The sequence below is a fragment of the Rhizobium sp. BK275 genome, assembly GCF_014193555.1.
Lineage (GTDB): Bacteria > Pseudomonadota > Alphaproteobacteria > Rhizobiales > Rhizobiaceae > Rhizobium.
In genome coordinates this window covers 337,378-450,726 of record NZ_JACHZL010000003.1, presented here as the reverse complement: position 1 = coordinate 450,726, position 113,349 = coordinate 337,378, and the positions used below count along the sequence as shown (strand labels likewise).

103 protein-coding genes and 6 tRNA genes (2 of these 109 cut by a window edge) are annotated in these 113,349 nt (G+C 60.0%); 77 read left to right on the top strand and 32 right to left on the bottom strand.

All coding sequences use genetic code 11. The features are described from left to right. The 3 genes in view from FHT82_RS12135 to FHT82_RS12125 are tightly spaced (at most 60 nt apart) and all read left to right on the top strand, a layout consistent with a single transcriptional unit that may run on beyond the window. Positions 1 to 115, top strand: the end of a protein-coding gene (locus tag FHT82_RS12135; protein ID WP_183730335.1) for a 3-oxoacyl-ACP reductase family protein. Its footprint begins 638 nt before the window's first position; the window shows 115 of its 753 coding nt (coding positions 639–753); its start codon lies off the left edge, out of view; its stop codon occupies positions 113 to 115. Between the two features lie 26 nt (positions 116 to 141). Further along, positions 142 to 741 carry an NAD(P)-binding domain-containing protein gene (locus tag FHT82_RS12130; RefSeq protein WP_183730332.1) on the top strand — a complete coding sequence of 200 codons (600 nt, stop codon included), beginning with the start codon at positions 142 to 144 and terminating at the stop codon, positions 739 to 741. Positions 742 to 801: 60 nt separating this feature from the next. After that, positions 802 to 1,995: an MFS transporter gene (locus FHT82_RS12125; protein WP_183730329.1), complete on the top strand. Its 1,194-nt coding sequence runs from the start codon at positions 802 to 804 to the stop codon at positions 1,993 to 1,995. Between the two features lie 88 nt (positions 1,996 to 2,083). Here FHT82_RS12125 and FHT82_RS12120 read toward each other — a convergent pair whose 3' ends face one another. Further along, on the bottom strand, positions 2,084 to 2,266 hold the full coding sequence (locus FHT82_RS12120) for a hypothetical protein (RefSeq protein ID WP_183730326.1): 183 nt from the start codon (positions 2,264 to 2,266) through the stop codon (positions 2,084 to 2,086). 357 nt (positions 2,267 to 2,623) lie between these two features. Between FHT82_RS12120 and FHT82_RS12115 the strand changes: the two genes are divergently transcribed. The 8 genes from FHT82_RS12115 (at position 2,624) to arsH (ending at position 8,003) form a co-directional block, all read left to right on the top strand. Continuing rightward, positions 2,624 to 3,391, top strand: a complete 768-nt coding sequence (locus FHT82_RS12115; RefSeq protein ID WP_183730323.1) for a metallophosphoesterase — start codon at positions 2,624 to 2,626, stop codon at positions 3,389 to 3,391. A 213-nt stretch (positions 3,392 to 3,604) separates the two neighbouring features. Continuing rightward, complete coding sequence (locus FHT82_RS12110; RefSeq protein ID WP_183730320.1) at positions 3,605 to 4,369, top strand: competence protein CoiA family protein; 765 nt, start codon at positions 3,605 to 3,607, stop codon at positions 4,367 to 4,369. A gap of 114 nt (positions 4,370 to 4,483) precedes the next feature. Then, the gene (locus FHT82_RS12105) at positions 4,484 to 4,837 is read left to right on the top strand and encodes a helix-turn-helix transcriptional regulator (protein ID WP_183730318.1); all 354 of its coding nucleotides are present in this window, start codon (positions 4,484 to 4,486) and stop codon (positions 4,835 to 4,837) included. Further along, positions 4,834 to 5,274, top strand: coding sequence for an arsenic resistance N-acetyltransferase ArsN2 (gene arsN2, locus FHT82_RS12100; RefSeq protein ID WP_183730315.1), 441 nt, complete (start codon positions 4,834 to 4,836; stop codon positions 5,272 to 5,274). The genes FHT82_RS12105 and arsN2 overlap by 4 nt, the downstream gene beginning before the upstream one ends. A 15-nt stretch (positions 5,275 to 5,289) precedes the next feature. Further along, positions 5,290 to 5,817, top strand: coding sequence for an arsenate reductase ArsC (locus FHT82_RS12095; protein WP_183730312.1), 528 nt, complete (start codon positions 5,290 to 5,292; stop codon positions 5,815 to 5,817). Continuing rightward, the gene (arsB, locus tag FHT82_RS12090) at positions 5,817 to 6,875 is read left to right on the top strand and encodes an ACR3 family arsenite efflux transporter (RefSeq protein WP_183730309.1); all 1,059 of its coding nucleotides are present in this window, start codon (positions 5,817 to 5,819) and stop codon (positions 6,873 to 6,875) included. Before FHT82_RS12095 ends, arsB begins: the two co-directional genes overlap by 1 nt. Positions 6,876 to 6,877: 2 nt before the next feature. Continuing rightward, positions 6,878 to 7,300, top strand: a complete 423-nt coding sequence (gene arsC, locus FHT82_RS12085) for an arsenate reductase (glutaredoxin) (RefSeq protein ID WP_183730306.1) — start codon at positions 6,878 to 6,880, stop codon at positions 7,298 to 7,300. Continuing rightward, positions 7,275 to 8,003: an arsenical resistance protein ArsH gene (gene arsH, locus FHT82_RS12080; protein WP_348647605.1), complete on the top strand. Its 729-nt coding sequence runs from the start codon at positions 7,275 to 7,277 to the stop codon at positions 8,001 to 8,003. The genes arsC and arsH overlap by 26 nt, the downstream gene beginning before the upstream one ends. A gap of 142 nt (positions 8,004 to 8,145) precedes the next feature. Here arsH and FHT82_RS12075 read toward each other — a convergent pair whose 3' ends face one another. The 4 genes from FHT82_RS12075 to FHT82_RS12060 all read right to left on the bottom strand — a co-directional run bounded on the left by FHT82_RS12075 (position 8,146) and on the right by FHT82_RS12060 (position 10,833). Next, a complete protein-coding gene (locus FHT82_RS12075; RefSeq protein WP_183730288.1) occupies positions 8,146 to 8,526 on the bottom strand; it encodes a hypothetical protein in 381 nt (126 codons plus the stop codon). A gap of 46 nt (positions 8,527 to 8,572) precedes the next feature. Continuing rightward, complete coding sequence (locus FHT82_RS12070) at positions 8,573 to 9,097, bottom strand: hypothetical protein (RefSeq protein ID WP_183730285.1); 525 nt, start codon at positions 9,095 to 9,097, stop codon at positions 8,573 to 8,575. Between the two features lie 175 nt (positions 9,098 to 9,272). Continuing rightward, the gene (gene arsK / locus FHT82_RS12065) at positions 9,273 to 10,463 is read right to left on the bottom strand and encodes an arsenite efflux MFS transporter ArsK (RefSeq protein ID WP_183731011.1); all 1,191 of its coding nucleotides are present in this window, start codon (positions 10,461 to 10,463) and stop codon (positions 9,273 to 9,275) included. A 28-nt stretch (positions 10,464 to 10,491) separates the two neighbouring features. Next, a complete protein-coding gene (locus tag FHT82_RS12060) occupies positions 10,492 to 10,833 on the bottom strand; it encodes a metalloregulator ArsR/SmtB family transcription factor (RefSeq protein WP_183730282.1) in 342 nt (113 codons plus the stop codon). Between the two features lie 43 nt (positions 10,834 to 10,876). Between FHT82_RS12060 and FHT82_RS12055 the strand changes: the two genes are divergently transcribed. After that, positions 10,877 to 11,398, top strand: a complete 522-nt coding sequence (locus tag FHT82_RS12055) for a DUF6428 family protein (RefSeq protein WP_183730279.1) — start codon at positions 10,877 to 10,879, stop codon at positions 11,396 to 11,398. Between the two features lie 88 nt (positions 11,399 to 11,486). Here the strand turns inward: FHT82_RS12055 and FHT82_RS12050 are convergent, their stop codons facing one another. Beyond that, positions 11,487 to 13,814: an NACHT domain-containing protein gene (locus FHT82_RS12050; protein WP_183730276.1), complete on the bottom strand. Its 2,328-nt coding sequence runs from the start codon at positions 13,812 to 13,814 to the stop codon at positions 11,487 to 11,489. Positions 13,815 to 14,159: 345 nt separating this feature from the next. On the opposite strand from FHT82_RS12050, the gene FHT82_RS12045 reads away from it, so the two are divergent. From FHT82_RS12045 to pstB, 7 genes are all read left to right on the top strand, one after another. Next, complete coding sequence (locus tag FHT82_RS12045) at positions 14,160 to 14,777, top strand: LysE family transporter (RefSeq protein ID WP_183730273.1); 618 nt, start codon at positions 14,160 to 14,162, stop codon at positions 14,775 to 14,777. Between the two features lie 2 nt (positions 14,778 to 14,779). After that, entirely contained in the window at positions 14,780 to 15,124 is a 345-nt protein-coding gene (locus FHT82_RS12040) for a cupin domain-containing protein (RefSeq protein ID WP_183730270.1), read from the top strand. Positions 15,125 to 15,272: 148 nt separating this feature from the next. Beyond that, complete coding sequence (locus tag FHT82_RS12035; RefSeq protein WP_183730267.1) at positions 15,273 to 17,399, top strand: bifunctional diguanylate cyclase/phosphodiesterase; 2,127 nt, start codon at positions 15,273 to 15,275, stop codon at positions 17,397 to 17,399. Between the two features lie 361 nt (positions 17,400 to 17,760). Beyond that, a complete protein-coding gene (gene pstS / locus FHT82_RS12030) occupies positions 17,761 to 18,783 on the top strand; it encodes a phosphate ABC transporter substrate-binding protein PstS (protein ID WP_183730264.1) in 1,023 nt (340 codons plus the stop codon). 88 nt (positions 18,784 to 18,871) lie between these two features. Next, a complete protein-coding gene (pstC, locus tag FHT82_RS12025; protein ID WP_183730261.1) occupies positions 18,872 to 19,849 on the top strand; it encodes a phosphate ABC transporter permease subunit PstC in 978 nt (325 codons plus the stop codon). Between the two features lie 2 nt (positions 19,850 to 19,851). Continuing rightward, positions 19,852 to 20,709, top strand: coding sequence for a phosphate ABC transporter permease PstA (pstA, locus tag FHT82_RS12020; protein ID WP_183730258.1), 858 nt, complete (start codon positions 19,852 to 19,854; stop codon positions 20,707 to 20,709). Beyond that, positions 20,706 to 21,518: a phosphate ABC transporter ATP-binding protein PstB gene (gene pstB, locus FHT82_RS12015; RefSeq protein WP_183730255.1), complete on the top strand. Its 813-nt coding sequence runs from the start codon at positions 20,706 to 20,708 to the stop codon at positions 21,516 to 21,518. The genes pstA and pstB overlap by 4 nt, the downstream gene beginning before the upstream one ends. Positions 21,519 to 21,601: 83 nt before the next feature. Here pstB and FHT82_RS12010 read toward each other — a convergent pair whose 3' ends face one another. Further along, the gene (locus FHT82_RS12010; protein ID WP_183730252.1) at positions 21,602 to 22,846 is read right to left on the bottom strand and encodes a cytochrome P450; all 1,245 of its coding nucleotides are present in this window, start codon (positions 22,844 to 22,846) and stop codon (positions 21,602 to 21,604) included. A gap of 57 nt (positions 22,847 to 22,903) precedes the next feature. After that, the gene (locus FHT82_RS12005) at positions 22,904 to 24,157 is read right to left on the bottom strand and encodes a GGDEF domain-containing protein (RefSeq protein ID WP_183730249.1); all 1,254 of its coding nucleotides are present in this window, start codon (positions 24,155 to 24,157) and stop codon (positions 22,904 to 22,906) included. A 382-nt stretch (positions 24,158 to 24,539) separates the two neighbouring features. Here FHT82_RS12005 and clpP point away from each other — a divergent pair, with 382 nt between their 5' ends. The 5 genes from clpP (at position 24,540) to FHT82_RS11980 (ending at position 32,589) form a co-directional block, all read left to right on the top strand. Next, positions 24,540 to 25,169, top strand: coding sequence for an ATP-dependent Clp endopeptidase proteolytic subunit ClpP (gene clpP / locus FHT82_RS12000; protein ID WP_183730247.1), 630 nt, complete (start codon positions 24,540 to 24,542; stop codon positions 25,167 to 25,169). A 306-nt stretch (positions 25,170 to 25,475) separates the two neighbouring features. Next, positions 25,476 to 26,753, top strand: a complete 1,278-nt coding sequence (gene clpX / locus FHT82_RS11995; protein ID WP_183730245.1) for an ATP-dependent Clp protease ATP-binding subunit ClpX — start codon at positions 25,476 to 25,478, stop codon at positions 26,751 to 26,753. Between the two features lie 402 nt (positions 26,754 to 27,155). Further along, positions 27,156 to 29,576 carry an endopeptidase La gene (gene lon, locus FHT82_RS11990; RefSeq protein ID WP_183730242.1) on the top strand — a complete coding sequence of 807 codons (2,421 nt, stop codon included), beginning with the start codon at positions 27,156 to 27,158 and terminating at the stop codon, positions 29,574 to 29,576. 209 nt (positions 29,577 to 29,785) lie between these two features. Further along, positions 29,786 to 30,061, top strand: a complete 276-nt coding sequence (hupB, locus tag FHT82_RS11985; RefSeq protein ID WP_003558438.1) for a DNA-binding protein HupB — start codon at positions 29,786 to 29,788, stop codon at positions 30,059 to 30,061. Between the two features lie 326 nt (positions 30,062 to 30,387). Beyond that, the gene (locus tag FHT82_RS11980) at positions 30,388 to 32,589 is read left to right on the top strand and encodes an esterase-like activity of phytase family protein (protein WP_183730240.1); all 2,202 of its coding nucleotides are present in this window, start codon (positions 30,388 to 30,390) and stop codon (positions 32,587 to 32,589) included. Between the two features lie 80 nt (positions 32,590 to 32,669). Here FHT82_RS11980 and FHT82_RS11975 read toward each other — a convergent pair whose 3' ends face one another. Then, positions 32,670 to 33,569, bottom strand: a complete 900-nt coding sequence (locus tag FHT82_RS11975) for a LysR family transcriptional regulator (RefSeq protein ID WP_183730238.1) — start codon at positions 33,567 to 33,569, stop codon at positions 32,670 to 32,672. Between the two features lie 104 nt (positions 33,570 to 33,673). Between FHT82_RS11975 and FHT82_RS11970 the strand changes: the two genes are divergently transcribed. Then, positions 33,674 to 34,663, top strand: coding sequence for a zinc-dependent alcohol dehydrogenase family protein (locus FHT82_RS11970; RefSeq protein WP_183730235.1), 990 nt, complete (start codon positions 33,674 to 33,676; stop codon positions 34,661 to 34,663). A gap of 72 nt (positions 34,664 to 34,735) precedes the next feature. Here the strand turns inward: FHT82_RS11970 and FHT82_RS11965 are convergent, their stop codons facing one another. Further along, entirely contained in the window at positions 34,736 to 35,722 is a 987-nt protein-coding gene (locus FHT82_RS11965) for an aldo/keto reductase (protein ID WP_183730232.1), read from the bottom strand. A 148-nt stretch (positions 35,723 to 35,870) separates the two neighbouring features. On the opposite strand from FHT82_RS11965, the gene FHT82_RS11960 reads away from it, so the two are divergent. The 23 genes from FHT82_RS11960 (at position 35,871) to FHT82_RS11850 (ending at position 56,599) form a co-directional block, all read left to right on the top strand. Beyond that, entirely contained in the window at positions 35,871 to 36,281 is a 411-nt protein-coding gene (locus FHT82_RS11960) for a cupin domain-containing protein (protein WP_183730230.1), read from the top strand. Between the two features lie 293 nt (positions 36,282 to 36,574). After that, positions 36,575 to 36,651: transfer RNA gene (locus tag FHT82_RS11955), tRNA-Asp, on the top strand. Between the two features lie 73 nt (positions 36,652 to 36,724). Then, a tRNA-Asp gene (locus FHT82_RS11950) sits at positions 36,725 to 36,801 on the top strand. Positions 36,802 to 37,049: 248 nt separating this feature from the next. Continuing rightward, on the top strand, positions 37,050 to 37,415 hold the full coding sequence (locus FHT82_RS11945) for an NADH-quinone oxidoreductase subunit A (RefSeq protein ID WP_008521906.1): 366 nt from the start codon (positions 37,050 to 37,052) through the stop codon (positions 37,413 to 37,415). After that, positions 37,406 to 37,990 (top strand): NADH-quinone oxidoreductase subunit B, encoded by a 585-nt coding sequence (locus tag FHT82_RS11940; protein ID WP_112544560.1) that lies wholly within the window; start codon positions 37,406 to 37,408, stop codon positions 37,988 to 37,990. Before FHT82_RS11945 ends, FHT82_RS11940 begins: the two co-directional genes overlap by 10 nt. A gap of 18 nt (positions 37,991 to 38,008) precedes the next feature. Further along, positions 38,009 to 38,611, top strand: coding sequence for an NADH-quinone oxidoreductase subunit C (locus tag FHT82_RS11935; protein WP_183730227.1), 603 nt, complete (start codon positions 38,009 to 38,011; stop codon positions 38,609 to 38,611). A 66-nt stretch (positions 38,612 to 38,677) separates the two neighbouring features. Beyond that, positions 38,678 to 39,868, top strand: a complete 1,191-nt coding sequence (locus FHT82_RS11930; RefSeq protein ID WP_183730224.1) for an NADH-quinone oxidoreductase subunit D — start codon at positions 38,678 to 38,680, stop codon at positions 39,866 to 39,868. Further along, a complete protein-coding gene (locus FHT82_RS11925; protein WP_183730222.1) occupies positions 39,868 to 40,140 on the top strand; it encodes a hypothetical protein in 273 nt (90 codons plus the stop codon). The genes FHT82_RS11930 and FHT82_RS11925 overlap by 1 nt, the downstream gene beginning before the upstream one ends. Positions 40,141 to 40,156: 16 nt before the next feature. Further along, positions 40,157 to 41,299 carry an NADH-quinone oxidoreductase subunit E gene (locus FHT82_RS11920; RefSeq protein WP_183730219.1) on the top strand — a complete coding sequence of 381 codons (1,143 nt, stop codon included), beginning with the start codon at positions 40,157 to 40,159 and terminating at the stop codon, positions 41,297 to 41,299. Positions 41,300 to 41,311: 12 nt separating this feature from the next. Beyond that, complete coding sequence (gene nuoF, locus FHT82_RS11915) at positions 41,312 to 42,616, top strand: NADH-quinone oxidoreductase subunit NuoF (RefSeq protein ID WP_183730216.1); 1,305 nt, start codon at positions 41,312 to 41,314, stop codon at positions 42,614 to 42,616. A gap of 4 nt (positions 42,617 to 42,620) precedes the next feature. Then, positions 42,621 to 43,283: a 5' DNA nuclease gene (locus tag FHT82_RS11910; RefSeq protein ID WP_183730213.1), complete on the top strand. Its 663-nt coding sequence runs from the start codon at positions 42,621 to 42,623 to the stop codon at positions 43,281 to 43,283. 224 nt (positions 43,284 to 43,507) lie between these two features. Further along, complete coding sequence (gene nuoG / locus FHT82_RS11905; RefSeq protein WP_183730210.1) at positions 43,508 to 45,589, top strand: NADH-quinone oxidoreductase subunit NuoG; 2,082 nt, start codon at positions 43,508 to 43,510, stop codon at positions 45,587 to 45,589. A 12-nt stretch (positions 45,590 to 45,601) separates the two neighbouring features. Beyond that, positions 45,602 to 46,648 (top strand): NADH-quinone oxidoreductase subunit NuoH, encoded by a 1,047-nt coding sequence (gene nuoH / locus FHT82_RS11900; protein WP_183730207.1) that lies wholly within the window; start codon positions 45,602 to 45,604, stop codon positions 46,646 to 46,648. A gap of 36 nt (positions 46,649 to 46,684) precedes the next feature. Then, positions 46,685 to 47,176, top strand: a complete 492-nt coding sequence (gene nuoI / locus FHT82_RS11895) for an NADH-quinone oxidoreductase subunit NuoI (protein WP_183730204.1) — start codon at positions 46,685 to 46,687, stop codon at positions 47,174 to 47,176. 142 nt (positions 47,177 to 47,318) lie between these two features. Further along, entirely contained in the window at positions 47,319 to 47,936 is a 618-nt protein-coding gene (locus FHT82_RS11890; protein WP_183730201.1) for an NADH-quinone oxidoreductase subunit J, read from the top strand. A 25-nt stretch (positions 47,937 to 47,961) separates the two neighbouring features. Next, positions 47,962 to 48,270 (top strand): NADH-quinone oxidoreductase subunit NuoK, encoded by a 309-nt coding sequence (nuoK, locus tag FHT82_RS11885; protein WP_183730199.1) that lies wholly within the window; start codon positions 47,962 to 47,964, stop codon positions 48,268 to 48,270. 7 nt (positions 48,271 to 48,277) lie between these two features. Then, positions 48,278 to 50,275: an NADH-quinone oxidoreductase subunit L gene (nuoL, locus tag FHT82_RS11880; RefSeq protein ID WP_183730195.1), complete on the top strand. Its 1,998-nt coding sequence runs from the start codon at positions 48,278 to 48,280 to the stop codon at positions 50,273 to 50,275. Continuing rightward, entirely contained in the window at positions 50,275 to 51,786 is a 1,512-nt protein-coding gene (locus FHT82_RS11875; RefSeq protein ID WP_183730192.1) for an NADH-quinone oxidoreductase subunit M, read from the top strand. Before nuoL ends, FHT82_RS11875 begins: the two co-directional genes overlap by 1 nt. 14 nt (positions 51,787 to 51,800) lie before the next feature. Continuing rightward, positions 51,801 to 53,246, top strand: a complete 1,446-nt coding sequence (gene nuoN, locus FHT82_RS11870) for an NADH-quinone oxidoreductase subunit NuoN (protein ID WP_183730189.1) — start codon at positions 51,801 to 51,803, stop codon at positions 53,244 to 53,246. Then, positions 53,246 to 54,010, top strand: a complete 765-nt coding sequence (locus tag FHT82_RS11865; protein ID WP_183730186.1) for a biotin--[acetyl-CoA-carboxylase] ligase — start codon at positions 53,246 to 53,248, stop codon at positions 54,008 to 54,010. The genes nuoN and FHT82_RS11865 overlap by 1 nt, the downstream gene beginning before the upstream one ends. A gap of 17 nt (positions 54,011 to 54,027) precedes the next feature. Then, the gene (locus tag FHT82_RS11860) at positions 54,028 to 55,698 is read left to right on the top strand and encodes a ribonuclease J (RefSeq protein ID WP_183730183.1); all 1,671 of its coding nucleotides are present in this window, start codon (positions 54,028 to 54,030) and stop codon (positions 55,696 to 55,698) included. A gap of 3 nt (positions 55,699 to 55,701) precedes the next feature. Beyond that, positions 55,702 to 56,106 (top strand): methylmalonyl-CoA epimerase, encoded by a 405-nt coding sequence (gene mce / locus FHT82_RS11855; protein ID WP_183730180.1) that lies wholly within the window; start codon positions 55,702 to 55,704, stop codon positions 56,104 to 56,106. Between the two features lie 217 nt (positions 56,107 to 56,323). After that, positions 56,324 to 56,599 (top strand): DUF1467 family protein, encoded by a 276-nt coding sequence (locus FHT82_RS11850; RefSeq protein WP_183730177.1) that lies wholly within the window; start codon positions 56,324 to 56,326, stop codon positions 56,597 to 56,599. 312 nt (positions 56,600 to 56,911) lie between these two features. Here FHT82_RS11850 and FHT82_RS11845 read toward each other — a convergent pair whose 3' ends face one another. Then, the gene (locus FHT82_RS11845; protein ID WP_246698114.1) at positions 56,912 to 57,190 is read right to left on the bottom strand and encodes a hypothetical protein; all 279 of its coding nucleotides are present in this window, start codon (positions 57,188 to 57,190) and stop codon (positions 56,912 to 56,914) included. Here FHT82_RS11845 and proS point away from each other — a divergent pair. Genes proS through FHT82_RS11830 form a run of 3 tightly spaced genes read left to right on the top strand, consistent with a single transcriptional unit; the run spans position 57,189 to position 60,571 of the window. Further along, complete coding sequence (gene proS, locus FHT82_RS11840) at positions 57,189 to 58,511, top strand: proline--tRNA ligase (protein WP_183730174.1); 1,323 nt, start codon at positions 57,189 to 57,191, stop codon at positions 58,509 to 58,511. The genes FHT82_RS11845 and proS overlap by 2 nt on opposite strands. A 16-nt stretch (positions 58,512 to 58,527) precedes the next feature. Beyond that, positions 58,528 to 59,832, top strand: coding sequence for a lipoprotein-releasing ABC transporter permease subunit (locus FHT82_RS11835; protein ID WP_183730171.1), 1,305 nt, complete (start codon positions 58,528 to 58,530; stop codon positions 59,830 to 59,832). A 55-nt stretch (positions 59,833 to 59,887) separates the two neighbouring features. Continuing rightward, complete coding sequence (locus tag FHT82_RS11830) at positions 59,888 to 60,571, top strand: ABC transporter ATP-binding protein (RefSeq protein WP_183730168.1); 684 nt, start codon at positions 59,888 to 59,890, stop codon at positions 60,569 to 60,571. 3 nt (positions 60,572 to 60,574) lie between these two features. Here FHT82_RS11830 and FHT82_RS11825 read toward each other — a convergent pair whose 3' ends face one another. Further along, positions 60,575 to 61,036: a DUF5680 domain-containing protein gene (locus tag FHT82_RS11825; RefSeq protein WP_183730165.1), complete on the bottom strand. Its 462-nt coding sequence runs from the start codon at positions 61,034 to 61,036 to the stop codon at positions 60,575 to 60,577. 312 nt (positions 61,037 to 61,348) lie between these two features. On the opposite strand from FHT82_RS11825, the gene dnaE reads away from it, so the two are divergent. Next, the gene (gene dnaE / locus FHT82_RS11820) at positions 61,349 to 64,834 is read left to right on the top strand and encodes a DNA polymerase III subunit alpha (RefSeq protein WP_183730162.1); all 3,486 of its coding nucleotides are present in this window, start codon (positions 61,349 to 61,351) and stop codon (positions 64,832 to 64,834) included. A gap of 41 nt (positions 64,835 to 64,875) precedes the next feature. Here the strand turns inward: dnaE and FHT82_RS11815 are convergent, their stop codons facing one another. Continuing rightward, on the bottom strand, positions 64,876 to 66,273 hold the full coding sequence (locus tag FHT82_RS11815) for an MFS transporter (RefSeq protein WP_246698113.1): 1,398 nt from the start codon (positions 66,271 to 66,273) through the stop codon (positions 64,876 to 64,878). 141 nt (positions 66,274 to 66,414) lie between these two features. On the opposite strand from FHT82_RS11815, the gene FHT82_RS11810 reads away from it, so the two are divergent. Further along, complete coding sequence (locus FHT82_RS11810; protein ID WP_183730159.1) at positions 66,415 to 66,846, top strand: helix-turn-helix domain-containing protein; 432 nt, start codon at positions 66,415 to 66,417, stop codon at positions 66,844 to 66,846. A 3-nt stretch (positions 66,847 to 66,849) separates the two neighbouring features. On the opposite strand, the gene FHT82_RS11805 is transcribed toward FHT82_RS11810, so the two are convergent. Further along, complete coding sequence (locus FHT82_RS11805; RefSeq protein WP_183730155.1) at positions 66,850 to 68,100, bottom strand: L,D-transpeptidase family protein; 1,251 nt, start codon at positions 68,098 to 68,100, stop codon at positions 66,850 to 66,852. Between the two features lie 153 nt (positions 68,101 to 68,253). On the opposite strand from FHT82_RS11805, the gene FHT82_RS11800 reads away from it, so the two are divergent. Then, entirely contained in the window at positions 68,254 to 69,978 is a 1,725-nt protein-coding gene (locus tag FHT82_RS11800; RefSeq protein WP_183730152.1) for a GNAT family N-acetyltransferase, read from the top strand. Here FHT82_RS11800 and FHT82_RS11795 read toward each other — a convergent pair whose 3' ends face one another. Next, positions 69,979 to 71,268, bottom strand: coding sequence for a DNA polymerase IV (locus FHT82_RS11795; RefSeq protein WP_183730150.1), 1,290 nt, complete (start codon positions 71,266 to 71,268; stop codon positions 69,979 to 69,981). A 76-nt stretch (positions 71,269 to 71,344) separates the two neighbouring features. Here FHT82_RS11795 and FHT82_RS11790 point away from each other — a divergent pair, with 76 nt between their 5' ends. Continuing rightward, positions 71,345 to 71,932: a GNAT family N-acetyltransferase gene (locus tag FHT82_RS11790; RefSeq protein WP_183730147.1), complete on the top strand. Its 588-nt coding sequence runs from the start codon at positions 71,345 to 71,347 to the stop codon at positions 71,930 to 71,932. Here the strand turns inward: FHT82_RS11790 and FHT82_RS11785 are convergent. Together FHT82_RS11785 and FHT82_RS11780 are read right to left on the bottom strand one after the other, a co-directional pair. Next, positions 71,907 to 72,584: a hypothetical protein gene (locus tag FHT82_RS11785; protein ID WP_183730144.1), complete on the bottom strand. Its 678-nt coding sequence runs from the start codon at positions 72,582 to 72,584 to the stop codon at positions 71,907 to 71,909. The two genes, FHT82_RS11790 and FHT82_RS11785, sit on opposite strands and share 26 nt — an antisense overlap. A 2-nt stretch (positions 72,585 to 72,586) precedes the next feature. Then, complete coding sequence (locus FHT82_RS11780; RefSeq protein WP_183730141.1) at positions 72,587 to 72,901, bottom strand: DUF3572 domain-containing protein; 315 nt, start codon at positions 72,899 to 72,901, stop codon at positions 72,587 to 72,589. Between the two features lie 132 nt (positions 72,902 to 73,033). Here FHT82_RS11780 and FHT82_RS11775 point away from each other — a divergent pair, with 132 nt between their 5' ends. Continuing rightward, a complete protein-coding gene (locus tag FHT82_RS11775; protein WP_003547430.1) occupies positions 73,034 to 73,405 on the top strand; it encodes a response regulator in 372 nt (123 codons plus the stop codon). A 16-nt stretch (positions 73,406 to 73,421) separates the two neighbouring features. Continuing rightward, positions 73,422 to 74,795 (top strand): PleD family two-component system response regulator, encoded by a 1,374-nt coding sequence (locus tag FHT82_RS11770; protein WP_183730138.1) that lies wholly within the window; start codon positions 73,422 to 73,424, stop codon positions 74,793 to 74,795. A 760-nt stretch (positions 74,796 to 75,555) separates the two neighbouring features. Here the strand turns inward: FHT82_RS11770 and rpmG are convergent. The 5 genes from rpmG to topA all read right to left on the bottom strand — a co-directional run bounded on the left by rpmG (position 75,556) and on the right by topA (position 82,857). After that, a complete protein-coding gene (rpmG, locus tag FHT82_RS11765; RefSeq protein WP_003587245.1) occupies positions 75,556 to 75,723 on the bottom strand; it encodes a 50S ribosomal protein L33 in 168 nt (55 codons plus the stop codon). Positions 75,724 to 75,816: 93 nt separating this feature from the next. Further along, positions 75,817 to 77,001: an MFS transporter gene (locus FHT82_RS11760; RefSeq protein ID WP_183730135.1), complete on the bottom strand. Its 1,185-nt coding sequence runs from the start codon at positions 76,999 to 77,001 to the stop codon at positions 75,817 to 75,819. Positions 77,002 to 77,252: 251 nt separating this feature from the next. Beyond that, positions 77,253 to 77,705: a DUF983 domain-containing protein gene (locus FHT82_RS11755; protein ID WP_183730132.1), complete on the bottom strand. Its 453-nt coding sequence runs from the start codon at positions 77,703 to 77,705 to the stop codon at positions 77,253 to 77,255. 122 nt (positions 77,706 to 77,827) lie between these two features. Next, positions 77,828 to 80,197, bottom strand: a complete 2,370-nt coding sequence (rnr, locus tag FHT82_RS11750; protein WP_183730129.1) for a ribonuclease R — start codon at positions 80,195 to 80,197, stop codon at positions 77,828 to 77,830. 2 nt (positions 80,198 to 80,199) lie between these two features. Then, positions 80,200 to 82,857, bottom strand: coding sequence for a type I DNA topoisomerase (topA, locus tag FHT82_RS11745; protein ID WP_183730126.1), 2,658 nt, complete (start codon positions 82,855 to 82,857; stop codon positions 80,200 to 80,202). A gap of 256 nt (positions 82,858 to 83,113) precedes the next feature. On the opposite strand from topA, the gene FHT82_RS11740 reads away from it, so the two are divergent. Next, a complete protein-coding gene (locus FHT82_RS11740; RefSeq protein WP_183730124.1) occupies positions 83,114 to 83,320 on the top strand; it encodes a hypothetical protein in 207 nt (68 codons plus the stop codon). On the opposite strand, the gene dprA is transcribed toward FHT82_RS11740, so the two are convergent. The 4 genes from dprA to FHT82_RS11720 are packed head-to-tail and all read right to left on the bottom strand — an operon-like array spanning position 83,300 to position 87,365. Beyond that, positions 83,300 to 84,448: a DNA-processing protein DprA gene (dprA, locus tag FHT82_RS11735; protein WP_183730121.1), complete on the bottom strand. Its 1,149-nt coding sequence runs from the start codon at positions 84,446 to 84,448 to the stop codon at positions 83,300 to 83,302. The two genes, FHT82_RS11740 and dprA, sit on opposite strands and share 21 nt — an antisense overlap. Continuing rightward, positions 84,448 to 85,068 (bottom strand): glycerol-3-phosphate 1-O-acyltransferase PlsY, encoded by a 621-nt coding sequence (gene plsY, locus FHT82_RS11730; protein ID WP_183730118.1) that lies wholly within the window; start codon positions 85,066 to 85,068, stop codon positions 84,448 to 84,450. Before plsY ends, dprA begins: the two co-directional genes overlap by 1 nt. A 51-nt stretch (positions 85,069 to 85,119) precedes the next feature. After that, positions 85,120 to 86,412, bottom strand: coding sequence for a dihydroorotase (locus FHT82_RS11725; protein ID WP_183730116.1), 1,293 nt, complete (start codon positions 86,410 to 86,412; stop codon positions 85,120 to 85,122). After that, on the bottom strand, positions 86,409 to 87,365 hold the full coding sequence (locus FHT82_RS11720) for an aspartate carbamoyltransferase catalytic subunit (RefSeq protein ID WP_007823958.1): 957 nt from the start codon (positions 87,363 to 87,365) through the stop codon (positions 86,409 to 86,411). The genes FHT82_RS11725 and FHT82_RS11720 overlap by 4 nt, the downstream gene beginning before the upstream one ends. 283 nt (positions 87,366 to 87,648) lie before the next feature. Here FHT82_RS11720 and FHT82_RS11715 point away from each other — a divergent pair, with 283 nt between their 5' ends. Then, a complete protein-coding gene (locus tag FHT82_RS11715; protein WP_183730113.1) occupies positions 87,649 to 89,307 on the top strand; it encodes an acyl-CoA dehydrogenase family protein in 1,659 nt (552 codons plus the stop codon). Positions 89,308 to 89,671: 364 nt separating this feature from the next. Here FHT82_RS11715 and FHT82_RS11710 read toward each other — a convergent pair whose 3' ends face one another. After that, entirely contained in the window at positions 89,672 to 92,527 is a 2,856-nt protein-coding gene (locus FHT82_RS11710) for a ribonuclease E/G (protein WP_183730110.1), read from the bottom strand. A 632-nt stretch (positions 92,528 to 93,159) separates the two neighbouring features. On the opposite strand from FHT82_RS11710, the gene FHT82_RS11705 reads away from it, so the two are divergent. The 3 genes from FHT82_RS11705 (at position 93,160) to prfB (ending at position 98,367) form a co-directional block, all read left to right on the top strand. After that, the gene (locus tag FHT82_RS11705; protein ID WP_183730107.1) at positions 93,160 to 94,410 is read left to right on the top strand and encodes an N-acetylmuramoyl-L-alanine amidase; all 1,251 of its coding nucleotides are present in this window, start codon (positions 93,160 to 93,162) and stop codon (positions 94,408 to 94,410) included. Positions 94,411 to 94,667: 257 nt separating this feature from the next. After that, the gene (locus FHT82_RS11700; protein ID WP_183730104.1) at positions 94,668 to 97,115 is read left to right on the top strand and encodes a penicillin-binding protein 1A; all 2,448 of its coding nucleotides are present in this window, start codon (positions 94,668 to 94,670) and stop codon (positions 97,113 to 97,115) included. A 120-nt stretch (positions 97,116 to 97,235) separates the two neighbouring features. Beyond that, positions 97,236 to 98,367 (top strand): peptide chain release factor 2 gene (gene prfB / locus FHT82_RS11695; RefSeq protein WP_183730100.1). Its coding sequence is split into 2 segments (ribosomal slippage): positions 97,236 to 97,304 and positions 97,306 to 98,367, totalling 1,131 coding nucleotides; the frame shifts between segments, so codons are not numbered across the junction. Positions 98,368 to 98,420: 53 nt separating this feature from the next. Here prfB and FHT82_RS11690 read toward each other — a convergent pair. Genes FHT82_RS11690 through FHT82_RS11680 form a run of 3 tightly spaced genes read right to left on the bottom strand, consistent with a single transcriptional unit; the run spans position 98,421 to position 100,779 of the window. Continuing rightward, a complete protein-coding gene (locus FHT82_RS11690; RefSeq protein ID WP_183730097.1) occupies positions 98,421 to 99,440 on the bottom strand; it encodes a dienelactone hydrolase in 1,020 nt (339 codons plus the stop codon). A 30-nt stretch (positions 99,441 to 99,470) separates the two neighbouring features. Further along, positions 99,471 to 100,001 (bottom strand): hypothetical protein, encoded by a 531-nt coding sequence (locus FHT82_RS11685; protein ID WP_183731005.1) that lies wholly within the window; start codon positions 99,999 to 100,001, stop codon positions 99,471 to 99,473. Positions 100,002 to 100,005: 4 nt separating this feature from the next. After that, the gene (locus FHT82_RS11680; RefSeq protein ID WP_183730094.1) at positions 100,006 to 100,779 is read right to left on the bottom strand and encodes an NAD kinase; all 774 of its coding nucleotides are present in this window, start codon (positions 100,777 to 100,779) and stop codon (positions 100,006 to 100,008) included. A 275-nt stretch (positions 100,780 to 101,054) separates the two neighbouring features. On the opposite strand from FHT82_RS11680, the gene FHT82_RS11675 reads away from it, so the two are divergent. Then, positions 101,055 to 101,130 (top strand) — tRNA-Thr (locus FHT82_RS11675). Positions 101,131 to 101,365: 235 nt separating this feature from the next. Further along, positions 101,366 to 101,887 (top strand): hypothetical protein, encoded by a 522-nt coding sequence (locus FHT82_RS11670; protein ID WP_183730091.1) that lies wholly within the window; start codon positions 101,366 to 101,368, stop codon positions 101,885 to 101,887. 95 nt (positions 101,888 to 101,982) lie between these two features. Here the strand turns inward: FHT82_RS11670 and FHT82_RS11665 are convergent, their stop codons facing one another. Both FHT82_RS11665 and rlmB read right to left on the bottom strand, forming a co-directional pair. Further along, positions 101,983 to 102,138 carry a hypothetical protein gene (locus tag FHT82_RS11665; protein WP_183730088.1) on the bottom strand — a complete coding sequence of 52 codons (156 nt, stop codon included), beginning with the start codon at positions 102,136 to 102,138 and terminating at the stop codon, positions 101,983 to 101,985. Positions 102,139 to 102,324: 186 nt separating this feature from the next. Further along, on the bottom strand, positions 102,325 to 103,215 hold the full coding sequence (rlmB, locus tag FHT82_RS11660; RefSeq protein WP_183730086.1) for a 23S rRNA (guanosine(2251)-2'-O)-methyltransferase RlmB: 891 nt from the start codon (positions 103,213 to 103,215) through the stop codon (positions 102,325 to 102,327). Between the two features lie 204 nt (positions 103,216 to 103,419). Here rlmB and FHT82_RS11655 point away from each other — a divergent pair. From FHT82_RS11655 to rpoB, 13 genes are all read left to right on the top strand, one after another. Next, positions 103,420 to 103,504, top strand: a tRNA-Tyr gene (locus tag FHT82_RS11655). A 24-nt stretch (positions 103,505 to 103,528) separates the two neighbouring features. Further along, positions 103,529 to 103,602, top strand: a tRNA-Gly gene (locus FHT82_RS11650). Positions 103,603 to 103,951: 349 nt separating this feature from the next. Beyond that, complete coding sequence (gene tuf / locus FHT82_RS11645; protein WP_183730064.1) at positions 103,952 to 105,127, top strand: elongation factor Tu; 1,176 nt, start codon at positions 103,952 to 103,954, stop codon at positions 105,125 to 105,127. A 203-nt stretch (positions 105,128 to 105,330) separates the two neighbouring features. Continuing rightward, a complete protein-coding gene (locus FHT82_RS30545) occupies positions 105,331 to 105,465 on the top strand; it encodes a hypothetical protein (protein WP_281411246.1) in 135 nt (44 codons plus the stop codon). 173 nt (positions 105,466 to 105,638) lie between these two features. Beyond that, a complete protein-coding gene (locus tag FHT82_RS11640) occupies positions 105,639 to 106,532 on the top strand; it encodes an NAD(P)-dependent oxidoreductase (RefSeq protein WP_183730083.1) in 894 nt (297 codons plus the stop codon). 215 nt (positions 106,533 to 106,747) lie between these two features. Beyond that, positions 106,748 to 106,823, top strand: a tRNA-Trp gene (locus FHT82_RS11635). 191 nt (positions 106,824 to 107,014) lie between these two features. Next, entirely contained in the window at positions 107,015 to 107,215 is a 201-nt protein-coding gene (gene secE, locus FHT82_RS11630; protein WP_183730080.1) for a preprotein translocase subunit SecE, read from the top strand. 17 nt (positions 107,216 to 107,232) lie between these two features. Then, positions 107,233 to 107,763, top strand: coding sequence for a transcription termination/antitermination protein NusG (gene nusG / locus FHT82_RS11625; protein WP_007817111.1), 531 nt, complete (start codon positions 107,233 to 107,235; stop codon positions 107,761 to 107,763). A gap of 175 nt (positions 107,764 to 107,938) precedes the next feature. After that, entirely contained in the window at positions 107,939 to 108,370 is a 432-nt protein-coding gene (gene rplK, locus FHT82_RS11620; RefSeq protein ID WP_112547865.1) for a 50S ribosomal protein L11, read from the top strand. Positions 108,371 to 108,374: 4 nt separating this feature from the next. Continuing rightward, complete coding sequence (rplA, locus tag FHT82_RS11615) at positions 108,375 to 109,079, top strand: 50S ribosomal protein L1 (protein WP_183730077.1); 705 nt, start codon at positions 108,375 to 108,377, stop codon at positions 109,077 to 109,079. 328 nt (positions 109,080 to 109,407) lie between these two features. Beyond that, positions 109,408 to 109,926 (top strand): 50S ribosomal protein L10, encoded by a 519-nt coding sequence (gene rplJ, locus FHT82_RS11610; RefSeq protein WP_183730074.1) that lies wholly within the window; start codon positions 109,408 to 109,410, stop codon positions 109,924 to 109,926. Between the two features lie 56 nt (positions 109,927 to 109,982). Next, complete coding sequence (rplL, locus tag FHT82_RS11605) at positions 109,983 to 110,366, top strand: 50S ribosomal protein L7/L12 (protein WP_004669074.1); 384 nt, start codon at positions 109,983 to 109,985, stop codon at positions 110,364 to 110,366. Between the two features lie 259 nt (positions 110,367 to 110,625). Then, positions 110,626 to 113,349: the 5' portion of a DNA-directed RNA polymerase subunit beta gene (gene rpoB, locus FHT82_RS11600; protein WP_183730071.1), read on the top strand. The gene runs 1,416 nt beyond the window's last position; only the first 2,724 of its 4,140 coding nucleotides appear in the window; it begins with the start codon at positions 110,626 to 110,628; its stop codon lies beyond the right edge, outside the window.

Here is a 113,349-nt window from a genome sequence, read left to right as displayed (position 1 = left end):
CGGCCGCTACGGCAAGGACTACGAGGTCGCCAGCGTCGTGGCTTATCTCGCAAGCCCCGAGGCTGCCTTCGTAACGGGTGCTGACATCGTGGCCGACGGCGGCTTCACCGCCTGATCATAAATCCAATCCGGAGACCCCCCATGTCTATTGGTATCATTGGAGCCGGCGAGATCGGCTCCGCATTCGCCCGCGCGCTCGCCCGGAACGGTATCGCCGCAACGATCTCCAACAGCCGCGGTCCCGACACATTGCGGGACTTCGCGCAAGAACTGACGCCATACGTCACGGCAGGCACGATCGAAGAAGCGGCCAAGGCTGATCTCGTCCTGGTCGCCGTGCCTTGGTCGAAGTTGCCAAAGGCATTGGCCGGTCTCCCCGCTTGGGCCGGGCGCATCGTCATCGACGCCAACAACCCGATCGAGCGTCCTCTCTTCCAGCCGGCAGACCTCAATGGCCGACTGTCGACGGAAGTGTTCGCTGACCTGGTGCAAGGCGCTCGTGTCGTAAAGGCGTTCAACCATCTTCCTCCGCATCTGCTCTCTGGCGATCCGCGTGCTGAGGGTGGAAGCCGCGTCCTCTTTTACTCGGGAGACGACGCGAGGGCGAAGGCTCAAGTAGGAGCACTGATCGCCAAGCTGGGCTTCGCGGGGATCGACCTCGGCCCGGTCTCGATCGGTGGAAGGCTGGTGCAGTTTCCAGGCGGTCCGCTCCCCGCGCTCAACCTCGTGAAATTTGGATGACTAACTTCGGCCGGAAGCTCACGCCTCCGGCCGAATGCTCTCACTTATAAGGACCTTCAAATGGATATGCCTGTTTCCTCCAGTCATGCGCAAACTCGTGCGCATGACACCCCACTTGCGTCCTGGGCCGCAGTTGCCAGCGTCGGAGTTGGCGCATTCGCTCTCGTCACCACGGAATTCCTACCCGTTGGATTGCTGCCACAGATCGCTGCGGACATCGGAATCAGCGAGGGGCAGGCTGGTCTGATGGTCACGACACCGGGCATCCTCGCCGCCATCGCCGCCCCGGCTACTATCGGCCTGGCGGGTCGGTTCGACCGGAAGCACGTTCTGATTTTCCTTCTGGGGCTGCTTGTATTGTCAAATGCAATTGTTGCGGCGGCGACCAGTTTCCAGGTGCTGATGTTCGGCCGCGTGCTGCTAGGGATCGGTGTCGGTGGCTTCTGGACGATCGGGGGATCACTTGGTCCGCGCCTTCGCCCCGGAGCGGAAGGCGGCCGAGCGACGTCCCTGATCTATTCCGGTGTGTCGCTGGGAACAGTAGCCGGGGTCCCGGCGGGCGCACTCGTCGGGAATCTGCTCGGATGGCGTCTTTCATTCGGTCTGGCGTCTGGAGTCGCCATTATCGTGGTTGCGGCGCTCCTGTTGCTCTTGCCCTCGATCAAGCCACAGCAGTCATCGGGATTGGCCCAAATCCCTGCGGTACTTCGAAACAGAAGGACGCAAGTGGGTCTGCTTGCCGCTGTCCTGATATTCATCGGGCAATTCGCCGCCTACACCTATATCACGCCCTTCCTCAATCAGGTCTCATATATTGACGCCGCCGCGCTCAGCGCGCTCCTTCTTGGATACGGGATTGCTGGGTTTATCGGAAATCTGTTCGGCGGCTGGGCGGTGGGCAAGCACCTAAATCTCGCCCTGGCAGGGACTTCTGCGTTGATCAGCTTGTCGGCGTTTGGCCTCGTGGCGACTGGAGATAGCGCCATGGCTGCCACGATTTGGACGCTCACCTGGGGCTTCGGTTTTGGAATGCTTCCTATCGCCATGCAGACCTTTATGTTCACCTCTGCACCTGACAAGCTCGAAAGCGTGGCAGCGTTGTTCGTCTCGACTGCCCAACTTGCCATTGGAGCGGGCGCGCTGGTGGGAGGTCTGGCTGTCGATCATTTTGGAGTCGCTAGCGCGCTGTTGATAGGTGGTGGGGCCGCCTTGCTGACCGCCCTTTTAATCGTCGTGTCGACCGGAAAACAATAGAGCATCGCGGCAACCAGCGATCCGTCGAAAGGTTACGGCCAACAAGTCGCGACTCTGCCTTCGCAGGACCGGGAGCAGGGTCCCGACCTCAGGTCCCTCGCTCTTCTGCAATGTTTGCAATTAAACGCAGGCGAAGCTTCACCTGATCGACGCCGTGCTTGATTTTTATCCGATGGCCGAGAGGTTTGAACCCGATCTCGTCCAAGGCAGAGCCGAGAGAGGGTTCCTTCGCTGCCTGTCGTTGGGGCTTGCGGCGTGATGGTCGAGCCATCGCGATCTCCTATTATTCGGCCGAACGCACCTTGAGCCCCGTGCAGCCATCCGGCAAGCGGTGACAGGTCCCATCCGAACAAAAACGATCGGCTGTAGCACTCGACCTCGACAACCTCTTGACGGGAGAATGTTTGTTCTCTAAATGTTCTCGTCATGATCAAAGCTGTCCTGTTTCCGATACGAGTACTTTGACGTCCAACCGCGCAAGCGGAGGAGGGGAAGTTATCGTATCGAGGTCAGGAATGGCATTAAGAGATCAAAATCAGCAGACGTGTCGTGAAAACGCAAAAGTCGTCCGGCTTTGGGTCGGCAATCAGGTTCAGACGACGCTTCGACCTCAGGAAGGTGCTGAAGCGTGAAACTCTGGATCATCTCCGACTTGCATCTGGAGTTCGGCCGGCCATTCCTTCAGGGACCGCCTCCTGACGCCGATGTCCTGGTCTGCGCGGGCGATCTTTTGACACGCGGCATCGTCCGGACCATCGAATGGTTGGCAGCCAACATCCCTTGCTCGATGCCCGTCGTGTTCACGGCAGGGAACCATGAATACTACGGAGCCTCTGTGCAGGAGAGCATCCGCGATGCCCGCATGCTGCGTGATCGACATCCGCACATCCACTTCCTCGAAAACGAGGCGGTGAATATCAGAGACGTCAAGTTTATTGGGGCAACCCTCTGGACGGACTTCCGCCTCAACGGCGGTGATCCCGAACTGGCGATGGCGGCCGCCGAGAGCGGGATGAACGACTACAAAAAGATCAAGTTTTCTAAGCTTCCCTACCAGAAGTTCAGGCCGATCCACGCCTATCGGAAACACCACGAATCCAGGGCGTTTCTCAAATCCGTGCTGGCGGAGTCCTCGGCTGGGAAAACGGTGGTCGTGACGCATCACGCTCCGTCGCCGAGATCAATTCCACCAGAGTTCCGGGGCGATCCGCTGTCTGCCTGCTACGCTAGCGACCTCGAGGACCTTATCGTCGAAGGACAGCCTGCGTTGTGGGTGCATGGTCACATTCATCAGAAGGTCGATTACCGTGTCGGGTGGACGAGGGTGCTGGCCAATCCGCGCGGGTATCCGGGAGAGGGGACTGCCTTCGATCCCCACCTCGTCATCGAACTCTAGGGCGTCGCAGGCCGCCGCCCCTGGCCGCATTGCATTATCGGGAGCAAGCCTCTAGTCTTCGATCAGTCGTCAGGCGGACCAGACGGCTAAGAAGATGAGGCAGCAGAAACTGCCCGAAGAACCTCCAAGCGGTATCCAAGCCGCCCGCCATTTTCTCCTGTGAACCGAGCGTGCGTCGATTCTGGCGCGGCTCATGGCTGTTTGGAGATGACAATGAAGTATGCCCTCGTAGAAGGAATCCGTCTGGAGGCGACGATAGGCGTTCGCGGAACTTGCCCCGGATGCTCCTCGCCCATGATACCCAAGTGCGGTCTTAAACGACTGCACCACTGGGCTCATAAGAGCACCATCGCCTGTGACCACTGGTGGGAGCCGGAAACCGAATGGCATCGCGGCTGGAAGAACCAGTTTCCCGCGGAGTGGCAGGAGATCAGACATTCCGCAAGCTACGGCGACATGCACATAGCCGATGTCAAGACAGCGAGCGAAACCGTGCTTGAGTTCCAGTATTCGGCTATTACGCCACAGGAGAGGGCGTCTCGCGAGGCCTTCTACGGCCGCATGGTGTGGATCGTGAACGGCAACCGGCTGAAACGCGATTTGCCGTCGTTCCACGAGGCGTTGACCTTTGCTCCATCAGCCGAAACGAAGGCACGGGCTTGGCTTCTGTCAGATCAAGCCGCTGCGGTGGTCGAACGCTGGAGGGGAGGCAGTCACCCTGTGGTCCTGGATTTCGGTGATGCGGACTTTTCGTTGCCTTGGCTTCCTACCACGGGATTGCTTTGGTGGCTGAGCTACGTTCCCCGCGGTCGGGTTATCGCGACGCCCGTTCACAGGCAGAGTGTCATCGACCATTTCCTCTCCAGCACGCCTATACGCGGTTTTGTTAGGCCCATGTTGCCTCGGTCTCGCCGATCTGTATTGCCGGGTTTCGATGGGTATAGTGCGAGAAATGATGCCCGCCGCTGGAGGTTCTGACCACGCGCCCGCAACCAACGGGTTGTGCCTTGGCGGATTTCGATCCGCCAAGTTCGCTGCCCCTTCAGCAGACGACTGGATTGACATTGGCAATGTATCCGTTATTCTGGATATATGGATAGCAATACAGCAATCGCCGCGCTTGCCGCACTCGCCCAGTCTACCAGGCTCGAGACGTTTCGGCTTCTCGTCCGGCAAGAGCCCGATGGCGTGCCTGCCGGCGAACTCGCCCGCCTTCTCGATGTCCCGCAGAACACCATGTCCGCACACCTGGCGACGCTGTCGCGCGCGGGCCTCGTGACAAGCGAGCGGCAGAGCCGTTCGATCATCTACCGGGCGGACCTTCAGGGGCTGCGCGACCTGACGCTCTTCCTGTTGAAAGATTGCTGCGGCGGCTCCACCGAGCTTTGTGCACCGCTTATCGCCGAACTTACGCCCTGCTGTGCTCCCGAGGGGAAGCCGTCATGAGCGACATCAGGTTGGACCCAGTCCCGGGAAGCGATCCGGAACTAAAACTGGCGCTGTCGGCGTCCGGTCTTCCAACAGAAGACCTCGAAGACCAGGGGCGTTCGTTTTTCAGGGCGGTTTCCTCCTGTGCCGGCACGGTTGGCTATGCTGGCATCGAGGCGTGCGGCGACGACGTGCTTCTCAGGTCGCTAGTCATTTTGCCCGAGCATCGTGGCAAGGCGTTTGGAAAAACGCTGACCATGGAAACGCTGAAGACCGTCAATGTAAGCTCGGCAGTTTTCCTGGCCACCACGACGGCAGCACCGTTCTTCGAAAACCTTGGCTTCGTCGTGGTCGAGCGAGGCGATGTGCCGCCCGCCGTTCTCGCGACCCGTCAGCTGTCGGGCATCTGCCCGGCATCAGCAACGATCATGAAATTCAACAGACCTCCGACCTAACCACGGAAAACGACCATGACCGACAAGACTTACAACGTGCTCTTCTTGTGCACGGGCAACTCCGCACGATCTATTCTCGCCGAATCCATCCTCAACAAGGAAGGCGGCGGGCGCTTCAGGGCCTTCTCCGCAGGCAGCCAGCCCAAAGGCGAGATCAATCCGCATGCCCTGAAGGAACTCGAAGCACTCGGCTATCCGGTGACTGGCTTCTCGTCGAAGAGCTGGGATGTCTTTGCCGCACCAGGCGCGCCCGAAATGGATTTCATCTTCACTGTCTGTGATAGCGCGCACGGCGAGGCCTGCCCGGTATGGATCGGCCATCCGATGACGGCGCATTGGGGTGTCGAGGACCCGGCTGCCACTGTCGGTTCCGAGGTCGAAATCCAGCGCGCCTTTGCCACGGCCGCCCGTTTCCTGAAAAACCGCATCATGGCCTTCATCAGTCTTCCGCTGGCATCGATCGACCGCCTGGCGCTCGAAACGAAGCTCGGCCAGATCGGTGCGATGGAAGGCTCGACGAACACTCAGGGAAAGACAGCCTGATGTCTACGTTCGAACGCTATCTCACCATCTGGGTCTTCCTCTGCATCGTCGTCGGCGTCGCCCTCGGCCATCTGATGCCTACCGTTTTCCAGGTCATCGGCGCGGCGGAGGTCGCCAAGGTGAACCTTCCTGTCGCCATCCTGATCTGGCTGATGATCATCCCAATGCTCATCAAGATCGATTTCCGCTCGCTGGCGCAGGTCAGCACGTACTGGCGTGGCATCGGCGTGACCCTGTTCATCAACTGGGCCATCAAGCCGTTCTCCATGGCGCTGCTCGGATGGCTGTTTGTGGGCTGGCTGTTCCGTCCGTATCTGCCGGCTGACCAGATCGACTCCTACATCGCAGGCCTGATCATCCTTGCGGCTGCGCCCTGTACCGCGATGGTGTTCGTCTGGAGCAACCTGACGCGCGGCGAGCCGCTGTTCACGCTGTCCCAGGTGGCACTCAACGATGCGATCATGGTCGTCGCCTTCGCCCCTATCGTCGGGCTGCTTCTCGGATTGTCGGCGATCACCGTACCGTGGGACACGCTCGTCCTGTCGGTCGTCCTCTACATCGTCGTTCCCGTCATCATTGCCCAGGTCCTGAGAGGGCGGCTGACCGCGGACGGCACGACCAAGGCGCTGGACGCCATGCTGGCGAAGCTGCAGCCGCTTTCGCTTGTCGCCCTGCTCGCGACGCTCGTTCTCCTCTTCGGCTTCCAAGGCGAGCAGATCATCGCACAGCCGACGATCATCGCGCTGCTGGCCGTCCCCATCCTTATCCAGGTCTATTTCAACTCGGGGCTGGCCTATCTTCTGAACAGGATGTCGGGGGAACGCCATTGCGTCGCCGGGCCTTCGGCACTGATCGGGGCCAGCAACTTCTTCGAACTCGCGGTGGCAGCCGCCATCAGCCTGTTCGGTTTCCAGTCCGGCGCGGCGCTGGCCACGGTCGTCGGCGTACTCATCGAGGTGCCGGTCATGCTCACGGTCGTCTGGGCCGTTAACCGCACCAAGGGCTGGTACGAGGCAGCGCCCTCCGTCTCCCGGAACACCATCACCGAAAGGACATGACCATGGACGTCACCATCTATCACAACCCGGCCTGCGGCACGTCCCGCAACACGCTGGAGATGATCCGGGCGGCCGGTATCGAGCCCACCGTCATCGAATATCTCAAGACGCCGCCGTCGCGCGAAGAACTGGCAAGGATGATCGCCGACGCCGGGCTGTCTGTCCGCCAGGCGATCCGCGAGAAAGGCACGCCTTATGCGGAATTGGGTCTCGACGATCCGAAGCTGACGGACGACCAGTTGCTCGACGCGATGCTGAAGGACCCGATCCTCATCAACCGTCCGTTCGTCGTCACGCCCCTCGGCACCAGACTCGCACGGCCGTCCGAGGTCGCGCTCGACATCCTGCCGGATGCCTTCAAGGGAGCCTTCTTCAAGGAAGACGGCGAACAGGTCCTCGATCAGGAAGGAAAGCGCATTGTCTGAGACCTTTCCCGCCTTGCAGGAGCGGCACCTTCGTCAGCCTGACCTCGACGCGTTGCGGCCCGCCTTTTCGACGCACAAGCCGCGCATCCTGATCCTCTACGGCTCGCTTCGGGAGGTGTCCTACAGCCGGCTACTCGCACACGAAGCCAGACGCCTTCTCGAGCGCCTGGGGTGCGAGGTGCGGATGTTCGACCCGAGGGGGCTGCCGCTTCCCGACGAGGCTCCGGTCAGCCATCCGAAAGTGCAGGAGCTTCGCGACATGTCGCAATGGTCGGAAGGCCAGGTGTGGGTCAGCCCCGAGCGTCACGGTGCGATGACGGGCATCATGAAGTCCCAGATCGACTGGATTCCGCTGTCCCTCGGGTCGATCCGGCCGACGCAAGGCAAGACTCTGGCGATCATGGAAGTCTCCGGTGGCAGCCAGTCCTTCAACGCTTTGAACCAGATGCGCGTACTCGGCCGCTGGATGCGGATGATCACGATCCCCAACCAGAGCAGCGTCGCCAAAGCTTACCAGGAGTTCGAAGCAGACGGCAGGATGAAGCCGTCATCGTATTACGACCGGGTTGTCGATGTCTGCGAAGAACTCGTAAAGTTCACGCTACTGACGAGGGACGCGTCCACCTATCTCACCGATCGCTACAGCGAGCGGAAAGAACGGGCGGCCGAACTCGAAAAGCGTGTGCTGTTGAAATCGATCTAGTGATCATTCCGCCGTGCCTGTTCGCGGTGCGTCTCGATTGTCACGCCCACTAATGCGATGACCCCAAGCGTTCCAGTGGCCGTTTCGAACCTCCTACGGGGTCTTGGTGAAGTCTCGGAATTTCCATTGGGTGGAAACCTAATTACCGCATCTCGGACGGAAGCGTGTGAGGAAACCTGTCCCGCAGATACTGAACAATTTCCCGCCTTAATTCTATCGCCTCGAGGCGACGGGTGCGGTGACCTGGGGGAAGATAGTCATATGTGAATGTCTCTGGATCGATCGCGTCGGGATCGATTACGCGACCGTGCTGATGATAAAATTCGTATGCCAGTATCTGGGCCGCCTCGGCAATAAGTTGCAAGCGCTCCCTCACGAGTACCGATGTGGGGTCGTCGAGCATGTCCTCAAGAGCCGACAATGACTGGTCGAGAAAGAAGATGGCCTCACGATATGCGCGCTCCGCTTCGGCTGGCTCGATCGCGTGAATAATGCGAGCATATCGTCTAAGAACGTTCAACATGCGGGACCCCTTTTAAATCAATCTGGGGTCTTTAATTGATCGCGGGTTAATGCAGGGTTGAGCGCTCCAGATCGGGCGCACCAATTGCCCCCTCAAAGCGTAATTGCTCTTTGAATGCTTGGACCAGGTCGTTTGCAAAGGTGATAGTCGCCGTATGTTCGGCTGCATTCATCCGATGCGTAGGATGGTCATCGAACTCAATTCCCGCAAAGTGGGCGGCTCGGGCAAGCCCGCATTCGCAAAAGTGCAGGAGCAACATAACCGCCCCAGCAGCCATCTCGTGCCGAACTGCTTGAGTTTCTCCGAGCCTGGGTAGACCGCCAGACCACCGAAATCCATTTTCGAAGAATGCGCGATAAATGCAGAGGAGACGCTCGATCGACTGGTCAACGATACCCGGAGAAGCGGATGATCTTCGCTTCCTCCAGATGTCGAGATCGTTTCTCAGGATGATCAGTCGAGCGTCGGTCAGGCTGTTGAGCGGTTCGTTTCGATTAATGTCTTCTGGAACGATCATTCCTGTTTTACCAACGGACGGCATCGCTAGAAACTTTCTCGATTGTTCTCCCACGGCCTTCTCCCTGGTCTCGCTGTGGAATGAATTGTCTCTCATCCGTGGACCGGCGCAAATATAGGCCGAACGATCGATTGCTGCGTCTGGTGTCGTAGCGGATCATCAGCCGGCAAAAGCCTATGGCTTGGCCTTCACGACTGATCCGCAGAGACTTATGTGCGGTCTCCCATCATCAGACAACGCGGTCGCGGCGCACCGATGAGGCGACAGCGACGAACGCCAGGATTCCGAGCGTACCCAGCGCGGCGATGACGAAAAGGGAGATGGTGGTCCCGAACTGGGTCATCGCGGCCGCAAAAGCAAACGGGGCGGCCGCGCCAGTCGCCAACCTTGCCGCAGCCATCTTGCCCGTGATCGCGCCGTAACCAGCGGACCCGAAAAGATAGAGCGGCAGGCTCCCTTGAGCGATGCTGTTGATCCCCGATCCGAGGCCAAGGCAGATGGCGAAGGCCACCGCACCGGGCAACCAATCACCCGACATCCCGAGTATCACCGCACCGACGACCATCAGCGCGGCAGAGACAATCGCCAGCGCGGGCGGCGTCAGGCTCTTTCCGAAGACCATGTTGATCAGGCGGCTCATGACCTGTGCCGGACCGAACAAGGAGCCGATCACGACCGCTGCACTGCCAAGTCCGATCGCGCCGAGCATCGGCACCATGTGGGCAAGGATCGCGGCGAGGGTGAAGCCCGAAAGAGAGAAGGCAAAGGAGACCAACAGCATTCCACGGCGGCGTGCCTGCGGCTCAAGAGCGCCGACGACGACCTCGCGGGCCCTTGTACCGTCGAGCTTGGAACCGCTTCTGCCGTCACGCCTGATCCAGTAGTGCAGGGGCATGCAGACGAGAAGGTTCAGGGCGGCGAACACCAGATAGATTTCCCGCCAGGACAGGTATCCGGTCAGTGTCGCGGCGATCGGCCAGAAGATGGTGGAGGCAAAGCCGCCGATGAGCGTGAGGTAGGTGATGCTGCGGGACGCCGTGCGAGGTTCGCTTTCGACCAGCGTTGCGAAGGCTGCCTGATACTGGACCATGCCGGATGACACCTCGAGCAGCATGATCGCAACGGCGAAGAGCGACACAGACGGTGACCATGCACACAGCACCAGAGTGAACGCTGCAAGTGCCGATCCAAGCGTCATCACGGTCGCCGCGCCGATCCTGTCCATGTGCCTGCCGATGAACGGAGCAGACAGCCCGCCGATGAACAGCGAGACCGAGAACACGGCGAAGACCCGCTCCAGGCTGATGCCGAGGTCGTTGGCCATTCCGGGGGCAAGGATGCTGAAGGAGTAGTAGAGGGTGCCGTAGCCGATGATCTGCGTGACACCGAGAGCGGAGACGATGCCCGCCGGAACCTTGATTGTATGCAATGACGTGTTCCTTGACGGCCTATGCTTCGCTTGAACAGCAACTGGTGGATCGCTCGACGGACCCACGGATGCCAGGATGTCCCGCGCAGCAGTCTTCCATCAGGAACGTCACCAGGTCGGCCAACGTGTCGTAACTCGCGCTGTAGACGATCGAGCGCGACTCTCGGCGCTGGGCGATAAGACCGGAGCGCTCGAGTTCCTTGAGGTGGAACGAGACGTTTGATGGAGAGACGCCCATGCGTTCGGCAATCGCGCCGGCGGCCAGACCCTCGGGGCCGGCGACGACCAGGGTCCTAACGATGGACAGCCGGGTTTCCTGTGAAAGCGCGGCGAAGGAAGAGAGGGCTTGACGATCATCCATATTTCAATAATCCTTGAATCATTGAAATTGAGGATAGCCGCAAATGACCAGGATCGACAATAGCCAATCCGACAAAACCGATATCTCGCTCGGGGAGTTGCTCGGTAGAGCCGCCGAGACACCGGACCTGCCGTTGGTGTTCCTGTATGACGGAAGTCCCGTGAAGCCGGGCTACCATGTGACCGAGGTCAAGGCCGGCCAGTTCTCTGCTCTCGACTGCGGAGCGAATCCGGAAGCCTGGTCGGAAATCTTCGTGCAGCTGTGGGATGTCGAGGAGGGCGATCGAACCCATATGACGGCCGGGAAGTTCTCGGCCATCGTACGCAAGGTTTCCGAACACGTCCGTCTCGACGACTCAGCCAAGCTAACCTTCGAAGTCAGCGATGGAGTCCGGCCGATGCAGTTGTTCTGCGCGAACAATCCTGTCGCGGAAGATGGTATCCTCCACGTCGCGTTGACGCCACGCCCCGCGAGCTGCAAGCCACGGGACCGTTGGTTGGCAGAACAGGCGACAAACGAAAGCGCTTGTTGTGGTTCTTCAACCAGCTCCAAATGTTGCGCATGACGTCGTGAGCGTCAGCGAGACGTGCTATATCGGGCTTGGTGCATCGGCCGCGGATGTAGTGGACCGATGGGTCAGAGCTTGACGGCCGTCACGTCACACCCACAGTTAAGACTTCGCGCGCGGCCTTCTGGTCCTTGATGTTGATACCTTGGAAGATTTCGGTGAACTCCAACCGCGTCGGGGGAGCGGGATCGGCGAGCTTTTCGAAACCTGATGCGGCGATCACGATCTTGGGCGACCTCTTGTCTCGAACTTCTTCGAAGGCCCGCGCATAGTCAAAACTGACGATTGGGTGGCCGTCTCTTGCCATCTCTGCGGCTATCCTTGCAAACCGCACGAAGACGTATTCTCCGATGTTCTGGCGGGAGTATGAGTACTTCGTCATGCTCATACCCGGCGCAGAACCCGCGCGGCTCGGCCATTGCACGGTTTTCGCTAGTGCTTGGAGGAGACCGACCAGCACTTCCCTGTCGAATCTCACTCGAAGGAGGAAAAGCGCGAAATACAGTGCGGTCTCGCGATGCTCCTGATTTTTCGAACTCAGGTCGAGGGTGATCATCCGCACAAGTGCCGGGGCGTCGAATACTTCGGTTCGGAAGAATCCGTAATAGCGCAGCAGTACCTGGATCGGAACCTGTGCGTCGGCCAATCCTTTTCCCTCGCGGTATTTGAATATCTCCTCCAGTAGCAACTGGGGAATCTCCCCGCTGAACCGCTGCATCCCCCGGTCGACATACGCCAAGAATTCTTGGTATCCGGGGCTTTGTCGAAGAAACGCCAGTATCTCTGGGTTTAGGTTTTTGAAGATCGACTGGACCGGAATGTCGTGCTTTTCAGCGCTCTCAAGCCTTCGCGCGACAAAAAACTCCAGGAATGATCGATGGGAGAAGTAGTAGTTCTGGCCGTATTTCCGCTCCAGAAACGACCCAGTGAAAATCTCGCGGTAAAGCGTGTCTCGCTCGTAATTGGGGTCGTCCAGAAGGTTTCGTCCGATTATCGATTCCGGCACCAAATCGGCCGTGAACGAAAGACGCCGACCGTCAAAAGAGTCCCAGAGCCACCATGCGATTCGCTCGATGATGCGTTCCCTTTTTTCGGCGTCGATCTGCTTGCGAACGATCTTCTCCCCTTCGCGCTCGCTAATTCTGGTAGCCGCGATTGAATAGAGTCCGTAGGTCGTAAAACTCTCGAGCTTCACGTTCGGATCGGCCGCGATGTCAGCATAGATTTTTAGATGGACTGGTCGGTGAAGATCACCGTTCGACCTGATTTTATCGAAGTCCGTCACACGTTCCGAGACCCATTCATCAATCTCGGATAGCTCCAGATCGACGGGATGATGCTGTCGAAGATACCTCTCCAGAAATCTCGTGATTTCGTTATCAGAAAACTGAGCCAAGGCGAGTTCCGCATATTCTGGTGCGCCGGGTATACGGATAACGTTTTCGCCCGCTATCCGCTGGCCCCGCAGTATCCAAGCGTGTTCGCTATCGGAGAGAAACGCGTTGGGCCTTCCTGCCACGATAATCTTGGCTCTCCCCTCCAAGAGGGAGTGTATTTGGGAAAAGTTGTACTTGAAGTCCGCCCAGGACAACGCGTGCTTCATTTCGTCGAAGCCATCGAAGATGACGACGAACTTCCCAGCACGGTTCAGCTTCTTAAATTTGGCGAACGAGTAGTTTTTCGTGTTGTACCGACCGGCCAATGTCTTGGCGATCAGACCGTCCACGTCCGTCTGGCTGGCGATATCAGACAGCCGAACGTATATCGGGACCCGTGAGGAGGGGTCTTCAAGATATCGGTCTGCCAGTTCCCTCGTAAGGAACTTGCAGTATGACGTCTTTCCCATGCCGTAGCCGCCAAGGATTGCGACCGGGGTCTTCGACGGATCGGTGACCCACGCGAGAATGCGTTCATGAAGTTCGCCACCGCCTTCCATAGAGGACTTGATATAGTACTTTTCAAGACCGCCTTCGCTGAACAGGTCGCGAACGTCCCGACAGTACTTACGGAAGCCAAGGAGATTGTCTTCGAATTCCTTGATGGAAAAGATATCCAGGCGACCGCCCTTGTCTTTAGCGTAAGCCTTCGCCTCCGGCGAGAAGTCGAGCCTTGAAATGACGAAGACACCTGTGACCTCGCCTTTATCATACAAAGACATGTAGTCGGCCCAGATCGCGTTCAGTTCCGCCTGCGACATGTTCTTGGCGAGGTTCTTACATTCCACAGCGATCTTTTGCGGCCGGAACTCATCGTCCATTTCTAGGAGGATATCGACCTTCTTGGTACCGATGCGAATTTCTCGCGACACCTTATGGCCTTCCGCCTCAAGAAGATCGATCACCTGATCGCGAAGCACATCACCGATTTCCGTGGTGGAGCGCGTTGCTCCCTGTCTGTCCGTCAAAATTTCCATCCCCCGATTCCATAGCGTTCAGGCTAACAGATGTTGCAACCGGGCGGAAAGCCGGCGGGCGTGATCACAATCGAGAATGTCGGGGCGCTACTCGGATGTCCTCTGCCTCGCACCTCAAGTTCAGCGCGACGTAAGCCACATCTGTCATGAATTTCATTGGAAAAGCAGGGGCTTGACCTACAGTTGCAGAGTTGGTCAATGGTATGCGAGGTAGATGCCACACCTGATCAAAGGTATTTGAGGAATCGACTACAGGTATCTGAAGCCGGTTTCAGAAAAACTGAATGATTTCAATTCGGCACTTGTTAAACGTATGTGACGAACCACATTTGAGGAAAGGCCTTCATGTTCCTGCTTTCCGTTGTGGCCATTTGGGCGGTAGCCGCCATCACGCCGGGGCCGAACTTCTTCATCGTCGTCAGAACGGCGCTGGAGGGATCCCGCAGCGCCGCGGTGGCCGTCATCGCCGGCGTCATCCTCGGCACTTTCTGCTGGGGGCTCGCCGGCTGGCTGGGGATCAGCGCGCTCTTTGCGGCGGCACCTTTCGCCTATCTGTCCCTGAAGATTGCCGGTGGGTTTTATCTCTGCTGGCTCGGCGCTAGGCTCATCTGGAATACAAGGCGCAGGGCAGGTGGGTTGGCGCCGCAGGCCGGCCGGGCGGGGATCGCTCCTAAACAGGCCTTCTATTCGGGGCTTGCCACCAACCTTGCCAATCCGAAATCGGCCGTCTTCGTCGCCTCTCTCTTTGCCGCTACGCTTCCGGCCGAGCACAGCTGGATGCAGGGTGCGGCGGCCGTCGCCACGATGGTTCTGGTCTCCTCGCTCTGGTACACGTTCGTGCTGACGGTGCTGCGCAATCCAGCCGTTGCCGGTGCCTATGCGCGCGGCCGCAAGGCACTCGATGCCGCGGCCGGTGTCATCTTCATGGGCTTCGGCCTGAAACTTCTGACTTCGGCGCGGTGACCATGACAAACGCGATCCCCTTCGATATCGACAGCGTCGAACCGGAAGTCGGCGCTCCCGCCGCGGAGCGCATCGTTTCCGGCAATCCGCAATTCCGCACCTGGAACCTGGAAGAGGCCGAAGGCGATCTCTATGCCGGCATATGGGAGGCTGCGCCCGGCAAGTGGCGGATCGTCTATGAGGAATGGGAATATTTCAGCATCCTCTCCGGCCATTCCATCGTGACCGAAGACGGCGGCGAGCCGATTCATCTAAAGGCGGGTGACCGGATGATCCTCAGGCCCGGCTTCAAGGGAACCTGGGAAGTCGTCGAAACGACTCGCAAGGATTATGTGATCAAGGTTTGAGCGCCGACCAGATAGAAGCTTTTTGAGCATTCTTATTAACGGCGCCTACATCATCAAATGCTAGACCTCATCTGCAGCGCATTGCGGACATGATGTCTCCTGCCGTCACCAAAGACATGCCCTTGCAATTCATCTTTTCGGGATTGGCATGTCGTCGAATCTTGCGGGTAGGCGCGTTCGGACTCAAACATCTTCCATCATTGCGACAACCGTCTGCTTCCTTGTCGTCGCTCTCGTGCTGACGGGCCTCATGGCCCATGTCGTCGTTACGATGACCCGATCTGCAAACCAGATCGATGATGCCAGGGCCACTCGCGCCGCCCGTGCGGCGATTGCGGCCTTTATCAGTCGCTTGAGCGCGACAACCACGGACAACGCCGCATGGGATGACGCCTATAACGCGATCTCATCTGCCGCCGCCGCGGATTGGGCCTATGAGAACTGGGGAAAAACCAGCGCGGATTATCCGCTCTACGACGGCGCCGTCGTGATCGGCCCCGACCGCTCTTCGGTCGTCTCCGCGTATGCCAAAGGCAAGCCCATCCAGCCAAGTGTTTTTTTCGGTGAAGGCTTTTACCAGCAGATCAACAAAGCCGCCGAATCCAGACAGGTGCCGGTCGTCAATTTCATCCGGACTGAAACGGGAATCGCGCTGATCGTGTCGCAGGCAATCCAGCCTTTCACCGCGGAAGGCGAGCTTCCGAAGTTGAGTGTGCTGAGCTTCTACAAGGATCTTACGTCGGAAGTCCTAGACACTTTTTCGAACGAGCACGAACTCGAAGGCTTGCGCCTTGCAGCCGTGCCCGAGCCGGGCCGGCTGAACACACCGATCACGGACATCAAGGGTGGTGTCATTGGCCATCTTGTCTGGCCCAGCAAAGCGCCCGGAAACGCCGTGTTTCACCAAGTCTATCCTTACGTTGCGGCCGCGGTCATCATCCTTGTGATGTTTCTTGGGGGCGTTCTGCTGGTGGGCGCATTGGAGGCCCGGCGCCTGCGCCGATTGGCGCAAGCGGCGATTTTCGAAGCGAACCACGATAGCCTGAGCGGCCTGTTGAACAGGCACGGGCTTCTTGCACTGCTGGAAGAACTGGAAAACACTGATGTTGCGCCGCCCCGGCTCTATCTGATCGATCTCGATGGATTCAAGGCTGTCAACGATGCCTGGGGGCATGCGGTAGGGGATGATTTGATCCGGATCGTCTCGAACGCGCTGATCGCCTGCCACCCTGAAATTGTTGCAGCGGCCCGGCTGGGGGGCGACGAGTTTGCGCTGGTGCAGATTGGAACCGCCGCGCGTGAAGAGATAGAAGAGACTATTCTGGCGCTGTTCACCGAGCCCTTCAAAATCGATGGGCGGACGATCGAAGTCGGCGCAAGCATCGGAGCCGCCGCACGTGACGGAGACGTGCCGCCTTTGGAGCTTCTCCGCAGGGCGGACATGGCGCTCTATCGCGCCAAGGCAAATGGCAGAGGCCGGGCGATCGAATACGATCCAGAGCTGGATCGGGAGCGCCAAAGGGTCGCCGAAATGGAAGGTTTGCTCAGGAGCGCTATCAGTAATGGTACGATCGAAGCCTTTTTCCAGCCGCTCGTCTCCGCCACCACAGGCGCTGTCACTGGTCTTGAAGCACTTGCACGTTGGCGGACCCCAACAGAAAACATCAGCCCCGAGATCTTCATCCCGCTCGCCGAAAGGTGCGGCCTTATCGATGCACTCGGCGTTCATATGCTGAAGACATCGATCGAGCACGCGAAGAACTGGCCCGGTTTGGCACTGTCGGTAAACGTTTCGCCGGTCCAACTCTGCAATCCGGAATTCGCCGGCGAAGTGATCTCGCTCCTGCAGGAGCTCGATTTTGATCCGAAGCGCCTGACGCTGGAGATCACCGAGGGCGTTCTCATGACAAACCCGGAACAGGCTCGCCGGTCCATAGATCACCTCAAACAGGTCGGTATAAAATTCGCGCTTGATGACTTTGGCTGCGGTTATGCAAGCATTGGCGCATTGCGGCAGTTCGGGTTTGATCGAATGAAGATCGACCGTTCGCTCGTATCCGCTCTCGACCAAGGCTCGAATGGCGCCGACGTATTGCGGGCAACCATCTCTCTGGCGACCGCTCTGCAGATTCCCGTCACCGCAGAAGGCATCGAGACCTCGCGCCAGGCGGCGATCCTGCGAGAAGCCGGTTGCGACCAACTGCAGGGTTATCTGATCGGAAAGCCTATGTCGGCGCTCGACATATCCAGCAAACTTCAAGAGCATGCAGCGTGATGTCGCATGGATTGCGGCACACGCGTCTGAGGTGATCGTCCGGTCCTCTGAACATTTCGATGTCTGAAGACGACATTTTCATGCATTGCTGCGGCAATCGACCACAGCCCTGCGGCAATGGGTCCGCACGTCCTACGCCAAGGCGCTGTGAACGGACGATTCACTCGGAAAGTCAGTGACTTCAGCGACTTATGCACAGGTTTGCACGTCGCAGTGACCGTCGGAAATCGTCATCAAACTGTAATAATAGGCGCCTAGCCCCACTGTCCGTGACGAGGAAATTCTGCGCCCTCGACAGTGGACACCCCCTCCATGGCGCGGGACCTCGTCGTCCTCCAGTTCCATCAGGGAAGAGTCGCAAATGCTCACCAAGAAACTTCTTTCGGCCTGCCTCGGCGCTGGCCTGGCTGCCGCTCTGGCAGTCTCGGCCTCCGCTGCCGATATTACCGGCGCTGGCTCCACCTTCGTCTACCCGGTTCTTTCGAAGTGGTCGGCAGACTACAACAAGGAAACCGGCGACAAGCTGAACTATCAGTCGATCGGTTCGGGCGGCGGGATCGCCCAGATCAAGGCCGCAACGGTTGACTTCGGCGCTTCCGACGCCCCGCTCAAGCCGGAAGATCTGGCCGCTGGCGGCTTCGGCCAGTTCCCGCTCGTTGTCGGCGGCATCGTTCCGGTCATCAACGTCAAGGGCATCAAATCAGGCGAACTGAAGCTCTCGGGCAAGGTTCTCGCCGACATCTATCTCGGCAACGTCACCAAGTGGAACGACAGGGCCATCGCCGATCTGAACCCGGGCCTGAAGCTGCCCGACAGCCAGATCGCCGTTGTCCACCGTTCGGACGGCTCGGGCACTTCCTTCAACTGGACGAACTTCTTCTCGAAGGTCAATCCGGACTGGAAGTCGAAGGTCGGGGAAGGCACCGCCGTCAACTGGCCTGTTGGTATCGGCGGCAAGGGTAACGAAGGCGTTGCTGCTTATGTCACCCGCGTCAAGGATTCGATCGGCTACGTCGAATACGCCTACGCTCTGCAGAACAAGCTGCCCTACGTTCTCATCCAGAACGCTGCCGGCCAGTATCCGAAGCCGAACGCTGAAAGCTTCTCGGCTGCCGCTGCCAGCGCGGAATGGGGCAAGGCTCAGGACTTCTACCTGATCATGACCAACGCTCCGGGCGAAAAGGCCTGGCCGATCACGGCAACCACCTGGGCGATCATGTACAAGGAGCCGAAGGACGCTGAACGCTCCAAGGCTGCTTTCACTTTCTTCAAGTGGGCTCTCGAAAAGGGCCAGAAGGAAGCGTCCTCGCTTGACTACGTTCCGCTTCCGGACACGCTGGTGAAGCAGATCGAAGATTACTGGACGGCCTCTTTCAAGAGCTGATCCCGACGAAACTGCGGTCGGGGCGGGAGGCTTTGCTTCCCGCCCCGGATGCCTTTGACACCCCCTCAAAGTAGCAGAGCGTACGGATATGAGCGAAGCATTGGCATCGCTGCCCGCCGATACCGCGGGCGTGAAGCGCCGCGACGGCGCCGCAGGCGATCGTATTTTTTATTGGATGGTTTTGGGCTGCGGCCTATTCGTTCTCGCCGCTCTGCTGGCAGCGGCGATTTCCATGGCCATGGGCGGGCTTCTCGCGTTCCGGACCTTCGGCTTCGGCTTCCTGACCGGCACCGAATGGGATCCGGTTGCCCAGCAGTTCGCCGGCCTGGTGCCGATCTACGGCACGCTGGTCACCTCCGCACTCGCGATGATCATCGGCGTTCCTGTCAGCCTCGGTATCGCGGTTTTCATTACTGAAGTTGCGCCTCGCTCCATTCGTGGGCCGATCGGCGGTGCAGTCGAGCTTCTGGCCGGTATCCCCTCGATTATCTACGGCATGTGGGGTCTCTTTACGTTTGCTCCCTTCATGTCCGATTACATCCAGCCGCTGCTGATCGACTGGCTAGGCCCGATCCCGCTGATCGGCGCGCTGTTTTCCGGCGCTCCGCTCGGCATCGGCATGCTGACGTCAGGCATCGTGCTGGCGATCATGATCATCCCCTTCATCTCCTCGGTCATGCGCGACGTCTTCCTGGTTGTCCCGTCACAGCTGAAGGAATCGGCCTATGCGCTGGGTTCGACCAAATGGGAAGTGGTGCGCGACATCGTCATTCCGCACACCCGCACGGCTGTCGTCGGCGGCATCTTCCTTGGCCTCGGCCGCGCGCTCGGCGAGACGATGGCGGTGACCTTCGTGCTCGGCAACACCCATAATATTGCTGTGTCGCTGATGGAGCCGGGCACCTCGATCGCCGCGACGCTCGCCAACGAGTTTGCCGAGGCTTCGGATGACCTCTACCGGTCGTCGCTCGCAGCCCTTGGCCTCATCCTCTTCGTTGTCACCTTCATCGTTCTGGCAGCCGCCAAGCTCATGCTGGTGCGCATGGCAAGACAGAGGGGAGAGTAATCATGGCTACCTATTCAGGTTCTCTCTACCGCCGCCGCCAGATTGGCAGCATGATCGCGCTGACGCTCTGCGGCATTGCCACCGTACTTGGCCTGGTCTTCCTGGTGTGGATCCTCTGGACGACGCTGGTACATGGCTTGTCTGCGCTGAGCCCCAGCCTTATCACCGAAATGACGCCGCCTCCCGGTGAAGACGGCGGTGGTCTCGGCAATGCCTTCATGGGCAGCCTGCTGATGGTCGCTCTGGCCGTCGTCATCGGCACGCCGATCGGTGTGTTGGCCGGTACCTATCTGTCGGAATTCGCTCGAGGCAAGAAGCTCGGCGAGGCGATCCGCTTCGTCAACGATATCCTGCTCTCGGCGCCGTCGATCATCATCGGCCTGTTCGTCTATGAACTGGTCGTTCGCCCGACGGCGCGGTTCTCCGGCTTTGCCGGCGGCATCGCGCTTGCCTTCATCTTCCTGCCGGTCGTCGTGCGCACGACCGACGAGATGCTGCGGCTGGTTCCCGATGTCATGCGTGAGGCGGCACTTTCGCTCGGCATCCCGCGCTGGAAGGTCACGGTCGACGTCCTCTACCGCGCCGCCTCCACCGGCATCCTGACCGGCGTCCTTCTTGCGATCGCCCGCATCTCGGGCGAAACCGCGCCTCTTTTGTTCACGGCTCTGAACAACCAGTACTGGAGCCTCGATATGTCGCAGCCGATGGCGAACATTCCCGTCGTCATCTTCCAGTTCGCCATGAGCCCCTATGAGCAATGGCAGAATCTTGCATGGGCCGGCGCCTTCGTAATGACGGCCGTCGTTCTGATCCTGAGCGTCGTATCGCGCTCCGTCCTGAACCAAAAAGGTGGGAAATGACGCTTCAGCCTGCAGACACTTTCGAGACCGCCAGCAAGTCGGAAAAGTCGACGGCCAAAGACAAGATCGCTCTCGAGAAAGTCAATTTCTATTACGGTGACGCCCACGCGATCAAGGATGTGAGCCTGAGGTTTCCCGAGCGCCAGGTCTCGGCCCTGATCGGTCCGTCCGGCTGTGGCAAGTCCACGCTGCTGCGCATCCTGAACCGCATCTACATGCTGTATCCGAAGATGCGCGCCACCGGCTCGATCAAGCTCGACGGCAAGAACATCCTCGATCCAAGCTTCTCGATGAACGAACTGCGCGCCCGCGTCGGCATGGTGTTCCAGAAGCCTGTGCCGTTCCCGATGTCGATCTATGACAACATCGCCTACGGCATTCGCCACCATGAGCGCCTCAACAAGGCCGCCATGGATGTCCGCGTCGAACAGGCGCTCCGTCAGGCGGCCCTCTGGGATGAGGTCAAGGACAAGCTGAAGGGCAGCGGCCTCGGCCTTTCCGGCGGTCAGCAGCAGCGTCTTTGCATCGCCCGCGGCGTGGCGCTGCGTCCGGAAGTCCTGCTGCTCGACGAGCCGACCTCGGCCCTCGACCCGATCTCGACTGCCAAGGTCGAAGAGTTGGTCGCGCAGTTGAAGGGTGAGTTTACGATCGTTATCGTCACCCACAACATGCAGCAGGCAAGCCGCATCTCCGACAACACCGCCTTCATGTATCTCGGCGAGCTGATCGAATACGGCCCGACCGCGCAGATCTTCCAGTCGCCGAAGGTCAAGCGCACGGAAGATTATATCACCGGTCGCTACGGCTGATACGACTTTCCCTTGTGGAAAAGAAACGGCCGGCACGCGATGAGCATGCCGGCCTTTTTATTTTCAGGTGTCGGATCGATGCTCTACCAGACGAGATCCAGGCGATCGAGGCCGTGGAAATGATAGACGTCTTTGACGACGGGCGTCTTCGCGAGCTTCAGTCTCGGCAGCCGCTTGAACAGGATCGGCAGCACGACATTGAGCTCCAGCCGCGCCAGCGGCGCACCGATGCAGAAATGAATGCCCGCGCCGAAGGAGAGGTTGGGCGCCTCGTTGCGGTCGGGCTTGAAGGTGAGGGGATCACTGAACTTTGCCGGATCGAGATTAGCGGCGGCCAGGATCATGCTGATCTTGTCGCCGCGCTTGAACTCCACGCCGTCGATCTCTGCGGGTTCGAGCGCCCAGCGCTGGAAGATATGAACAGGCGCGCAGATGCGCAGTGACTCTTCGACGGTGCGCTCTGTGGCGGTCTCGTCGCGAAAAAGCTCTGCCGGATCGTAGCCGCTGTCCAGAATGATGCGCACGGAATTGCCGATCTGGTGAACCGTCGCTTCATGGCCGGCATTGAGCAGCACGATGGTCGTCGAAACGAGCTCGTCTTCCGTCAGGTACTGGCCCTTGTGTTCGGTATGGATCATGTGGGTCAGAAGATCGTCGCGAGGTTCTGCCCGGCGCTCGGCGATGACGGTTTTCACATAAGCGGAAAATTCCTGTGCGGCCTGTTCGGCGGCATCTTCGTCCGCGCGGGTGCGCCCGAACATGTACATGCGCACATAGGCATGCGACCATTTCAGCAACTGCGGCCCCATTTCCTCGGGAATGCCGATCATCCGGGCGATCATCGTCACCGGGATGATATCGGCGAAGGCCGATAGAAGCTCGACTTCGCCCTTGTCGGCGAAGCCGTCGATCAGTCTATTCGCGAGCTCTTCCAGCTCCGGCTTCATCTTCTCGACATGGCGCGAGACGAAGGCGCGGTTGACGAGGGTGCGCAGCCGCGTGTGTTCCGGCGGTTCCAGCTCCAGCAGCGAATAGCGCTCGGCGAGATCGAAGGCGGCGAGATGCGGCTCCGGTTCCGGCAGGCCGAGTTCTTCGCGGCTGGCGATATGCAGGATCTGCCGGCCGAAACGGCGGTCGCGCAGCAGTCCGTTCACATAATCGTAGCCGGTGACGAACCATTGCTTCTGCTCCTCCCAGTAGAAGGTGGGACAATGGGCATGAAGCGCAGCATAAACCGCGTTCGGGTTGCCATAGAAGGCCGGGTCGCTGCCGTCGAGCGACACGCGGCGGGTTGCTGGATCGATCTTGAGGAAGGGCGGTATCATCATGGCCAGAGGCTTAGCGGATTTGCCGGGCCTCGGAAAGATAGTGGTAGAGATAGTGGTTCAGCCGGCGCGTGAGAGTACACCCATGCGGCGCAGTGCCTCCACCTGATCGTCGACGGTCGGCACGAGTTCGCCGGCATTGGTGTTCGGTTCGCCAGGCACCGGTGCCGCTGTTTCCTCCTCGCCGAAGACCACGGTGCAGTTGCGGCCGGCAGCCTTCGCCGAATAGAGCGCCCGGTCGGCGGCCGACACCATCCGGTCGATATTGGCTTCGATCGCCGAGGATAGTGCGATGCCGACGCTGACGGTGGCGGGGATCAGTGCCTCGCCGGTATTGATCGGCAGGCGGCAGAGTTCGGCACGGATCGATTCCGCCAGCGCTTCCGCTTCCGTCTGGTCGCGGACGGTCACGAAGGCTGCGAATTCCTCGCCGCCCATCCGGCCGAAGACATTGTTCGGGATGTACTGGCGGGCAAGGCGGGCGAAGGCGGTCAGGACGGCATCGCCCGACTGATGGCCGAAACGGTCGTTGACGCGCTTGAAATGGTCGAGGTCGAAGAGGATGACGCCGACCTGATGCTGCTCGTCATGGGCCTTTTCCTGGATCTTGTCGAAATGGCCGAGCAAGCCGCGGCGATTCAGCACGCCCGTCAGCGAATCCGTGAGCGTCAGGAAACGCAGGTGGCGTTCCGACCGTTCCATGATGAGGCGGCAGGTGAGCGCAAAGGCGATGATGAGCAGAAAGGCGGTGGCCATGGCGGCCGCACCGCCGAAATTCGTCGCTTCCCCATCCGAAGGGAGAACAAGCGCCATTGCCAATGCCACACCGAAGCAGAGGAAAGCCTGCAGCACGAAGATCGCCATCAGCTTGATGCGTGTGCGCTCGCGATGGATGTCACCGGCGGCGACCGCCATGGCAAGCGCGGTGGCGCCGGTCGCCGAGGAGAGATTGTAGAGAATGACGCGGTTGGAATAATCCTCATTGATCCACGGCAGGAAGACGCCTGCAAGCCAGATTGCCGGCGGCAGCAGCGACCACCATTCCATCTTCCTGCGGTCGAGCGCCAGGAAACCGGCGACCCAGGCGCTTTGCCCAAGCAGAGCAACGGCATTGCCGATTTCGATGGAAAGCAGGTTGGGGATTTCGCCGCGGGCCGCAGCAAGCGCAAAGCCGATGCCGCTGAACAGGAAACCGAGCCCCCAATAAAGGTAGGCGCCGCTTTTCCGGTTGTGGCGCCAGGCCACGAACAGAACCAGAGCCAGCGTCAGGGCTTCGGAGCACCAGATGGACAGACCTGTAGTGACATTGAACACGGCATCAACCCCTTGAGTGTTGGCCGCATCCTTGCCGAAGAAGCTCGCTGTTTGATTAATGACGTGAGGCTGTAGTCGGCAATCGGGCCGATATCTGCTGGTAGGCTTTCCGCTCGGTAAATGCCCGCGACTTTTGTCGAGCGCGGTAAGCCTTCCTTCATCCTGTCATAGAGAAAAACTGTGAGAGCGAAAGGTCCGGCCTCGCCGTTAACAGGCGTTTGGGAGAAACGGGATAGGGAAATGTCAAAGCCATATGTCGCCCACCCTTCTTAACGTTATCCTTATGCGTGTCTTGAAGAGGGGGGCTGAGACACTCTATGTAGGGACAAGGCATTTTTCTTTGATTCCCGGCATTCGCCGGAAAGACGTTAAAAGGACGCACATGAGAAACCCAGTCGATACCGCTATGGCCCTCGTGCCGATGGTTGTGGAACAGACCAATCGCGGTGAACGCTCCTACGACATCTATTCCCGCCTGCTCAAGGAACGTATCATCTTCCTGACAGGCGCTGTCGAGGATCATATGGCGACACTCGTCTGCGCCCAGCTTCTCTTCCTCGAGGCCGAAAATCCGAAGAAGGAAATCGCGCTCTACATCAATTCGCCGGGTGGCGTAGTTACCGCCGGCATGGCGATCTACGACACGATGCAGTTCATCAAGCCGGCTGTCTCGACGCTTTGCATCGGCCAGGCCGCTTCCATGGGCTCGCTGCTTCTGGCCGCCGGCCATAAGGACATGCGTTTCGCCACGCCGAATTCCCGCATCATGGTTCACCAGCCTTCAGGCGGTTTCCAGGGTCAGGCATCGGATATCGAGCGTCATGCCCGCGACATCCTGAAGATGAAGCGCCGCCTCAACGAAGTCTATGTGAAGCATACGGGCCGCAGCTACGAGGAGGTCGAAAAGACCCTCGATCGCGACCATTTTATGGATGCGGACGAGGCCCAGACCTGGGGCGTTATCGACAAGGTTCTGACATCGCGCATCGAAATGGAAGGCGATCAGGCCTAGTAATTAATAGGGATGGTGTTTTCGCCGCCACAGTTCTATCCCATTTGTGATTGAACTAGGGGTTTCATCTGGCGGCGGAGACGCTAATAGTAACTATTAATGCTATGTTGAATTTTTGTGACATAGCATTCGGCATTCGAAGGGGAATTCGTTGCCGCCGGTGCCCGGACACAATTGGATCGGACCCGGTTCGTAGCCCCTGAAGCCCTTGTCGGCAGAAACTCCGGGTAGGGAGTGCTGCCAGGGAGCTGATTGAGTGGACCGCAATTTCGCGTTCGAAATGCGGCGTGCTGGAAGGAAAGTGATATGAGCAAGGTCAGCGGCAGCAACGGCGGCGACAGTAAGAACACCCTCTATTGTTCTTTCTGCGGAAAGAGCCAGCACGAGGTCCGGAAGCTTATTGCCGGACCGACCGTGTTCATCTGCGATGAATGCGTCGAACTGTGCATGGACATCATCCGCGAGGAGAACAAGTCCTCGATGGTCAAGTCCCGTGATGGCGTTCCTACGCCCCAGGACATCATCAAGGTTCTCGACGAATATGTCATTGGCCAGCGTCAGGCGAAGAAGATCCTGTCGGTCGCCGTCCACAACCACTACAAGCGTCTCGCGCACGCCTCCAAGAACGGCGATGTCGAGCTGGCGAAGTCGAACATCATGCTGGTCGGTCCGACCGGCTGCGGCAAGACCTATCTTGCCCAGACGCTCGCCCGCATCATCGACGTTCCCTTCACGATGGCCGATGCGACCACGCTGACGGAAGCCGGCTATGTCGGTGAAGACGTTGAAAACATCATCCTGAAGCTTCTGCAGGCTGCGGACTACAATGTCGAGCGCGCCCAGCGCGGCATCGTCTACATCGACGAAGTCGACAAGATCTCCCGCAAGTCCGACAACCCGTCGATCACCCGTGACGTATCGGGCGAGGGCGTGCAGCAGGCGCTTCTGAAGATCATGGAAGGCACGGTAGCCTCCGTACCGCCGCAGGGTGGCCGCAAGCATCCGCAGCAGGAATTCCTGCAGGTCGACACGACGAACATCCTGTTCATCTGCGGCGGCGCCTTCGCAGGTCTCGACAAGATCATCTCCGCCCGTGGCGAGAAGACCTCGATCGGCTTCGGCGCGACAGTCAAGGCACCGGACGACCGTCGCGTCGGCGAAGTGCTGCGCGAACTGGAGCCGGAAGATCTGGTCAAGTTCGGCCTCATCCCGGAATTCATTGGCCGACTGCCGGTTCTGGCAACGCTGGAAGACCTCGATGAGGATGCGCTGATCCAGATCCTGTCCGAGCCGAAGAATGCGCTGATCAAGCAGTATCAGCGCCTGTTCGAGATGGAGGACGTGGAGCTGACCTTCCATGAGGATGCGCTCCGCGAAATCGCCCGCAAGGCGATCGTCCGCAAGACCGGTGCTCGCGGCCTGCGTTCGATCATGGAAAAGATCCTGCTCGACACGATGTTCGAACTGCCGGCCCTGGAAGGCGTTCGCGAGGTCGTCATCTCCGAAGAGGTCGCGCGTGGTTCGGCTCGTCCGCTGTATATCTACGCCGATCGCCAGGACGAGAAGGCAAACGTTTCGGCCTGAAGCTTGCGTTGAGAGCCGTTATTTTAAGGGGCTTGCCTTGTGCAGGCCCCTTTCTATTTGAAAATGGGTGCCGGGCGCTGATAATAGTTGCGGGCAAGGTTGAAAACAGCCTTGGCCGATATTGCGCAAACGATGACCCTTGGCAATGATGCTGTGATTCCGTAGCGTGTTGCTGGCGTTGTTATTTTAGGCGGTTCGGAAATGGTAAGCGTCGCTCCAGATAGGCGCTTCATTGTGTTGGCGTTCCATGTAATAAAGCTGTCACAACCGTGGAACGCGGGCGTTAACGTGGCTTGAAAAGCGTAGTCAGAACCTCCACTTGTAACAACAAGTGAGAGTGCCGGCCGGTCCCAAGCGGCCGCGCCAAAGAGCCCGGTAACGGGACGATGGAAAGGAATAAAAATGACGAAGAAAACGTCTGTAGCGAGCACCAGCACCGCCTATCCTGTTCTTCCTCTGCGCGACATCGTGGTTTTCCCCCATATGATCGTGCCGCTGTTCGTCGGGCGGGAAAAGTCGATCCGCGCGCTCGAAGAGGTCATGGGCTCCGACAAGCAGATCATGCTGGTCACCCAGATCAACGCCAGCGATGATGATCCGGATCCGTCTGCGATCCACCGCGTCGGTACGGTCGCGAACGTGCTGCAGCTCCTGAAGCTGCCTGACGGCACCGTCAAGGTTCTGGTCGAAGGCCGCGCCCGCGCCGAGATCGACAGCTACACGAGCCGCGAAGATTTCTACGAAGCCCTCGGCCATGTGCTCGATGAGCCGCATGACGATCCGGTCGAGCTGGAAGCGCTCTCCCGTTCCGTCGTCTCGGAATTCGAGAGCTACGTGAAGCTCAACAAGAAGATTTCGCCCGAGGTTGTCGGTGCGGCCAGCCAGATCGACGACTATTCCAAGCTCGCCGATACGGTTGCCTCGCACCTGTCGATCAAGATCACCGAGAAGCAGGAGATGCTGGAAACCACCAGCGTCAAGGCCCGCCTCGAAAAGGCGCTCGGCTTCATGGAAGGCGAGATCTCGGTCCTGCAGGTCGAAAAGCGCATCCGCTCGCGCGTCAAGCGCCAGATGGAGAAGACCCAGCGCGAATACTACCTGAATGAGCAGATGAAGGCGATCCAGAAGGAACTCGGCGACGGCGAGGAAGGCCGCGACGAGATGAGCGAACTGGAAGAGCGCATCGCCAAGACGAAGCTGTCCAAGGAAGCCCGTGAAAAGGCTGACGCCGAGCTGAAGAAGCTACGCCAGATGAGCCCGATGTCGGCTGAAGCCACTGTCGTGCGCAACTATCTGGACTGGCTGCTCGGTATCCCCTGGGGCAAGAAGTCGAAGATCAAGGCCGATCTCAACAATGCCGAAAAGATCCTCGAAGCCGATCACTTCGGTCTCGAAAAGGTCAAGGAGCGCATCGTCGAGTATCTGGCGGTCCAGGCTCGCGCCACCAAGATCAAGGGTCCGATCCTGTGCCTCGTCGGCCCTCCGGGCGTCGGCAAGACCTCGCTCGCCCAGTCGATCGCCAAGGCAACCGGCCGTGAATATGTCCGCATGGCTCTCGGCGGCGTCCGTGACGAAGCCGAAATCCGCGGTCACCGCCGCACCTATATCGGCTCGATGCCCGGCAAGGTCATCCAGTCGATGAAGAAGGCGAAGAAGTCCAATCCGTTGTTCCTGCTCGATGAGATCGACAAGCTCGGCCAGGACTATCGCGGCGATCCGTCTTCGGCTCTGCTGGAAGTGCTCGACCCGGCTCAGAACTCGACCTTCATGGACCATTACCTGGAAGTCGAATACGACCTGTCGGACGTGATGTTCATCACGACGGCGAATACGCTGAACATCCCGGCCCCACTGATGGACCGCATGGAAATCATCCGTATCGCCGGCTACACCGAAGACGAAAAGCGCGAGATTGCAAAGCGGCACCTGCTGCCGAAGGCCATCAAGGAACATGCACTGCAGCCGAGCGAATTCTCGGTCAGCGACGATGCTCTGATGGCGATCAGCCAGCAGTACACGCGCGAAGCCGGTGTCCGTAACTTCGAACGCGAATTGATGAAGCTCGCCCGCAAGGCGGTCACCGAGATCATCAAGGGCAAGACGAAATCGGTTCACGTCACGGCAGCAAACATCGACGATTATCTGGGCGTTCCGCGCTTCCGCCACGGCGAAGCCGAACGTGAGGATCAGGTCGGTGTGGTCACCGGTCTTGCCTGGACGGAAGTCGGCGGCGAGCTGCTGACGATCGAAGGCGTCATGATGCCCGGCAAGGGCCGCATGACCGTCACCGGCAACCTGAAGGAAGTGATGAAGGAATCGATCTCGGCAGCGGCATCTTACGTCCGCTCGCGCGCCGTCGATTTCGGCATCGAGCCGCCGCGCTTCGACAAGAGCGACATCCACGTGCACGTGCCGGAAGGCGCCACACCGAAGGATGGCCCCTCGGCCGGTGTCGCCATGGCAACCGCGATCGTGTCGATCATGACCGGCATTCCGGTCAACAAGGATGTGGCGATGACGGGTGAAATCACCCTGCGCGGCCGTGTCCTGCCGATCGGCGGCCTGAAGGAAAAGCTGCTCGCGGCACTTCGCGGCGGCATCAAGAAGGTGCTGATTCCGGAAGAGAACGCCAAGGATCTGGCAGAGATTCCGGACAATGTGAAGAACAGCATGGAGATCATTCCGGTCTCCCGCATGGGTGAAGTGATCAAGCATGCGCTGGTCCGCCGCCCCGAGCCGATCGAATGGGATGGCACGGTCGAAACGCCTGTCATCGCGACCGTCGAAGGGCTTGACGATGCAGGCGCCGCCATAGCTCATTGAGCTGGTGGTTGCCACATTTATGCCCAATTGTTGCAAATCACCAAAAAGGCCGGCGGAAACGCCGGCCTTTTTTTGTGAAAACGTCATGTAGACGCTTGCTTTTCCTTGATTTGCAGGGCTTTTGGGTTCTCGGCGGGCCTGATGAAAGCGATTTCCGCGCCTAGCTTACAGATTGAGTTGTTTCAAACCATTTAGAAAGGGGTGGAAACATGAATAAGAATGAACTCGTGTCCGCAGTAGCCGAAAAGGCTGGACTGACGAAGTCTGACGCAGCATCTGCCGTCGACGCAGTTTTCGATGTCGTGCAGGCTGAGCTGAAGAACAAGGGCGACATCCGTCTCGCCGGCTTCGGCAGCTTCACGGTTTCTCATCGCGCTGCCACGAAGGGCCGCAACCCGTCGACCGGCGCCGAAGTCGATATTCCGGCACGCAACGTGCCGAAGTTCACGCCCGGCAAGGGCCTGAAGGACGCCGTCAACGGCTGATACGAGATTGTCCGCCGGCCGTAAACGAGAACGGCCGCGCAGGATTTTAAGGGGTTCGGCATTGCCGGACCCCTTTTTCTTTTCGCCGCATGCCGCATGTTGCGCTTTGTTTTACGACGGTGACGTTCTCAGGGCGGGGCCGGCTATTTGTGGCTGGGCGCCGCAATCATCCTCGGCGCATCGCTTTTCATCATGCGCAACGAGATGCGCCGGGAGCGGGAATCGGGCTGACACAAACTGTATAAAATGTCGCAGGCTGTCATGTCTCTGTCATGCCAGTCCCGCAAAAACCCTCTGTTCGATTTTTTCGACATTGGGGGATTTCAATGACAACTTTCTCGTGCAAGGCAGCGCTCACCGCCGTGCTTCTCGCATCCGTTGCCTTCCCGGCAGCGGCTGAGCCGGTTTTTAACCGCATCGCCTCTTTCCCGGTTGCAACCAACCTGCCGGCCGACAAGGACAAGCTTTCGACCACCTCGGCCGAAATCATCACCGCTTCGCAGGATGGCAACACGCTGATCTACAGCGACAGCCCGCTCGGCGCGATCGGCTTCATCGACATCACCGATGCAAAGGCACCCAAGGCCGGCGGCGCGCTGATGATGGATGGCGAGCCGACCTCGGTCACGACAGCAGCCGGTAAGGCGCTCGTCGCCGTCAACACCGGCGAAAGCAAGCAGAAGCCGTCTGGCCGTCTGGCGATCGTCGACATCGCCACGAAGAAGATCGACGCGACCTGCGATCTCGGCGGCCAGCCCGATTCGATCGCTCTCAACAAGGACAGGACGCTCGGCACCATCGCGATCGAAAACGAACGCGATGAAGAGGTCAACGACGGCAAGATCCCGCAGATGCCGGCAGGCGACCTCGTCGTCTTCCAGCTCAAGACCGACGGCACCGTCGATTGCGGCACGATCAAGCATGTTGCGCTCACCGGTCTCGCAGGCGTTGCCCCTGAAGATCCGGAGCCGGAATTCGTTGCCTTCAACAACCAGAACGAAATCGCCCTGACGCTGCAGGAAAACAACGAGATCATCATTCTCGACGGCACGACCGGCACGGTGAAGACGCACTTTACCGCCGGCAGCGTCGACCTTTCGGGCATCGACACCAAGCGTGATGGCGCCCTGAAATTCACCGGCGAGAAGAAGGGCGTCAAGCGCGAACCGGACGCCGTGAAGTGGCTGGACGACAACCGCCTCGTCGTCGCCAACGAAGGCGATTATGAGGGCGGCTCGCGCGGCTTCACCATCTTCGATAAGACCGGCAAGGTTCTCTTCGAATCCGGCAGCTCTTTCGAGCGCGCCGTAGCCTCTCTCGGCCATTATCCGGAAAGCCGGTCCTCGTCGAAGGGCGTCGAGCCGGAAGGTCTGGAAGCCGCCAAGTTCGGCGATGACAACCTGTTCTTCCTGCTCGCCGAGCGCGCTTCCGTCGTCGGCGTTTACAAGGATACGGGTGCTGATCCGGAACTGCTGCAGATCCTGCCGTCGGGCATTTCCCCGGAGGGCGCGATTGCCATTCCGCAGCGTAACCTGCTTGCCACCGCCAACGAACTCGACCTCGGCAAAGATGGTGGTACGCGTTCGCACGTCATGATCTACGAACGCAGTGAAGGCGAGAAGGCCTATCCGCAGATCGTCTCCGCCGAGAAGGACGGCAACCCGATCGGCTTTGCAGCCCTTTCGGGACTCGCCGCCGTTCCGGGCAAGCCGGGCATGCTCTACGCCGTCAGCGACAGCGTCCTCGGCTCGCAGCCGACGATCTACACGATCGACGCCACCAGGAAGCCGGCCGTCATCACCGACGCACTCGTCGTCAAGCGTGATGGCGCTCCGGCCCAGAAGCTCGACATCGAAGGCATCGCTGTCGCTGCCGACGGTTCCTTCTGGCTGGCTTCGGAAGGCTATACCGAGCGCCTCGTGCCGCATGCGCTCTACAACGTCACCGCCAAGGGCGACATCAAGACCGAGATCGCTCTGCCGAAGGAACTGCTTGCCAACGAAATCCGCTATGGCTTCGAAGGTGTGACGACCGTCGGCACTGGCGACGACGCAACACTCTGGATGGCTGTTCAGCGCGAGTGGAACGATGACGAGAAGGGCTTCGTCAAGCTCCTCTCCTATAACCCTAAGAAGAAGGAATGGGGCGGCGTGCGCTACCCGCTCGACAAGACCGAGAGCGGCTGGGTCGGCCTCTCCGAAATCACTGCCCAGGGCGACAGCGTCTACATCATCGAGCGCGACAACCTCGTCGGCGATGCGGCCAAGCTGAAGAAGCTCTACAAGGTCGCAATCTCCGACCTGAAGCCCGGCAAGCTCGGCGGCGAACTGCCTGTCGTCAAGAAGACGGAAGCCCATGATTTCATCGGCGACCTGAAGTCGGCCACCAACGGCTACGTTCTCGACAAGCTGGAAGGCTTCGCCTTCGACGCATCGGGCAAGGCCTATGCCGTGACCGACAACGACGGTGTGAGCGATTCTTCCGGCGAGACCCTGTTCTTCCCGGTCAACCTGACCGCCACGAACTGAGTTCGTAGTCTCATGAAATGGAAAGGCCGGACTCTTGCCCGGTCTTTTCTTTGGCCGCCCGCGCTGACGGCTTGACGGCATTAAGCCATGAATTTGGGTAGTGCGGCGGCCAAAGCGTCGACGGCAAGACGGATCCTGAGCGGCAGGTGCGGTGTCTGCAGCCACAGCGCATGGCAGTCATAGAGAAATTCCGGCTGACCTGGCAGCAAGATTTCGAGCGCTCCAGCCTGCGCGCGGTCGCGAATGAGCCAGTAGGGCAGCCAGGCAAGCCCCATGCCGACCGTTGCCGCATCTGCAATCGCATCGAGATCATCGAGCCGCAATCGGCCATTCGGCCGAACTTCTACCGGAACATGGTCTTCATGCGGGAAGATCCATGGGCTGGAGCGCGCGGTGCGTGCGTAAATGATTGCATCGTGCTTGCCGATATCCTCGATCTTCTCCGGTCTGCCATGCGCGTCGAGATAGCTCGCCGAGGCGCAGACCACCATGCGCTGGCGCGCGACACGTCGCGCAATAATGCCTGACCTGTCAGCGAGTTCCCCGGTGCGGATCGCGAGATCATAGCCGTCATCGGCGAGATCGGTAATCGGGTCGCCGAACGATAGATCGAGTTCGAGGCTCGGATATCGCTTTGCAAGCTCGATCAGAACCGGAAGCACGCAATGCCGGCCGAAATGCACGGGCATGGTGACGCGCAGCTTTCCGCAAGGTTCGGACAGATGGTCGAACGCGAGCGCATCCGCGGCTTCTGTCTCGGCAAGGATCACCCGGCAGCGCTCGTAATAGGCGCGTCCAAAATCCGTAAGGCTTTGGCGGCGTGTCGTCCGGGTGATAAGGCTTACCCCCAATCGCTCCTCAAGAAAGCGGATGTGCTTGCCGACCATCGGACCGGAGATGCCGAGTGCCGCTGCCGCTGCCGCAAACGAACCCAGATCCACGGCCTTCACGAAGACGGTCATGCTCGTGAGACGATCCATATTGCAAACTCATGGTTTCTTCTGTCTTGCATCTAGCCCAATTTATCTCCCTCGATCCAATTGGCATAGAACATTCAGTCCGATTGTTTTGGAGTTGATGGGAAATGGCACGCATAATCCGCTTTCACGAATTTGGCGGTCCTGACGTTCTCCGCATTGAGGATATGGATATTCCCGCCCCAGGGCCGGGACAGGTTCAGATCCGCGTCAAGGCTCTTGGGATCAACCGGGCCGAGGCCCTGCTAAGATCCGGCACCTATATCGAAACCGCGCCGCTGCCGTCAGGCCTTGGTCTTGAGGCGGCAGGCATCATCGAGGCGGTAGGGGAGGGCGTAGACGGCTTTGCGCCCGGCGACGCCGTCAGCATCATCCCGCCGATCTCAATGGTGCGCTCGCCGGCTTACGGTGAACTGGTCACATTTCCCGCTGGATCTATTGTCAGGCACCCGCCGACAATCTCCTGGGAGGAGGCTGCCGCTCTCTGGATGGCGTATCTGACTGCTTATGGCGCCCTCATCGATATCGCCCGACTTTCAAGAGGGGAGTTCGTCGCTATCACCGCTGCATCGAGCAGTGTAGGTCTTGCCGCAATCCAGATCGCCAACGTGATTGGCGCTATACCGATTGCGATCACGAGAACCTCTTCAAAGCGCCTTGCATTGCAGGAAGCCGGTGCTGCGCATGTCATCGCCTCGCAGGAGGAGGATCTGGAAACACGACTAAAGGAAATCGCCGGAGAAGCAGGTGTTCGTGTCGTCCTCGATGCCGTGGCCGGACCTATCTTCGACCCGCTGACGGCGGCGATGTCCTCGGGCGGCATGCTTATCGAATATGGTGGATTGAGCCCGCAGCCAACACCGCTTCCGTTGCCTGCCGTGCTCGGCAAATGCCTGCTGCTGCGCGGCTATCTCGTCCATGAGATCATTCGCGATCCAATACGGCTGCGGGCTGCAAAGACCTTTATATTCGAGGGGCTCGCGTCCGGCGCGCTGAAGCCTGTCATTGCAAGGACATTCCCTTTCGAGCAGATCGTCGAAGCGCATCGGTTCCTGGAATCGAACGAGCAGTTCGGCAAAATTGTCGTGACGGCCTGATGCGGTCCGGCTGGGATCATGTCTCAAGCCCGGCCTGCAAGTTGTTGGCCGGGCTTGATGGTCTGCCAGGGCTTACCAGCGCTGATGCACGTGCGGAGCGATCAGCCGCCCGTAGATTTCACGCGTTGCGGCCATGACGTCGGCCGAGAGCGGCGCGAGATCGGCAGCGGCTGCGTTCGCCTTGGCCTGCTCGGCATTGCGCGCGCCGGGGATGACGACTGTGACGGCATCCGCCATCAGGATCCAACGCAACGCGAATGCGGCCATGCTGGCCCCTGCCGGAACGAGCTTGCGCACTTCCTCGACCGCCTGCAGACCGACCTCGAAGGGCACGCCCGAGAAGGTCTCGCCAACATCGAAGGCTTCGCCGTGGCGGTTGAAGTTGCGGTGATCGTCGCTGGCGAATTTGGTGTCGCGGGTGATCTTGCCGGAGAGCAGGCCGCTTGCGAGCGGCACGCGGGCGATGATCGCCACGTTCTTGCGGCGGGCCTCGGCGAAGAACAGGTGGCCAGGACGCTGGCGGAAGATGTTATAGATGATCTGGATGCTGACGACTCCGGGATATTCGATCGCCTTCAGCGCTTCCTCGACCTTCTCGACGCTCACGCCGTAGCCCTTGATCTTGCCGGCCTTCTGCAGTTCGTCCAGCCCCGCGAAGACCTCGGGGTGATAGAGCACCTCCGTCGGCGGGCAGTGAAGCTGCACGAGGTCGAGGTTGTCCACCTGCAGGTTCTTCAGGCTGCGGTCGATGAAGCTTTCCAGGTTGGCCTTGGTGTAGCCCTCAGTGACATGCGGGTTGAGGCGGCGGCCGGCCTTGGTCGCGACCATCGGGCGCTCGCCGCCACGCGCCTTCAGCACGTCGGCAATGATCTTTTCGGAGCGGCCGTCGCCATAGACGTCGGCAGTGTCGATGAAGGTCATGCCGGCATCGAGTGCGGCATTCAGCGCAGTGCGGCCGTCCGCTTCGCTGACATCGCCCCAGGAGCCGCCGATCTGCCAGGCGCCGAAGCCGACATCGGTGATGGTAAAGGGCAAGCGGCCGAAAGCATGATGTTTCATGGAAATCCTCCGTTCGTAATGAAAGGCCTCGCAGTAGCAGGTGCCGATTAGGGCGGCAATCGCCGATGCCGCTTGGATCGCCTGCTGCGATCAAATATCCTTGTCCACGACGGCTTCAACCGCAGACGACGGAAGAACAGGAAAGATCATGGATATCAAAACCGCAGGCTCGCGCCCCTCCACGAAAGGCCAGGACGATTACTTCACCGGTTCCGTTCGCCTGGATCCTCTCGTCGAAGCGCCGGAGCCGGGGCGCGTGCGGGCCGCTCACGTGACCTTCGAGCCCGGCGCGCGCACAGCCTGGCACACGCATCCCCTGGGGCAGACACTGATCGTTACATCAGGCAGGGGGCTCGTTCAGACATGGGGCGGGGAAATCAGGGACATTCGCCCCGGGGATGTCGTTTGGTTTGCGCCGGGAGAGAAGCACTGGCATGGCGCAAGCCCCGAGACGGCCATGAGCCACATTGCCATCCAGGAAGCGCTGAACGGCAGCGTCGCAGATTGGCTGGAGCAGGTCAGCGACGAGCAATATGCCGGCAAGGTCCAAGGCGGCTGAGAAAGGCCTCAGGCTCTGAAAATGCTCGTGCGATTCGAGCCTTCGTCATGATTTCCGTCGCGGCGAGGGGACGTCTCGGCCGCATCCACGTCGGCTGCATGTGGAAAACTTGGCGCGGCAGATCGCCGATTTGCTGCGGGGTTCGGGGAGGCTTTCCGAAACAATTTCTGGACTGTCATGGTTTTGTCTCCAAACCTGCTTGACACTAAAAGGCGAACCCCTTAGTTAGCCGCTCATCCCAACGGCCAGCCCGTTCGGGGAGGGTGCTCAGGCACCGGATTGCTTGAAAGAATGCGGGTGTAGCTCAGTCGGTTAGAGTGCCGGCCTGTCACGCCGGAGGTCGCGGGTTCGAGCCCCGTCACTCGCGCCATTTCAAAGCAGGCGGCAAATTGTCGCCGTCTGTCCGGTTTCATGGTATCCTCACGGTCCGCAAGGTCCAATGCGCGGGTGTAGCTCAGTCGGTTAGAGTGCCGGCCTGTCACGCCGGAGGTCGCGGGTTCGAGCCCCGTCACTCGCGCCACTTATCTCCAAAAAGCCATGCAGTTTCCGAGGGTCAGCCATGCGGCCTTCCGCAACTTTTGGGGATTTGTCGCGACATCGTTGCATCTGCTTGATAATGTCCGTCCGCCACTGTTCGAATAGCTTCTGTAAAAGTCTTGCGCCGGGGCTCCGGCTGCGCTAACCACGGCTTGTTGCAACGCACGTTCGCTTGCCGGGCATTTGCCCAGTTGCGCCGCCAGGCGCCGCCGGCAAGCAGGGATGAACATGATGACTGAACTGCTCAGTTCCTATATTCCGATCGCTATTTTCATCGGTATCGCGCTCGTCATCGGCCTGGCGCTGCTCATTGCGCCGTTTGCCGTTGCCTTCAAGGCGCCCGATTCGGAAAAGCTCTCGGCTTACGAATGCGGCTTCAACGCATTCGACGACGCCCGCATGAAGTTCGACATCCGCTTCTACCTCGTGTCGATTCTCTTCATCATCTTCGACCTTGAGGTCGCCTTTCTCTTTCCGTGGGCCGTCTCCTTCGGCGCCATCGGCTGGTTCGGCTTCTGGTCCATGATGGTCTTCCTCCTCGTGCTGACCATCGGCTTTATCTATGAATGGAAGAAGGGAGCCCTGGAATGGGAGTAGCCCCCGCTGGCAATCAGACGCTCGTCGCGCCGCAGCCGAAGGGGATCATCGATCCCTCGACCGGTAAGCCGATCGGCAGCAACGACGCGTTCTTCGGCGAGATCAACAACGAACTCGCCGACAAGGGTTTTCTCGTTACCTCGACCGATGAGCTGATCAACTGGGCTCGTACCGGCTCGCTGATGTGGATGACCTTCGGTCTTGCCTGCTGCGCCGTCGAGATGATGCAGCTCTCCATGCCGCGTTACGACGTCGAGCGCTTCGGTTTCGCGCCGCGCGCCTCGCCGCGCCAGTCCGACGTCATGATCGTCGCCGGCACGCTGACCAACAAGATGGCGCCCGCTCTCCGCAAGGTCTACGACCAGATGCCGGAACCGCGTTACGTCATCTCGATGGGCTCCTGCGCCAACGGTGGCGGCTACTATCACTATTCCTATTCGGTTGTTCGTGGTTGCGACCGCGTCGTGCCGATCGACATCTACGTGCCGGGCTGTCCCCCCACGGCAGAGGCGCTGCTTTATGGCGTGCTTTTGCTGCAGAAGAAGATCCGCCGCACCGGCACGATCGAACGCTAAGGGCAAGGACTGGACATTATGAGCGAAGCCCTCACTGAGCTTTCGTCGTACCTTTCGGAGGCGCGCGGCAATCTGATTGCTGCCTCGCAGCTCAAATATGGCGAGCTGACGCTGACGACGACCGGCGACAATCTGATCCCGCTGCTGACCTTCTTGCGCGACGACGCCAAGTGCGGTTTCGTCAACCTGACGGATATTTGCGGCGTCGACTGGCCGCAGCGCGAACTGCGCTTCGACGTCGTCTATCATCTTCTGTCTCCGAAGAAGAACTTGCGCATCCGCGTGAAGCTGGCGACCGACGAAGATACGCCGGTTCCGTCCGCCTGCGCCGTCTATCCGGGCGCCGACTGGTTCGAACGCGAGACCTGGGACATGTACGGCGTGCTTTTCACCGGCCATCCGGACCTGCGCCGCATCCTGACCGACTACGGTTTCGAGGGGCATCCGCTGCGCAAGGATTTCCCGACGACCGGTTTCGTCGAGGTTCGCTACGACGATGCGGCAAAGCGCGTCGTTTACGAGCCTGTCGAGCTGAAGCAGGAATTCCGCAATTTCGATTTCTTGTCCCCCTGGGAAGGCACGGAATACGTGCTGCCGGGCGACGAAAAGGCGAAGCAGTAAGTTTGAGGCGTGTGGCGGGTTTTTGCCCGCCGTTCACTGACTACCCGAAAAAGCGAGCCCATCGCCATGACCGAACATAACGTCCGTAACTTCAACATCAATTTCGGGCCGCAGCATCCGGCAGCGCACGGCGTTCTGCGTCTTGTGCTGGAGCTTGATGGCGAAATCGTGGAGCGCGTCGATCCGCATATCGGCCTGCTGCACCGCGGGACCGAAAAGCTGATTGAAACCAAGACCTACCTGCAGGCCGTTCCCTATTTCGATCGCCTCGACTACGTGGCGCCGATGAACCAGGAGCATGCCTATGCGCTGGCCGTCGAGAAATTGATCGGCCTGGAAATCCCGATTCGCGGCCAGCTCATCCGTGTCCTTTATTCGGAAATCGGCCGTATCCTGTCGCATCTGCTGAACGTCACCACGCAGGCTATGGACGTCGGTGCGCTGACGCCGCCGCTCTGGGGCTTCGAAGAGCGCGAAAAGCTGATGGTGTTCTATGAGCGCGCCAGCGGCTCCCGCATGCATGCCGCTTACTTCCGTCCGGGCGGCGTTCACCAGGACCTGCCGGAACAGCTCGTGCAGGATATCGGCAAATGGTGCGACGAATTCCCCGGCAAGCTCGACGATATCGACGACCTTCTGACCGGCAACCGCATCTTCAAGCAGCGTAACGTCGATATCGGCGTCGTCTCGCTGGAAGATTGCTGGGCCTGGGGGTTCTCGGGCGTCATGGTGCGCGGTTCGGGCGCGGCCTGGGACCTGCGCCGCGCGCAGCCCTATGAATGCTATTCGGATCTCGAGTTCGACATTCCGGTCGGCAAGAACGGCGACAACTACGATCGCTACCTGATCCGCATGATCGAGATGCGCGAATCCGTGAAGATCATGAAGCAGTGCGTGAACCGCCTGCTCGGTGATGCCAAGACGGGACCGTTCTCCTCGATCGACGGCAAGGTCGTTCCGCCGAAGCGTGGCGAGATGAAGCGTTCGATGGAAGCGCTGATCCACCACTTCAAGCTCTACACTGAAGGCTATCACGTTCCCGCCGGCGAGGTTTACGCTGCCGTCGAAGCGCCGAAGGGTGAGTTCGGCGTCTATCTCGTTTCCGACGGCACCAACAAGCCCTATCGCTGCAAGATTCGTGCTCCGGGTTATGCGCATCTGCAGGCGATGGACTTCATGTGCCGTGGTCACCAGCTTGCCGACGTCGCGGCCGTTCTCGGCTCGCTCGACATCGTGTTCGGCGAGGTGGACCGGTAATGCAGGCTCTGTCGCTTGCAGCAGCACTCCTTCTTTCGGCTTCCGCTGCCTTTGCGCAGGAAGCCGGAAAGCTCGGCACGCCGCTGGGCCACGAGGAAGCGCAGCCGCCGGCAGAGCAATCGTCCATGGGCGACCTTTTGTCCAAGGGCTATCAAATCAAGGCCGCCGTGCCGAACGGCGGCAAGTTTGTGGTATTTATGCAAAAAGACCAGTCGGCCTATGCCTGTGAAATGCAGTCTCTGACTGCTTCGCGGTGTGGAACGCTAAACTGACAAGGCGTGAGGAAGAATGTCCGTTCGTCGATTAGCCGAAGATCAATTCCAGCCGGCCGCATTCGCTTTCAGCGATGAAAACGCGGTCTGGGCGGAAAAGACGATTCAGAAATATCCCGCAGGCCGTCAGCAGTCCGCGGTCATTCCGCTGTTGATGCGTGCGCAGGAGCAGGATGGTTGGGTCACCCGCCCGGCGATCGAAAAGATCGCCGACATGCTGGACATGGCCTATATCCGTGTTCTCGAAGTCGCGACCTTCTACACCCAGTTCCAGCTGCATCCGGTCGGCACCCGCGCTCACGTGCAGGTCTGCGGCACGACACCGTGTATGCTGCGCGGTTCGGAAAAGCTGATGGGCGTCTGCCGCAGCAAGATCCACCAGCACCCGTTCGAACGCAACGCTGAAGGCACGTTGTCCTGGGAAGAGGTCGAATGTCTCGGGGCCTGCGTCAACGCTCCGATGGTGATGATCGGCAAGGACACCTATGAGGACCTGACGCCGGAACGCCTGGAAGAGATCATCGATACGTTTGCTGCCGGCAACGGCACCAGCGTCAAGGTCGGTCCGCAGATCGACCGTCACCTGTCCTCGCCCGAGGGCGGCCCGACGACGCTTCTCGACGACGTTACTGTGACCCGCACCCGGGCTGGCAAAGCCCCGGCTGCTGCCGACGGTGCGCCGGTTCCGCCTTCCGAGGCCGCTCGCCCGAAGAGCACCGATGCCGAGACCAACGCCTCGCTGAAGACGCCGGCAACCTCGCCCAAGGCATCGGCCAAGAATGCGAAGGCTGCCGAAGTTCAGCCGCTGTCTGGCACTGCCGCTTCCGAGCCGGCGCCGAAGGCGACTGCTGCTGAAACCACCGCAAAGCCGTCGCTGACCGACAAGAATCGTCCGGCCGGCATCGAAAAGCCCGCTGCTCCCGATGATCTCAAGATGATCTCCGGCGTCGGTCCGAAGATCGAAGCGACGTTACATGAAATCGGCATCTTCACCTTCGCGCAGATCGCGGGCTGGAAGAAGGCCGAACGCGAATGGGTCGATAGCTTCCTGAATTTCCGCGGCCGCATTGAGCGCGACGACTGGGTCAAACAGGCCAAGGCGCTCGCCAAGGGCGGCGAAGCGGAATATATCAAGGTCTTCGGCAAGAAGCCGCGGTAAGAGGTGTGAGACATGCTGCAAGATAAAGACCGCATCTTTACCAACATCTACGGCCTCAAGGACAAATCCCTGAAAGGCGCGATGAGCCGCGGCCATTGGGATGGCACCAAACAGATCCTCGAAAAGGGCCGCGACTGGATCATCGACGAGATGAAGGCATCCGGCCTTCGCGGCCGTGGCGGCGCAGGCTTCCCAACCGGTCTCAAGTGGTCCTTCATGCCGAAGCAGAGCGACGGCCGTCCGCATTACCTCGTCGTCAATGCCGACGAATCGGAGCCCGGCACCTGCAAGGACCGCGACATCATGCGCAACGATCCGCACACGCTGATCGAAGGCTGCGTGATCGCAAGTTTCGCCATGGGTGCGAACGCTGCCTATATCTATGTGCGCGGCGAATATATCCGCGAGCGCGAAGCCCTGCAGGCGGCAATCGATGAATGCTACGATGCCGGCCTTCTCGGCAAGAACAACAAGCTCGGCTGGGACATGGACATCTATGTCCATCATGGCGCCGGCGCTTATATCTGCGGTGAAGAAACCGCGCTGCTCGAAAGCCTCGAGGGCAAGAAGGGCCAGCCGCGCCTGAAGCCGCCATTCCCGGCAAACATGGGCCTCTATGGCTGCCCGACGACGGTCAACAACGTCGAATCGATCGCCGTTGCTCCGACCATCCTGCGTCGTGGCGCCGGCTGGTTCTCGTCCATCGGCCGTCCAAACAATGTCGGCACCAAGCTGTTCATGCTTTCTGGTCACGTCAACAAGCCGTGCACCGTCGAAGAAGAAATGGGCATCACCTTCCGCGAGCTGGTGGACAAGCATGCCGGCGGTATCCGCGGCGGCTGGGACAACCTGCTTGCCGTCATTCCGGGCGGCGCATCCTGCCCGATCGTTCCGGCCAAGGACATCATGGACTGCCCGATGGACTTCGACGGCCTGCGCGCCGTCGGGTCCTCCTTCGGTACGGCTGCCTCGATCGTCATGGACAAGTCCACCGACGTCATCAAGGCGATTGCCCGCATCTCGGCCTTCTTCAAGCATGAGAGCTGCGGCCAGTGCACGCCGTGCCGCGAGGGCACGGGCTGGATGTGGCGCGTGATGGAGCGTATGGCGCGCGGCAACGCGCAGAAGCGCGAAATCGACATGCTGTTCCAGGTCACCAAGCAGATCGAAGGCCACACCATCTGTGCGCTCGGCGATGCCGCCGCATGGCCGGTGCAGGGTCTGATCCGTAACTTCCGTCCGGAAATCGAAGCCCGCATCGACCAGTACACGGCCAATGCCCTCGATCACGGCGCGGTTCTGGAGGCGGCGGAGTAAGCGCATGACGACCAGCACGTCCGACAGCAAGGTGAGGGAAGGGGCAGCTGATTTCGCGGCTGACTTCGGCCGTCTTGCTGCCGGCATGCTGGAAAATGCGCGCGCCATGCCTATTCATCCGCTGATGGCCCATCCGGCTGCGGCATTTGCCGCTGCGACGGCGATCGGTTTCGGCCTCTCCACACAGATGGCTGGCGCCTTCTTCGGCGTGCTGCAGGGTGCGCTCGAAACGGCGAACATGGCAGCCGCAGCACTCGACGAAACGCCGCCAGATGAAGACGCGCCGGAGATGGATGTCCGTCCGGAGAATATCCGCCGGCCGGCTGAAAAGACCGAGCCGGTTCGCAAGGCGGCAAAGCCGAAGCTGACCGTGGTTTCCACCAAGGCCCCGGCCGAGAAGAGTGCCAAGCCTGCGGCGGCTGCCAAGGCCAAGCCGGCCGCAAGGTCCAGGAAGGCTGACGACCTCAAGCTGATCGCCGGCATCGGTCCGAAGCTGGAGCAGGTGCTAAACGGAAGGGACATCCGCACCTTCGCCGATATCGCGGCATGGAGCGATGCTGAGATTGCGAACCTGGATGCCGAACTCGGCGTTGACGGCCGTATCTTGCGCGACGACTGGGTCGGCCAGGCCAAGGTGCTGGCGACGCGGGGACGCAGGAAGAAGTAGATTTCCGGCCGAATGCGATGGCTGGAGGAATGGCGGATCGACCGACGGGGCAGGGGCTCCGGGTCGCAATGCCGCTGGCGGGTTCCGGGTCTCGGAACCAGCGAAAGAAAATTTGGGCAATACCAGCGCCAGGACGGATGAAATAACCGCCTTGGCAATATGGATGTTGCAAAAATAGGTTTGTTTGCCGGTACCCGGCGAATGGGAAACAGGACTGAGTGACGATGGCAAAACTGAGGATTGACGGTAACGAGATCGAAGTTCCGGATCATTTCACGCTGCTTCAGGCATGCGAAGAAGCCGGTGCTGAAGTTCCGCGCTTCTGCTTCCATGAGCGTCTGTCGGTTGCCGGCAACTGCCGCATGTGCCTCGTCGAGGTCAAGGGCGGCCCGCCGAAGCCGCAGGCTTCCTGCGCCATGGGCGTGCGCGATATCCGCGGCGGCCCGAACGGCGAACTGCCCGAAGTCTTCACCAACACGCCGATGGTCAAGAAGGCCCGCGAAGGCGTGATGGAATTCCTGCTGATCAACCATCCGCTCGATTGCCCGATCTGCGATCAGGGTGGCGAATGCGACCTGCAGGACCAGGCCATGGCCTTCGGCATCGACACGTCGCGCTATCAGGAAGACAAGCGCGCGGTCGAGGACAAGTATATCGGCCCGCTCGTCAAGACGGTCATGAACCGCTGCATTCACTGCACGCGCTGCGTCCGTTTCACGACTGAGGTCGCCGGCATCTCCGAACTCGGCCTGATCGGCCGCGGCGAAGACGCCGAAATCACCACCTATCTCGAGCAGGCCATGACGTCCGAGCTGCAGGGCAACGTCGTCGATCTCTGCCCGGTCGGCGCTTTGACCTCCAAGCCCTTCGCTTTCACGGCTCGTCCGTGGGAACTGAACAAGACCGAATCGATCGACGTCATGGACGCCGTCGGCTCCGCGATCCGTGTCGATACGCGTGGCCGCGAAGTCATGCGCATTCTGCCGCGCGTCAATGAAGCCGTGAACGAAGAGTGGATTTCGGACAAGACCCGCCACGTATGGGACGGCCTGAAGACGCAGCGCCTCGACCGGCCCTATGTCCGCAAGGGCGGCCGTCTGCAGCCGGCGACCTGGGGCGAAGCCTTCGGCGCCATCAAGGCAGCCGTTTCTGCGACATCGGGCGACAAGATCGGTGCGATCGCCGGTGACCTCGCTTCGGTCGAAGAAATGTACGCACTCTCCGAATTGGTGAAGTCGCTCGGTTCCGAGAACCTCGACTGTCGCCAGGATGGGGCGGCACTTGATCCGTCGCTCGGCCGCGCAAGCTACCTCTTCAACCCGACCATTGCGGGCATCGAACAGGCTGACGCGCTGCTCATCATCGGCGCGAACCCGCGCTTCGAGGCTGCAATCCTCAACGCCCGTATCCGCAAGCGTTACCGTCGCGGCGGCTTCCCGATCGGCGTGATTGGTGAGGGTGGCGAAATGCGCTACAAGTATGATTACCTCGGTGCTGGTCCGGACACGTTGAAGGACATTCTCGACGGCGGCCACGCCTTCGCAGAGGTTCTTTCCAAGGCGTCCAAGCCAATGATCATCATCGGCCAGGGTGCTCTGACCCGTACCGATGGCGCAGGCGTTCTCGCAACAGCCGCCAAGCTCGCCGTCAATGTCGGCGCGATCGCCGATGGCTGGAACGGCTTTGCCGTTCTGCACACTGCGGCTTCCCGCGTCGGCGGCCTCGATCTCGGCTTCGTGCCAGGCGCCAAGGGCGTCAACGCTGCCGAAATGCTGAAGGCCATGGACGTGCTCTTCCTGCTCGGTGCCGATGAGTTCGACCTCGCAGCCAAGACCGCGAAGTTCACGGTCTACATCGGCTCGCATGGCGATAACGGCGCACATGGTGCCGACGTCATCCTGCCGGCTGCCGCCTATACGGAAAAGTCCGGCACCTGGGTCAACACCGAAGGCCGCGTCCAGATCGGCAGCCGCGCCGGCTTCGCACCGGGCGACGCCCGCGAAGACTGGGCGATCATTCGCGCCCTTTCCGACGTGCTCGGCAAGAAGCTCCCCTTTGATTCCCTCGGCGAATTGCGCGGCAAGCTCTATGCGGCATTCCCGCATTTTGCGGCTGTCGACGAGATCGCCGAAGGTAACAGCGCCCAAATTGCCGCACTGGCGAAAAAAGCCGGCAAGATGAACAAATCCGGGTTTGCGTCGCCGGTCAAAGACTTCTATTTGACGAACCCGATAGCGCGCGCCTCGGCTGTCATGGCCGAGTGCTCGGCATTGGCCCGCAACAATTTCAAAGTCGCGGCAGAGTAAGGGCAGGAACTCATGGATTCTTTCTTCTCGACCTATGTCTGGCCGGCGATCATCATGATCGGTCAGTCGCTGCTGCTGCTCGTCTGCCTGCTGGTCTTCATCGCTTACGTCCTGCTTGCCGACCGCAAGATCTGGGCTGCCGTCCAGCTTCGCCGCGGCCCGAATGTCGTCGGTCCCTTCGGCCTGTTCCAGTCCTTCGCCGACCTTCTGAAATTCGTCTTCAAGGAGCCGGTTATTCCGGCCGGCGCCAACAAGGCGGTCTTCCTGCTGGCTCCGCTGGTCACCGTGCTTCTGGCGCTGTCGACCTGGGCGGTCGTGCCGCTCGCCGACGGCTGGGTGATTGCCAACATCAATGTCGGTATTCTGTATATCTTCGCGATCTCGTCGCTCGAGGTCTACGGCATCATCATGGGCGGCTGGGCTTCGAACTCGAAGTATCCGTTTCTCGGCGCGCTGCGCTCGGCAGCGCAGATGGTGTCCTATGAGGTTTCGATCGGCTTCGTCATCGTCACGGTACTCCTCTGCGTCGGTTCGCTGAACCTGACCGATATCGTCAATGCGCAGCATACGGGCCTTGGCACCATGCTCGGCCTGCCGGCATCGTTCCTCGACTGGCACTGGCTGTCGCTGTTCCCGATGTTCATCGTCTTCTTCATTTCGGCGCTCGCCGAGACGAATCGCCCGCCCTTCGACCTTCCGGAAGCCGAATCGGAACTCGTCGCCGGCTTCATGGTCGAATACGGCTCTGCTCCGTACATGATGTTCATGCTCGGCGAATATGCGGCCGTCGTCCTGATGTGCTCGCTGACGACGATCCTCTTCCTCGGTGGCTGGCTGCCGCCGGTCGACTTCTGGCTCATCAACTGGGTGCCCGGCATCATCTGGTTCATGCTGAAGGCGTGCCTGGTGTTCTTCATGTTCGCCATGGTCAAGGCTTTCGTGCCGCGTTACCGCTACGACCAACTCATGCGTCTCGGCTGGAAGGTCTTCCTTCCGCTGTCGCTCGCCATGGTCGTCATCGTTGCATTCGTGCTGAAACTGACGGGATGGGCCGGCTGATGTCCAACCTCGTTTCCGGCAAAATTGGAGAATAAGATGGGAAGCCTGTCCGCCTCCATCAACTCGCTTTTCCTCAAGGAATTCGTCGGCGCCTTCTTCCTGTCGATGCGCTACTTCTTCAAGCAGAAGGCGACGATCAACTACCCCTTCGAAAAGGGGCCGGTCAGCCCGCGCTTCCGCGGCGAACATGCGCTGCGCCGTTATCCGAACGGCGAAGAGCGTTGCATCGCCTGCAAGCTGTGCGAAGCGATCTGTCCCGCTCAGGCGATCACCATCGAAGCCGGCCCGCGCCGCAACGATGGCACGCGCCGCACGGTGCGTTACGACATCGACATGGTGAAGTGCATCTATTGCGGCTTCTGCCAGGAGGCATGCCCGGTCGATGCGATCGTCGAAGGCCCGAATTTCGAATTCGCCACCGAGACCCGTGAAGAGCTCTACTTCGACAAGCAGCGGCTGCTCGAAAACGGCGACCGGTGGGAGCGTGAAATCGCCCGTAACATTGCGATCGACGCGCCGTACCGCTGATTGAGATTTGAAATGCCGCGGAGAGGGCGCTCTTGCCTGCCGCGGTCAACATGCACCGGGGCTTTGCCGGCGAAGGCTGTGCGAGGTCCTATCGGGCAGGGAAACTCCCGGCTGCCCGGGGGAAGATGAAAAAGGCACCAACATGGGTCTGCAGGCTCTATTTTTCTATCTTTTCGCCTTTGTCGCGATAGCGTCGGCGTTCATGGTCATCTGGGCGAAGAACCCGGTTCACTCGGTTCTGTTCCTGATCCTGGTGTTCTTCAATGCAGCCGGTCTCTTCCTGCTGCTGGGTGCCGAATTCCTGGCGATGATCCTGCTCGTCGTCTATGTCGGCGCGGTTGCGGTTCTCTTCCTCTTCGTGGTGATGATGCTCGACATCGACTTCACTGAGCTTCGCGCCGGTGTTCTCGAATATGCGCCGATCGGCGCGCTGATCGGCCTCATCCTCGCTGCTGAGCTCATCGTCGTCGTCGGCGGCAGCGTGATCTCGCCGGAGGTCGCCAAGACGGTCGCCATGCCGATTCCGGCTCTCACAGAGCGCACCAATACGGCCGCGCTCGGCGACGTGCTCTACACGAATTACGTCTACTTCTTCCAGATCGCCGGTCTGGTCCTGCTGGTCGCCATGATCGGCGCGATCGTGCTGACGCTGAGGCATCGCACCAACATCAAGCGGCAGAATATTTCCCGCCAAGTTGCCCGCACGCCCGCGACTGCCGTCGAGGTGGTCAAGGTCAAGCCGGGCCAGGGCGTGAACTGAACCGAGAGGTCAAGGAACAAAGAACATGGTCATCGGACTTTCCCACTATCTCACGGTTAGCGCCATCCTCTTCACGATCGGCATCTTCGGCATCTTCCTGAACCGGAAGAACGTCATCGTCATCCTGATGTCGGTCGAATTGATTCTGCTGTCGGTCAACATCAACATGGTCGCCTTCTCGTCGTTCCTGAACGACATCGTCGGCCAGGTGTTCGCACTGTTCATTCTGACCGTTGCTGCTGCCGAAGCGGCGATCGGTCTTGCAATTCTCGTTGTCTTCTACCGCAACCGCGGTTCGATCGCGGTCGAAGACGTCAATATGATGAAGGGCTGAGCGGCTCATGTTCCTCTATAAGGCTATCGTCTTCCTTCCCCTGATCGGCGCGATCATCGCCGGCCTCTTCGGCCGCGCGATCGGCGCCAAGGCGTCGGAATATGTCACCAGCGGCCTGATGATCGTCGCCGCAGTTCTGTCCTGGGTCGTCTTCTTCACGGTCGCGCTCGGTCATCCCGAGGGCGCTATCAAGGTCGAGGTTCTGCGCTGGATCCAGTCCGGCGGGATCGACGTGTCCTGGTCGCTGCGTGTCGATACGCTGACCTCGGTCATGCTGATCGTCGTCAACACGGTCTCGACTCTGGTGCACATCTACTCGATCGGTTACATGCACACCGATCCGCACCGCCCGCGCTTCTTCGCCTATCTGTCGCTCTTCACCTTCGCCATGCTCATGCTGGTGACCTCCGACAACCTCGCCCAGATGTTCTTCGGCTGGGAAGGTGTGGGTCTGGCCTCGTATCTGCTGATCGGCTTCTGGTACAAGAAGCCCTCGGCATCGGCGGCTGCAATAAAGGCCTTCATCGTCAACCGCGTCGGCGACTTCGGCTTCGTGCTCGGTATCGCCAGCGTCTTCGTGCTGTTCGGCTCGATCAATCTCGATACGATCTTCGCCAATGCTGCGACCTTCGCTCCGGCGGAAGGCGGCGGTGAAGCCGGCGAAGTCGTCCTGAACCTCTTCGGCATGCATCTCGACAAGGCGCATGCGCTGACCGGCGCCTGCCTGCTGCTCTTCATGGGCGCGATGGGTAAGTCGGCACAGTTCCTGCTGCACACCTGGCTGCCGGACGCCATGGAAGGCCCGACGCCGGTTTCCGCACTCATCCATGCCGCAACCATGGTGACCGCCGGCGTCTTCCTCGTCGCCCGCATGTCGCCGATCTTCGAACACTCGCCGGATGCGCTCGTGGTCGTTACGATCATCGGTGCGATCACCGCCTTCTTCGCGGCGACCGTCGGTCTCGTGCAGAACGACATCAAGCGCGTCATCGCTTATTCGACCTGCTCGCAGCTCGGCTACATGTTCGTCGCTCTCGGTGTCGGTGCCTATGGCGCGGCAATCTTCCACCTCTTCACGCACGCCTTCTTCAAGGCTCTGCTCTTCCTCTGCGCCGGTTCGGTCATTCACGCCGTCGATGGCGAGCAGGACATGCGCTACATGGGCGGGCTGCGTCCGCACATCAAGATGACGTTCTGGATGATGATCATCGGCACGCTGGCGATCACCGGTGTCGGCATTCCCTTCACCCCGGTCGGCTTTGCAGGCTTCTTCTCGAAGGATGTCATCATCGAGGCTGCTTATGCGTCGCATTCGCCGGTTGCAGGCTTCGCCTTCACGCTGCTGGTCGTTGCCGCTCTCTTCACGAGCTTCTATTCCTGGCGCCTGATCTTCATGACCTTCTACGGCAAGCCGCGCGCTTCGCATGAGGTCATGCATCATGTCCACGAGTCGCCGCAGGTCATGCTGGTGCCGCTCTACCTCCTCGCCATCGGTGCAGTTTTTGCCGGCGTGCTCTTCGAAGGCCGCTTCTACGGCGAAGAATATGCCGAGTTCTGGAAGGGCGCGCTCTTCACCGGCGCCGAAAACGAACTGGTGGAAGAATTCCATCACGTTCCGGCATGGGTCGGCCTCAGCCCCTTCATCGCCATGCTGCTCGGCTTCGTGACCGCCTGGTACATGTACATCCGGTCGCCCTCGACGCCGCGCAAGCTCGCTCAGCAGCACCGTGTTCTCTACCAGTTCCTGCTCAACAAGTGGTACTTCGATGAACTCTACGACTTCCTCTTCGTCCGCACTGCCAAGGCGCTTGGCAACTTCCTGTGGAAGAAGGGTGACGTCGGCGTCATCGATGCCTACGGTCCGAACGGCGTCGCTGCCCGCGTGGTCAACGTGACCGACCGCGTCGTGCGCCTGCAGACCGGCTATCTCTATCACTATGCCTTCGCGATGCTGATCGGCGTTGCGGCGCTCGTTACCTGGATGATGCTCGGGAGTTCCTTCTGATGACCGATTGGCCTATTCTTTCAACGGTCACCTTCCTGCCGCTCGTCGGCGTGGTGCTCCTGTTGCTGATGAACGGCGAAACCGAGAATGGCCGCAAGAACGTGCTGTGGATCTCTTTGATCACCACGGTCTTCACCTTCATCCTGTCGCTCTTCATCTGGATCGGCTTCGACAACGCCAATCCGGGCTTCCAGATGATCGAGCAGCATAGCTGGCTCGGCACCGGCATCGGCTATCATGTCGGCGTCGACGGCATCTCCATGCTGTTCATCATCCTCACGACCTTCCTGATGCCTTTCTGCGTGCTTGCAAGCTGGCTCTCGATCGAGAAGCGTGTGAAGGAATACATGATTGCCTTCCTCGTCCTCGAAGTGATGATGGTCGGTGTCTTCGTTTCGCTCGATATCGTTCTCTTCTACGTCTTCTTCGAAGGCGGCCTCATTCCGATGTTCCTCATCATCGGTGTCTGGGGTGGTGCGAGCCGCGTCTATGCGAGCTACAAGTTCTTCCTCTATACACTGCTCGGCTCGGTGCTGATGCTGCTCGCCATCATGGCCATGTACTGGCAGGCCGGCACGACCGATATCGCCCAGCTTCTGGACTACAAGTTCCCGCCGGCGATGCAGACCTGGCTGTGGCTGGCCTTCTTCGCCTCCTTCGCGGTGAAGATGCCGATGTGGCCGGTCCACACCTGGCTCCCGGACGCGCACGTCCAGGCGCCGACGGCCGGTTCCGTCATCCTGGCGGGCGTGCTCCTGAAGCTCGGCGGCTACGGTCTGATCCGCTTCTCGATCGGCATGTTCCCGGTCGCATCGGACTATTTCGCGCCGCTCGTCTTCGCCATGTCCGTGATCGCTATCATCTACACCTCGCTGGTTGCGATGATGCAGGACGACATGAAGAAGTTGATCGCCTATTCTTCGGTTGCCCACATGGGCTACGTGACGATGGGCGTCTTCGCGGCCAATGCACAGGGTCTGCAGGGTTCGATCTTCCAGATGCTGTCGCATGGTATCGTTTCGGCCGCTCTCTTCCTCTGCGTCGGCGTCGTCTATGACCGCACCCACACCCGCGAGATCGCGGCTTACGGCGGTCTGGTCAACAACATGCCGAAATATGCCGTTGCCTTCATGGTCTTCACTATGGCGAACGTCGGCCTGCCGGGTACTTCGGGCTTCATCGGCGAATTCCTGACCCTGATCGGCGTCTTCCGAGCCAATACCTGGGTTGCGCTTTTTGCAGCCACCGGCGTCATCCTCTCGGCCGCCTATGCGCTCTGGCTCTATCGCCGGGTGATCTTCGGCGCGCTGGAGAAGGAAAAGCTGAAGGCCCTGCTCGACCTTTCGCCGCGTGAACAGGTCATCCTCTACCCGATGATCGCGATCACCATCTTCTTTGGCGTCTATCCGGCTCCGGTCTTCGATGCGACCGCAGCTTCCGTAGACCATCTGATCAACAGCTATTCGGCCGCAGTGCAGGCAGCGCAGAATGTTGCGCTGTCGATGAAATGACGGGACTTTAGGACATGACTGCTGAAACAATCTCCCTGAGCCTGTACCTGTCCGCGCCGGAAATCATCCTCGCGATCGGTGCCCTCGTGCTGCTCATGATCGGCGTCTTCGCGGGCGAGCGATCCGGGCCGCTCGTCAGCACGCTGGCGATGATCGTGATCGCCATCTCCGGCCTCTGGCTGATCTTCATCCCTGGCGACGGCCTTGCCTATGGCGGGGTTTATCTCGCTGACGGCTTCGCACGCTTCATGAAGGTGCTGGCGCTGATCGGATCCTTCGTTGCGCTGTTCATGTCGATGGGTCTCGCCAGAGAAAACCAGCTCGACAAGTTCGAGTTCCCGGTTCTCCTGGTGCTGTGCACACTCGGTATCATGCTGATGATCTCGGCTAACGACCTGATCGCGCTCTATCTCGGCCTCGAGCTGCAGTCGCTGGCGATCTACGTCATCGCTGCGATCAACCGCGATAGCCTGAAGTCGACCGAAGCCGGCCTGAAGTATTTCGTGCTCGGCGCCCTGTCGTCGGGCATGCTGCTCTACGGCATGTCGCTGGTCTACGGCTTCACCGGCCACACGCACTTCGCCGAGGTTGCCCAGGCGCTCACGGTCGAAGGAGCACGCTCGCTCGGTCTGGTCTTCGGCCTCGTCTTCATCCTCGCCGGCATCGCCTTCAAGATCTCGGCCGTTCCCTTCCACATGTGGACGCCGGACGTTTATGAAGGCGCGCCGACCCCGGTCACCGCCTTCCTCGCAAGCGCACCGAAGGTTGCCGCCATGGCGATGATGACCCGTATCGTCATCAGCGCGTTCCAGCCGGTATTGACCGACTGGCAGCAGGTCATCGTCTTCATCTCGATCGCCTCCATGCTGCTCGGCTCGTTTGCGGCGATCGGCCAGAAGAACATCAAGCGACTGATGGCCTATTCGTCGATCGGTCACATGGGCTACGCGCTGGTCGGCCTTGCGGCCGGCAATCAGACGGGCGTCACCGGCGTCATGCTCTACATGGCGATCTACATGGTCATGACCCTCGGCTCCTTCGCGATCATCATGTCGATGCGCCGCAAGGACGGCACGGTTGTCGAAAACGTCAGCGATCTCGCCGGCCTGTCGACGACGAACCCCTTCATGGCCGTGGTGCTGACCGCGCTGATGTTCTCACTTGCCGGTATCCCGCCGCTTGCAGGCTTCTTCGCGAAGTACTTCGTCTTCGTCGCCGCCATCGAGGCAAAGCTCTATGCGCTTGCCGTCATCGGTGTTCTGGCTTCTGTCGTCGGCGCCTACTACTATCTGCGCGTCATCAAGCTGATGTGGTTCGATGACGCGACCGGCGAATTCGCTCGCGTCTCCGGTTCGCTGCGTCTCGTCTTCGGTCTCTCCGGTCTCTTCGTCGCCGCTTATGTTCTCATCGGCGGCCCGATCGGCGGCGCGGCCGAACTCGCCGCGGCAACGCTGTTCTGATGCCTTTCGACAAGCGGCGCCGGATATCGCTCGGCGATATCAGGCACGAGGCCTTGTCGGATACGTCGTCGACCAACACGGAATGCCTTGCCCGGGCTCGGGCAGGGGACGGCGGCCTGCTCTGGGTGACCGCTGAAAGACAGACCGGCGGCCGGGGCCGCCGGGGCCGTCCCTGGGTTTCGGAGCGCGGCAATCTCTACGCTTCCCTTCTGCTCATCGATCCGGCGCCGATGGAGCGCCTTGCCTCCCTGCCGCTGGCAATCGCGGTCGCCGTGCATAAGGCGGTCCGCAGTGTGCTGCCGCCCGGCGCCGAGCCGCTGGAGGTGAAGTGGCCGAACGATATCCTGATCGGTCGCAAGAAAACCTGCGGCATCCTCGTGGAAGGCGAACGGCTGGCGGATGGCCGTCACGCTGTCGTGATCGGCATCGGCATCAATGTGTCGGTCATGCCCGACAATCCTATCTATCCCGTCACCTGCCTGCGCGATCAGGGAAGTGCAGCTTCGCCCGAAGAGCTCTTCGCCCACCTCTTCGCCTCGATGGCCGACGTGTTGGATATCTGGAATGAAGGACAGGGTATTGCCGAGATCACGGCGCGGTGGCGTGCCGTCGCCTGTGGTATTGGCGAAAAGATAACCGTGAATCTGCCCGACCGGTCGATTTCCGGATATTTCGCCGGGATAGATGATAATGGCCTGTTGATGCTCGATACCGGCACAGGCAGGATGATGCCGATTGCGGCCGGCGATGTATTCTTTGGATAGTGGAAAAAATAGACATTATGGCGAAACAGGACGAACTGGTATTCCTGCCCCTGGGCGGCGTCGGCGAGATCGGCATGAATCTCGCGCTGTACGGTTACGGCCCGGCGGATCATCGCCAGTGGATCATGGTGGATTGCGGCGTTACCTTTCCGGGGCCGGATTTACCGGGCGTCGATCTCGTCCTGCCGGATATCCGCTTCCTCGCCAATGAGCGCAAGAACCTCAAGGCGATCATCATCACCCACGCCCATGAGGATCACTACGGTGCGCTCGCCGACCTCTGGCCGGGACTGAATGTTCCAGTCTACGCCTCGCCCTTCACCGCCGGCCTGCTGGAAGCCAAGCGCAATTTCGAGAAGGATGCGATCGGCGAAGTGCCGGTGACGATTTTCAAGGCGGGCGATACGATCAATGTCGGTCCCTTCAGCATCGAAGGTGTTGCCGTCAATCACTCCATCCCCGAACCGATGTCGCTGATGATCCGCACGCCGCTCGGCAATGTCATCCACACCGGCGACTGGAAGATCGATCACGAGCCATCGCTTGGACCTCTGACCGACGAGACGCGTTTCCGCCAGCTTGGCGATGAAGGCGTGCTGGCACTGCTCTGCGACTCCACGAATGCGCTGCGCGATGGCGTTTCGCCCTCGGAGAAGGATGTCTCGGAGAGCCTGCGCAAGATCATCGAAGATGCCGAGGGACGCGTGGCCATCACCACCTTCTCCTCGAATGTCGGCCGTATCCGCACTGTCGCCGAAGCCGCAGAAGCTGCGGGCCGCGAAGTGCTGCTGCTCGGAAGCTCGCTGAAGCGCGTGTGCGATGTCGCTCAGGACATCGGACTGATGGAGGGCATTAAGCCGTTCATCTCCGAGGAGGATTACGGTTTCATTCCGCGCGACAAGGTCGTGGTCATTCTCACCGGCAGCCAGGGCGAACCGCGTGCTGCCCTTGCCAAGCTTTCCCGTGACGAGATGCGCAATGTGGCGTTCACCGCCGGCGATATCGTCGTCTTCTCCTCGCGTGCCATCCCCGGCAACGAGAAGGCGATCCAGGATATCAAGAATGGCCTCGTGGAGCAGGGCGTTCACATCATCACTGATACAGAGGCGCTGGTGCATGTCTCTGGCCATCCGCGCCGCAACGAGCTGCAGAAGATGTACGAATGGACACGGCCGAAGATCGTCGTGCCCGTGCATGGCGAGGCGACGCATCTGACGGCCCACAAGGAGCTTGCCGAACAGTCCGGTATCGCGACCGTGCCGCGTGTGCGCAACGGCGACGTGCTGCGGCTCGCGCCGGGGCCGGCCGAGGTGATCGACGAGGCGCCGCATGGCCGCATCTACAAGGATGGGTCGCTGATCGGTGATTTTGATGAGATGGGTATCGGCGAGCGCAAGAAACTTGCCTATGTCGGCCATGTTGCCGTGAGCATCGTGCTCGACGGCCGCTACGACATCATCGGCGAGCCCGATCTCGTCGCGATCGGCCTGCCGGCCTATGATGACGAAGGCGAAGATATGGAAGATGGGTTGTTCGACGCCGCGATCGGTGCGTTTGAGAGTATTCCGCGCGCCCGCCGGAAGGATATCGACATGGTACAGGAGGCCGTGCGCCGCGCCGTGCGCGCTGCCGCCAATCACATCTGGGGCAAGAAGCCCGTCGTCACCGTTTTCATCACCAGGGTCTGAACGATGCTCGGCCGGGTGAACCATATCGCCATCGCCGTGCCCGATCTTGCTGCTGCGACCGCAAGCTATCGTGACACGCTGGGCGCCGTGGTCTCAGAGCCTCAGGCGCTGCCGGAGCATGGTGTCACGGTCGTCTTCGTGGAACTGCCGAATACCAAGGTGGAGTTACTGGAGCCGCTCGGTAACGCCTCGCCGATTGCAGCCTTCCTCGAGAAGAACCCTGCCGGCGGCATGCACCACATCTGCTACGAGGTCGAGGATATCCTCGCCGCCCGAGACCGGCTTACGGCGTCAGGAGCGAGAGTGCTTGGCAACGGCGAGCCAAAGATCGGTGCTCATGGCAAGCCAGTGCTTTTCCTTCATCCGAAGGATTTCTTCGGGACGCTCATTGAGCTGGAGCAGGTCTGATCGCGCTGCGGCAGAGTGACCTAAATTATCTACAGCCTTTGAATTGGCCAGCATTCCCGCTTATAAGCACGCAAAACGAAGCGCTGGAGCGCCGTGCGTCCATTCGGACGCACTAAGGACGCTCTACCTCTTTGAATCGACGCATCGGGCTTTCCGAAAATCGATTCCGATTTTCGGAAAGCCCGATGCTGTAAGGCGCATATCGACGGGAACCAACATGTTTCAGGCCTTCCTCCAGGGATTCGCAGTCTACTTCATCATTTGGTGGATCACGCTTTTTGCTGTCCTGCCGATCGGCCTGCGCACGCAGGCGGAGGACAATGACATCGTGCTTGGCACGGTTCCGAGCGCGCCGACGCGCTTTCGTCCGCTTTTCGTCTTCTCTCTGACGACGCTCGTCTCCGGCGCCATTTACGGCATCTGGTACGTCTGCTCGACTTATTTCGGCTTCGGCTTCGACGCACTTCCACAAATAGGGCCTAGCTTCTATTAGGGATGTCTTTTGCTCAAACTTTGAGCAAATGTAAACGCAACCGCGAAAAACTGTCATATGCACGTCACGCAAGTGAGGCAAAGAGCTTGCGTAACGGAAAGCGGACTCACCTAACGTAAGATGGCTTGATTTTCAGGACAGCTGGGAGCCGAAAAAGCAAAAAAAAACAAGGCTGAAAGCCTTGTTTTAAGTATCGCGTGATCCTTAACCGTTACCGGGGCAGCGACAAGCGCGCCTAAGATCTGATCCTCCCAAGACTTGACCGCGAATTCGGCAAGAATTTAACCTTCTTGCCTGTTTTGTGAGCTAAAACTAGCCCAAAGATTGTGCTTTGTCATCAGCTTTTTTTGCATTTTTGCTACACTCACGCAAAATTTTTCTGTTGACAAGATTTACCTTCAAGTCCTTATAAATACGCGCTTTTTCGCGCCTGCTGAATTTATGGGCGCTAACATGCGTCTGCGGGAGGCTGCTCGCGTCGGTCGCGGGTTTCTTTCCTGCCGCGAAGCGGCTATGAACGCTCCCATCTTTATCAAAGACCGTCGATTCCGCTTGGGTAAGCGGCGTCTCAACTGTACCGGAATCCGCCATGCGTCTGTCCCGCTTCTTCATACCCATCCTCAAGGAAAATCCCAAGGAGGCGGAAATCGTCTCCCATCGGCTGATGCTGCGTGCCGGCATGATCCGCCAGCAGTCGCAGGGCATCTATTCCTGGCTGCCGCTGGGCAAGAAGGTGCTGGACAAGGTCAACAATATCATCCGCGAAGAGCAGAACCGCGCGGGCGCCATCGAGCTTTCGATGCCGACGCTCCAGTCGGCCGAGCTCTGGCAGGAGAGCGGCCGCTATGACGCTTACGGCAAGGAGATGCTGCGCATCAAGGACCGCCAGGATCGTCCGATGCTCTATGGCCCGACCAACGAAGAAATGATCACGGATATCTTCCGTTCTTCGGTCAAGTCCTACAAGGACCTGCCGCTCAATCTCTATCACATTCAGCTGAAATTCCGTGACGAGATCCGTCCGCGCTTCGGCACCATGCGCTCGCGCGAATTCATGATGAAGGATGCCTATTCCTTCGATCTGACACGCGAAGGTGCGGAACATTCCTACAACAAGATGTTCACCGCCTACCTGCGCACCTTCGATCGTCTCGGCCTGCGCGCCATTCCGATGCGCGCCGATACCGGCCCGATTGGCGGCAATCTCAGCCACGAATTCATCATCCTTGCCGATACCGGCGAGTCCGAGGTTTTCTGCCACAAGGATTTCGTCAACTTCGATATCCCCGCGGAAAACACGGATTTCGACAGCGTCGACGGTCTGAAGGGGATTTTCGACAAGTGGACGTCGCTTTATGCCGCGACTTCGGAAATGCACGACGAGGCGGCCTTTAACGCCATTCCGGAAGGCGAGCGTCTTTCTGCGCGCGGCATCGAAGTCGGTCATATTTTCTACTTCGGTACGAAGTATTCCGAGCCGATGGGCGCGAAGGTGCAGGGTCCGGATGGCAAGGAACACTTCGTTCACATGGGTTCCTATGGCATCGGCCCGACACGCCTTGTTCCCGCCATCATCGAAGCATCGCATGATGAGAACGGAATCATCTGGCCGGAGTCGGTCGCGCCCTTCGATGTCGTTGTTATCAACATGAAGGCCGGCGACGAAGCCTGCGACGGTACCTGCGAGCTGATTTACGCGGCGCTGACCAAGGCGGGCAAGGACGTGCTCTATGACGACACGGACGATCGCGCGGGTACCAAGTTTGCGACCGCCGATCTGATCGGCGTGCCGTACCAGATCATCGCCGGTCCGCGCGCGGTCGCGAACGGCGAAGTGGAAGTGAAGGACCGCAAGACCGGCGCCCGCGAAACGATGACCATTGAGGCGGCGATCAACAGGTTCGTGGCTTAAGAAAGACGGAGGCGAAATGGCAGAGGCAGCAGTGGACCGGAGTTCAAAATCCGGCTTGGGTCCGGCTGGCAAGCCATTCTCCACCTTCGAACGCCTTGTGGCGTGGCGCTATCTGCGCGCCCGCCGCAAGGAGGCCTTCATTTCGGTCATTGCCGGCTTCTCCTTTGTCGGCATCATGCTGGGCGTTGCGACGCTGATCATCGTCATGGCCGTCATGAACGGGTTCCGCACGGAGCTCGTCTCCCGCATTCTCGGCATTAACGGCCACATGATCATTCAGCCGGTCGATGGCCCCTTCACCGATTATGCCGACCTTGTGAAGAAATTCGAAGCGGTGCCCGGCATTAAGATGGCACTGCCATTGGTGGAAGGCCAAGTGTTGGCCTCTTCGCAGACGGGCGGCAGCACTGGCGCGCTCGTGCGCGGCACACGGGCCGAAGACCTGACCAAGCTCAAGACGGTTTCTGATAACATCAAGTCCGGCGATATGGTGGGTTTTGCCGCGGGCGACGGCGTTCTGGTCGGAAGCCGCATGGCCGATCAGCTGGGACTGCGGGCGGGCGACCTGATTACGCTGACATCACCGGAAGGTGACGTGACGCCGATGGGCGTCAATCCACGCATCAAATCCTACAAGATTTCCGGCCTCTTCGAAATTGGCATGTCGGAATACGATGCCTCGATCATCTACATGCCGCTGGAGGAATCGCAGCTCTATTTCAATGCCGACGGGCTGGTGCAGTCGATCGAACTCTTCGTCAACAACCCTGACGACATCGATAATCTGAGACCCAAGGTCGAGGAGGCGGCCGGCCGGCAGATCCTAATCACCGATTGGCGCCAGCGCAACCAGACCTTCTTCTCCGCCCTGCAGGTCGAGCGCAATGTCATGTTCATGATCCTGACGCTGATCGTGCTCGTCGCCGCGCTCAACATCATCTCCGGCCTCATCATGCTGGTGAAGGACAAGGGCAGCGATATCGCGATCCTGCGCACCATGGGCGCAAGCTCCGGCGCCATCATGCGCATCTTCTTCATGACGGGGGCTGCGATAGGTATTGTCGGCACGATCGCCGGCGTGCTGCTCGGCGTGTTCGTCTGCATCAACATCGAGTCCATCCGCCAGTTCTTCTCCTGGGTGTCGGGCACGGTGCTCTTCGATCCGCAGCTCTATTTCCTGAGCCAGTTGCCGGCGGAAATGGATGTGAGCGAAACGGTTTCCGTCGTCATCATGGCGCTGACGCTCTCCTTCATCGCGACGATCTTCCCCGCCTGGCGCGCCTCCCGCCTCGACCCCGTCCAGGCCCTCCGTTACGAATAGGCCGGGATCCAAGGTCATGCATGATCCAAGGCCAAATCCAAGGAATGCCGCATTCATGAAACGCAACGTCGTTCTCAAGCTTTCGGGCGTCGAGCGCCATTACGGGCAGGGCGAAACGCTGCTGACCATCCTCAAGGGCGCCGATTTCTCGCTGACGAGCGGTGAAATGGTGGCGCTGGTGGCTCCATCGGGCACCGGCAAGTCGACGCTTTTGCATGTTGCAGGCCTGCTCGAACATCCTGATGGCGGCGAGGTGACGGTCAACGGTCGCCCCTGTGACGGCCTCTCCGATGACAAGCGCACGGCCATCCGCCGCGGTGAGATCGGCTTTGTTTATCAGTTCCATCACCTGCTGCCGGAATTCTCGGCGCAGGAGAACATCATGATGCCGCAGCTCATCGCCGGCCTCTCATGGAAGGAAGCGAGCGAGCGGGCAAAGATGCTTCTGGATTATATGCGCATCGGCCACCGCGGTACGCATCGCCCGGGCGAGCTTTCCGGCGGCGAGCAGCAGCGTGTGGCAATCGCTCGCGCCGTTGCCAATGCACCGAGCCTGCTTCTGGCCGACGAGCCGACCGGCAATCTCGACCCTGAAACCGCCAGCTATGTCTTCGACGCTCTGGAGGCCCTGGTGCGCCAGTCCGGTCTTGCCGCGCTGATCGCCACACATAATCACGAGCTTGCCCGGCGCATGGACCGGCGCGTGACGATATCAGACGGCAAGGTCGTGGATTTCTGATTATCAGGGGATAATCAGCCCGCCGCGATAATCGAGTTCATAGGCCTTTTGACCATCCACGAGAATGAATTCGTGACCACGGAAATGCGTGCAGTCGCCTTCGCTCGTATCGACATAACGCCCCAGCGAATGATCGAAGATCATGCCTCCGAGGAAGCGGCCCTGCTTGTAGAGCTGTGACAGCGCCGCGCTGATGATGGTGCCTGCGACAGTCCCGTCGATGATCCCGGGCTCGATGATCCGCCCAAAGTAGTTCATCGCCCAGACCGGCTTTTCTTCCAGCCACACCACCTCCTGACCTGCGAAATCCATGCCGCCGAAATAGCTGTCGAGATAGCGCCAGATGCCGCGCTTGTAGCCGATGTCATGGGCGCCGATCCGGTAGGACGGTTGCGCCTTCGCTCCGGCGACATAGGTCTGCGATTTGGCTTCGACGATGAAGCCGTTGAGTTCCTGCGTGTCCATCGCCCAGATGCTCCGATGTTAACCATGTCCTGCGGAAACGGGGGGTAATCCTGTTGACAATAGAACATACATGGAACAAAGTAAAAACATAAGAGCAAAGGAGAGCCAAATGACTGACATGATCCGTGATATCGCAGCATTCACCTCCATCGCAATGTTCATTGCCAGCTTCTCGCTGATCGTCATGGCAATGTAAGAATTCAGGGGATCGCATGGCAGCCGTGCGATCCCGCAGCGGGACTTTTTCTGGACAGAATCGCCTTCAATGCCGACAATGCGCACTCTTCATTGAGGCAGTTGGAAGGGCATGTCATGGCGGATGCGGAACAGGGTGCGATCGGCGGAAAACCGGGCTTCGTCCATCTGAGGGTTCACTCTGCCTATTCGCTGCTCGAAGGCGCGCTGCCCCTCAAAAAGATCCTCTACAAGGCGTCGGGCGACAGCCAGCCGGCGATTGCCATTACCGATACCAACAATCTCTTCGTTGCACTGGAGTTCTCCCAGAAAGCGATGGATGAGGGGCTGCAGCCGATCATCGGCTGCCAGGTGTCGATCGATATGGAAGACGGTCTCGAAACCGAGAAGCGGGGCGGCCAGCAGGCGCTGGTCAAGCTGCCCTCCATCGTGCTTCTGTCCGCCACCGACGCAGGCTACGAACGGCTGGTCGATCTCGTCAGCCGCGCCTATCTCGGTGGCGAGGGCAACTCGACCATCCATATCCGTTCCTCCTGGCTGGATGAGATCGGCACGGAAGGGCTGATCGCCCTGACGGGTGCCGCGACCGGCCCGGTCGACATGCCACTCAAGGACGGTCATGCCGCCGCGGCGGAAACACGGCTGCTGACGCTGAAGCGCATCTTCGGGGACCGGCTTTATGTCGAACTGCAGCGGCACGGCACTTATGACAAGCGGCACGAACAGAAGGTCATCGGCCTTGCTTACAAGCATGATCTGCCGCTGGTCGCGACCAATGAGGCCTTCTTCCCGACCCGTGACGATTACGACGCACACGACGCGCTGATGGCGGTTGCCCATAACGCCATCGTCTCCGACGACAGCCGTTTCCGTCTCTCGCCGGATCACTACCTGAAGAGCCGCGCGGAGATGGAAAAGCTCTTCGCTGATCTCCCGGAGGCGTTGGAAAATACCGTCGAGATCGCCCGGCGCTGCTCCTTCGTGCTGAAGACCCGCAAGCCGATCCTGCCGCGCTTCACCGGTGCGACCGATGATCCAGAGGAGGCAGAGCGCGCAGAGTCGCTCGAACTTCGCCGGCAGGCGGAGGAGGGGCTCGACATGCGCCTTGCCACCCTCGGCATGTCGGCTGGCTATGAGGAGAAGGATTACCGCGAGCGGCTGGAATTTGAGCTCAGCGTTATCGAGCGCATGAAGTTCCCCGGCTACTTCCTGATCGTTGCGGACTTCATCAAATGGGCCAAGCAGCATGACATCCCGGTTGGCCCGGGCCGCGGCTCGGGTGCGGGCTCATTGGTCGCCTACGCGCTGACGATTACCGACGTGGATCCGCTTCGCTTCTCGCTGCTTTTCGAGCGCTTCCTCAATCCGGAACGCGTCTCGATGCCGGACTTCGATATCGACTTCTGCCAGGACCGCCGCGAAGAGGTGATCCGTTACGTGCAGCAGAAATACGGCCGCGAGCAGGTGGCGCAGATCATCACGTTCGGTTCGCTGCAGGCGCGCGCCGCATTGCGCGACGTCGGCCGCGTGCTGGAAATGCCCTACGGCCAGGTCGACAAGATCTGCAAACTCGTGCCGAACAACCCGGCAAACCCGACGCCTCTGTCCAGGGCGATCGAGGAAGAGCCGAAGCTGCAAGAGGAGGCCGCCAGGGAACCGGTCGTCGCGCGCCTCTTGGATATCGCCCAGAAGATCGAAGGCCTCTATCGCCACGCTTCGACCCATGCCGCCGGTATCGTGATCGGCGACCGCCCGCTGTCGAAGCTCGTGCCGATGTATCGCGATCCGCGGTCCGACATGCCGGTCACCCAGTTCAATATGAAGTGGGTGGAGCAGGCCGGCCTCGTGAAGTTCGACTTTCTTGGCCTGAAGACGCTGACCGTGCTCAAGGTCGCCGTCGATTTCTGCAAGAAGCGTGGCATCGAGGTGGATCTCGCCAAGATCCCGCTCGACGACAAGAAGACCTACGAGATGCTCTCGCGCGGCGAGACGGTCGGCGTGTTCCAGGTTGAAAGTGCGGGCATGCGCAAGGCGCTGATCGGCATGAAGCCGGATTGCATCGAAGACATCATCGCGCTCGTGGCGCTCTACCGTCCCGGCCCGATGGAGAATATTCCCACCTACAATGCCCGCAAGCACGGTGACGAAGAACTGGAATCGATCCACCCGACGATAGACCATCTTCTCAAGGAAACGCAGGGCGTTATCGTCTACCAGGAACAGGTGATGCAGATCGCCCAGGTCCTGTCGGGCTATTCGCTCGGCGAAGCCGATCTTCTGCGTCGCGCCATGGGTAAGAAGATCAAGGCCGAAATGGACCAGCAGCGCGAGCGCTTCGTTGACGGCGCAGTCAAGAACGGCGTGTCGAAGCCGCAGGCCGACAACATCTTCGAACTGCTCGCAAAGTTCGCAAACTACGGCTTCAACAAATCGCACGCCGCCGCCTACGCCATCGTCTCTTACCAGACGGCCTATATGAAGGCGCACTATCCGGTCGAGTTCCTGGCCGCGTCGATGACGCTCGATATGTCGAACACCGAAAAGGTCAACGACTTCCGGCAGGATGCCAAGCGCCTCGGTATCGAGGTCATCGCGCCCTCCGTTCAGACCTCCTTCCGCCAGTTCGAGACCGGCGATAACCGTATCTATTACGCGCTTGCGGCTCTCAAGGGTGTCGGCGAATCCGCTGTCGATCACATCGTCGAAATGCGCGGAGATAAGCCCTTTGCCAGCATCGAGGATTTCTGCCTGCGCATCGATCCGCGCCAGGTGAACCGCCGTGTGCTGGAAAGCCTGATCTATGCCGGCGCCTTTGATTGCTTCAATCTGGATCGCGCCCAGCTTTCAGCCGGCCTCGACCGCGTGCTCGGCTATGCGCAGCGCGCCCAAGAAAACAAGCTGAGCGGTCAGTCCGATATCTTCGGCGGAGCGCTGTCTTCAGGTCCGGAAAAGATCGCCCTGCCGCCATTCTCGCCGTGGCTTGCCTCGGAGCGGCTGCTTAAGGAATTCCAGGTGCTGGGCTTCTACCTGACCGCCCATCCGCTCGACAGCTACAACAACATCCTTCAGAAGATGCGCGTCCAGACCTTCGCGGACTTCTCGACGGCGGTGAAGCAGGGCGCTGCGAACGGGCGGCTGGCGGGTACGGTGATTTCCAAGCAGGAGCGCAAGACACGCACCGGCAACAAGATGGGCATCATCGTCTTTTCGGATTCCTCCGGCCAGTTCGAAGCCGTGCTCTTCTCCGAAATGCTGAACCAGTACCGTGACATACTGGAGCCCGGAAAGTCCTTCGTCATCACCGCGATCGGCGAGGAACGACCGGAAGGCGTGAGCCTGCGGCTGCAGACCATCCAGTCGCTGGAAGAAAAGTCGTTGCAGATGCAAAAGGCGCTGCGCGTCTATGTCCGCGACTCCGGCCCGCTGCGCGCTGTCGCAGCACATCTGAACGCCAAGGGCGACGGCCTCGTCTCCTTCATCGTCATCAAGGAAGAGGGCAAGCGCGAGGTCGAGGTGGTGTTGCAGGACAAGTACCGCATCACGCCGGAGATCGCCGCGGCCTTGCGAGCTGCCCCTGGCGTCGTCGACGTCGAACTCGTCTGAACGGGAAAGAGCGACCGGCACTGTGCCGGTTGCCTTTGCTTTCAGCCGGCCTGCAATCGGCAGGATGCATCGGCACAGCGGCCTCTGCCGAAGCCCATGATGACCATGCCGATCAACGTCGCCGCGACCGGCACCAGCAAAGCGGTCCGCAGCGCCTCCAGCCGTTCGGACGGGCTTTCACCCTCGCCGAGAGCAAGTGTGCCGACAGCACTGACGGCGGAGAGGCCGAGCGCTGCGCCGAACTGGAACGAAGTGTTCACCAGGCCGCTCGCCAGCCCCTGTTCGTTTTCGGCAATACCTTCAGTCGCGATGATCGTCAGTGGGCCGTAGCCGAGCGAGAAGGCAAGGCCGAGAAGGATCGTCGATGGCAGCATCGCCGCATAGGTCCAATCGAGCCCCATGCGGAGAAAGAGCGCGTAGCCCGCAACAGCGATTGCAAAGCCGCCAAGCACCACGCGTCCATTGCCGAAGCGTTCGACGAGCAGAGGCGTCAGCAGCGGTGCGAGAATGGCGTCCATGCCGATGACGATCAGGGCAAGGCTGGTTTCGAACGAGGACCAGCCCAACAGTTCCTGCAGATAGAGCGAGACGATGAACTGGAAGCCGAAGAAGGCACCGGTGAAGAGCATCGCTCCGAGGTTGGATTGTACTATGGTGGCAGACCGGAAGATTCCGAGACGCACGAGCGGCGCACGTGAATGACGCTCAATGAGTATGAAGGCAAGCCAAAGCACCGCGCTTGCCGCTGCCGCAGCGATCGTCCAGGTCAGGTCGTTGGTCGCATGTTCCAGTCGTGTCAGCGTATAGGCGGCAAGCAGCATGGCGCCGGTCAGGGTCAGGGCGCCGGCAATGTCGAACCTCTGGCGCGGGACGGCTTCTTGCCTGTCCTCCACGATCAGCTTCATGCCGGCAAGCAGAAGAATGGCGGAGAAGATAACCGGAGCGAAGAACACCCATCGCCAGCCGACGGCCGACAAAAGCCCGCCGATGACGAGCCCGAGCGAGAAGCCGGCCGAGGCGGTGCCGGCATAGATCAGCACGGCCCTGTTGCGCTGTGACCCTTCGGGAAAGCTTCCATTGATGAGCGCAAGGCCGGCCGGCGTCATGAAGGCGGCCGCTGCGCCCGTCACGAAGCGGGCCGTCAGCAGCATCCAGCCTTCGGTCGCAAAGCCGCCGAGGCCGGAGAAGAGCAGGAATACGGTCAGCGCCGTCAGGAAGACTTTGCGCTTACCATACATGTCGGCGACCCGCCCTCCGAGTAGCATCAGGCCGGCATAGGCAAGCACATAGGCGGAGACGACGGCGCTCAGCGTCGTGGTCGAAAGGCCAAGCTCGGCCCGGATCGAGGGCAGCGCGATATTGAGCATGGCCGCATCGACGCCTTCGAGGAAGATCGCGCCGCAGAGAACGGCGAGCATGCCGGCAGCACTGCGGCTCATTCTTCCGCTCTCCGCCGTAAGTGGAGGACTTGTAGACATCATGATTTCCTTGTCGTGAAGCAGGGAAGAGCGAGAATGGTTACATTATAATCCTCGGTTCCCTATTGTAACCAAAGCTGACATAAGGCATGGTTCGAACCCATGGAAGAAGGCACTTCAAACTCACCGAGTGACTGCTGCAGCACCGAGCGCGACTACGACATCCACCAGTGGGATTCGCGGGAGGAATGCGAGGTGCGTCAGATTTTGGATCGCATCGCCGACAAATGGTCGCTGCTGGTTATCGCATTGCTTGAAAAGCGCACTCTGCGCTTTACCGAATTGCGCAAGAGCATCGATGGCATCAGCCAGCGCATGTTGACGACGACCTTACGCCAGCTCGAGCGCGACGGGCTGATCGAGCGGACAGTCTATCCAGTGGTGCCGCCAAGGGTCGATTACGCTCTGACGGAACTCGGCTGCACACTGCATGAGACCATCAAGGCGCTCGTCGTCTGGACCGAGACGAACCAGGCGAAGATCATCTCCGCTCGCCGAAGCTATGACGAGCGCGCCAGCGAGAAGCTCTGGTAGGTCTCAGCTCTCGCGAGTGATGGTGATGAATTCCGTGCCCTCGCCGGTTTCGGAACCGAGGCCGGTATCTGTGATTGTCAGTGTCGAGCCGGGCGAGATCAGTGCGTCGATCCGATGACGGGTCTCTTCTGACATCGAGATGCGGCTGAGTGCCTTCGCGATAGGACGGCCGCTGATGATGGAGCTTTCCTGATTGGCGATACCGAGCCGCTTCACCGTTTCGCGAGAGAGATTGTTTTCCAGCGTGACGCCCAGCCAATCGGCTGTACCGGCCGCCTCATCCACGGCATGCAGCGAGAAGAAGTGGGTGCCGAGCGCAAGCCCCGGATCGGCAATCGTGATCGGCGCTTCGAAGAGCGGCTTGAAATCCTGCCGCACCATGATGACGCCATTCGGCGGTTCGCCCTTGCCTGCCGCGGCGTAAACTTCCCTGAGGAGAGTATCCGTGATCAGGCCCTTGTCACGGGCAAATTCGGTTGGTCGCAACGCCTTGAAGGCATTGATGGCCTGAACCGTCGCGGGACCGGCCAGCCCGTCGGGCTCGCCGGCAGCAAAGCCGAGTTTGTTCAGGAAGGTCTGGATGTCGATGACGTTTTCACGCAGCGTCCGGCGCGTAATCAGCATGCTGATCGGCGCGGTATCCGCAGCAGGCGCCTGCAGTTGGATCATCGGCATCGGCAGGGCAGCCGTCGTCTCGTTCATGGCGACCTGCACCTGCGTCTTCGCGTCGCCGATGGCCGGGCGAAGCTCGACGTCGGAAAGCAGCGGTGACGGCTCGGGCCGGTCGGGACGGAAAAGTGTTGGATGGTCGATCGGCTCGGGCGTCAGCTCACTGTCGGTGATGATGACGGGTACGCCCATCTCGGTCATCTTGTAGAGCGATTTCGCAAACGCGTCGGGCATGCGCACGCAACCATGCGAGGCCGGGTAGCGCGGCACGGAATTGGACTCATGCAGGGCGATCCCGGACCATGTCAGCCGCTGCATGAAGGGCATCGGCGCATTCGAATATATGTTGGATTCGTGGTATCTCTGCTTCTCGATGACCGAGAAGATGCCGCTCGGCGTCGTATGCCCGTCCTTGCCGCTCGAGATCTTGGAGGTCGCCACGACCTCCGCGCCGTCATAGACGGTCAGCGACTGCCTGTCCTTGGAAACGAATATCTGCAGCGTACGCGCACCGGCTGCAAAAGCAGGATCGACAAGGGCGGTCGCCGACAGCAACCCGATAAGGACACCTACACGCACAGACATGACGCAATACACCACATGCACAAAAACCACGCGAGTTAAGCATGCGAAGTTTAACGAAGGCTTGAATACGCCATCGCGTTTTGATCACGAGATTGTGGGATATTCAATTTTATGCAAATCTAAAATAAGGGAAGTCTTGGGGGAGACTTGGAAATGCATGTCGATATTGTTTCTGCGTTCGATGATCTGCATGCCCTGAAGGATAACTGGAACGAGGTATACGCCGCCGACCCGGAAGCGCACTATTTCCTTTCCTGGCACTGGATGGCGCAATGGCTGCAGCGGCGGTCATTATGGTTCGTTCTTGCCGCCAAGCGGCGGCAGGCGGATGACCGCTATGTAGCTTTCCTTCCCATTCAGCTCCACGTCGATTTCGAGGAAGGCCAGGGCCTTGGCAATATCGTGCGCCTCGGCGGCACGCCCTATGCCGGCTATAACGGCCTTCTGACGCATCCTGAGGACGCCGAGGCGGTGCTCGGCGCTTTCGCCGATTGCCTGCAGAGCTTCAACTGGAAACATCTCGATCTTGATGACGTCTATATGTCCGAAGCGAGACTGAAGAGGTTTCTGGCGGGCTTTTCTGCCTCAGAATTCTCAAGGAGGAAAGTTCCGCGCCGGCCGCATATCACAGCTGATGGCGAAAACATCGACCACGACGTCTATGTCTACGTCCCGCTTGGCGAGGTCTTTGAAACCTTCCTGGACGAGCGCATCGGTGCCAAGACGCGGCGCAACGCGCGAAAGGCGCTGCGTGATCTCGTCGCGCCGGACAATGAGCTGCGCATCACGCATGTGACGCCGGAGACAATGGAGCGCGATCTCGAAATCTTCTACGGGATGTGGAACGTCCAGTGGGGTGAGCGTCAGCCGCGCTACGGCAAGTTCATCCTCGATAACAGCCGTCACATGCTGCCGGCCTGCATAGAGGACGGTTCGGTCTTCATGCCGATCCTCTGGCATCAGGACAAGCCGGTCTGCACCTTCATCAGCTTCCTGGATCCCCACCGCAAATCGATGATGTGCTTCCTCGGAAGCCGCGACCTGACTTTCCGCCGCTCGATCAGCCCCGGCTTCCTGCTCCATTGCTACAATATGCGTTGGGGCATCGAGAACGGCTACCGAACCTACGATCTCGGCACGGGCAATTACGGCTACAAGGATCTTTTGGGCTCCGAACACCATATCGTTGAGAAGCTGCAGGTCTCCACGCTCTCCGGCCGCAATATCGGCGATCGCCTCGACTCGCGCTCGCTGGATAGCGCCATGCATCAGGCGGCACATTTTTTCAGAAGTGGAAACCCGGAGTCGGCAGAACTCTGCTGCCGGCAGATCCTTGTCGCCGACGATGCACATGCGCCCGCAACCTCACTGTTGGCGAAAATAGAAGCAACGCAGCGGCCGAGACTGGTGAGCGATCCCGCAGCCCATTTCAGCGCGGCTGCCGAACGGCACCGGGCCGGCGATCTGGTCGCGGCGGAAGCGGGCTACCGCGATGTGATCGCGATCGTGCCTGAGCATTTCGATGCTCTGCAGCATCTGGCGCTGCTGCTGCTACAGAAAGGCGCTCTCGGCGAAGCCAAGGACTGTGTCGACAAGGCGATCGAGGTGAAACCGGTCTCCGCTTCGGCCTATTGCAATCGCGGCAATATACTTGCGCGTCTTTCGAATTTCGAAGAAGCGCTTGGAAGCTACGACCGGGCCATCGCGCTGGATGCTGGCCATGCCATCGCCTTCAACAATCGCGGCAATGTGCTGCGGCGGCTGGGACGCCATGACGAGGCGGTGGAGAGCTACGACCGCGCGATCGCGATCGATCCGGGCTATGCTCAAGCAATAAAGAACCGGGACGCAGCGCTTCAGGAGACCGTGCTGGCGTAGCTATCGGTTGCCCTTGCCGCCAAATGTGTAGCCGGTTTCAACCGTGCCTTTGCCGAATTTGTCGCGCAGCTTGTCCATGGCAGCTTCCGCCGCCGCACGCCGGCCGGATTGCTGGTCGATGAGATCGGGCGGATCGGCGCGGCCGGCATCGCCGAGATCGGTGACGCCGATGCCGATCAGGCGGAATTTCGTGCCGTCGGCTTCCTTCCCCAGAAGCTCGATCCCGGTGCGGAAGATCTTGTCGGCAAGTTGTGTCGGGTCTTCGAGGCGGCGGTTGCGGGTGCGGGATTTGAAATCGGCCGTCTTCATCTTCAGTACGACCGTATGGCCTGCGATGCCGTTCTTCTTCAGCCGCCAGGAGACCTTTTCCGAGAGATTGCGCAGGATCGGCACCAGATCGTCATAACGCGAGATATCGTCGAAGAAGGTGGTTTCGGCCGAAACGCTCTTTGCGGCATCGTTGATATGCACCTCGCGGTCGTCGATGCCGCGTGACAGGCGGGAGAGCCGCTGGCCGATGCTGCCGTAACGGCGCATCAGGTCGTTCTCCTCCATCCCCTGCAACTGGCCGATCGTGCGGATGCCGTCTGCTTCGAGCGCCGCAGCAAAAGCCTTGCCGACGCCCCAGATGGTCGTCACCGAGCGAGGCGCCAGGAACTCGACCGCTTCCTCGCGCCCAATGACGGAAAAGCCACGCGGCTTCTGCAGATCGGAGGCGACTTTGGCGAGGAACTTACAATAGGAAAGTCCGACCGAAACGGTGATGCCGATCTCCTTCTCGATGCGGCGGGCAAACTTCGCCAATGTGCGGGCCGGCGGATCGTGGTGCAGCCGCTCGGTGCCGCCGAGTTCCAGGAAGGCCTCGTCGATGGAGAGCGGCTGCACCAGCGGCGTCAACTCCTGCATCAGCGCGCGGACCTGCCTTCCCACCTTTACATATTTCTCCATGTCGGGACGAATGACGATCGCCTGCGGGCAGGCCTCCAGCGCCTTGAACATCGGCATGGCCGAGCGGACGCCATGGATGCGGGCAATATAACAGGCGGTAGAGACGACGCCACGCTTGCCGCCGCCGATGATCACGGGCTTGTCGGCGAGCTCCGGATTGTCGCGTTTCTCCACGGCGGCATAGAAAGCGTCGCAATCGATATGCGCGAGCGTCAGGTCATAGAGCTCTTTGTGGCGCACGAGGCGGGGGCTGCCGCAGGCATGGCAACGGCGCGCCTCACCCTTCTGCCCGGCAAGGCAGTCGCGACAGAAGCCGGGTGTCTTGTCAGGTGCAGGCGTCATGGTGAGAACAAAGGTTGAACATCGCAACATTACGCCCTAAGCTTTCGAGTCTCAAGAGAGGGAGGAGAGCTTGGCCGTGGATATCGATCTTCGTTTCGAGCCTGTCACCGCCGAACGCTGGGATGACTTCGAGGCGCTATTCGGCCCGCAGGGTGCCTTTTACAATTGCTGGTGTGTGGCGCTGCGCCTTCCGCATGCCGTCCGCACCAAGATGGAGCCCGCGGAGCGCAAGGCCTATATGCACGGCCGCATCGCGGCGGGGCCGCCGCCGGGCATTCTCTGTTATGTCGAAGGCGAGCCAGTGGCCTGGGTGCAAGTGGGGCCACGCCACGACGTGCCGCAGTTCAATTCGCCGCGCACGGTCTCGCGGCCGCTGGAGGATGGCGATGCGCACGATCCCTCGATCTGGGCGGTCAGCTGCTTCTTCCTGCTGCCGAAGCTGCGCGGGAAAGGGGTCAGTCACAGGTTGCTTGCCGGCGCCGTCGATTATGCCCGCAGCCAAGGTGCGCGGCTGCTGGAAGCCTGTCCGATCGACCATGTGAAGCAGTCGAAATCCGTCACGCTCTGCATCGGCTCGACGGCTATTTTCGATGCTGTCGGTTTCGAGACGATTGCGCGGCGCAAGGACGGCCGACCGCTCATGCGGCTGGATTTGCGCGCCTGATGGTGTCTGCCGCAAGATGCTGGTCAATGAGCATGGCGGCGTGCGCCCAGTCCCGTGCCCGCTTAATATCCTCAGCGGCCGCCGGTGCGAGGCGATGAACGGGCGAGTCCGGCATGAGATGGATGAGCAAACAAGCACTCACATGCTCCTTCACCGAATGCAGGTTGCGCGCCATATCATCGATAAAGACGACCGGGAGGTCGCGACCGCCATGCAGCGCCTGCACGATCGGTCCTTTCGGCTGTTCGCTGGCCAGCAGCGGGAAAGTGAGGCCGGTGCGGTCCAGGAGGCGTCGGCGATGAGCGGAAAACTGCGGCGGCATCGCGGTGAGGAACAGGATGTCGGCATCATCAGACAGGCGTTCGAGTGTCGAAACGACAGGATCGATGGGCGTCTGCCAGCTTTCCTGGGCCTCGAAGAACTCCAGGATCAGCCGGCTGACATGCTGATCCTCAAGCGCAAGCCCGTCGGCAAGCGAGACGACATTGCCGTGAAGCCGGAAGGAGCGCGGCAGGAATTCATGGCCGAGGCTCTTGAGGTATAACTGAAAGGGATCGATGAATTGCAGTACGACGTCATCGACATCGCAGACGATGAGCGGCCTGTCGCTAAGGCGGATATGCGAGATGTCGAGTTCGGCGCTGTCGTTCACGATCAATATTCTCCGGAATCGAGGCCGGGTGGCGAGAAGTGTCGCCATGCCGCCGTCAGCGCTTCGGGTGTCGTGTCCGTCGCCTCACAGAAGGCGATCGCCGTCGGCTCATGGTTCATGAGGAAATCCAGCATACCGGCGAGAAAGCCGGGATCATTGATGGCATTGCGCACTTGGCTCGGTTCTACGCCGGTCAATGCCAGGAAGCGACCGAAGAGATCCGGGTCGTTCGCAAGCCAGCCAAGGACGGCGATGGCCGTTTCTTGCGGATCGGCTGTCGCCGCAAGTTGTTTCGAAGTCTTGAAATTGCTTTGCATTGCGGTGGTCGAGTTACCTTTTCTTCAACCAAATACCGGTAGCTTGCACTATCGGTTTCATGAAGCCATTTGTCAGCTAATGTCTTTATCATGGACATTTGGCTTCAAGAGCGGACGTAGGGACAGCTGATCATGCCCAAACAGGTGATGATTGTAGAAGATAACGAGCTCAACATGAAGCTCTTTCGCGACCTCATCGAGGCCTCGGGCTATACCACGATCCAGACCCGCAACGGCATGGAAGCGCTTGATCTTGCGCGCAAACATCGCCCCGACCTTATACTTATGGATATTCAGCTTCCGGAAGTTTCCGGCCTCGAAGTCACCAAGTGGCTGAAGGAAGACGACGAACTGCATGTGATCCCGGTCATCGCCGTCACGGCCTTTGCCATGAAGGGCGACGAGGAGCGGATCAGACAGGGCGGCTGCGAGGCCTATGTCTCGAAGCCGATCTCCGTTCCGAAATTCATTGAGACGATCAAGACTTATTTGGGCGACGCCTGAGGCATCGGAAGAGATTATGACTGCGCGAATACTGGTTGTTGATGATATTCCAGCGAATGTGAAGCTGCTCGAAGCGCGGCTGCTGGCGGAATATTTCGACGTGTTGACCGCGGCCGACGGCTACGAGGCGCTGGCGATCTGCGACCGCAACCAGGTCGATCTCGTTCTCCTCGACATCATGATGCCCGGCATTGACGGTTTCGAAGTCTGCGAGCGGCTGAAGGCCAATCCCAAGACCGCGCATATTCCCGTCGTCATGGTGACCGCGCTCGACCAGTCGGCCGACCGCGTGCGCGGCCTGAAGGCCGGTGCCGATGATTTCCTGACGAAGCCCGTCAACGACCTGCAGCTCATCTCCCGCGTAAAAAGCCTGCTGCGCCTGAAGACACTGAGTGACGAACTGCGCGTGCGCGCCGAGACCGCCCATACGATGGGCATGGATGAGTTGATGCGCTCTGGCGACGGACGCTCCGACGAGGCTGGGCAGGTATTGCTGGTCGACAGCCGCGCCAACTCGCAGGAACGCATCATCAAAACGCTGAAGCCTGTCGCCGATGTTCTCGCCATTTCCGATCCGCAGGCTGCCCTTTTCGAAGCGGCCGAGAGCGCCTTCGAACTTGTCATCGTCAACGCCAATTTCGATGATTACGACCCGCTGCGGCTCTGCTCGCAGTTCCGTTCGCTGGAGCGGACCCGTTTTTTGCCGATCCTGATCATCACGGAGCAGGGCGCCGACGAGATGGTCATCCGGGCGCTCGATCTCGGCGTCAACGACTATATTGTCCGCCCTGTCGATCCGAACGAGCTGGTCGCCCGCAGCCTGACGCAGATCCGCCGCAAGCGTTACAACGACCGCCTGCGCGCCAGTGTCAAGCAGACGATCGAGCTTGCCGTCACCGATCCACTGACCGGTCTCAGCAATCGCCGTTATCTCGACAACCATCTCAACGTGCTCTTCAACCGTTCGATGGCGCGGGGTCGGCCGCTTTCGATCCTGATTACCGATATCGACCGCTTCAAGCAGGTCAACGATACCTATGGCCATGATGGCGGCGACCAAGTGCTGAAGGAATTCGCAAACCGCGTGCGCTCGACCGTCCGCGGCGCTGATCTTGCCTGCCGTTACGGCGGGGAAGAATTTGTCGTCGTCATGCCGGACACCTCGCCCGAAGTTGCTGCGGCCGTTGCCGAGCGCCTGCGCGCAGCCATCGAAACCACACCCTTCCTGCTGAAGTCGTCAGGCGAAACACTGAATATCACGGCCTCTTTCGGTATATCCTCGCGTATCGCCTCGGTCATAACGCCCGACCAACTTATGAAGCAGGCAGACCTTGCGCTTTATGAAGCGAAAAACACCGGGCGCAACCGGGTCGTGGCCTCGGCCGCCTGACCGCACAATGTGCCGTAACGCATCGCTTTCGGTTATCCACTGGCGGTAACTGAACCTTACGAATATTTAATATTGACGGCTGCAACGAAGACGCTTGTTTTTCAACCCGATAGCCCAAAAAAGGACTTTAAAGCGCGTTTCTTCCGATAATGCGTATCGCCTGCTCCCGAAAGCTAGAGGCAGGGAATGAAGAAAGAAGAGCGGACTATAATAGCCTTCCGAGCGGTTTGTTCGCGTAAATCGTATTTCAGAAAACGTAACGCCGGTGCCTCACGTAAGGGTAGGGGTGATGGTGTTATTGCAATATATTTATGAAATTCTTAGTTTGGTCAAATATTGTCCTCTTGGTAAAAGAGAATTGGATGCCGTTTTACACGTACCAAAACTGGACTTTTAACCATAGAATCATGCCTTGAAATTTTACCATTAAGAATTTGTTGATTTTCTTTCATTTTTGCGCAAATTATCGGCTCAGAACAGAAAACGCTCCCATGGAGGAGCTGTCGATACCCCATGATGCTCAGGTCCGCCGCATCTCCTGGGTCGTGGGGTCGGTCGGCTGGTACGCAATTTAAGACGGTTCCTCGTGCCGTTTTGCATGCTGGCCGACCCCCTTTTCGTAAAAACGCCGTCGCTTCCCGAAGATGGAAGGGCGGCGTTTTTCTTTGTTTGCGCTAACATTGCCGTCAGCAAGTCCAAAACAAACAAAAAGCGCGCAACCCGAAGGCGCGCGCTTTTCTAGAACCGTCAGACCAAGTGATTACTTGATCTTGGTTTCCTTGAACTCGACGTGCTTCTTGGCAATCGGGTCGTACTTGGTCTTCGTCATCTTGTCCGTCATCGTACGGCTGTTCTTCGTCGTGACGTAGAAGAAACCGGTGTCGGCCGTCGACAGAAGCTTGATCTTGATAGTGGTAGCCTTGGCCATGGTCGTCCTGCCTTTAAGAAAATGAAAGCCGTGGAAAGCCGGATAGGCTCCACGGCAAATTCTGGCGCGAAACTACGAATCTAGCCCGAAAAGTCAAGCCCGCTTTCCGATGAAAAGCAGCCTTATGCCTGCGAGCAGGGCATAAAGCCCGAAGAAACCGGCAATTGCATAGGCAAAACCGTTGTTTCCGGCAACGTCGATGGCAGCGCCGATCACCTGGGGACCCGCAACGGTGCCGACGGCATAACAGAAAACGAAGGCCGCATTGGCCGCCGCAAGGTCCGAACCTGTCAGTCGCGAGCCGAGATGGCTGAGTCCAACCGTGTAGAGGCCGGAGACGCAGCCGCCCCAGAACAGCAGGATGCCGGCCATAAGAAGCCAGTTATTGACGAGGACCGGCAGCATCATCGTGCCGACGAAACCGGTCAGGGCCATCAGCGCCAGCAGGGGACGCTTGTCCTTGATACGATCCGAAAGCAATCCGAGCGGGATCTGGAAGATGACGTTGCCGACACCCATCATGGTGAGCAGCAGGGCGGCCTGCGATTCGGTGAAATGTGCGCGCACCGCAAAGATCGGAAAGAGCGAGAGGCCGCCGGCTTCGACCGCACCGAAAATGAAGACCGCTGCAGTCGCGGTCGGCACCAGGAAGACGTAGCGCATGAAATGCAGTTCCGGCTTCTCGTCCAGAACAGGGCTTTCATAGCGGGCGATGAAGATCGGGATGGCGGCAAGCAGGATCGCGCCTGCGCCGACCAGGAAGGGGAGGATGCCGTCACTGCCGAGCAAGGAGAAGATCAGCGGTCCCGCGGCAAAACCGATGGACAAAACCGTGGCATAGATGCCGAGCACGAATCCGCGCTTGGAAGGCGGCGAGGCGGCGTTGATCCAGAATTCGGAGAGGATGAAGAGCGTGGTCGTGGCGCCGTGGAAGGCGAAGCGCAGCGGGAACCACATCCAGAAGTCCTGCGCATAGTAAAAACCCAGTGCGCTCAGTGCCGAAATCAATACCGCCCACAGCATGGTGGGCGCCACGCCGTATTTATGCGCGAGCTTGGTGGTGATCGGCGCCGCCGCCATCGCCGCGATACCGGCCATTGCGGTGTTGAGGCCGATAAGAGTGGAGGAAATGCCGCGTTTTTCGAGAATGATGCTGAGAAGAGGCAGTCCCAGGCCGATCGCTATGCCGACGGCGGAGATGGAAGAGACGGCAGCTACCAGAGAAGGCCAATGGATTTCCTCGACATCGCCCGGTGTGCCGTTCCTCGGCTGAGACATTTATCCATCCTTAGAGAAGTATGCGGACGAATCGTCCGTCTGGTGCCACATAGAAAGACATAGGCATGCCAAATCCAGGTGACGGGCAGGGTTTCATAATAATTCTGGCATCTGCCGGCGATTTCTTGAGTGTAAACTTTCCCCGTACAAGAAATAATTACCGTGTCGATCTGCTGCGGATAGTCGGCTACAGGCCATGGCGCTCTGACCGCTGCCCCTACACGCGAAATATGTCTGTAAGGTGAAGGTGTTCAAGCTTGCCGGCCGGATACGTCGTAATCATCAGGTTCGTCGTCCTGGCCGCCGAAGCCATGCATTTTCAGCGCCCACTGCAGGCCGATGACGCCACCCTTGATCGGCTGGATCGAGACGAGTGCGGTGATGATGGTGATCGGCGCCCAGATGGCGAGATGCATCCAGACCGGCAGCACGAAGGCCGTGTCCGTCAGCATGAAGCCGCCGACGACGACGTGGCCGAGCACGAGAATGACGAGATAGGGCGGCAGGTCGTCGGCGCGATGGTGGTACATCGCCTCGCTGCAGGCCGCACAGTGATCGACGGGCTTGAGGAAGGCGCGGAACAGCTTGCCGCTGCCGCAGGCCGGACAGCGGTTCAGCATACCACGCATAATGGAGCGTCCGAGCGGGCGCTCGGCATCGGGCGTATCCCCGTAGCGGACGACCTCGTCTGTCGGTGTGCTCATCGATCTTTCCCTTCCCGGGACCAGAGTCTCTCCATCTTTCTTCGAAATATGGAAAGATTCTGTCTCTTTCTCTTCACGCAACTCCGGACGCAAAACCGCTGCGCACTTTTGCCGGAATTGCTTCAGCGCCGCCCGCGCGGCGGCCTCGTTCCGATCTTCTTGCGGGCGCGGCTTGCATCGCGCCGTCCCGCCTTGTGGAAGGAACGCACTGCCGTCGGCATCTTGCGTCCTTCGCTCAGCATTTCAAAACGCAAGGCACCCGCAAGCGGGATGGCCTCTGCCAATCGCACGGTCACATTATCGCCAAGACGATAGCCGAGCCCGGTTTTTTCACCGCTCAGAGCCTGATGCGCCTCGTCATAGATGAAGTAGTCGGTGCCGAGCGTAGATATAGGGATGAAACCATCAGCGCCATAGTCCGGCAACAGGATAAACAGGCCTGATTTGGTAACGCCCGAAACGCGTCCTTCGAACTCCTGGCCGATGCGGCCGGCAAGATGATGAGCGATCAAGCGATCGACCGTCTCGCGCTCGGCGGCCATGGCCCGGCGCTCGAAGGTGGAGATCTCGGCCGCGATATCGTCGAGAGTTGCCTCCTCTTCCGGCGTGATGCCGCCTTCGCCGAAGCCGAGCGAGCCGACGAGCGCACGATGCACGATAAGATCGGCATAACGGCGGATCGGAGAGGTGAAGTGCGCATACTTCATCAGGTTCAGGCCGAAGTGACCGATATTGTCGGGGCTATAGATTGCCTGGCTCTGCGAGCGCAGAACCATTTCGTTGACCATGGTCTGGTGGGCGGTGCCGTCCGCCTTGGCGAGAATGCCGTTGAAGCTGTTGGCGCGCACGTTGCCGCCCTTGGCAAGCGAGATGCCGAGGGTGGCGAGAAACTCGCGCAGCACTTCCTGCTTGGCGAGCGTCGGCGCATCGTGGATGCGATAGATCAGCAGCTGGCGCTTTTTCTCCAGCGTTTCGGCAGCGGAGACATTCGCCTGGATCATCATTTCCTCGATCAGCTTGTGCGCGTCGAGGCGTGGCGGCACGAAGACCCGGTCGACGGTGCCGTCGGGCTTCAGCAGGATCTTGCGCTCGGGCATATCGAGTTCGAGCGGCTGTCGCCGCTCACGGCCACGCTTCATCGTTTCGTAAGCGTGCCAAAGCGGTTTCAGGATGGGCTCCAGCATCGGGCCGGTCTTGTCGTCGGGCTTGCCGTCGATTGCTGCCTGTGCCTGCTGGTAGGAGAGCTTGGCAGCACTCTTCATCATGATGCGGTGGAAGGTGTGGCCGATCTTGCGGCCTTCCTTCGAGAAGACCATGCGCACGGCAAGGGCAGGGCGGTCGACCCCCTCCTTCAGCGAGCAGAGATCGTTGGAGATCCGCTCCGGCAGCATCGGCACGACGCGATCGGGGAAATAGACCGAGTTGCCCCGCTTTAACGCCTCCCGGTCAAGCGGCGAATTCGGCCGCACATACCAGGAGACATCGGCAATCGCGACAGTGACGATGACACCGCCCGCATTGTCTTCCGATGGATCATCCTCGGCGTAGACGGCGTCGTCATGGTCCTTGGCATCGGCGGGGTCGATGGTGATCAGCGGCATGTCACGCCAGTCTTCCCGATGCGACATCGTGGCAGGCTTGGCGTCATCCGCCTCCGCGACGGCGGCTGGCGGGAAGACATGCGGAATGCCGTGCGCGTGGATTGCGATCATCGAGATCGCCTTTTCCGAACCGACGGAGCCGATGACCGAAAGCACCTTGGCACGAGCCAGGCCGAAACGGCCGAGACGCGCAATCTCTACCTCGACCAGGTCGCCGTCCTTGGCATCGCCCTTGTAGTCGGGATCAATCACCATTTCCTCGCCGCGCCGGTCGATCGGCAGCAGGCGTCCGGCACCTCCGGGCGCGTCCTCGAAGACGCCCATGGTCGCGCCGCGCCGCTTGTCGATCACCTTGATGATGCGCGCCGTATAGGCCGGTCCGCCGCGGTCGACGGCCGGGAATATCTTGGCGAGGATACGGTCGCCGAGGCCGGCAACGGGCGACTTGCCCTTGCCTTGGCGGCCTGCCGGAGATTGCTGGCGGATGGCGACGGCAGGCGCCACGCCCTGATCTTCAGGCCATTCGGCCGGCCGGCCGATCAGATCCCCGTCCTTGTCGCGGGTGGTGATGTCGAGCACGGTGACGGGCGGCAGCGCGCCTGGCCGGATCAGCGACTTGCGGGTCTTCTGCAGCATGCCTTCCTGCTCCAGCTCCTGCAGCAGATGCTTGAGCTCGACACGGCTTTCACCCTTCAACCCGAAGGCCTTTGCGAGTTCGCGCTTGGAGGCTTTCTGCGGATGCTCGGCAATGAAGCGCAGGATGACCTCGCGCGGCGGCAGGACGCCGTGCGCGATATTCAATGGTTCGGGCGCGGCTTCTCTACTCGCGCGTCCGAACTTTCCCGGGCGCTTGCCCATGGCTCTCGTAGTCTCGCGCGGTTCTCTGGCCACTCTCAGCTCTTTTTTGTTTTCGCCGCTGCTTTTGCCTTGGCTGCCTTCGGCTTTGCGGCAGTCTTCGTCGTCTTGGCTTCGGCTGCTGCAGCCTTCGGCTTCGCAGCTGTCTTAGCCTTGGTCTTGGCAGCGGGCGCCTTGCCGGCCTTTTCCGCAATCAGCGCCAACGCTTCCTCGACGGTGATGGCCTGCGGATCCTTGCCCTTGGGGAGCGTCGCATTGACCTTGCCCCAGTTGACATAGGGACCATAGCGGCCGTCGCGAACGGTGATCGCACCACCGTCAGGATGATCGCCCAGTTCCTTCAACGCAGCCGGCGTTCCGCGGCTGCCGCCCGGCGCCTTGGCCTGCTTTTCGGCAATCAGCGTCACGGCGCGGTTGAGGCCGACCGAGAAGACATCGTCGATGCTCTCCAGATTGGCATAGGTGCCATCATGCAGCAGGAACGGCCCATAGCGACCGAGCCCGGAAGAGATCATCTTGCCGGATTCCGGATGTTTGCCGATGTCGCGCGGCAGCGAGATCAGTGCCATCGCCTTTTCGTAGTCGATATCTTCGGGCTTCCAGCCCTTGGGAAGGGACGAGCGCTTGGCCTCCTTGCCGTCGCCGCGCTGGATATAGGGTCCGAAACGGCCGGACCTTAGTGTCAGTTCCTCGCCGGTGGTCGGATCGGTGCCGAGGTTCTTCGGCTCGTTCAGCGCGACGCCTTCAGCCTCACCGCCGTTTTCGGAAGAAAGCTGGCGGGTATAGTTGCATTCCGGATAGTTCGAGCAGCCGACGAAGGCGCCATACTTACCGAGTTTCAGGGACAGGTTGCCGGTGCCGCAGACCTGGCAGATGCGCGGGTCGCTGCCGTCCTCACGCTTGGGGAAGACCAGCGGCGCCAGCGCTTCGTTGAGCGAGTCCAGAACGTTGGTGACGCGCAGTTCCTTGGTGTCTTCGATCTGCGAGAAGAAGTCTTTCCAGAAGTCGCGAAGAACCTGCTTCCAGTTCAGTTCGCCAGCCGAGATCCGGTCGAGTTTCTCTTCGAGATCGGCCGTGAAATCGTATTCCACGTACTTCGTGAAGAAGCTTTCGAGGAAGGCGGTGACGAGGCGACCCTTTGCCTGCGGGATCAGCTTGCGTTTGTCGATCGTCACATAATCGCGGTCGCGCAAAGTGGCGAGCGTCGCGGCATAGGTGGACGGACGGCCGATGCCGAGCTCTTCCATCTTCTTGATGAGCGAGGCTTCCGAATAGCGCGGCGGCGGTTCGGTGAAATGCTGCGTGGAGTTGATCTTCTGCTTGGCGAGGTTTTCGCGCGCATTGATCTCCGGCAGGCGGCCATCCTCGTCATCGGCATCGTCACTCTGCTCGCCATCTTCCTTCTGGTCGGTATAGGCGGCGATGAAACCGTCGAAACGGATGACGGAGCCGACGGCGCGCAGCCCGGCCTTCTGGCCGTTCTTGTCGGCGAGGATTTCGGCCGTGGTGCGCTCGATTTCGGCGGATGCCATCTGGCTGGCAATGCCGCGCTTCCAGATCAGGTCGTAAAGGCGGATCTGGTCGGCATCGAGGAACTTGCGGACGCGGTCGGGCGAACGATTGAAATCAGTCGGGCGAATTGCTTCGTGTGCTTCCTGGGCGTTCTTCGCCTTGGTGGAGTAAAGGCGCGCCTTCTCTGGCAGATAACGGTCGCCAAACTGTTCGCCGATGGCGCTCCGCGCCGCATCGATCGCTTCGGGGGCCATCTGCACGCCGTCCGTACGCATATAGGTGATGAGACCGACGGTCTCGCCGCCGATGTCGACGCCCTCATAAAGCTTCTGCGCAATCTGCATGGTGCGCGAGGCCGAGAAGCCGAGCTTGGAGGACGCCGCTTGCTGGAGCGTCGAGGTCGTGAAGGGCGGTGCCGGATTGCGCTTGACGGGCTTTGCCTCGACGCTTTCGACGACGTAGCTTGCACCGTCCAGCAGCGCCTTCAGTTTGCCGGCTTCCTCGCCATTGGTAATCGAGCGCGGCTGCAACCGCTTTCCGTCGGCAGAAACCAGCCTTGCCTCGAACTCGTCGCCGCGCGGCGTCTTCAGGAGCGCCGACAGGTTCCAGTATTCCTCGGATATGAAACGTTCGATTTCGGATTCACGGTCGCAAACCAGGCGCAGCGCAACCGATTGCACGCGGCCTGCCGAACGCGCGCCGGGCAGCTTGCGCCAGAGAACGGGCGAGAGATTGAAGCCGACGAGATAATCGAGCGCGCGGCGTGCCAGATAGGCATCGACCAGAGGGACGTCGATATCGCGCGGATCGGCCATCGCATCGAGCACGGCCTTCTTGGTGATGGCATTGAAGACGACGCGCTTGACCGGCTTGCCGTTGATGACACGCTTCTTGTTCAGAAGATCGAGAACATGCCAGGAGATCGCTTCGCCTTCGCGATCGGGGTCGGTCGCCAGGAACAAGGCATCGGAGGATTTCACCGCGTCGGCAATATCCTTCATGCGCTTGGACGAGGCGCCATCCACCTCCCAGAGCATCTCGAAATCCTGATCCGGAAGAACTGATCCATCCTTGGCAGGCAGATCGCGTACATGGCCGAAAGAGGCGAGCACCTTGTATCCTGGACCCAGATACTTGTTGATCGTCTTGGCCTTGGCAGGCGATTCCACCACTACAACATTCATGATGATTCTCTAAAAAAGATGCCGATCCGGCGAACAAGCAGGCGGAACACGCACTGCAACATGAATACCGGCCCTCCGACATGGACAGGGAATTCGCTCCGGTCAAGAGGTTTGCTCTAATTTTACCTCTTTCCGAGGCGTCGCAACCATTGCGAGATTGAAAGTTTGTTGCAATTCAGGATAATTGCTCTATCGTTTTTGACGCGTGGTTCGGGCTCCTTGTAAAGCAGCCTTTTCTGATTTCACAGAGACAATTATGGCGCCCAAGGTTGCAGAAAAAGACATCGATCGCTTGGCATCGCTTGAGAACATTACTTTCATCCGGCAGATGCTCGGCGAATTGCACCAGGTGGCAGAACGCGAAAAGGCGGAGATGCTCTGCTATCTCATCGAGATGGCTTATGTCGAGGCTGGAGACCTGCAGTCACGCATGCATGACGGCTCAGTCGGTCATGGAAATTGAAACCAATCCGCCGGCATGGCGGTGAAGCCGCCCGGCCATATCCAGCTCGAGAAGAACGAGATAGACGGCGGAAGCCGAAAGACCGGTGTGACGGATGATGTCGTCGACCTCCACCGGCGTCGGACCGAGCGCATCGCTGACGAGCGTGCGATCCGTTTCGTCGGGCGGAAGCGACATCCTGCCGCCCTCGCGCTTCGGTTCTTCGGCTGATGGCAGCGAGAAGAGATCGGGCTGGGAGAGCGGCGCCAGCGCCTCCACGACATCCTCGGGCGAAGTGACGATCATCGCTCCCTCTTTGAGAAGGCCGTTCGTGCCGTGGCAGCGTGGATCGAGCGGCGAACCTGGCACGGCAAAGACCAGCCGCCCGAATTCGCCGGCCATCCGCGCCGTGATAAGCGAACCGGAGCGAACCGCTGCTTCCACGATCGCGACGCCGAGCGAGATGCCGGCAATCAGCCGGTTGCGGCGGGGAAAATCACGCGCACGCGGCTCCCAGCCGAAAGGCATCTCGCTGACGGCAAGCCCGTTGCCATTCCATATTTCCTCGAGCAGCCCGATATTTTCAGGCGGGTAGGGTTGATCGAGCCCTCCGGCCATTGCGGCAATGGTGCCGGTATCGAGGCTCGCCCGATGGGCGGCCGTATCGATGCCGCGGGCAAGGCCGGAGACGACCATATAGCCAGCCCGGCCACAGTCTCGAGCAATCATCGCCGCGAACTTCGCGCCGCTGATCGAAGCATTGCGCGAACCGACGATACCGACCGCCGGCCTGTTCAGCACGGAAAGATCGCCTTTGACCGCGAGCAGCGGCGGCGCGCCGTCGATCTGGCGTAGCGCCTGCGGATAATCGGGCTCGCCGATGCCGACGAAACGAGCGCCGAAACGCTGGGCCGCCTCGAGTTCGCGATGCGCTTCAGCCTCGGTGGCGATGCGGATCGAACGGGTCGCACCGCCGCGCGCCGAAAGCTCCGGCAGCATGGAAAGTGCCGCTTCCGCCGAGCCGAAATGATTGATGAGATCGCGAAAGGTTGCAGGGCCGACATTGTCGGAACGGATCAGCCTCAGCCAGGCGATCCTCTGCCTCTCCGTCAGCGCAATTCCCTTTGGCCTTGCGCTGAGCGCGTCCATTATCCCTTAGCCCCGATCTTGCTTTCCGTGCCATTCATCAGGCGGGAAATATTGGCCTTGTGCTTCCAGTAGGAGATGACGGTCATGATCGCCATGATCGCCGCAACCTTTTCGTCGCCCAATATCCATAATGCAACCGGAATGACAAGCATCGCAATCAGCGCGGAGAGCGAGGAGTAGCGGGTGATAAAGGCGGTCCCCAGCCAGACGGCTGCAAAGAGGAGGACCATTGATGGCGCAACACCGAGAAGCGTGCCGATATAGGTGGCGACACCCTTGCCGCCCTTGAAGCCAATCCAGACCGGAAAAAGGTGGCCGATGAAGGCGAAGAAACCGGCGACGATGCCCGCTTCCTCACCCGCGAAATAGGCCATGATCCAGGCGGCTGCGGCCGCCTTCAGCGCATCAAGCAGCAGCGTTGCTGCCGCAAGCTTCTTGTTGCCGGTGCGCAGAACATTCGTCGCGCCGATATTGCCGGAGCCGATGCTGCGAACATCGCCAAGGCCGGCAGCGCGTGTGAGGATGAGGCCGAACGGAATGGAGCCGAGCAGGTAGCCGACGACAACAGCCGCAAGCGCCAGAGGCAGCGTAATCTGCCAGGTGACAAGATCAGATATCATTTTGTTCCCCAATCCTTTGCCGAGAGGCTGCCCGCAAGGGCTGGGCAGCTCTCAGCCCTGCAATGCGTGAACCAGCTTGCCGCCGACATAGGTCGCGACGGCTCGCCCGCTGAAGCGTGCATCCTCGAACGGCGTGTTCTTCGAGCGGGAGAGAAGCATGTCCTTGGCGACAAGCCAAGGTTCTTCGAGATCGATCAATGCAATATCAGCTTTCGCACCAGGTTTCAGCGTACCGGCATTAAGACCGAAGATCTGCGCCGGTCGCGTCGACATCGCATCGATCAGCCGCATCAGGCTGACCTGCTCGCTGTGATAAAGCCGCAAAGCTGCCGCGAGCATGGTTTCGAGCCCGACCGCACCGTCCTCGGCTTCGCCGAAGGGCAGGCGCTTGGTATCGACATCCTGCGGATCGTGCGAGGAGACGATAATATCGATTACGCCCCTGGCCAGCGCATCCACCATCGCCACACGGTCGTCTTCGGAACGCAGCGGCGGATAGAGCTTGAAGAAGGTCCGGTATTCGCCGATGTCGTTCTCGTTCAGCGCCAGATTGTTGATCGACACGCCGCAGGTGACTTTCGCGCCGCGCAAGCGGGCAAGCTCGATCGCGTCGACCGATTCCGGTACGGAGATCATCGCCGCGTGATAGTTGCCGCGCGTTAGCTGCGCGATGCGCAGGTCGCGTTCCAGCGGGATCAGCTCCGCTTCCTTCGGAATGCCGGAAAGGCCAAGCCAGCTTGCGAGCAGCCCTTCATGCATGACGCCATTGGCACCGAGATACTTGTCGCGCGTAGCGCAGGAGATGACGGCGCCGAATTCGCGTGCATAGGTCATCACCCGGCGCAGCACCTGCGTGTCGGAGATGCTGGTATGCGCGTCGGTGAAGGCGACGGCGCCAGCCTCCATCAAGAGACCGATCTCCGTCATCTCTTCGCCGGCAAGACCCTTGGTGATGGCCGCTGCCGGATAGACGTTGACGACGGCCGTATCCCGAGCCGTCTTCTTGACGAACTCGACGAGCGCGATGTCGTCGATGACGGGATGCGTGTCCGGCATCATGATGATCGAGGTCACACCGCCCGCCGCCGCAGCGCGGCTTGCCGAAGCGATGGTCTCGCGATGTTCGCCGCCTGGTTCGCCGATATGGACGCGGGCGTCGACAAGGCCGGGCACTGCGACGAGGCCGGTGCAGTCGCGCACCGTGGCGCCGCCGGGAGTGCCCTGGTTCTGCGCATCCTTGCCGGCCGCAACGATGAGGCCGTCCTTGACGATAACAGTGCCGATCTCATCGAGATTGCGGGAGGGGTCGACGATGCGGACGTTCTTGAGGACGAGATTGCTCATGCGCCCACTCCATCCGTGCGGGGTCCCTGGTTCTGGGAAACGAGCAGCGTCTCCATGACGGCCATGCGCACCGCGACCCCCATTTCCACCTGTTCTGCAATTACGCTCTGCGGACCATCGGCGACCTCGGAAGCGATTTCCACGCCGCGGTTCATCGGCCCGGGATGCATGACGAGCGCATCCTCCTTCGCCGCCTTCAGCGTTTCCGCATCGAGGCCGTAGAAATGATAGTATTCGCGCACCGACGGCACAAAGGCGCCGGACATGCGCTCGCGCTGCAGCCGCAGCATCATGACGACGTCGGCGTCCTTCAGCCCTTCCTTCATCGAATGGAAGACCTCGACGCCCATCTCCGCGATGCCCGCCGGCAGCAGCGTCGCAGGGGCGACGACGCGCACCCTGGCTCCCATGGCGTTCAGAAGCAGGATGTTGGAGCGCGCCACGCGCGAATGTAAAACGTCGCCGCAGATTGCGACGATGATGCGCGACAGCCGCCCTTTGGCGCGGCGGATCGTCAGCGCGTCGAGCAGCGCCTGCGTCGGATGTTCGTGCTGGCCATCGCCGGCATTGACGACGGAGCAGGAGACCTTCTGGGCGAGAAGCGCTGCGGCACCGGCGCTGGAGTGGCGGATGATCAAGACGTCCGGCCGCATCGCGTTCAGCGTCATCGCCGTGTCGATCAGCGTCTCGCCCTTCTTTACCGAGGAATTGCCGACCGACATGTTCATCACGTCGGCGCCAAGGCGTTTGCCGGCAAGTTCGAAGGAGGCTTGCGTCCGTGTCGATGCCTCGAAGAAGAGGTTGATCTGCGTCAGGCCCCGAAGGGTCGACGTCTTCTTCTCTCGCTGTCGACTGATCTTGACGGCTTCGTCGGCCTTGTCGAGAAGATAAGTAATATCCTGCTCGGTGAGGCCCTTGATGCCAATGAGGTGGCGGTGGGGGAAAAAGACCATGACCCTGCCTCTTATTGTCTTCGCGGGGTCTATAAAGAGTGCGGGGGGAAGGGGCAAGCATGTGCTATGCGCAAATCCCTACGTTCCCCATGCATTTTCCGCCGAATCCCGCTACTGCATGATTCCTTAAATCGGAATCGATTAAGGATTAAATTATGCAGCAATTTAAGGTGCTGCAGCGTCCTTTGCGCATCTGAAAAGACGCGCGGCGCTGTAGAGCAGAAATCTGCGAATCATGAACTTCCGGTTTCCTTTTGCCGGGCTCTTGAAATAGAAGCGAATAATGACCGCCGCAAACCGGACTGAAGACAAACTCGCCGAACTCAACCAGCCGAGCCTCTGGTCGGGAATCAATGCCTATCGATCCGATCCGCTGATCGTCGATCTGACCTCCACGCTGCCGCGCACCATCCGCGATGACCTTGAAAACATGGGCCGTTACGTGACCTCGCCCGAGGCCCAGGAACTGGCGCGCATGGCAAACCAGGGCACGCCGCAGCTTCGCACCCACGGTCCGCGCGGCGAGCGTCTGGATATCGTTGAATTCCATCCCGCCTGGCATGCGCTGATGCGCCGTTCCATGGCTTCGGGCCTGCATTCCTCCGTCTGGGACCCGCAGGCCGATACCGAGGCCAAGGACCAGTCCCACCACATTCGCGCGGCCCGCTTCTATCTGACGGCGCAGCTCGAATCCGGCCATCTCTGCCCGCTGACGATGACGAGCGCATCCGTTGCCGCTCTCTCGGCGTCACCGGCTGTTCAAAAGGACTGGGCGCCGAAGATCCTGTCGCGCAAATACGACTCGTCCAACCGGCCGGCCATGCAGAAATCGGCCGTGACGATCGGCATGGGCATGACGGAAAAACAGGGTGGCACGGATGTGCGCGCCAACAAGACCGCTGCCGAAAAAATCAGCGAGGGCATTTACCGGCTCTCCGGCCACAAGTGGTTCATGTCCGCGCCGATGAGTGACGCCTTCATCATGCTGGCGCAGACCAAGGAGGGCATGGGCTGCTTCCTGGTGCCGCGCCTGCTGGAGGACGGTTCAGCCAACGGCCTGCAATTTCAGCGCCTGAAGGACAAGATCGGCAACCGCTCCAACGCCTCATCCGAAGTGGAGTTCACCGATACGTTCGGCTTCCTGCTCGGTGGCCCCGATGCCGGCATCCGCACCATTCTCGATATGGTGACGCTGACACGGCTCGACTGCGCCTTGGCCTCTTCCGGCATCATGCGCGCCTCGCTGGCTGAAGCTGTGCATCATACACGCGGTCGCAGCGTCTTCGGCAAGATGCTGGTCAACCAGCCGATCATGACGCGTGTGCTCGCCGATATGGCGCTCGATGTGGCCGCGGCCACGGCCCTCTCTTTCCGTCTGGCCGATGCCTTCGACAAGGCGCGCGGCAATGCCGAAGACGCGGCCTATGCCCGCGTCATGACGCCGGTCGCCAAATACTGGTGCTGCAAGATCGCCCCGTCGCTGATCTATGAGGCGATGGAATGCATCGGCGGCAGCGGCTATATCGAAGAGCGCCCGATCGCCCGCCATTATCGCGAGGCCCCGGTCAATGCGATCTGGGAAGGTTCGGGCAATGTCATGGCGCTGGACGTGCTGCGTGTGCTGAATCGTGGCAAGGATCTCTTCGAGACGGTTTTCGCAGGCTTTGCGCGCGATCTCGGCCCGGCCGGCAAGAAGACGATCGACGTGCTGCGCGCGGCGATCGCGCTCTGCGAACAGGACGAGGGCGCGGCCCGCCTGCTCGTCGAGCAATTGGCGCTTGCCGCCGGTGCCGCCGAACTCTACCGTCTCGGGGCAGGGCGCATTGCCGATGCCTTCATCGAGACCCGTCTTGCCGGCGGCTGGCGCTCGACCTACGGCATGCTCGATTCGCGCTTCGACGCGAGCTATATCGTCGATCTGCTTTACCCGCCTGCTGCGTAGCGCAGCCGTTCGCTATGCGTAAGGGGCGATCTCGGTGAGATCTACGCCATTTCGCTTGCGATGTGTGACGGCGGGCAAGAGCGAGCCATCTGGGTGTCGCAGGCCCGAAAGTGCAGCATGTGCTGCATTTATCCCGGCATCAACGCCGGCAATCAGGGCGGTCTGCGCTTCTGATCTTCGCGGGCTTCGTGCGCCTGCTCCCGCCGCTCGTCTCGCTCTCGGAAACCACCGTCTGGTTTGGCCGTACGCTCGAGGCTGAGCTTCGTCCAACCGACGGCGGGCTGAACGCTCTCATTCAATTGCATAAAAAATCCGGCCGCGTCACCGCAGCCGGATCATGTCACTTATTCCCGAAAATAAGCGTTCAGAAGAAGCCGCGGCGCTGCCACCAGCCTGCCTTCTTCGGCTTGCCTTCGCCTTCAGCCTCCGCGCTGTCGGTGCGGTTCGAGGTGACCGTCGGTTCGGAAGACGAGATGTTGGAGCCGCGGTTGGCACGAACAGGCTTTGCCTCGTCCTGCGCCGGCGCGGCGAGATCCGCAGAGGCTTCCGCTGCTTCCGGCTCGGCTTCAGCAACAGGCGTTTCGGCGACGGGGGCTTCAATGACGGGCTCTTCGACCGGCGAGGGGGCGGCCGCCTTACGGCGACCACGGCCGCGTGCCGGCTTGACCACCTCGGCAACGCTTTCACTGCCTTCGATGGCAGCCGCCGCGGACTGGCCTTCATTGGTTTCGGCTGCGACGACTTCGACTGCCTCCACCTCGGTCGCAGACGTCTCTTCAGCTGCGCTGTCATCGTCTTCGTCCGCGCTACCGTCTTCCGAAACTGCGCCCTCAGCGCCTTCCTCACCACGGTTACGGCGGCCGCCACGCTTGCCGCGACGGCGGCGCTTGCGGCGCTGGGAGTCATCACCTTCGGCGCGGGTCTCTGCGGCACCTTCGGAGACATCGCTGTCGCCCTCGCTGCCGCCGTCCTCGCCCTCTTCGCTATCGTCAGCCTCGTCGGAGACGGCATCGGCAGCAACCTGCTGCTCGGTGCTGCCGTTGCGGCCACGGCGGCGGCGGCGGCGCTTGCGTTTACGTCCACCTTCGCCTTCGCTCTCTGCACGGGCGGCAGGGCGCTCGGCAGCAGCGGGCTTTTCTTCCAGCTCTTCGTCTTCTTCCTCGTCATGCTCGATGACGACATCGTCATCATCGTCATCGGGAATGGCTGCGAAGTTGAAGAGGCTTTCGATCTTGACGGGGTTTTCGACCGGCTCACCGCGATCGATCGCGAAGTGCTGCGCACCGACCGAGCCATCCGCATCGATGATGATCGCCACACCGAAGCGGTTTTCATAATCGACGATCGTCTGGCGCTTGTGGTTGAGCAGGTAGAGCGCGATGTCAGGCGTCGTGCGCACGGTGATATTGTGCGTCGTGTTCTTCAAGAGATATTCCTCGACGCCGCGCAGAACATGCAGGGCAACGGAGGATTGCGAACGGACGTGGCCGGTGCCGCCGCAATGCGAGCAGACCTGCGTCGTCGATTCGAGAACGGAAGCGCGGATGCGCTGGCGCGACATTTCCAGAAGTCCGAAATGCGAGATGCGGCCGACCTGGATACGGGCGCGGTCGTTCTTCAGGCATTCCTTCAGCTTCTTCTCGACAGCGCGGTTGTTGCGCTTCTCTTCCATGTCGATGAAGTCGATGACGATGAGGCCAGCAAGGTCGCGCAGGCGAAGCTGGCGGGCGACTTCGTCCGCTGCTTCGAGATTCGTCTGGAGAGCCGTGTCCTCGATCGAGTGCTCACGGGTCGAGCGACCGGAGTTGACGTCGATCGAAACCAGCGCTTCGGTCTGGTTCATGATCAGGTAACCGCCGGACTTCAGCGTCACTTGCGGCTGCAGCATGCGGTCGAGCTGCGCCTCGATGCCGGAGCGCGAGAAGATCGGATGGATATCGCGGTAGGGCTGAACCACCTTGGCGTGGCTCGGCATCAGCATCTTCATGAAGTCTTTGGCTTCACGATAGCCTTCCTCACCCGCAACGATGATCTCGCCGATGTCCTTATTGTAAAGGTCACGGATCGAGCGCTTGATGAGCGAGCCTTCCTCATAGACGAGGCAGGGAGCGGTGGAAGCGAGCGTCAGCGTGCGGACGTTCTCCCACAAGCGCATCAGATATTCGAAGTCGCGCTTCACCTCGACCTTGGTGCGGTTCGCGCCGGCGGTACGCAGGATCACGCCCATGCCTTGCGGAACTTCCAGCATGCGGGCGATTTCTTTCAGCCGCTTGCGGTCCTGCGGGTTGGTGATCTTGCGGGAAATGCCACCGCCACGCGCCGTGTTCGGCATCAGAACCGAATAGCGGCCTGCAAGCGAGAGATAGGTTGTGAGAGCCGCGCCCTTGTTGCCGCGCTCTTCCTTGGCAACCTGCACCAGCAGGATCTGCCGGCGCTTGATGACTTCCTGGATACGGTACTGTTTGCGCGGCTTGCGCTGCACGCGGTCCGGAACCTCTTCCATCGCATCTTCGGCGCCGACCGATTCGATGACTTCCTCTTCGCCGTGGTCGTCATCGTCGTCATCATCGTCGTGACGACGCTTGGAAACGTCTACGTCCTCGGAAATAGAGTCCGTTTCGACCATAGCGGCCATCTCGCCACCAACGGAGCCTTCATCGTCGTTATCGGCAACGGATGCTTCCGGTGCTGCGGCCTCTTCGGCGACAGGTTCGGCTGCCTTCTTGCGGCTGCGGCGGGCGCGAGGCTTCTTGGCAGGCGCTTCTTCAGCGACGGGTGCTGCTTCTTCGGTCGCCACTGCTGCTATGTTTGTTTCCGCAGACTCTGCTTCGGGCTGTTCGACCGGAACGATGCCGATATCGGGCTGATCCTGCGTCGAGAGATCGACGACAGGAGCCGTCTCGACATGCTCGACATCCTCGTCGCGGCGGTGCTCCTCGGCTTCGGCGCGAAGCAGGGCTTGACGGTCGGCAAGCGGAATCTGGTAATAGTCGGGATGGATTTCGGCGAAGGCAAGGAAGCCGTGCCGGTTGCCGCCGTAATCTACGAAAGCGGCCTGCAGCGAGGGCTCGACCCTCGTTACTTTTGCAAGATAGATGTTGCCGCGAATCTGCTTCTTGTGCTGCGACTCAAAGTCAAATTCTTCTATGCGGTTCCCGCGAACGACAACGACGCGCGTCTCTTCCTCGTGAGACGCATCGATAAGCATTTTGTCTGCCATGTAAGCTGAGCTCCTCGGCGAGGCCGCGAGAGCGCATTCCCGACTGCTGTTGACACAGAAAGAATGCGGTCCGCCGTGGCCGCGCCGGATAATGAAAGTCGCGATTGGTGCGGGGGAGAGGGCAGCAGCCAGACCGCAACCGGAACAATTTCGTTCCGGGGCCTGTACACTTCAGATAAAACCTGCTGCGAAACCATCAACAACCAAGCGTGATCGACAATGACGAAGACCCATTTCGGGTCCGATGAGTTTGCTCCCTGAGAGCGTGGTGGCTGATCCACCGATGAAATCCCAGCATGAAGCCGGAAAATCAGGATCCAGTTCTCGGGTGGAAATGCATTCGACGGCGGACGATTGCCGGTTGTGGCGCCAGGTCCGGGGGCCGGCTGGCTGCCTCGCGGCGACTCTATCCCGTCAACACTTCTACCCTGAAATTTGTTGTATGTTTTCTCTGTCACAATAGCAAGGGAAAAGCCAAATGTGCCATAATATTGATGGATTTCGTATCGCATAAACTCCTGGGGGATAAGCGATCCTGATTCGCGGGTCGGCATATGCGCGCTCGCCTCTGGCGAGAGTGCGCCGGGGCGACGTAGGGTCCATCGCAGTAATAAATAGGGTGTGACGGGCTATTGTTTAAGAGGTTTTGGGTCGGGGCGGAGTTGTCCGCAGGGCGAAAACTGGGATTTGCGGCGTGGCTTTTCGCCTTCGCGGCGCTTTGCACGGTTCCGGGCAGCGCAGCCGGTGCGAAGGATTCCCTGCTGGCTTATGGAGCGCGAATCGTCGGCGACGACGCCAGAACCCGTATCGTCATCGATTTCGACCGCGAGCCGCGTTTCTCCGTCCACTACATCGCCAATCCCGAGCGTATCGTCATCGACCTGCCGGCAACGGCCTTCGGTTTCCCGGCCAAGGACCTCGAAGCCCGCGGCCTCTTCAAGGACATCCGCTACGGTGCCATGGACGAGGGGAGCGCCCGCATCGTGTTGACGGCGGCACGCCCGGTCCAGCTCGCGCTCGCCAAGGTACAGACGGATGAGAAAGGCAGCGGTCACCGGCTGGTGCTCGATGCCGAGATGATCGACAAACAGAAATTCGCCGAACTGGTGAAGACCCAGTCCTGGACCGATCAGGCCAATGCAGCGCAGACGACGAGCGCCATTCCGCAGCCGGAAAAGACCGCGCCGGGAGATTTCGTCATTGCCGTCGATGCCGGCCACGGCGGTATCGACACGGGCGCTATCGGCGTCGATACGAAGACCGAGGAAAAGCAGGTGACGCTTGCCTTCGCCAAGGCGCTCGCCGACCGCCTGAACAAGGAGCCGGGCATCAAGGCTTTCCTGACGCGTGACAGTGACGAATTCCTGTCGCTCTCGCAGCGCGTGCTCATCGCTCGGCAGAACCACGCCGGTCTCTTCATTTCCCTGCATGCCGATACGCTGAAGCAGAAAGACATTCGCGGCGCGACTGTCTACACGATTTCCGACAAAGCCTCGGACAAGCTCGCCGCCGATCTCGCCGAACGCGAAAATCTGTCCGACCAGATCGCCGGCAAGGAAACGGTCGCCGAGCCGCCGGAAGTCGCCGATATCCTTCTCGACCTGACGCGGCGCGAGACACAGGCTTTCTCGATCTCGCTCGCCGAAAGCATACTCGCTTCCTTCAAGGATCAGGTCAGCACGATCAACAATCCGCACCGTCATGCGGGCTTTCGTGTGCTGCAGGCGCCGGACGTCCCCTCGATCCTGCTCGAACTCGGCTTCCTCTCCAACGTCGATGACGAGAAGCTTCTGCTCGATGAGGGCTGGCGCGGAAAGATAACCGATCTTTTGACCGATGCGGTGAAGCGTTACCGCACGAGCCTTATGGCCAACGGCGGCTAAACCAGGCGTTGCCCGGAAGCGACACCCAGGCCTAAACCGGACCTCTTGGAGGAAGGGAAAGGGAAAGTGGTGGGACGAGCCCTATTTTGCTCACATTCACGCCGTTACTCGGGTCTATATGTTTCGCATATGTGAGACGGAATCGTCTTGTGGCGCCAACGCGCATGGAGTAAGCCGCGCAACGTGCAAACCAGCATCGTCTATGCGATTGTAGCGGCTGCGCCGATCAGAGATTAGAAGTACCGGTAGCTGAAAATATGGTTAGACTTCTTGGATATTTCTTCGGAATAGCGTGCGTCGGTTTTCTGGGCGCTGCGGCTGTCGTCGCCGTCTATCTTGGCAGCGTCACGAAGGATCTTCCGGACTACGCCGTTTTGAGCAGCTATGAGCCGCCGGTCACGACGCGAGTCCATGCCGGCAACGGCGCGCTGATGGCCGAATATGCCAAGCAGCGGCGCTTGTTTCTGCCGATCCAGGCCGTGCCCGACCGCGTGAAGGCGGCCTTCCTTTCGGCCGAAGACAAGAATTTCTACCAGCATCCGGGTATCGATATCACTGGTTTCATGCGCGCGGTGGTTGCCTATCTGACCGGCGGTCCGACGCAGGGCGGTTCGACCATCACCCAGCAGGTGGCCAAGAACTTCCTGCTGTCGAGCGAACAGACCATGGAGCGTAAGGCCAAGGAAGCGATCCTATCCTTCCGCATCGAGCAGGCCTACAGCAAGGACAAGATTCTCGAGCTTTATCTGAACGAGATTTTCTTTGGCCTGAATTCTTACGGCGTTGCCAGCGCTTCCCTGACCTATTTCAACAAGTCCGTCAGTGAACTGACCATTGCCGAGGCGGCCTATCTCGCCTCGCTGCCGAAGGGGCCGGCCAACTACCATCCGTTCCGCCATCCCGATGCCGCCGTCACGCGCCGTAACTGGGTCATCGATCGTATGGTCGAAAATGGCTACGTAAGCCAGAGCGATGGCGAGGACGCCAAGAAGCAGCCGCTCGGCGTTACCGCCCGCAACAGCGGCTCATCTCTTTTTGCCGCCGATTATTTCGCCGAAGCCGTCCGTCGCCAGCTCATCGACCAGTATGGCGAAAAGGCGCTCTATGAGGGCGGCCTTTCGGTGCGCACCTCGCTCGATCCGCAGATGCAGCTCGAGGCCAGAAGGGCGCTGCAGGACGGCTTGATCACCTATGACGAGCGTCGCGGTTTCCACGGTCCGATCAAGCAGATCAGCACGTCTGGCGACTGGGGTCCGCCGCTCGCCGAAGTACCCGCTCTCTCCGACGTGCCGGAATGGCGCCTTGCGGTCGTGCTTGCCGTTTCCAATGAGGCTGTCGATATCGGCCTCCAGCCGCCGAAGGATGGAGGCGGCAAGGTTGCGGCCGCACGTGAGCGTGGCACGATTGCGGCCAAGGACATGCAGTGGGCATTCCGCTCCGCCGGCGGTGACCGCAAGACCACGAAGTCGCCGGTCGGCGCCGTCTCGGCAGGCGATGTCGTCTATGTCGAGCGTCTCGGAGGCGACGGTTCGACCTCCTATCGTCTGCGCCAGCCACCGAAAGTGCAGGGCGGTCTCGTCGCCATGGACCCGAAGACAGGCCGCGTTCTCGCCATGGTTGGCGGCTTCTCCTATGCCCAGTCGGAATTCAACCGTGCCACCCAGGCGATGCGCCAACCGGGTTCCTCCTTCAAACCCTTCGTTTACGCTGCCGCGATGGACAACGGCTACACGCCGGCCTCGGTCATCATGGACGCGCCGATCGAGATCGTTTCGGGCGGTCAGGTCTGGAAGCCGGAAAACTATGGCGGCGAAGTCGGCGGCCCCTCGACGCTCCGCTCCGGCATCGAGAATTCGCGCAACCTGATGACGGTGCGCCTCGCCAACGATCTCGGCATGAATATCGTCGCCGAATATGCCGAGCGCTTCGGCATCTACGACAAGATGCCGCCGCTGCTCGCCATGTCGCTCGGTTCGGGCGAAACGACGGTGCTGCGCATGGTTTCGGCCTATTCAGTCATCGCCAATGGCGGCAAGCAGATCAAGCCGACGCTGATCGACCGTATCCAGGACCGTTACGGCAAAACGATCTTCAAGCATGAGGAGCGTCTTTGCGAAGGCTGCAATGCCGGCGACTGGCAGAGCCAGGACGAGCCCAACATCGTCGACAACCGCGAGCAGGTTCTCGATCCGATGACCTCCTACCAGATCACCTCGATGATGCAGGGCGTCATCCAGCGCGGTACCGCTGCCGGCAAGATCGATCTTTCGGGCCGCGACGTTGCCGGCAAGACCGGCACGACCAACGACGAGAAGGATGCCTGGTTCGTCGGCTTCACGCCGGATCTGGTCGCAGGCCTTTACATGGGCTTCGATACGCCGGCTCCGCTCGGCCGCGGCGGCACGGGCGGCGGTCTCTCGGCGCCGATCTTCAATGAATTCATGCAGGCGGCTGTCAAGGATATGCCTGAATCCAAATTCGTGGTCCCGGCCGGCATGAACATGATCGCGATCAACCGCAAGACCGGCATGGCGGCTGTCGATGGCGATCCAGGCACCATCATCGAAGCCTTCAAGCCAGGCACCGGCCCGGCCGACAGCCTCTCCGTCATCGGCATGGACGGCATGATGGCGCCGGAAGAAATCCTGCGCACGTCGCCGCAGGCAAACCAGGCAGTCCAGACCAACACGCCCGGCCTGTTCTGATCACAACCGATTTCCATTGCGCCCGCCACGGCTCTTTACATCCGCGGCGGGCGTCTCTATGTCACCAGCCTTACAGAATACCCGGTTACTCACAGAATACCGAAGCAAAGAAGCAGGAAAATGCGAGCGGAAATCCAGAACATAGTCGATGAAACCAAGCAGGCTATCACCCTGCTGAGGAGGCATCTTTGACTGGGACCAGGCGGTAAGACGACTGGACTGGTTGAACAACAAGGCAGAGGATCCCAACCTCTGGAACGATGCGCAGGAAGCCCAGAAGCTGATGCGCGAGCGCCAGCAGCTCGATGACGGCATCAATGGCGTCAGGTCGCTGGAGCAGCAGCTTTCCGACAATATCGAGCTTGTCGAACTCGGCGAGGAAGAGGGCGATGAAAGCATTGTCAAGGAAGCCGAGGACGCGCTGAAAGGCCTGCAGGCCGAGGCCGCCCGCCGACAGGTCGAAGCCATGCTGTCAGGCGAGGCCGACGGCAACGACACCTATCTGGAAGTCCATTCCGGCGCAGGCGGCACGGAAAGCCAGGACTGGGCGAACATGCTCCTGCGCATGTATACCCGCTGGGCTGAGCGCCAGCGCTTCAAGGTCGAACTCATGGAAGTGCATGACGGCGAAGAAGCCGGCATCAAGTCCGCGACCCTGCTGGTCAAGGGCCACAACGCCTATGGCTGGCTGAAGACGGAATCGGGCGTGCACCGCCTCGTGCGCATCTCGCCTTATGACAGCAATGCGCGCCGCCATACCTCGTTCTCGTCGATCTGGGTCTATCCTGTCGTCGATGACTCGATCAACATCGAGATCAATGAAAGCGATTGCCGGATCGATACCTACCGCTCGTCGGGTGCCGGCGGCCAGCACGTCAACACGACGGACTCGGCCGTACGTATCACTCACATTCCGACCGGTATCGTCGTCGCCTGCCAGCAGGAACGCTCACAGCATAAGAACCGCGCCAAGGCCTGGGAAATGCTGCGTGCCCGCATGTATGAAGCCGAGCTGAAGAAGCGCGAAGAGGCCGCAAACGCCGAGGCTGCCTCCAAGACGGATATCGGCTGGGGCCACCAGATCCGCTCCTACGTTCTGCAGCCCTACCAGCTCGTGAAGGACCTGCGTACCGGCGTTACGAGCACTGCTCCCGATGACGTGCTCGATGGCGATCTGAATGAGTTCATGGAAGCAGCACTTGCTCACCGCATCAGCGGCGCAGCCGATGCCGTCGTCGATGACGTCGACTGATCGGCAAAGACAGACCTGAAATAGAAAGCTCCGGAAACGGGGCTTTTTCATTTTCAGGCGTCCGCAGAAATGTCGATTCCGTGAAAGAACGCACCCGATAGTTCGGCGATCTCCTCGTGAACATCAGCACGTTCAATACCCGCCGGATCGGTAAACAGGAGCTCTGCAAAGGAGAGTCCCAATGCCGTGCCTTCCGGCAGGAAGATATAATGCCCAAGACCGCCCGGAAGGATTTTCAAGGTGCTTCGATCAAGCCGCGCATGCAGCCATGACGAACATTCTTCGGCCGGGGCCGTGTTGTCGGCATCGCCGACCAGAATGAGAGCGGGCTTGTGGATGGCTTTCAGGCTCTCCTCGCTGAAGCCGCGGATAGATCGACCCGGCGCGCAGACCAGCGCTGCCCTGATTCTGTCGTCCCGATAGGATCGCGACATCCGCGACCATGATTCGCGAAATGCCGTGCTCGTGCGGAGCAGCGACGGGATATGATCGGCGAGATCGGGAAACTCCCGCGGGCCACGTGGCCCTCCAGGTTTCAGCCTGGATTGTTCGAACTGCGAGAATTGAGCGACGGCACCGAGAAGCAGCATCACCGTATAGGCGCCAGCTGAAAATCCGGCGGCGAACACGCTGTCCGTATCGATATGTCCGGCCAGATCGCCCTGCCAGTCTTTTCGGCGGTCGAGCATGAAGCTCAGATCGGGCGCGCGCTCCCAGAGACAGGCAAAACCCTCGGCGCGATAAGCTTCGCCGCCGGTATTGCCATGATGGTCGACGCCGAGAGCGATAAAACCACGATCGACCAGACGGCGGGCGAGCCATTCCAGCCCGGCTGCCGAGCCGCCGGTACCATGCGACAGCAGGACCAGCGGATAGGATTTCGTCGCCGGGCGGATGGGCGCATCGCGGGCGACCGCGGCCCTCCGGAACCAGCTTCGTCCCGGAATTTCGGTTTCAAGCGAGCCCTCGGCTGCCGGATACCACAGGGACCAGCGAACAGGTCTTGGGCCGGTCCCGCCCCAGTCAGGCCGCGTCTCGTCATGGAGAATGCCTTCGCGAAAGCCGAGTTTCATGGCTTAGCCCCGATGAATAGCCTGCGACGCTCAGTTCGTCGCTTTCTCCACGGTAATATCGCCGAACTCGTCGATCAGCACCGTCCAGCCGTCGGATTCGGCAGCAGCATCGGTCTTCAGGTAGACCGTGGCGAAAAGGCCCGGCTCCTTGATGATGCCGCTCGAATTCTCGGGCCGGATATCCGTGACATAGGGTTTGAGGTCGCTGATTTCCTGCAGTTCGACCGTCGAGACGATGGCAGGTCCGGCGTCGCTCTGCGCGATCTGCTGCAGATAGATCTTGGAGGTTTTGTCCGGCTGGCGCACGGCGAAAAGCTTGTAATAGCCGTGCCGCTGCTGCGGTTTGGCATCCTCCCCGCTCACATTTTGGGTGCTGACGCTCTGCGTGGTTGTCGGGGCACGCTCGACCGGCAGCGAATTGCCGTCATCTTCCCAATAGCCGGTGCTGGTCGCGAAGATGATCGAGGCCGGCAGGATATCGTCGTGAACGGTCTGCGCCTCGGCGGCGGTCGCCCAGCCCGAAACAAGGAGCGCCGTCATAAATGCTTGCCGCATCGCCATCATTTCAATCCTCGAACTGTTCCGCCAGAATCCGGTCCGACCACGAGCGGTCGGGATCGGAAAGGATGCGTGCCGTCATGTCCTCGGACTGGGCGATGCGCACATGCAGTATGGATTTGATCTCGGTATTGTCTGCGACCGCATTCACAGGCCGCTTCTCGGCTTCCAATATATGGATGTCGACGGTCACCCGGTTGGGAAGTAGCGCTCCGCGCCAGCGCCGCGGCCGGAAGGCGCTAACCGGCGTCATGGCGAGGAGGGGCGCGTCAAGCGGCAGGATCGGACCGTGGGCGGAAAGATTGTAGGCGGTCGAGCCGGCAGGCGTGGCCACCATCAAGCCATCGCAGATCAACTCCTCCAGCCGCACGCGCCCATCGATTTCCACCCTGAGCTTCGCTGCCTGATAGGATTGCCGGAAAAGATAGACTTCGTTGATCGCAAGCGCCGACGAGTTGCTGCCGTCGGCATTGGATGTCGTCATCTTCAGTGGGTGAAACGCATTCTCGACGGCGGCACAGATGCGGTCGTGCAGGCCGTCCGTCTTGTAATCGTTCATCAGAAAGCCGACGGATCCGCAATTCATGCCGTAGACGAGCTTGCCGCTGTTCATCGTGCTGTGCAGCGTCTGAAGCATGAAGCCGTCGCCGCCGAGCGCGACGATCACATCGGCCTCGTTTGCGGGCACATCGCCGTAAAGGCGAATCAGCTCGTCTCGCGCGGCGAGCGCTTCCGTGGTCGGCGAGGCGATAAAAGAAAGCGTCTGAAATGACCGGCCCATGCAATGCCCTTTGTTATGCTGCTCTAGCTAAAGGATAAAGGGCTTCTACGACAAGACGTTTTGCGTCTGCTGCCGGAGTTTGGGCGATCCTGGAAACAAAGAGATAGGCCGCCGCCCTTCGATCGATATGTCGCAGCAGGTTACGTCCGCGCTCGAATTGAATCCTTATCGAAGCGCCGATGGCACAAAACCTCCGCTGTGGATAGATTTGCCTCGTTGCCGGAAAGGGCAAATTTTCTTTACAAAAGATCAGAATCTGCTACTTCGCAGCCATTGCCCTTGTAGCTCAGTTGGTAGAGCACCTGATTTGTAATCAGGGGGTCGCGGGTTCGAACCCTGCCGGGGGCACCAGTTTTCCAGCCATTCCATTACATGAACAGAGACTGAAGGGTCGATTCAGCAGCAATTCAGACGCGCTCGATCATTCTCGCTTCATCAGAAACGAGGAAGTGAGCCATGAGGATCTCCAGTTTTCTCCTAGCAGCCGCCATTTCGGCCGGTACTTTGTTTTCCGCCGTAGCCCCGGCTGCGGCTGTCCCTCTCGACCGTCCTGCCGTCTCGCAACGGAGCGATGTGATCCAGGTCCGTGGCGGCGATCGGGATTGGGGTGATCGCGATAGGGGCGATCGGGATTGGGGCGATCGCCGTGACTGGCGCGAGCGCCGCCATTGGCGTGAACGTCGTTACTGGCGCCCGGCCTGGGGTTATGAGCGCCGCTGGAGCCCGTGGCAGGAAGAGCGTTGGCGCGAGCGTCAATATTGGCGGCGCCATCACGGCGGACCCTATTGGCTCTATCGGAGCTGAGACCCTATTGGCTCTATCGGAGCTGAGTGAGGCAAGCCGCCTTCCAACCCCGAACAAAATCCCGTCGCAAGATTTCGAGCTTGCGACGGGATTTTTGCGCGACCTGTATTCGGTCGCAGCGGAACTGCTCGCAGAAGGAAACCGCGAAGGCGCATGGTCGTTGGCGGACCCGGCTTTCACCGCCATATTTTTGTTCAACGCCCTTCATGGGGTCGTCAATCAGGACGATGCCGGCGACGATGGAGCCAGCTGCGCAAAGCTGCTTCGTGATATCGAGGATAACGTCCTGCGCCTCGTTCGCTGAGACGGCAACGACGGCATCTTCGGGCGCACGAACATTTAAATCCCTGTTTGTCTTGCGGGATTGAACATCCGACAGCTTGGTGGGTTCCGGACCGGCTATTGCGCTGGCTGGGGCGGATTTGCCGGTGCCGTCGGCGCGAGCGGGTCGGGCTGCCGGATCGGATGCGATTTATCGACCCAGATGAGGCTCAGAATGATCATGACAAGGACCGCGATGAAGAGAACGCCGAAGATCAGCGGTCGAAATGCCATAATGTGGATTTCCTTTTTGCCGGCGCCCCTGGAAAAAAGAATGTATAGCCGAGTACAATGACCGGCTGGCCTTTTCCAAGGCGGAATATGGACCATGAACGAAGGTGTTCAACCGCAAGCGCGGCAATCCTTGCCTCTGTCCACGACATATTGGTGGTGGCTGCCCGAGAAGCCGGGCATTGACACCTATGCCTTCAGGTGCAGCCTTGCCGCATAAAGGGCAATCGCCGCGGCATTCGACACGTTCAGCGATTTGATGGCGCCGGGCATATCGAGGCGGGCGAGCGCGCTGACGGTCTCCCGTGTCTTCTGCCGCAAGCCCTTGCCTTCGGAGCCGAGCACCAACGCGATTCTGCCGCCTGAGAATGTGCCTTCGAGCGGCGCCGGCCCTTCCGAATCGAGACCGATCGTGAAGAAGCCGAGCTTGTGCAACTCGCCGAGCGCATCCGAGAGATTGGTGATCTGTATATAAGGTATGAGCTCCAGCGCGCCCGAAGCCGATTTGGCAAGCACGCCCGATTCGGTCGGGCTATGTCTCTGGGTGGTGATGACGGCGCCGGCGTTGAAGGCGACGGCCGAGCGCATGATGGCGCCGACATTGTGCGGATCGGTCACCTGATCGAGCACGAGAAGCAGCGGGCTGTCCTTCAGCGCTTCCAGTCGCCGGACGGGCAGGGGGCGCGTTTCCAGCAGCACGCCCTGATGGATCGCTTCGGGGCCGAGCACCTTGTCGATATCCTGCGGCGAAACCATTTCGACCGGAATGCCGATCACGTCGGGATCGACCTCCAGTCGCGCAAGCGCGTTCTGCGTGATCGAGAGCTTGATGTTTTTGCGTTCGGGGTTTTCAAGCGCGGCGCGAACGGTATGAAGGCCGTAGAGGAAGACCTGATCGGGGGCGAGCGCCGGCGGCTTCCAGTCATCAGCGCCTCGCTTGCGCTTCTGCGGCGCTGGTGTCGGGATTTCGCCGCGTTCGCGCTTGGCGTCGCGGTGCGCGCGCCGGAGCGTTGCGTAATGCGTGTCTTTTGCGGACTTGTCGGTGGCGGGCGTGCCGCCGGATTTTTTATCTTTGCTCATGCGGCTTTATAACGATGGCGCTTGTTGCCGCATAGGCCCTCTTTCATGCGCCGGCTTTCAACGGACAATGAAATTTTTCCTGTATTTTCCATTGTCATCGTGTTGACAGACTGAAATCGTCCGGTCATATACGCGGCGCAGACGACGGGGCGGCAACGCTTCAAAGTCTGACGAACTTGGTCTTCAAGATCCGGACGAAAAACTGGAGAGATGCCCGAGTGGTTAAAGGGGACGGACTGTAAATCCGTTGGCTCAGCCTACGTTGGTTCAAATCCAACTCTCTCCACCATTCGTCATTGGATCGGACCACCCCGCGGGTATAGCTCAATGGTAGAGCAGCAGCCTTCCAAGCTGAATACGCGGGTTCGATTCCCGCTACCCGCTCCATCTGTTCCCCTTCATAGAAGACCTGTCGTAGTGCTTTGCGTCAGGGTCGGAAGGTTCTGCATTGCCGACACCATACGATGCTTGCGCGACGATTGCGGAATTTGCAGTCACGACCAGGGTCGGTGAAGACGCGAGCCCGCCCTCTTTCGATTTTTGTCTGAAATTTCAGGGATTTTGGGGAGGCGGCAGGCGAATCGTCTTGTGGGTTGCAAATTATCTCCCATATCCGGCCACACGCCAAGAATGGCGTCTGTAATTAAGTCTTGCGCAATTTCGCCGAAAGCCTTAAACGGCGGCACTAAACCGGTTCGCCGGGGTCACCCATTTTACGTCCACAGGAAGCATTCAAATGGCAAAGAGTAAGTTTGAGCGCAACAAGCCGCACGTCAACATTGGCACGATCGGCCACGTTGACCACGGCAAGACGTCTCTGACGGCAGCGATCACGAAGTACTTCGGTGAGTTCAAGGCGTATGACCAGATCGACGCGGCACCGGAAGAAAAGGCGCGCGGCATCACCATTTCGACGGCTCACGTCGAGTACGAGACGCCGAACCGCCACTATGCGCACGTCGACTGCCCCGGCCACGCTGACTATGTGAAGAACATGATCACCGGTGCCGCGCAGATGGACGGCGCGATCCTGGTCTGCTCTGCTGCTGACGGCCCGATGCCGCAGACGCGCGAGCACATCCTGCTCGCCCGCCAGGTTGGCGTTCCGGCGATCGTTGTGTTCCTCAACAAGGTCGACCAGGTCGACGACGCCGAACTGCTCGAGCTCGTCGAGCTGGAAGTGCGCGAACTTCTGTCGTCCTACGACTTCCCGGGCGACGACATTCCGGTCGTCAAGGGTTCGGCGCTTGCTGCGCTTGAAGATTCCGACAAGAAGATCGGTGAAGACGCGATCCGCGAGCTGATGGCTCAGGTCGACGCCTACATCCCGACGCCTGAGCGTCCGATCGACCAGCCGTTCCTGATGCCGATCGAAGACGTGTTCTCGATCTCGGGCCGCGGTACGGTTGTGACCGGCCGCGTCGAGCGTGGCATCGTCAAGGTTGGTGAAGAAGTCGAGATCGTCGGCATCCGTCCGACCTCGAAGACGACGGTGACCGGCGTTGAAATGTTCCGCAAGCTGCTCGACCAGGGCCAGGCCGGCGACAACATCGGTGCGCTGGTTCGCGGTGTGAACCGTGACGGCGTCGAGCGTGGCCAGATCCTGTGCAAGCCGGGCTCTGTCAAGCCGCACAAGAAGTTCAAGGCCGAAGCCTACATCCTGACGAAGGAAGAAGGCGGCCGTCATACGCCGTTCTTCACGAACTACCGTCCGCAGTTCTACTTCCGCACGACGGACGTGACGGGTATCGTGACGCTTCCGGAAGGCACGGAAATGGTCATGCCTGGCGACAACGTCACCGTTGACGTCGAGCTGATCGTTCCGATCGCGATGGAAGAAAAGCTTCGCTTCGCGATCCGCGAAGGCGGCCGCACCGTCGGTGCTGGCATCGTTGCTTCCATCGTCGAGTAATCCGGGACTATCCCCGAATAAGGAAAACCCCGCTGGAAACGGCGGGGTTTTTCGTTTCTGACGGGCGTCTGGCCGTCCATGAGATGTTGTAAAAATATCGTTAAAATTTCCAGACGCAGCACTTTATTCATCTCGCGTTCAGAAAGCGTTTTGCGATCCGGCTTTTTTGGTTCAGACTCCATCCTGTAGAAAGGAGAGCCACAATGATTCAAAAGGCCACCTTCGTTGCGACGATATTCGCAATGTATGTTTTCACAATGTTTTTCATCGCGGCAATTCCGCAAGAGGTCGTTCAGGCGGCCGGCGTGCAGCTGGATGAGGTAAGCGTCGTCAAGTGACGACCTTGCAGGATCGCCGGAAAATCCGGCGGTGATTGGAAATGACAGGGCAGGTGCTTCCGGTCGGAAGCTCCTGGCCGAAGCGGGTTTGAACCTGCTTGCGAGACGCTCGCTTGCTCTTCGCGCGGAAGAGTTTATCTATGCCTCCGATTTCATGATGCGGAGGATATTCCATGAAAAAGCGTGTTCTTTTCACCGGTGGTTCGGGCAAAGCTGGACGCCATGCCGTGCCGTGGCTCGTCAATGCAGGCTATGAGGTCCATAATGTCGATCTCGTGCCGCTGGAAAGCCCCGGTGTCACCAATCTCATTGCCGACATCACCGATAGCGGCCAGATGTTCAATGTGCTTTCCATGCACCGGGATTTTCCCGATCTGGAATCGGGCAAGGGTGTGCAGCCCTTCGATGCTGTCGTCCACTTCGCTGCGGTGCCGCGCATCCTGATCAAGCCCGACAACGAGACCTTCCGCATCAACACGATGGGCACCTACAATGTCATCGAGGCGGCGGTGAAGCTCGGCATCAGGAAGATCATTGTCGCTTCGAGCGAGACCACCTATGGTGTCTGCTTCGCCGAAGGCCATCGCGACTTCCACCAGTTCCCGCTGGAGGAAGATTATGATGTCAACCCGATGGATTCCTACGGCCTTTCCAAGGTCCTGAACGAGAAGACGGCGCGCGCTTTTGCCGAACGTTCGGGTTTTGACATCTATGCGTTGCGAATCGGCAACGTCATCGAGCCGCATGAGTACGAGAAGTTCCCGACCTATTTCGCTAATCCGGAGATGCGCAAGCGCATCGCCTGGAGCTATATCGACGCGCGCGATCTCGGCCAGATCGTCCATCTCTGCATCGAGAAGGATGGACTGGGTTTCCAGGTCTTCAACGCTGCCAACAACACCGTCTCGGCCAACACGCCGTCGAAAGAGCTCGCCAAACGCTTCTTCCCGAATGTGCCTTTCACTCGCGAGATCGGTGAATATGAAGGCCTGCTTTCCAACCGGAAGATTCGCGAAGTGCTTGGCTTCAAGGAAGAGCACGACTGGCGCAAATACGTGAAAGTCTGAGATTCCGGTTAAGTGGACATCTCTGCCGGGCTCATTGCAGACTGAGTCCGGCGGCGGCATCAGCGGCTGCCGGCCGCTTCCCCGGGCTGTCTGCGGAGAATGGTTCTGAAAATCGAAAATCGCTCTTGCATATCCTGAGCCGCCGTCTTAAAGGGAGCGCCATGCTTCTCACCGGCTCAAGATTGCAAGGTCAACGGGCTGAATGCAAAGCGTAAAGGGGTATAGCTCAGTTGGTAGAGCGGCGGTCTCCAAAACCGCAGGTCGGGGGTTCGAGCCCCTCTGCCCCTGCCATTTTCCTTGAACGGACAGCGCGGACGTATCGCAGCGTTCCGGCGAGGATTGTTTATATGGCGACAAATTTCGTCAAACGTCGGTTTCCCTCTTGTGTATTCGGAGATCGATGTTTATTTAGGGTTCAACAGACACGCGGTGCGTGGGGCTGATAGTTTCAGCTTTACGCGCCGTAATTGCGTGGGCAGTCGATGGCATCCAAATCCAATCCATTCGCGTTTCTGCAGCAGGTCCGCACGGAAACGTCTAAAGTTACCTGGCCGTCGCGCCGCGAGACGATGATCTCGACGGTCATGGTGCTCGTTATGGTTGTTTTTGCTGCGCTGTTTTTCTTTGCCGCTGACCAGCTCATTGGCTGGGCGCTGAGCTTCGTGCTCAATACCGGCAACTGATACGGGTGGAGATGAAAATGGCGGCACGTTGGTACATCGTCCACGCATATTCTAATTTTGAAAAGAAGGTGGCTGAAGACATCGAGAACAAGGCTCGCCAGAAAGGGCTTGAGCATCTGTTCGAGAAGATCCTCGTGCCGACCGAGAAGGTGGTGGAAGTGCGCCGTGGCCGTAAGGTCGATTCCGAGCGCAAATTCTTTCCGGGCTATGTCATGGTTCGTGCCAACCTGACGGATGAGGCCTATCACCTGATCAAGAATACGCCGAAGGTCACGGGCTTCCTTGGTTCCGACAACAAGCCGGTTCCGATTCCGGATTCTGAAGCCGAGCGCATTCTCGGTCAGGTTCAGGAAGGTGTCGAGCGGCCGAAGGCCTCCGTCACGTTCGAGATCGGCGAGCAGGTTCGCGTTTCCGATGGTCCGTTCGCGTCGTTCAATGGCACGGTTCAGGACGTGGACGAAGAGCGTTCGCGCCTGAAGGTGGAAGTGTCGATCTTTGGCCGTGCCACCCCGGTCGAGCTGGAATACGCTCAGGTCGAGAAGGTCTGATTTTAAGATTGGGGTTCGGTCATTGATGGCTGATCCTCGCGCGGCGAACGCCGCATCGCGTGGAAGGTGAGGGGTCTTAGCCGGACCTCAACGATCCGCACCACGCAACCGCAGCCGCCGGAGTGATCCGGCATCAAGGGTCGGGCGACCGGCCGTCAGTGAAAGGCAGAGAGATATGGCTAAGAAAGTTGCAGGCCAGCTCAAGCTTCAGGTCAAGGCAGGATCGGCAAACCCGTCCCCGCCGATTGGTCCGGCGCTTGGTCAGCGTGGCATTAACATCATGGAGTTCTGCAAGTCGTTCAATGCGGCTACGCAGGAAATGGAAAAGGGCATGCCGATTCCGGTCGTCATTACCTATTACCAGGACAAGTCCTTCACCTTCGTCATGAAGCAGCCGCCGGTCAGCTACTGGCTGAAGAAGGAAGCCAAGATCCAGTCCGGTTCCAAGACCCCGGGCAAGGGCGCAAAGGCTGGTACCCTCACCAAGGCTCAGATCAAGACGATCGCCGAAGCCAAGATGAAGGACCTGAACGCAGCAGATATCGAAGGTGCAATGGCGATGATCGAGGGCTCTGCCCGCGCCATGGGCCTGGAAGTGGTGGGTTAAGACCATGGCAGGCAAGCGCACTCAGAAGATCAACGAAGGTGTTGATCCGACCAAGCTCTACGCTCTGACGACCGCCATCGGCATGGTCAAGGAACGTGCCGTAGCAAAGTTCGATGAAACGATCGAAGTTTCGATGAACCTCGGTGTTGATCCGCGTCACGCAGACCAGATGGTTCGCGGCGTGGTCAATCTGCCGAACGGCACCGGCCGTACGGTTCGTGTCGCCGTTTTCGCTCGTGGCGTCAAGGCTGATGAAGCCAAGGCTGCCGGCGCAGACATCGTCGGCGCAGAAGAGCTCGTCGAAATCGTCCAGGGCGGCAAGATCGAATTCGATCGCTGCATCGCGACCCCGGACATGATGCCGCTCGTCGGTCGTCTCGGTAAGGTTCTCGGCCCGCGCGGCATGATGCCGAACCCGAAGGTCGGTACGGTTACGATGGATGTCGCTGGTGCCGTCAAGGCTTCCAAGGGCGGCGCTGTCGAGTTCCGCGTCGAAAAGGCTGGTATCGTTCACGCTGGCATCGGCAAGGCATCTTTCGATGCCAAGGCTCTGGAAGAAAACATCCGTGCCTTCGCTGACGCCGTCATCAAGGCGAAGCCGGCTGGCGCCAAGGGCAACTACGTCAAGCGCGTGGCGATCTCCTCGACCATGGGGCCGGGCGTCAAGATCGAAGTTGGCTCGGTCACCGCAGCGGTTACGGCTGCTTAAGTTTCATCGGGCTCCGGCCCGATTACAAGAATTCCGGCCTCGCAAGGGGCCGGGATATTCCGGAGAAATCCGGAATCCTGTCCGAGATTGCAGGTGGTTTTCCCTTAATCACTTTGCCTGCATGAGACGGGTAAGACCCGAATTGCATGAAGTTCTACTTCTAGGAAATCGGTTCGAGCCTTGGATGCCTTGTGCCTCCTTTGCCTTTACTGGCGCGGAGCGCGAGGGGACAGGATCCTCAAGCGTCGCTTGGGATCGCTTCTGATCCCAGGAGGCAAAGGCAACCCGGTGGGTCCGTTCAAACGGTCCCGCCAACTGGAGATAGGCAGTGGAAAGAGCGGAAAAGCGCGAATTCGTCACGGAACTGAACGATGTCTTCAAGGCATCGGGCTCGGTTGTCGTGGCCCACTATGCTGGTGCTACAGTCGCACAGATGAACGATTTTCGTTCGAAGATGCGCGCTGCTGGCGGCACCGTCAAAGTCGCGAAGAACCGCCTGGCCAAAATTGCCCTTCAGGGTACGGAAGCGGAAGGGATTTCCAATCTCTTCAAGGGTCAGACCCTCATTGCCTACAGCAATGATCCGATCACCGCTCCGAAGGTCGTCATGGATTTCGCCAAGACCAACGACAAGATCGTGGTTCTCGGCGGCGCCATGGGCACGACAACGCTGAACGCCGAAGGTGTCAAGTCGCTTGCGACCCTGCCTTCGCTGGACGAACTGCGTGCGAAGCTGCTGGGCATGATCCAGACTCCGGCTACCCGCATTGCAGGCGTTGTTGCAGCACCGGCAAGCCAGCTTGCTCGCGTGTTCTCGGCCTACGCCAAGAAGGACGAAGCCGCTTAAGGCGGTTTTTCGCTGTACAAACTCAACAGTTCGAACCGAACAAAAGGAACTAGAAAATGGCTGATCTCGCAAAGATCGTTGAAGACCTCTCCTCGCTGACCGTCCTGGAAGCCGCTGAGCTTTCCAAGCTGCTCGAAGAAAAGTGGGGCGTTTCCGCCGCTGCTCCGGTAGCTGTCGCTGCCGTTGCTGGTGGTGCAGGCGGTGCAGCTGCTCCGGCTGAAGAAGAAAAGACCGAGTTCGACGTCATCCTCACGGATGCCGGCGCCAACAAGATCAACGTCATCAAGGAAGTCCGCGCCATCACCGGCCTCGGCCTCAAGGAAGCCAAGGACCTCGTCGAAGGCGCTCCGAAGGCTGTCAAGGAAGGCGTTTCCAAGGCTGAAGCCGCTGACATCAAGAAGAAGCTTGAAGACGCTGGCGCAAAGGCCGACGTCAAGTAATCTTGAACTGCACTTGGGAGGCGGTATTTACGGCCTCCCATTTGCCGTTTTTCTGAACGAATTACCCAAAAGCCGCGTGAAAACGGCTTTTGGGTAATGGGTTCTTCAAGAGCATGGTCTCGAACCGAGGCGCCAAGGCAATCCGGCCTGGTTGTTTCGGGAGGTGGGACGAGGTTGAACTACTCATTGGTTGACGGGATCGACTGGCCATCGGTTCCCGTCCGTTGCAGGCCCGGATGCAATTTTTGAAGGAGCGACGATGGCTCAGACCCTTTCGTTCAATGGTCGTAGGCGCGTACGCAAGTTTTTTGGTAAAATCCCCGAAGTCGCAGAAATGCCGAACCTCATCGAGGTTCAGAAGGCATCCTACGACCAGTTTCTGATGGTTGAAGAGCCCAAGGGCGGTCGTCCCGACGAAGGCCTCCAGGCTGTCTTCAAGTCCGTTTTCCCGATCACCGATTTCTCCGGCGCTTCCATGCTGGAGTTCGTGTCCTATGAATTCGAACCGCCGAAGTTCGACGTCGACGAATGCCGCCAGCGCGACCTGACCTATGCCGCGCCGCTGAAGGTTACTCTCCGTCTCATCGTGTTCGATATCGACGAGGATACCGGCGCGAAGTCGATCAAGGACATCAAGGAACAGTCCGTCTACATGGGCGACATGCCGCTCATGACGAACAACGGTACGTTCATCGTCAACGGCACCGAGCGTGTGATCGTGTCCCAGATGCACCGTTCGCCGGGCGTCTTCTTCGATCACGACAAGGGCAAGAGCCATTCTTCCGGCAAGCTGCTCTTTGCTGCGCGCGTGATCCCTTATCGCGGTTCCTGGCTCGATATCGAATTCGACGCCAAGGACATCGTCTACGCCCGTATCGACCGCCGCCGCAAGATTCCGGTGACGTCGCTGCTGATGGCCCTCGGCATGGACGGCGAGGAAATCCTCGACACCTTCTACACGAAGTCGCTCTACAAGCGCGACGGTGAAGGCTGGCGCATTCCCTTCAAGCCGGAGACGCTGAAGGGTGCTAAGGCGATCACCGAGATGGTCGACGCCGATACCGGCGAAGTCGTTGTGGAAGCCGGCAAGAAGCTGACCCCGCGTCTGCTCCGCCAGCTCTCCGACAAGGGCCTGAAGGCCCTCAAGGCGACCGATGACGATCTCTACGGCAACTACCTTGCCGAAGATATCGTCAACTACTCGACGGGTGAGATCTATCTCGAAGCCGGCGACGAGATCGACGAGAAGACACTGGGTGTCATCCTCGCCAATCACTTCGACGAAATCCCCGTTCTTGGCATCGACCACATCAATGTCGGCGCCTACATCCGCAACACGCTGACGGCAGACAAGAACGAGAACCGCCAGGACGCTCTGTTCGACATCTATCGCGTCATGCGTCCGGGTGAACCGCCGACCATGGAATCGGCCGAAGCCATGTTCAACTCGCTGTTCTTCGATGCGGAGCGTTACGACCTCTCCGCCGTTGGCCGTGTCAAGATGAACATGCGCCTCGACCTCTCCGTCGAAGACACCGTCCGCATCCTGCGCAAGGACGACATCCTGGCCGTGGTCAAGATGCTCGTCGAACTGCGCGACGGCAAGGGCGAGATCGACGACATCGACAACCTCGGCAACCGTCGTGTCCGTTCGGTCGGCGAACTGATGGAGAACCAGTACCGTCTCGGCCTGCTCCGCATGGAGCGCGCGATCAAGGAACGCATGTCCTCGATCGAAATCGACACGGTCATGCCGCAGGATCTGATCAACGCCAAGCCGGCTGCCGCAGCCGTGCGCGAATTCTTCGGTTCCTCGCAGCTCTCGCAGTTCATGGACCAGGTGAACCCGCTCTCGGAAATCACCCACAAGCGCCGTCTCTCGGCTCTTGGTCCGGGCGGTCTGACCCGCGAGCGCGCCGGCTTCGAAGTCCGCGACGTTCATCCGACCCATTACGGCCGCATCTGCCCGATCGAAACGCCGGAAGGCCCGAACATCGGTCTTATCAACTCGCTGGCGACCTTCGCACGCGTCAACAAGTACGGCTTCATCGAAAGCCCGTACCGCCGCATCGTCGATGGCAAGGTGACCAATGACGTGCTCTACCTCTCCGCCATGGAAGAGGCGAAGTACTACGTTGCCCAGGCCAACGCCGAACTGGCTTCGGACGGCTCTTTCGTCGACGAATTCGTCGTCTGCCGCCATGCTGGCGAAGTTATGCTCGCTCCGCGCGACAGCATGAACCTGATGGACGTCTCGCCGAAGCAGGTCGTTTCGGTTGCAGCCGCTCTCATCCCGTTCCTGGAAAACGACGACGCCAACCGCGCTCTCATGGGCTCGAACATGCAGCGTCAGGCCGTTCCGCTTCTGCGCGCTGAAGCGCCGTTCGTCGGTACCGGCATGGAGCCGGTCGTCGCCCGCGACTCCGGTGCTGCCATCGGTGCACGCCGCGGCGGTGTGGTCGACCAGGTCGACGCGACGCGTATCGTTATCCGCGCCACGGAAGACCTCGAAGCCGGCAAGTCCGGCGTCGATATCTACCGCCTGCAGAAGTTCCAGCGTTCGAACCAGAACACCTGCGTCAACCAGCGCCCGCTGGTCACCGTCGGTGACGTGGTCAACCGCGGCGACATTCTCGCCGACGGTCCGTCGACGGACTTGGGCGATCTGGCTCTCGGCCGCAACGCGCTCGTCGCGTTCATGCCGTGGAACGGCTACAACTACGAAGACTCGATCCTGATGTCGGAACGGATCGTTGCCGACGACGTGTTCACCTCCATCCACATCGAAGAATTCGAAGTGATGGCTCGTGACACCAAGCTTGGTCCGGAAGAAATCACGCGCGACATCCCGAACGTTTCGGAAGAAGCGCTGAAGAACCTCGACGAAGCCGGTATCGTCTATATTGGTGCCGAAGTTCAGCCGGGCGATATCCTCGTCGGCAAGATCACGCCGAAGGGCGAAAGCCCGATGACGCCGGAAGAA

What these genes read in the sequence shown, in the direction of transcription:
- hupB (WP_003558438.1), top strand. Translation starts at nt 29,786, where the DNA reads ATGAATAAGAATGAACTCGTGTCCGCAGTAGCCGAAAAGGCTGGACTG.
- FHT82_RS12095 (WP_183730312.1), top strand. Translation starts at nt 5,290, where the DNA reads ATGACCGACAAGACTTACAACGTGCTCTTCTTGTGCACGGGCAACTCC.
- nusG (WP_007817111.1), top strand. Translation starts at nt 107,233, where the DNA reads ATGGCGGCACGTTGGTACATCGTCCACGCATATTCTAATTTTGAAAAG.
- FHT82_RS11775 (WP_003547430.1), top strand. Translation starts at nt 73,034, where the DNA reads ATGCCCAAACAGGTGATGATTGTAGAAGATAACGAGCTCAACATGAAG.
- FHT82_RS12105 (WP_183730318.1), top strand. Translation starts at nt 4,484, where the DNA reads ATGGATAGCAATACAGCAATCGCCGCGCTTGCCGCACTCGCCCAGTCT.
- FHT82_RS12045 (WP_183730273.1), top strand. Translation starts at nt 14,160, where the DNA reads ATGTTCCTGCTTTCCGTTGTGGCCATTTGGGCGGTAGCCGCCATCACG.
- plsY (WP_183730118.1), bottom strand. Translation starts at nt 85,068, where the DNA reads ATGATATCTGATCTTGTCACCTGGCAGATTACGCTGCCTCTGGCGCTT.
- nuoL (WP_183730195.1), top strand. Translation starts at nt 48,278, where the DNA reads ATGTTCCTCTATAAGGCTATCGTCTTCCTTCCCCTGATCGGCGCGATC.
- FHT82_RS11760 (WP_183730135.1), bottom strand. Translation starts at nt 77,001, where the DNA reads ATGTCTCAGCCGAGGAACGGCACACCGGGCGATGTCGAGGAAATCCAT.
- FHT82_RS11835 (WP_183730171.1), top strand. Translation starts at nt 58,528, where the DNA reads ATGGCAGAGGCAGCAGTGGACCGGAGTTCAAAATCCGGCTTGGGTCCG.
- clpX (WP_183730245.1), top strand. Translation starts at nt 25,476, where the DNA reads ATGAGCAAGGTCAGCGGCAGCAACGGCGGCGACAGTAAGAACACCCTC.
- arsC (WP_183730306.1), top strand. Translation starts at nt 6,878, where the DNA reads ATGGACGTCACCATCTATCACAACCCGGCCTGCGGCACGTCCCGCAAC.
- FHT82_RS11640 (WP_183730083.1), top strand. Translation starts at nt 105,639, where the DNA reads ATGAAAAAGCGTGTTCTTTTCACCGGTGGTTCGGGCAAAGCTGGACGC.
- FHT82_RS12055 (WP_183730279.1), top strand. Translation starts at nt 10,877, where the DNA reads ATGACCAGGATCGACAATAGCCAATCCGACAAAACCGATATCTCGCTC.
- FHT82_RS12035 (WP_183730267.1), top strand. Translation starts at nt 15,273, where the DNA reads ATGTCGTCGAATCTTGCGGGTAGGCGCGTTCGGACTCAAACATCTTCC.
- arsN2 (WP_183730315.1), top strand. Translation starts at nt 4,834, where the DNA reads ATGAGCGACATCAGGTTGGACCCAGTCCCGGGAAGCGATCCGGAACTA.
- FHT82_RS11815 (WP_246698113.1), bottom strand. Translation starts at nt 66,273, where the DNA reads ATGAGCCGCAGTGCTGCCGGCATGCTCGCCGTTCTCTGCGGCGCGATC.
- pstA (WP_183730258.1), top strand. Translation starts at nt 19,852, where the DNA reads ATGGCTACCTATTCAGGTTCTCTCTACCGCCGCCGCCAGATTGGCAGC.
- FHT82_RS11825 (WP_183730165.1), bottom strand. Translation starts at nt 61,036, where the DNA reads ATGGACACGCAGGAACTCAACGGCTTCATCGTCGAAGCCAAATCGCAG.
- nuoN (WP_183730189.1), top strand. Translation starts at nt 51,801, where the DNA reads ATGACTGCTGAAACAATCTCCCTGAGCCTGTACCTGTCCGCGCCGGAA.
- nuoI (WP_183730204.1), top strand. Translation starts at nt 46,685, where the DNA reads ATGGGAAGCCTGTCCGCCTCCATCAACTCGCTTTTCCTCAAGGAATTC.
- FHT82_RS11710 (WP_183730110.1), bottom strand. Translation starts at nt 92,527, where the DNA reads ATGGCAGACAAAATGCTTATCGATGCGTCTCACGAGGAAGAGACGCGC.
- FHT82_RS11690 (WP_183730097.1), bottom strand. Translation starts at nt 99,440, where the DNA reads ATGAAACTCGGCTTTCGCGAAGGCATTCTCCATGACGAGACGCGGCCT.
- rplK (WP_112547865.1), top strand. Translation starts at nt 107,939, where the DNA reads ATGGCTAAGAAAGTTGCAGGCCAGCTCAAGCTTCAGGTCAAGGCAGGA.
- FHT82_RS11845 (WP_246698114.1), bottom strand. Translation starts at nt 57,190, where the DNA reads ATGGCGGATTCCGGTACAGTTGAGACGCCGCTTACCCAAGCGGAATCG.
- proS (WP_183730174.1), top strand. Translation starts at nt 57,189, where the DNA reads ATGCGTCTGTCCCGCTTCTTCATACCCATCCTCAAGGAAAATCCCAAG.
- FHT82_RS11860 (WP_183730183.1), top strand. Translation starts at nt 54,028, where the DNA reads ATGGCGAAACAGGACGAACTGGTATTCCTGCCCCTGGGCGGCGTCGGC.
- FHT82_RS11875 (WP_183730192.1), top strand. Translation starts at nt 50,275, where the DNA reads ATGACCGATTGGCCTATTCTTTCAACGGTCACCTTCCTGCCGCTCGTC.
- FHT82_RS11685 (WP_183731005.1), bottom strand. Translation starts at nt 100,001, where the DNA reads ATGGCGATGCGGCAAGCATTTATGACGGCGCTCCTTGTTTCGGGCTGG.
- rlmB (WP_183730086.1), bottom strand. Translation starts at nt 103,215, where the DNA reads ATGAGCAAAGATAAAAAATCCGGCGGCACGCCCGCCACCGACAAGTCC.
- secE (WP_183730080.1), top strand. Translation starts at nt 107,015, where the DNA reads ATGGCATCCAAATCCAATCCATTCGCGTTTCTGCAGCAGGTCCGCACG.
- FHT82_RS11960 (WP_183730230.1), top strand. Translation starts at nt 35,871, where the DNA reads ATGGATATCAAAACCGCAGGCTCGCGCCCCTCCACGAAAGGCCAGGAC.
- FHT82_RS11680 (WP_183730094.1), bottom strand. Translation starts at nt 100,779, where the DNA reads ATGGGCCGGTCATTTCAGACGCTTTCTTTTATCGCCTCGCCGACCACG.
- FHT82_RS11800 (WP_183730152.1), top strand. Translation starts at nt 68,254, where the DNA reads ATGCATGTCGATATTGTTTCTGCGTTCGATGATCTGCATGCCCTGAAG.
- rplA (WP_183730077.1), top strand. Translation starts at nt 108,375, where the DNA reads ATGGCAGGCAAGCGCACTCAGAAGATCAACGAAGGTGTTGATCCGACC.
- FHT82_RS11770 (WP_183730138.1), top strand. Translation starts at nt 73,422, where the DNA reads ATGACTGCGCGAATACTGGTTGTTGATGATATTCCAGCGAATGTGAAG.
- FHT82_RS12010 (WP_183730252.1), bottom strand. Translation starts at nt 22,846, where the DNA reads ATGATGATACCGCCCTTCCTCAAGATCGATCCAGCAACCCGCCGCGTG.
- FHT82_RS11795 (WP_183730150.1), bottom strand. Translation starts at nt 71,268, where the DNA reads ATGACGCCTGCACCTGACAAGACACCCGGCTTCTGTCGCGACTGCCTT.
- FHT82_RS11780 (WP_183730141.1), bottom strand. Translation starts at nt 72,901, where the DNA reads ATGCAAAGCAATTTCAAGACTTCGAAACAACTTGCGGCGACAGCCGAT.
- FHT82_RS12130 (WP_183730332.1), top strand. Translation starts at nt 142, where the DNA reads ATGTCTATTGGTATCATTGGAGCCGGCGAGATCGGCTCCGCATTCGCC.
- pstC (WP_183730261.1), top strand. Translation starts at nt 18,872, where the DNA reads ATGAGCGAAGCATTGGCATCGCTGCCCGCCGATACCGCGGGCGTGAAG.
- tuf (WP_183730064.1), top strand. Translation starts at nt 103,952, where the DNA reads ATGGCAAAGAGTAAGTTTGAGCGCAACAAGCCGCACGTCAACATTGGC.
- lon (WP_183730242.1), top strand. Translation starts at nt 27,156, where the DNA reads ATGACGAAGAAAACGTCTGTAGCGAGCACCAGCACCGCCTATCCTGTT.
- FHT82_RS11965 (WP_183730232.1), bottom strand. Translation starts at nt 35,722, where the DNA reads ATGAAACATCATGCTTTCGGCCGCTTGCCCTTTACCATCACCGATGTC.
- FHT82_RS11740 (WP_183730124.1), top strand. Translation starts at nt 83,114, where the DNA reads ATGGCGCCCAAGGTTGCAGAAAAAGACATCGATCGCTTGGCATCGCTT.
- FHT82_RS12060 (WP_183730282.1), bottom strand. Translation starts at nt 10,833, where the DNA reads ATGGATGATCGTCAAGCCCTCTCTTCCTTCGCCGCGCTTTCACAGGAA.
- pstB (WP_183730255.1), top strand. Translation starts at nt 20,706, where the DNA reads ATGACGCTTCAGCCTGCAGACACTTTCGAGACCGCCAGCAAGTCGGAA.
- FHT82_RS11940 (WP_112544560.1), top strand. Translation starts at nt 37,406, where the DNA reads ATGGGAGTAGCCCCCGCTGGCAATCAGACGCTCGTCGCGCCGCAGCCG.
- FHT82_RS12040 (WP_183730270.1), top strand. Translation starts at nt 14,780, where the DNA reads ATGACAAACGCGATCCCCTTCGATATCGACAGCGTCGAACCGGAAGTC.
- FHT82_RS11715 (WP_183730113.1), top strand. Translation starts at nt 87,649, where the DNA reads ATGACCGCCGCAAACCGGACTGAAGACAAACTCGCCGAACTCAACCAG.
- rpmG (WP_003587245.1), bottom strand. Translation starts at nt 75,723, where the DNA reads ATGGCCAAGGCTACCACTATCAAGATCAAGCTTCTGTCGACGGCCGAC.
- dnaE (WP_183730162.1), top strand. Translation starts at nt 61,349, where the DNA reads ATGGCGGATGCGGAACAGGGTGCGATCGGCGGAAAACCGGGCTTCGTC.
- FHT82_RS11935 (WP_183730227.1), top strand. Translation starts at nt 38,009, where the DNA reads ATGAGCGAAGCCCTCACTGAGCTTTCGTCGTACCTTTCGGAGGCGCGC.
- rplL (WP_004669074.1), top strand. Translation starts at nt 109,983, where the DNA reads ATGGCTGATCTCGCAAAGATCGTTGAAGACCTCTCCTCGCTGACCGTC.
- FHT82_RS11910 (WP_183730213.1), top strand. Translation starts at nt 42,621, where the DNA reads ATGACGACCAGCACGTCCGACAGCAAGGTGAGGGAAGGGGCAGCTGAT.
- FHT82_RS12110 (WP_183730320.1), top strand. Translation starts at nt 3,605, where the DNA reads ATGAAGTATGCCCTCGTAGAAGGAATCCGTCTGGAGGCGACGATAGGC.
- FHT82_RS11850 (WP_183730177.1), top strand. Translation starts at nt 56,324, where the DNA reads ATGTTTCAGGCCTTCCTCCAGGGATTCGCAGTCTACTTCATCATTTGG.
- FHT82_RS11805 (WP_183730155.1), bottom strand. Translation starts at nt 68,100, where the DNA reads ATGTCTGTGCGTGTAGGTGTCCTTATCGGGTTGCTGTCGGCGACCGCC.
- FHT82_RS12075 (WP_183730288.1), bottom strand. Translation starts at nt 8,526, where the DNA reads ATGTTGAACGTTCTTAGACGATATGCTCGCATTATTCACGCGATCGAG.
- arsB (WP_183730309.1), top strand. Translation starts at nt 5,817, where the DNA reads ATGTCTACGTTCGAACGCTATCTCACCATCTGGGTCTTCCTCTGCATC.
- FHT82_RS11830 (WP_183730168.1), top strand. Translation starts at nt 59,888, where the DNA reads ATGAAACGCAACGTCGTTCTCAAGCTTTCGGGCGTCGAGCGCCATTAC.
- mce (WP_183730180.1), top strand. Translation starts at nt 55,702, where the DNA reads ATGCTCGGCCGGGTGAACCATATCGCCATCGCCGTGCCCGATCTTGCT.
- FHT82_RS11980 (WP_183730240.1), top strand. Translation starts at nt 30,388, where the DNA reads ATGACAACTTTCTCGTGCAAGGCAGCGCTCACCGCCGTGCTTCTCGCA.
- topA (WP_183730126.1), bottom strand. Translation starts at nt 82,857, where the DNA reads ATGAATGTTGTAGTGGTGGAATCGCCTGCCAAGGCCAAGACGATCAAC.
- FHT82_RS11810 (WP_183730159.1), top strand. Translation starts at nt 66,415, where the DNA reads ATGGAAGAAGGCACTTCAAACTCACCGAGTGACTGCTGCAGCACCGAG.
- FHT82_RS11720 (WP_007823958.1), bottom strand. Translation starts at nt 87,365, where the DNA reads ATGGTCTTTTTCCCCCACCGCCACCTCATTGGCATCAAGGGCCTCACC.
- FHT82_RS11925 (WP_183730222.1), top strand. Translation starts at nt 39,868, where the DNA reads ATGCAGGCTCTGTCGCTTGCAGCAGCACTCCTTCTTTCGGCTTCCGCT.
- FHT82_RS11945 (WP_008521906.1), top strand. Translation starts at nt 37,050, where the DNA reads ATGACTGAACTGCTCAGTTCCTATATTCCGATCGCTATTTTCATCGGT.
- FHT82_RS11755 (WP_183730132.1), bottom strand. Translation starts at nt 77,705, where the DNA reads ATGAGCACACCGACAGACGAGGTCGTCCGCTACGGGGATACGCCCGAT.
- nuoG (WP_183730210.1), top strand. Translation starts at nt 43,508, where the DNA reads ATGGCAAAACTGAGGATTGACGGTAACGAGATCGAAGTTCCGGATCAT.
- FHT82_RS11665 (WP_183730088.1), bottom strand. Translation starts at nt 102,138, where the DNA reads ATGGCATTTCGACCGCTGATCTTCGGCGTTCTCTTCATCGCGGTCCTT.
- FHT82_RS11700 (WP_183730104.1), top strand. Translation starts at nt 94,668, where the DNA reads ATGGTTAGACTTCTTGGATATTTCTTCGGAATAGCGTGCGTCGGTTTT.
- nuoF (WP_183730216.1), top strand. Translation starts at nt 41,312, where the DNA reads ATGCTGCAAGATAAAGACCGCATCTTTACCAACATCTACGGCCTCAAG.
- FHT82_RS11930 (WP_183730224.1), top strand. Translation starts at nt 38,678, where the DNA reads ATGACCGAACATAACGTCCGTAACTTCAACATCAATTTCGGGCCGCAG.
- dprA (WP_183730121.1), bottom strand. Translation starts at nt 84,448, where the DNA reads ATGGACGCGCTCAGCGCAAGGCCAAAGGGAATTGCGCTGACGGAGAGG.
- nuoH (WP_183730207.1), top strand. Translation starts at nt 45,602, where the DNA reads ATGGATTCTTTCTTCTCGACCTATGTCTGGCCGGCGATCATCATGATC.
- FHT82_RS11920 (WP_183730219.1), top strand. Translation starts at nt 40,157, where the DNA reads ATGTCCGTTCGTCGATTAGCCGAAGATCAATTCCAGCCGGCCGCATTC.
- FHT82_RS12120 (WP_183730326.1), bottom strand. Translation starts at nt 2,266, where the DNA reads ATGGCTCGACCATCACGCCGCAAGCCCCAACGACAGGCAGCGAAGGAA.
- FHT82_RS30545 (WP_281411246.1), top strand. Translation starts at nt 105,331, where the DNA reads ATGATTCAAAAGGCCACCTTCGTTGCGACGATATTCGCAATGTATGTT.
- FHT82_RS11975 (WP_183730238.1), bottom strand. Translation starts at nt 33,569, where the DNA reads ATGGATCGTCTCACGAGCATGACCGTCTTCGTGAAGGCCGTGGATCTG.
- FHT82_RS11725 (WP_183730116.1), bottom strand. Translation starts at nt 86,412, where the DNA reads ATGAGCAATCTCGTCCTCAAGAACGTCCGCATCGTCGACCCCTCCCGC.
- FHT82_RS12050 (WP_183730276.1), bottom strand. Translation starts at nt 13,814, where the DNA reads ATGGAAATTTTGACGGACAGACAGGGAGCAACGCGCTCCACCACGGAA.
- FHT82_RS11865 (WP_183730186.1), top strand. Translation starts at nt 53,246, where the DNA reads ATGCCTTTCGACAAGCGGCGCCGGATATCGCTCGGCGATATCAGGCAC.
- FHT82_RS12125 (WP_183730329.1), top strand. Translation starts at nt 802, where the DNA reads ATGGATATGCCTGTTTCCTCCAGTCATGCGCAAACTCGTGCGCATGAC.
- pstS (WP_183730264.1), top strand. Translation starts at nt 17,761, where the DNA reads ATGCTCACCAAGAAACTTCTTTCGGCCTGCCTCGGCGCTGGCCTGGCT.
- nuoK (WP_183730199.1), top strand. Translation starts at nt 47,962, where the DNA reads ATGGTCATCGGACTTTCCCACTATCTCACGGTTAGCGCCATCCTCTTC.
- FHT82_RS11890 (WP_183730201.1), top strand. Translation starts at nt 47,319, where the DNA reads ATGGGTCTGCAGGCTCTATTTTTCTATCTTTTCGCCTTTGTCGCGATA.
- FHT82_RS11970 (WP_183730235.1), top strand. Translation starts at nt 33,674, where the DNA reads ATGGCACGCATAATCCGCTTTCACGAATTTGGCGGTCCTGACGTTCTC.
- clpP (WP_183730247.1), top strand. Translation starts at nt 24,540, where the DNA reads ATGAGAAACCCAGTCGATACCGCTATGGCCCTCGTGCCGATGGTTGTG.